This is a genomic window from Geobacillus sp. Y412MC52 (assembly GCF_000174795.2).
Classification (GTDB): Bacteria; Bacillota; Bacilli; order Bacillales; family Anoxybacillaceae; genus Geobacillus; species Geobacillus thermoleovorans.
The window spans coordinates 3,302,667-3,418,009 of the sequence record NC_014915.1; the positions used below are offsets into that span (position 1 = coordinate 3,302,667).

General features: G+C 51.7%; 97 protein-coding genes, 7 pseudogenes and 1 riboswitch (2 of these 105 cut by a window edge). Of the genes and pseudogenes, 18 read left to right on the forward strand and 86 right to left on the reverse strand.

Annotation, left to right across the window (positions count from 1 at the left end; translation table 11 throughout):
- Positions 1-59 carry the final stretch of a SpoIID/LytB domain-containing protein gene (locus tag GYMC52_RS16400; RefSeq protein ID WP_013524672.1) on the forward strand. It extends 1,273 nt beyond the left edge of the window, so only the last 59 of its 1,332 coding nucleotides appear in the window; the start codon falls outside the window, past its left edge; it ends in the stop codon at positions 57-59.
- A gap of 242 nt (positions 60-301) precedes the next feature.
- Here the strand turns inward: GYMC52_RS16400 and GYMC52_RS16405 are convergent, their stop codons facing one another.
- From GYMC52_RS16405 to GYMC52_RS16465, 13 genes are all read right to left on the reverse strand, one after another.
- A complete protein-coding gene (locus GYMC52_RS16405; RefSeq protein WP_013524673.1) occupies positions 302-1,558 on the reverse strand; it encodes a glycosyltransferase family 4 protein in 1,257 nt (418 codons plus the stop codon).
- Complete coding sequence (locus tag GYMC52_RS16410) at positions 1,555-1,821, reverse strand: hypothetical protein (protein WP_013524674.1); 267 nt, start codon at positions 1,819-1,821, stop codon at positions 1,555-1,557. The genes GYMC52_RS16405 and GYMC52_RS16410 overlap by 4 nt, the downstream gene beginning before the upstream one ends.
- Positions 1,818-2,900 carry a glycosyltransferase gene (locus GYMC52_RS16415; protein WP_013524675.1) on the reverse strand — a complete coding sequence of 361 codons (1,083 nt, stop codon included), beginning with the start codon at positions 2,898-2,900 and terminating at the stop codon, positions 1,818-1,820. Before GYMC52_RS16415 ends, GYMC52_RS16410 begins: the two co-directional genes overlap by 4 nt.
- Positions 2,897-4,012, reverse strand: a complete 1,116-nt coding sequence (locus GYMC52_RS16420; protein WP_013524676.1) for a glycosyltransferase — start codon at positions 4,010-4,012, stop codon at positions 2,897-2,899. The genes GYMC52_RS16415 and GYMC52_RS16420 overlap by 4 nt, the downstream gene beginning before the upstream one ends.
- On the reverse strand, positions 4,013-5,401 hold the full coding sequence (locus GYMC52_RS16425) for an O-antigen polymerase (protein WP_013524677.1): 1,389 nt from the start codon (positions 5,399-5,401) through the stop codon (positions 4,013-4,015). It lies immediately after the preceding gene.
- Positions 5,402-5,413: 12 nt separating this feature from the next.
- Positions 5,414-6,472, reverse strand: coding sequence for a non-hydrolyzing UDP-N-acetylglucosamine 2-epimerase (gene wecB / locus GYMC52_RS16430; RefSeq protein ID WP_013146455.1), 1,059 nt, complete (start codon positions 6,470-6,472; stop codon positions 5,414-5,416).
- Positions 6,473-6,504: 32 nt separating this feature from the next.
- The gene (locus GYMC52_RS16435; RefSeq protein ID WP_013524678.1) at positions 6,505-7,953 is read right to left on the reverse strand and encodes a lipopolysaccharide biosynthesis protein; all 1,449 of its coding nucleotides are present in this window, start codon (positions 7,951-7,953) and stop codon (positions 6,505-6,507) included.
- A gap of 1 nt (position 7,954) precedes the next feature.
- Complete coding sequence (locus tag GYMC52_RS16440; RefSeq protein WP_013524679.1) at positions 7,955-8,686, reverse strand: acyltransferase; 732 nt, start codon at positions 8,684-8,686, stop codon at positions 7,955-7,957.
- Between the two features lie 17 nt (positions 8,687-8,703).
- Positions 8,704-10,017, reverse strand: coding sequence for a nucleotide sugar dehydrogenase (locus tag GYMC52_RS16445; RefSeq protein ID WP_013524680.1), 1,314 nt, complete (start codon positions 10,015-10,017; stop codon positions 8,704-8,706).
- 15 nt (positions 10,018-10,032) lie between these two features.
- Positions 10,033-11,046, reverse strand: coding sequence for a Gfo/Idh/MocA family protein (locus tag GYMC52_RS16450; protein WP_013524681.1), 1,014 nt, complete (start codon positions 11,044-11,046; stop codon positions 10,033-10,035).
- The gene (locus tag GYMC52_RS16455) at positions 11,043-11,780 is read right to left on the reverse strand and encodes an LPS biosynthesis protein (protein WP_013524682.1); all 738 of its coding nucleotides are present in this window, start codon (positions 11,778-11,780) and stop codon (positions 11,043-11,045) included. The genes GYMC52_RS16450 and GYMC52_RS16455 overlap by 4 nt, the downstream gene beginning before the upstream one ends.
- A gap of 118 nt (positions 11,781-11,898) precedes the next feature.
- Positions 11,899-13,017, reverse strand: a complete 1,119-nt coding sequence (locus tag GYMC52_RS16460; protein WP_013524683.1) for a DegT/DnrJ/EryC1/StrS family aminotransferase — start codon at positions 13,015-13,017, stop codon at positions 11,899-11,901.
- 234 nt (positions 13,018-13,251) lie between these two features.
- Positions 13,252-14,334 (reverse strand): glycosyltransferase family 4 protein, encoded by a 1,083-nt coding sequence (locus tag GYMC52_RS16465; RefSeq protein ID WP_013524684.1) that lies wholly within the window; start codon positions 14,332-14,334, stop codon positions 13,252-13,254.
- Between the two features lie 268 nt (positions 14,335-14,602).
- On the opposite strand from GYMC52_RS16465, the gene secA2 reads away from it, so the two are divergent.
- Both secA2 and GYMC52_RS16475 read left to right on the forward strand, forming a co-directional pair.
- Complete coding sequence (secA2, locus tag GYMC52_RS16470; RefSeq protein ID WP_013524685.1) at positions 14,603-16,996, forward strand: accessory Sec system translocase SecA2; 2,394 nt, start codon at positions 14,603-14,605, stop codon at positions 16,994-16,996.
- A 38-nt stretch (positions 16,997-17,034) separates the two neighbouring features.
- Complete coding sequence (locus GYMC52_RS16475) at positions 17,035-17,928, forward strand: accessory Sec system S-layer assembly protein (RefSeq protein WP_013524686.1); 894 nt, start codon at positions 17,035-17,037, stop codon at positions 17,926-17,928.
- A gap of 173 nt (positions 17,929-18,101) precedes the next feature.
- Here GYMC52_RS16475 and GYMC52_RS16480 read toward each other — a convergent pair whose 3' ends face one another.
- The 5 genes from GYMC52_RS16480 to GYMC52_RS16500 all read right to left on the reverse strand — a co-directional run bounded on the left by GYMC52_RS16480 (position 18,102) and on the right by GYMC52_RS16500 (position 24,382).
- Positions 18,102-19,514, reverse strand: a complete 1,413-nt coding sequence (locus GYMC52_RS16480; protein WP_013524687.1) for a S41 family peptidase — start codon at positions 19,512-19,514, stop codon at positions 18,102-18,104.
- 31 nt (positions 19,515-19,545) lie between these two features.
- The gene (locus GYMC52_RS16485) at positions 19,546-20,286 is read right to left on the reverse strand and encodes a hypothetical protein (protein ID WP_013524688.1); all 741 of its coding nucleotides are present in this window, start codon (positions 20,284-20,286) and stop codon (positions 19,546-19,548) included.
- Between the two features lie 163 nt (positions 20,287-20,449).
- Positions 20,450-20,851 carry a hypothetical protein gene (locus GYMC52_RS16490; RefSeq protein ID WP_013524689.1) on the reverse strand — a complete coding sequence of 134 codons (402 nt, stop codon included), beginning with the start codon at positions 20,849-20,851 and terminating at the stop codon, positions 20,450-20,452.
- Between the two features lie 183 nt (positions 20,852-21,034).
- Positions 21,035-22,993, reverse strand: a complete 1,959-nt coding sequence (locus GYMC52_RS16495; RefSeq protein WP_013524690.1) for a phosphodiester glycosidase family protein — start codon at positions 22,991-22,993, stop codon at positions 21,035-21,037.
- 156 nt (positions 22,994-23,149) lie between these two features.
- Positions 23,150-24,382 carry a CAP domain-containing protein gene (locus GYMC52_RS16500; protein WP_013524691.1) on the reverse strand — a complete coding sequence of 411 codons (1,233 nt, stop codon included), beginning with the start codon at positions 24,380-24,382 and terminating at the stop codon, positions 23,150-23,152.
- Between the two features lie 221 nt (positions 24,383-24,603).
- Here GYMC52_RS16500 and GYMC52_RS16505 point away from each other — a divergent pair, with 221 nt between their 5' ends.
- Positions 24,604-25,347, forward strand: coding sequence for a hypothetical protein (locus GYMC52_RS16505; RefSeq protein WP_013524692.1), 744 nt, complete (start codon positions 24,604-24,606; stop codon positions 25,345-25,347).
- 756 nt (positions 25,348-26,103) lie between these two features.
- Here the strand turns inward: GYMC52_RS16505 and GYMC52_RS16510 are convergent.
- The 3 genes from GYMC52_RS16510 to GYMC52_RS16520 all read right to left on the reverse strand — a co-directional run bounded on the left by GYMC52_RS16510 (position 26,104) and on the right by GYMC52_RS16520 (position 32,768).
- Positions 26,104-27,015: a nucleotidyl transferase AbiEii/AbiGii toxin family protein gene (locus tag GYMC52_RS16510; RefSeq protein ID WP_013524693.1), complete on the reverse strand. Its 912-nt coding sequence runs from the start codon at positions 27,013-27,015 to the stop codon at positions 26,104-26,106.
- Positions 27,015-27,623 (reverse strand): type IV toxin-antitoxin system AbiEi family antitoxin domain-containing protein, encoded by a 609-nt coding sequence (locus tag GYMC52_RS16515; RefSeq protein ID WP_013524694.1) that lies wholly within the window; start codon positions 27,621-27,623, stop codon positions 27,015-27,017. The genes GYMC52_RS16510 and GYMC52_RS16515 overlap by 1 nt, the downstream gene beginning before the upstream one ends.
- Before the next feature lie 213 nt (positions 27,624-27,836).
- The gene (locus GYMC52_RS16520; protein ID WP_015731739.1) at positions 27,837-32,768 is read right to left on the reverse strand and encodes an alpha-amylase family glycosyl hydrolase; all 4,932 of its coding nucleotides are present in this window, start codon (positions 32,766-32,768) and stop codon (positions 27,837-27,839) included.
- 392 nt (positions 32,769-33,160) lie between these two features.
- Between GYMC52_RS16520 and amyS the strand changes: the two genes are divergently transcribed.
- Positions 33,161-34,810: an alpha-amylase gene (gene amyS / locus GYMC52_RS16525; RefSeq protein ID WP_013524696.1), complete on the forward strand. Its 1,650-nt coding sequence runs from the start codon at positions 33,161-33,163 to the stop codon at positions 34,808-34,810.
- 97 nt (positions 34,811-34,907) lie between these two features.
- On the opposite strand, the gene GYMC52_RS16530 is transcribed toward amyS, so the two are convergent.
- Entirely contained in the window at positions 34,908-37,235 is a 2,328-nt protein-coding gene (locus GYMC52_RS16530; protein WP_013524697.1) for a bifunctional 2',3'-cyclic-nucleotide 2'-phosphodiesterase/3'-nucleotidase, read from the reverse strand.
- 184 nt (positions 37,236-37,419) lie between these two features.
- Between GYMC52_RS16530 and GYMC52_RS16535 the strand changes: the two genes are divergently transcribed.
- Complete coding sequence (locus GYMC52_RS16535) at positions 37,420-38,793, forward strand: IS1380 family transposase (RefSeq protein ID WP_012820626.1); 1,374 nt, start codon at positions 37,420-37,422, stop codon at positions 38,791-38,793.
- Between the two features lie 631 nt (positions 38,794-39,424).
- Here the strand turns inward: GYMC52_RS16535 and GYMC52_RS16540 are convergent.
- The 4 genes and pseudogenes from GYMC52_RS16540 to GYMC52_RS19645 all read right to left on the reverse strand — a co-directional run bounded on the left by GYMC52_RS16540 (position 39,425) and on the right by GYMC52_RS19645 (position 41,902).
- Positions 39,425-40,150, reverse strand: coding sequence for a hypothetical protein (locus GYMC52_RS16540; RefSeq protein WP_013524698.1), 726 nt, complete (start codon positions 40,148-40,150; stop codon positions 39,425-39,427).
- A gap of 26 nt (positions 40,151-40,176) precedes the next feature.
- Positions 40,177-40,259: riboswitch (cyclic di-GMP riboswitch) on the reverse strand.
- A gap of 97 nt (positions 40,260-40,356) precedes the next feature.
- Entirely contained in the window at positions 40,357-40,821 is a 465-nt protein-coding gene (locus GYMC52_RS16545; RefSeq protein ID WP_013524699.1) for a hypothetical protein, read from the reverse strand.
- Positions 40,822-40,902: 81 nt separating this feature from the next.
- Positions 40,903-41,325: a hypothetical protein gene (locus GYMC52_RS16550; protein ID WP_013524700.1), complete on the reverse strand. Its 423-nt coding sequence runs from the start codon at positions 41,323-41,325 to the stop codon at positions 40,903-40,905.
- Between the two features lie 75 nt (positions 41,326-41,400).
- Positions 41,401-41,902: pseudogene (locus GYMC52_RS19645) on the reverse strand (JAB domain-containing protein).
- A 231-nt stretch (positions 41,903-42,133) separates the two neighbouring features.
- Here GYMC52_RS19645 and GYMC52_RS16560 point away from each other — a divergent pair.
- Positions 42,134-43,321 (forward strand): IS701 family transposase, encoded by a 1,188-nt coding sequence (locus GYMC52_RS16560; protein WP_013524701.1) that lies wholly within the window; start codon positions 42,134-42,136, stop codon positions 43,319-43,321.
- 190 nt (positions 43,322-43,511) lie between these two features.
- On the opposite strand, the gene GYMC52_RS16565 is transcribed toward GYMC52_RS16560, so the two are convergent.
- The 7 genes from GYMC52_RS16565 to GYMC52_RS16595 all read right to left on the reverse strand — a co-directional run bounded on the left by GYMC52_RS16565 (position 43,512) and on the right by GYMC52_RS16595 (position 53,252).
- Entirely contained in the window at positions 43,512-43,892 is a 381-nt protein-coding gene (locus tag GYMC52_RS16565; RefSeq protein ID WP_013524702.1) for a hypothetical protein, read from the reverse strand.
- 432 nt (positions 43,893-44,324) lie between these two features.
- Complete coding sequence (locus GYMC52_RS16570) at positions 44,325-44,702, reverse strand: hypothetical protein (protein WP_013524703.1); 378 nt, start codon at positions 44,700-44,702, stop codon at positions 44,325-44,327.
- Between the two features lie 205 nt (positions 44,703-44,907).
- Positions 44,908-48,456: a hypothetical protein gene (locus GYMC52_RS16575; protein WP_013524704.1), complete on the reverse strand. Its 3,549-nt coding sequence runs from the start codon at positions 48,454-48,456 to the stop codon at positions 44,908-44,910.
- Positions 48,457-48,734: 278 nt separating this feature from the next.
- Complete coding sequence (locus GYMC52_RS16580; protein WP_013522940.1) at positions 48,735-49,907, reverse strand: ISL3 family transposase; 1,173 nt, start codon at positions 49,905-49,907, stop codon at positions 48,735-48,737.
- A gap of 264 nt (positions 49,908-50,171) precedes the next feature.
- Complete coding sequence (locus GYMC52_RS16585; RefSeq protein ID WP_013524705.1) at positions 50,172-50,951, reverse strand: hypothetical protein; 780 nt, start codon at positions 50,949-50,951, stop codon at positions 50,172-50,174.
- A 284-nt stretch (positions 50,952-51,235) separates the two neighbouring features.
- The gene (locus GYMC52_RS16590; RefSeq protein WP_013524706.1) at positions 51,236-52,588 is read right to left on the reverse strand and encodes a peptidoglycan-binding protein; all 1,353 of its coding nucleotides are present in this window, start codon (positions 52,586-52,588) and stop codon (positions 51,236-51,238) included.
- A 154-nt stretch (positions 52,589-52,742) separates the two neighbouring features.
- Positions 52,743-53,252: a hypothetical protein gene (locus GYMC52_RS16595; RefSeq protein WP_013524707.1), complete on the reverse strand. Its 510-nt coding sequence runs from the start codon at positions 53,250-53,252 to the stop codon at positions 52,743-52,745.
- 209 nt (positions 53,253-53,461) lie between these two features.
- Between GYMC52_RS16595 and GYMC52_RS16600 the strand changes: the two genes are divergently transcribed.
- Positions 53,462-53,869 (forward strand): helix-turn-helix domain-containing protein, encoded by a 408-nt coding sequence (locus tag GYMC52_RS16600; protein WP_013524708.1) that lies wholly within the window; start codon positions 53,462-53,464, stop codon positions 53,867-53,869.
- A 120-nt stretch (positions 53,870-53,989) separates the two neighbouring features.
- Here the strand turns inward: GYMC52_RS16600 and ssb are convergent, their stop codons facing one another.
- Positions 53,990-54,349, reverse strand: a complete 360-nt coding sequence (gene ssb / locus GYMC52_RS16605; protein ID WP_011232661.1) for a single-stranded DNA-binding protein — start codon at positions 54,347-54,349, stop codon at positions 53,990-53,992.
- 269 nt (positions 54,350-54,618) lie between these two features.
- On the opposite strand from ssb, the gene GYMC52_RS16610 reads away from it, so the two are divergent.
- Positions 54,619-55,059 (forward strand): YwpF-like family protein, encoded by a 441-nt coding sequence (locus GYMC52_RS16610; RefSeq protein WP_013524709.1) that lies wholly within the window; start codon positions 54,619-54,621, stop codon positions 55,057-55,059.
- A gap of 56 nt (positions 55,060-55,115) precedes the next feature.
- Here GYMC52_RS16610 and GYMC52_RS16615 read toward each other — a convergent pair whose 3' ends face one another.
- From GYMC52_RS16615 to GYMC52_RS16635, 4 genes are all read right to left on the reverse strand, one after another.
- On the reverse strand, positions 55,116-55,745 hold the full coding sequence (locus tag GYMC52_RS16615; protein WP_013524710.1) for a class D sortase: 630 nt from the start codon (positions 55,743-55,745) through the stop codon (positions 55,116-55,118).
- A 6-nt stretch (positions 55,746-55,751) separates the two neighbouring features.
- Positions 55,752-56,651 carry a processed acidic surface protein gene (locus GYMC52_RS16620; RefSeq protein WP_013524711.1) on the reverse strand — a complete coding sequence of 300 codons (900 nt, stop codon included), beginning with the start codon at positions 56,649-56,651 and terminating at the stop codon, positions 55,752-55,754.
- A gap of 381 nt (positions 56,652-57,032) precedes the next feature.
- Complete coding sequence (locus GYMC52_RS16630) at positions 57,033-58,409, reverse strand: aspartate kinase (protein ID WP_013524712.1); 1,377 nt, start codon at positions 58,407-58,409, stop codon at positions 57,033-57,035.
- Positions 58,410-58,675: 266 nt separating this feature from the next.
- Positions 58,676-59,110, reverse strand: coding sequence for a DUF1284 domain-containing protein (locus tag GYMC52_RS16635; RefSeq protein ID WP_011232666.1), 435 nt, complete (start codon positions 59,108-59,110; stop codon positions 58,676-58,678).
- 393 nt (positions 59,111-59,503) lie between these two features.
- Between GYMC52_RS16635 and GYMC52_RS16640 the strand changes: the two genes are divergently transcribed.
- Positions 59,504-60,091 (forward strand): hypothetical protein, encoded by a 588-nt coding sequence (locus tag GYMC52_RS16640; RefSeq protein ID WP_013524713.1) that lies wholly within the window; start codon positions 59,504-59,506, stop codon positions 60,089-60,091.
- 213 nt (positions 60,092-60,304) lie between these two features.
- Positions 60,305-61,825 (forward strand): aldehyde dehydrogenase, encoded by a 1,521-nt coding sequence (adh, locus tag GYMC52_RS16645; RefSeq protein WP_013524714.1) that lies wholly within the window; start codon positions 60,305-60,307, stop codon positions 61,823-61,825.
- Here the strand turns inward: adh and GYMC52_RS19650 are convergent.
- A complete protein-coding gene (locus tag GYMC52_RS19650; protein ID WP_155467754.1) occupies positions 61,795-61,962 on the reverse strand; it encodes a hypothetical protein in 168 nt (55 codons plus the stop codon). The genes adh and GYMC52_RS19650 overlap by 31 nt on opposite strands.
- A gap of 71 nt (positions 61,963-62,033) precedes the next feature.
- Between GYMC52_RS19650 and GYMC52_RS16650 the strand changes: the two genes are divergently transcribed.
- The gene (locus GYMC52_RS16650; protein WP_013146493.1) at positions 62,034-62,393 is read left to right on the forward strand and encodes a DUF779 domain-containing protein; all 360 of its coding nucleotides are present in this window, start codon (positions 62,034-62,036) and stop codon (positions 62,391-62,393) included.
- A 206-nt stretch (positions 62,394-62,599) separates the two neighbouring features.
- On the opposite strand, the gene GYMC52_RS16655 is transcribed toward GYMC52_RS16650, so the two are convergent.
- From GYMC52_RS16655 to GYMC52_RS16710, 12 genes and pseudogenes are all read right to left on the reverse strand, one after another.
- Positions 62,600-64,216 carry an MDR family MFS transporter gene (locus GYMC52_RS16655; RefSeq protein WP_013524715.1) on the reverse strand — a complete coding sequence of 539 codons (1,617 nt, stop codon included), beginning with the start codon at positions 64,214-64,216 and terminating at the stop codon, positions 62,600-62,602.
- On the reverse strand, positions 64,201-65,124 hold the full coding sequence (locus GYMC52_RS16660; RefSeq protein ID WP_013524716.1) for a TetR/AcrR family transcriptional regulator: 924 nt from the start codon (positions 65,122-65,124) through the stop codon (positions 64,201-64,203). Before GYMC52_RS16660 ends, GYMC52_RS16655 begins: the two co-directional genes overlap by 16 nt.
- The gene (locus GYMC52_RS19840; RefSeq protein WP_013524717.1) at positions 65,117-65,257 is read right to left on the reverse strand and encodes a hypothetical protein; all 141 of its coding nucleotides are present in this window, start codon (positions 65,255-65,257) and stop codon (positions 65,117-65,119) included. Before GYMC52_RS19840 ends, GYMC52_RS16660 begins: the two co-directional genes overlap by 8 nt.
- 205 nt (positions 65,258-65,462) lie before the next feature.
- Complete coding sequence (locus GYMC52_RS16670; RefSeq protein ID WP_013524718.1) at positions 65,463-66,335, reverse strand: ROK family protein; 873 nt, start codon at positions 66,333-66,335, stop codon at positions 65,463-65,465.
- Between the two features lie 162 nt (positions 66,336-66,497).
- Positions 66,498-67,319, reverse strand: coding sequence for a carbohydrate ABC transporter permease (locus GYMC52_RS16675; protein ID WP_013524719.1), 822 nt, complete (start codon positions 67,317-67,319; stop codon positions 66,498-66,500).
- Positions 67,319-68,290, reverse strand: coding sequence for a carbohydrate ABC transporter permease (locus tag GYMC52_RS16680; RefSeq protein ID WP_013524720.1), 972 nt, complete (start codon positions 68,288-68,290; stop codon positions 67,319-67,321). The genes GYMC52_RS16675 and GYMC52_RS16680 overlap by 1 nt, the downstream gene beginning before the upstream one ends.
- Before the next feature lie 61 nt (positions 68,291-68,351).
- The gene (locus GYMC52_RS16685) at positions 68,352-69,647 is read right to left on the reverse strand and encodes an ABC transporter substrate-binding protein (protein WP_013524721.1); all 1,296 of its coding nucleotides are present in this window, start codon (positions 69,645-69,647) and stop codon (positions 68,352-68,354) included.
- Between the two features lie 314 nt (positions 69,648-69,961).
- On the reverse strand, positions 69,962-71,503 hold the full coding sequence (locus GYMC52_RS16690; RefSeq protein ID WP_013524722.1) for a response regulator transcription factor: 1,542 nt from the start codon (positions 71,501-71,503) through the stop codon (positions 69,962-69,964).
- Positions 71,500-72,951 (reverse strand): sensor histidine kinase, encoded by a 1,452-nt coding sequence (locus GYMC52_RS16695; protein WP_013524723.1) that lies wholly within the window; start codon positions 72,949-72,951, stop codon positions 71,500-71,502. The genes GYMC52_RS16690 and GYMC52_RS16695 overlap by 4 nt, the downstream gene beginning before the upstream one ends.
- A 165-nt stretch (positions 72,952-73,116) precedes the next feature.
- A complete protein-coding gene (locus GYMC52_RS16700) occupies positions 73,117-74,130 on the reverse strand; it encodes a sugar-binding protein (protein ID WP_013524724.1) in 1,014 nt (337 codons plus the stop codon).
- A gap of 518 nt (positions 74,131-74,648) precedes the next feature.
- Positions 74,649-74,933: pseudogene (locus GYMC52_RS16705) on the reverse strand (DUF4351 domain-containing protein); the annotation flags it as partial.
- A gap of 5 nt (positions 74,934-74,938) precedes the next feature.
- Positions 74,939-76,282, reverse strand: coding sequence for a 6-phospho-beta-glucosidase (locus GYMC52_RS16710; protein WP_013524726.1), 1,344 nt, complete (start codon positions 76,280-76,282; stop codon positions 74,939-74,941).
- Positions 76,283-76,406: 124 nt separating this feature from the next.
- On the opposite strand from GYMC52_RS16710, the gene GYMC52_RS16715 reads away from it, so the two are divergent.
- Positions 76,407-77,174, forward strand: coding sequence for a MurR/RpiR family transcriptional regulator (locus GYMC52_RS16715; RefSeq protein WP_013524727.1), 768 nt, complete (start codon positions 76,407-76,409; stop codon positions 77,172-77,174).
- Positions 77,175-77,555: 381 nt separating this feature from the next.
- Positions 77,556-77,934 (forward strand): annotated as a pseudogene (locus GYMC52_RS20425) (hypothetical protein).
- Between the two features lie 244 nt (positions 77,935-78,178).
- Here GYMC52_RS20425 and GYMC52_RS16725 read toward each other — a convergent pair.
- The 8 genes and pseudogenes from GYMC52_RS16725 to GYMC52_RS16755 form a co-directional block, all read right to left on the reverse strand.
- Positions 78,179-78,453 (reverse strand): annotated as a pseudogene (locus GYMC52_RS16725) (hypothetical protein); the annotation flags it as partial.
- Positions 78,454-78,789: 336 nt separating this feature from the next.
- Positions 78,790-80,721 carry an ATP-binding cassette domain-containing protein gene (locus tag GYMC52_RS16730; protein WP_013524728.1) on the reverse strand — a complete coding sequence of 644 codons (1,932 nt, stop codon included), beginning with the start codon at positions 80,719-80,721 and terminating at the stop codon, positions 78,790-78,792.
- Positions 80,722-80,987: 266 nt separating this feature from the next.
- Complete coding sequence (locus GYMC52_RS19845; protein WP_013146509.1) at positions 80,988-81,125, reverse strand: hypothetical protein; 138 nt, start codon at positions 81,123-81,125, stop codon at positions 80,988-80,990.
- A gap of 453 nt (positions 81,126-81,578) precedes the next feature.
- Positions 81,579-82,128, reverse strand: a pseudogene (locus tag GYMC52_RS20430) (DUF4277 domain-containing protein).
- Positions 82,129-82,335: 207 nt separating this feature from the next.
- Entirely contained in the window at positions 82,336-83,697 is a 1,362-nt protein-coding gene (locus GYMC52_RS16740; protein WP_013524729.1) for an FAD-binding oxidoreductase, read from the reverse strand.
- Between the two features lie 109 nt (positions 83,698-83,806).
- Positions 83,807-84,784 carry an alpha-ketoacid dehydrogenase subunit beta gene (locus GYMC52_RS16745; RefSeq protein ID WP_041469500.1) on the reverse strand — a complete coding sequence of 326 codons (978 nt, stop codon included), beginning with the start codon at positions 84,782-84,784 and terminating at the stop codon, positions 83,807-83,809.
- The gene (pdhA, locus tag GYMC52_RS16750) at positions 84,785-85,864 is read right to left on the reverse strand and encodes a pyruvate dehydrogenase (acetyl-transferring) E1 component subunit alpha (RefSeq protein WP_013524731.1); all 1,080 of its coding nucleotides are present in this window, start codon (positions 85,862-85,864) and stop codon (positions 84,785-84,787) included. It abuts the gene before it with no gap.
- Between the two features lie 101 nt (positions 85,865-85,965).
- Entirely contained in the window at positions 85,966-87,279 is a 1,314-nt protein-coding gene (locus GYMC52_RS16755; protein WP_013524732.1) for a dihydrolipoamide acetyltransferase family protein, read from the reverse strand.
- A gap of 656 nt (positions 87,280-87,935) precedes the next feature.
- Here GYMC52_RS16755 and GYMC52_RS16760 point away from each other — a divergent pair.
- The gene (locus GYMC52_RS16760; RefSeq protein ID WP_013524733.1) at positions 87,936-88,322 is read left to right on the forward strand and encodes a VOC family protein; all 387 of its coding nucleotides are present in this window, start codon (positions 87,936-87,938) and stop codon (positions 88,320-88,322) included.
- A gap of 91 nt (positions 88,323-88,413) precedes the next feature.
- Positions 88,414-89,400 (forward strand): Gfo/Idh/MocA family protein, encoded by a 987-nt coding sequence (locus GYMC52_RS16765; RefSeq protein ID WP_013524734.1) that lies wholly within the window; start codon positions 88,414-88,416, stop codon positions 89,398-89,400.
- 97 nt (positions 89,401-89,497) lie between these two features.
- Here the strand turns inward: GYMC52_RS16765 and GYMC52_RS16770 are convergent, their stop codons facing one another.
- From GYMC52_RS16770 to GYMC52_RS16825, 14 genes are all read right to left on the reverse strand, one after another.
- Complete coding sequence (locus GYMC52_RS16770) at positions 89,498-89,932, reverse strand: DUF4275 family protein (protein ID WP_013524735.1); 435 nt, start codon at positions 89,930-89,932, stop codon at positions 89,498-89,500.
- 228 nt (positions 89,933-90,160) lie between these two features.
- A complete protein-coding gene (gene arsC / locus GYMC52_RS16775; protein WP_013524736.1) occupies positions 90,161-90,580 on the reverse strand; it encodes an arsenate reductase (thioredoxin) in 420 nt (139 codons plus the stop codon).
- Between the two features lie 15 nt (positions 90,581-90,595).
- A complete protein-coding gene (gene arsB, locus GYMC52_RS16780) occupies positions 90,596-91,663 on the reverse strand; it encodes an ACR3 family arsenite efflux transporter (protein WP_013524737.1) in 1,068 nt (355 codons plus the stop codon).
- Positions 91,664-91,684: 21 nt separating this feature from the next.
- Entirely contained in the window at positions 91,685-92,032 is a 348-nt protein-coding gene (locus GYMC52_RS16785; RefSeq protein ID WP_013524738.1) for an ArsR/SmtB family transcription factor, read from the reverse strand.
- 219 nt (positions 92,033-92,251) lie between these two features.
- Positions 92,252-92,635 carry a DUF1360 domain-containing protein gene (locus GYMC52_RS16790; RefSeq protein ID WP_013146522.1) on the reverse strand — a complete coding sequence of 128 codons (384 nt, stop codon included), beginning with the start codon at positions 92,633-92,635 and terminating at the stop codon, positions 92,252-92,254.
- A 969-nt stretch (positions 92,636-93,604) separates the two neighbouring features.
- Positions 93,605-94,540: a ribose ABC transporter substrate-binding protein RbsB gene (gene rbsB / locus GYMC52_RS16795; protein ID WP_013524740.1), complete on the reverse strand. Its 936-nt coding sequence runs from the start codon at positions 94,538-94,540 to the stop codon at positions 93,605-93,607.
- Between the two features lie 31 nt (positions 94,541-94,571).
- Complete coding sequence (gene rbsC / locus GYMC52_RS16800; RefSeq protein WP_013524741.1) at positions 94,572-95,516, reverse strand: ribose ABC transporter permease; 945 nt, start codon at positions 95,514-95,516, stop codon at positions 94,572-94,574.
- Complete coding sequence (locus GYMC52_RS16805) at positions 95,513-97,006, reverse strand: sugar ABC transporter ATP-binding protein (protein WP_013524742.1); 1,494 nt, start codon at positions 97,004-97,006, stop codon at positions 95,513-95,515. Before GYMC52_RS16805 ends, rbsC begins: the two co-directional genes overlap by 4 nt.
- A gap of 33 nt (positions 97,007-97,039) precedes the next feature.
- Complete coding sequence (gene rbsD / locus GYMC52_RS16810; RefSeq protein WP_013146526.1) at positions 97,040-97,438, reverse strand: D-ribose pyranase; 399 nt, start codon at positions 97,436-97,438, stop codon at positions 97,040-97,042.
- Positions 97,438-98,331 (reverse strand): ribokinase, encoded by an 894-nt coding sequence (rbsK, locus tag GYMC52_RS16815; RefSeq protein ID WP_013524743.1) that lies wholly within the window; start codon positions 98,329-98,331, stop codon positions 97,438-97,440. Before rbsK ends, rbsD begins: the two co-directional genes overlap by 1 nt.
- Complete coding sequence (locus GYMC52_RS16820; RefSeq protein ID WP_013524744.1) at positions 98,328-99,317, reverse strand: LacI family DNA-binding transcriptional regulator; 990 nt, start codon at positions 99,315-99,317, stop codon at positions 98,328-98,330. Before GYMC52_RS16820 ends, rbsK begins: the two co-directional genes overlap by 4 nt.
- A 229-nt stretch (positions 99,318-99,546) precedes the next feature.
- Positions 99,547-99,702, reverse strand: a complete 156-nt coding sequence (locus GYMC52_RS19850) for a putative holin-like toxin (protein WP_013524745.1) — start codon at positions 99,700-99,702, stop codon at positions 99,547-99,549.
- Positions 99,703-99,855: 153 nt separating this feature from the next.
- Complete coding sequence (locus tag GYMC52_RS20095; protein ID WP_013146530.1) at positions 99,856-99,972, reverse strand: DUF3789 domain-containing protein; 117 nt, start codon at positions 99,970-99,972, stop codon at positions 99,856-99,858.
- An 86-nt stretch (positions 99,973-100,058) separates the two neighbouring features.
- Positions 100,059-100,511 (reverse strand): VanZ family protein, encoded by a 453-nt coding sequence (locus tag GYMC52_RS16825; protein ID WP_013524746.1) that lies wholly within the window; start codon positions 100,509-100,511, stop codon positions 100,059-100,061.
- Between the two features lie 559 nt (positions 100,512-101,070).
- Here GYMC52_RS16825 and GYMC52_RS16830 point away from each other — a divergent pair.
- The gene (locus tag GYMC52_RS16830) at positions 101,071-101,256 is read left to right on the forward strand and encodes a hypothetical protein (RefSeq protein ID WP_041469501.1); all 186 of its coding nucleotides are present in this window, start codon (positions 101,071-101,073) and stop codon (positions 101,254-101,256) included.
- Between the two features lie 147 nt (positions 101,257-101,403).
- On the opposite strand, the gene GYMC52_RS16835 is transcribed toward GYMC52_RS16830, so the two are convergent.
- From GYMC52_RS16835 to GYMC52_RS20315, 10 genes and pseudogenes are all read right to left on the reverse strand, one after another.
- Positions 101,404-102,876 (reverse strand): sodium:solute symporter family protein, encoded by a 1,473-nt coding sequence (locus GYMC52_RS16835; protein WP_013524748.1) that lies wholly within the window; start codon positions 102,874-102,876, stop codon positions 101,404-101,406.
- Positions 102,873-103,073, reverse strand: a complete 201-nt coding sequence (locus GYMC52_RS16840) for a DUF3311 domain-containing protein (RefSeq protein WP_011232711.1) — start codon at positions 103,071-103,073, stop codon at positions 102,873-102,875. Before GYMC52_RS16840 ends, GYMC52_RS16835 begins: the two co-directional genes overlap by 4 nt.
- Before the next feature lie 36 nt (positions 103,074-103,109).
- Positions 103,110-104,294, reverse strand: coding sequence for a M20 family metallopeptidase (locus GYMC52_RS16845; protein ID WP_013524749.1), 1,185 nt, complete (start codon positions 104,292-104,294; stop codon positions 103,110-103,112).
- Between the two features lie 33 nt (positions 104,295-104,327).
- On the reverse strand, positions 104,328-105,557 hold the full coding sequence (locus GYMC52_RS16850) for a Zn-dependent hydrolase (RefSeq protein ID WP_013524750.1): 1,230 nt from the start codon (positions 105,555-105,557) through the stop codon (positions 104,328-104,330).
- Between the two features lie 156 nt (positions 105,558-105,713).
- A pseudogene (locus GYMC52_RS20245) lies at positions 105,714-105,845 on the reverse strand (hypothetical protein); the annotation flags it as partial.
- A gap of 157 nt (positions 105,846-106,002) precedes the next feature.
- Positions 106,003-107,058 carry an RNA-guided endonuclease TnpB family protein gene (locus tag GYMC52_RS16855; RefSeq protein WP_013524751.1) on the reverse strand — a complete coding sequence of 352 codons (1,056 nt, stop codon included), beginning with the start codon at positions 107,056-107,058 and terminating at the stop codon, positions 106,003-106,005.
- Between the two features lie 285 nt (positions 107,059-107,343).
- Positions 107,344-108,717 carry a UDP-glucose dehydrogenase family protein gene (locus tag GYMC52_RS16860; RefSeq protein WP_013524752.1) on the reverse strand — a complete coding sequence of 458 codons (1,374 nt, stop codon included), beginning with the start codon at positions 108,715-108,717 and terminating at the stop codon, positions 107,344-107,346.
- A 240-nt stretch (positions 108,718-108,957) separates the two neighbouring features.
- On the reverse strand, positions 108,958-110,304 hold the full coding sequence (locus GYMC52_RS16865; protein WP_013524753.1) for an N-acetylmuramoyl-L-alanine amidase: 1,347 nt from the start codon (positions 110,302-110,304) through the stop codon (positions 108,958-108,960).
- Positions 110,305-110,642: 338 nt separating this feature from the next.
- On the reverse strand, positions 110,643-110,894 hold the full coding sequence (locus GYMC52_RS16870; protein WP_230982776.1) for a zinc chelation protein SecC: 252 nt from the start codon (positions 110,892-110,894) through the stop codon (positions 110,643-110,645).
- A gap of 18 nt (positions 110,895-110,912) precedes the next feature.
- Positions 110,913-110,957, reverse strand: a pseudogene (locus tag GYMC52_RS20315) (SEC-C metal-binding domain-containing protein); the annotation flags it as partial.
- A gap of 120 nt (positions 110,958-111,077) precedes the next feature.
- Between GYMC52_RS20315 and GYMC52_RS16875 the strand changes: the two are divergent.
- Positions 111,078-111,788, forward strand: coding sequence for a plasmid pRiA4b ORF-3 family protein (locus tag GYMC52_RS16875; protein ID WP_011232727.1), 711 nt, complete (start codon positions 111,078-111,080; stop codon positions 111,786-111,788).
- Positions 111,789-111,972: 184 nt separating this feature from the next.
- Here GYMC52_RS16875 and GYMC52_RS16880 read toward each other — a convergent pair whose 3' ends face one another.
- The 3 genes from GYMC52_RS16880 to GYMC52_RS16890 form a co-directional block, all read right to left on the reverse strand.
- A complete protein-coding gene (locus GYMC52_RS16880) occupies positions 111,973-113,307 on the reverse strand; it encodes an SEC-C domain-containing protein (RefSeq protein ID WP_013524755.1) in 1,335 nt (444 codons plus the stop codon).
- Positions 113,308-113,839: 532 nt separating this feature from the next.
- A complete protein-coding gene (locus GYMC52_RS16885) occupies positions 113,840-114,718 on the reverse strand; it encodes an IS982 family transposase (RefSeq protein WP_013523048.1) in 879 nt (292 codons plus the stop codon).
- A 199-nt stretch (positions 114,719-114,917) separates the two neighbouring features.
- A protein-coding gene (locus tag GYMC52_RS16890; protein ID WP_013524756.1) for a YecA family protein crosses the window boundary here: on the reverse strand, positions 114,918-115,343 show its end. Its footprint extends 1,770 nt past the window's final position; only the last 426 of its 2,196 coding nucleotides appear in the window; its start codon lies off the right edge, out of view; it ends in the stop codon at positions 114,918-114,920.

Here is a 115,343-nt window from a genome sequence, read left to right on the forward strand (position 1 = left end):
GATGGACGGCGGAGCAAATTTTAGAGCATTACTTCCGCGGGGCGGAAGTCTCGTTCTAATGAAGAAAGCGTGACAGATGTAAAAGAAGAAGTCATTTCATACGGCAAAAGGTCCACGGGCGACCTTTTGCCCTCCACCCGGGGATGAAAATGACGCATCCAAGCGCGTGCATTTTCACGGAAAAGTCTCATGGGCAAGTTTTGCTCTTCACCCGGCATGAAAATATCTGCTCAAGGCGCACGCCTTTTCACGGAACCAAAAAAGGGCATCCTGCTTATGAGCGGGACACCCTTTTCTTTTTTTATTGTTCCGCCGGCCAAACGGATTCGCGTTTTGTTTCATCGCCAAGGGCGTGAAGCAAATCGTCGACAATGCGAATCCATGAGTATTGCTCCACCGCCAACTTGCGCCCATTTTCCGCCATCTTTTCGTATTCCTCTCTCGGAAGGCAAAGCAGCTCGAGAACCGCCGCGGCGATCTGTTCGGGATTTTCTGGAGGAGCGATTTTTCCGCAATGGTATGTTTCTAAAATCTCTGCGCTCTCCCCTTCGCCGCAATACAGCACCGGGGTTCCGGTGGCGATCGCCGGGAAAATTTTCGACGGCCTTGCTCCTTTAAACAAATCGATGTTGCGCAGCGAAACGATGCTGTAATCGGTGATGGAGAAAATCTCCGGCATCTTCTCAACCGGAACGGATCCGTAAAACGTCACATTGTCAAGGCCGAGCTCTTCTTTTAACGCCATCAGCTTTTCCCGCTCTTGGCCGTCGCCGACAAACAGGAAATGCGCCCGTTCATCTTTCGCTTTGACGATGGCCGCCGCCCGCAGCACCGAATCGAGCCCTTGGGCGTATCCCATCGTTCCGGCGTACGTAAACACCACTTTTCCTTCGAGCCCTAATTCCGCGAGCAGCTTCTTGTTTTTCGGCAACGGGCGAAACACATCCGTGTTGACGCCGTTCGGCAATAAAAAGACATCCTCGGGCGCCTTCCCTTGCTCAATCATATAATCGCGAATGCCTTCCGTCGCGGCGGCGATTTTCCACGCCTTCCGGTATAAAAACAGCTCGAGCCATCTCGCCATTCGGATGAACAGCCGATTTTTCAAAATGCCGAGCTCAACGGCCGATTCCGGCCAAATGTCGGCGACGTTGAAAACAAACTTCGCCCGTTTCAACTTCGCGCCCACGTACCCGGTGATCCCTAAAAACAACGGCGGGGAATTGCAAATGATCACATCCGTCGGCTTCGCTTTCACAAGCAGCGAATAAAACGAGCTGAACGTAAACGAAAAATACGAAGCGAGCCGTTTCCAAAAGCTCCCCTTTGGCGACGGATAAATCCATGTCCGATGAACGGGAATGCCGTCCCATTGTTCGAACAAATAAAACAGGCCGCGGTATGGCTTGGGGATGACGCCGTGCGGATGATGCGGGAACGCCGTGAGCACTTCCACTTGATGCCCCCGTTTGATCAGCTCTTTGCTCACCTCATACACACGAATTTGCGGTGCGCCTGTTTCCGGTGGAAAGTGTTGGCATAGGTAAATGATCCTCATGGCCCGCTCCACACCACTTTCCCAAAAAATCGCAAACGAACGTTCCATTTCGAGCGCCAAGAGGCGAGCGCAAACGAGGCGTGGAAAAGGGGAAACGCCCCCCTGGCATCGTCCCGCTGTCCTTGGATGGATAATCGTTGCCGCAAACCGACGGTCATCATGAGCTTGCCAACGGAAAGCCGCCGGCTTCGCGACTTAGCCTCCGCTTTCGGCAACAAACGAGCACCAACCGCGGCGGCTGACATGACGGCTTTGTTCCTCATCGACTCCCTCCACCGCCTTTCAACGTTTGTTCATACAATCGGATCATGCGCATCGCATTTTCCGTCCAATCGTAATGTTCATGGACATGGTTGACGCCGTTTTCCCCCATTCGTTGCCGCAGCCTCTCATCAAGCAGCAGCCGTTCGAACGCCTCCGCCAGCTTCTCCGGAGCGTTTTTCGGCACGATCAACCCCGTTGTTCCCTCACGGACGACTTCCGGCAGCCCGCCGACGTTGGAGACGACAACGGGAACGCCGCACGCCATCGCCTCGACGGCGGCAACGCCAAAACTTTCGCTGTCTTCAGTCGAAGGCACGGCGAAAATATCCATTTGATTGATATACAGCGGCACTTGTTCGTTCGGAACTTTGCCGGCAAACGTCGTCACGGATTGGATGCCGAGGCGGGCGCACAGCTCCTCGTATTCGCTCCGCTGCGGCCCGTCGCCGACGATCAACAGCTCCGTTTGCGGATGCCGCTCGTGCACAATGGCAAACGCCCGAATCAAATCGGCGATCCCGTACTTGTCGGAAAGAGCTTTCACCGTGCCGATCGTCACGGTCCGTTTCGGCTGTTTCGGCAACGGTTTGAAGCGGGCGACATCAACACCAAACGGCGTCACTTCGATCGGTTTGTCCGTGTACTTTCCGGTTTCTTTCGCCATCACATGGCTTGTCGAACAAATGACATCCGCACGCTGGAATGTATATTCAAGCATCCGTCGGTTCCAACGATTGGCATTCGGAAACTGATACACGTCGCGCCCCCAGACGGAGACGTAAAACGGATGATACCCCGCAAGCGCCCCGATCAACCCGTAGCTGGAGGCATAATGGGCGTGCAAAATATCTGGTTGAAACGAAGCGAGCAGCCGCTTTAATGAAAAGACAGTGGAAAAATACGACAACTTCCCCGGCAGCCATTTCGGCAGCACGACTGTCTCGACTTCTTTCGCTTGCTCCGGCCCGTAATGGTCTTTAAACGTCACGACTTTCACATCGATGCCTTGCGTTTGGTAAAAGCGGGCCCACTTATGCGTATGGATCGATTTGCTTGGAGCCAATAAGGCGACTTTCATCGGAGGCCCCCCACCAACGTTTCTTTCACCTTTTCCACTCTCGCTTCCCACGAATGTTTCGCCATAAACGTCTGCGCAATGCGCAAGCGGCACTCCTCGAGCATGTCGGCCATCTTGGCGATCGCTTCTGCCATCGACGACGGGTTGTCGTCGCAAATGACGCCGTACCCATCCGCTTCAATCAACCGCTTTTGCGCTGAGCAAGCGGTGGCGACAATCGGCAGGCCGCTCGACAGATAGTCAACCAGCTTGACGGGAACGGAAAAATCATTGTACTCGCTCCGCCGCCGCGGGATGAAGGCGAAATCCATCTCCGCATACAAACGGTCGAGCGCTTCGCCGCTGACGTGCTCGACGCGCACTTGCAAGGCGGCAAGCTCTTCTTTCACCGCAAGCGGCTGCCGCTCGTACTCGTCTTTTCGGCAGACGACGGTGAGCGAAACAAGCGGCTTGCGGCGGTTTGCCAAGCGAATCGCCTCAAGCAGGAGCAAAAGCCCATAGTCGGCATTGTTGATGCCGCCAACATAAATGGCATTCAGCGGCTGTTTCGCCGTCCCGAACCGCTGAAACGGCTTTTGCTTCCCACCCGGCGGCAAATCGACCATCGGGCGGCGGATCGCGACGTATGTTCCCATTTCAAGGCTCGGCAAAAAGATGACATCGCAGTACCGCTCGTAAAACCGCTCTTCCCAACGGTACATCATTTGCATGGCCGCTTTTTTCCAACCGCGGAGCGGATACAAATCAGGGAACTTCCAATACACATCGCGGTAAAAGACGCCGATCGGAACATTGCGGGCTTTCAAGTAGCGGAGAACGTCCCGGTCGACGAACGGACGTTGCGGCCGGTGTCCTGGGTCAGTGAGCCAAAGCGGAATCGTCTGGTTTTCCATATAGCAAAACCAGACATCATCGAGCTTGCCTTGGCTGCGGAGCTCTTGAAATTGCTTCTCCCGCTCGGCTGACGTGCCGGCGATCAGAAGAACGTCCACTCCCTCCTTCGCTCCCCAGCGCAAAAACGCCTGATGCATTTCATACGGCCGCAGCTTTGACCCGCTGTTTCGTTCCGCGGCGAGTGAAAACGGGTAATAAATCAATACGGTTTTCATCATTCATCCCTCATCAGTGATTCGCCTTTTCGTTGCAAACCATGCCCGTAAATCCCCCTGCACCCGCAGCCATAACGCCATTCCGCCAAACAACGCCACGAGCAGAACCCAGGTCGGATTGAACAAAAAATCGGTGAACCCACCGACGAGCGTGCGGGGGATGTTAATGGAAAAATAAACGAACAAACTTAAAAACAAAGGATTTTTTGGCAGCCGTAGAAACCCAATGTACAACAGCTGCGTCACAACACCGACATACAGCGTGCCGATGACGATCCCCACATAACCGAAATTGGCATACGCCTCAGCGACAAAAAGGGTGTTCAACACTCCCCCTGTCCCGTCTTCAATCCGCTCTGGGAACACGTGCGCCATCACGAGGCGGGCGGAGCGGACGTTCTCGACGTCAAACAACCCTGTTAAAATCGAGGGCAAGCTTTTTCCATAAAGAAATGGCAGCGCTTCGCCGAACAAATTCAAATGAAGAAACGTCGGCGCGATTTGCGCAAAAATCATGCGGCCGATCGGGCCTTTGTTGTAAGACAAAAAGGTCGTGGCATCTTGCACCCCTTGAATGACGATGTACATGCCGACGAGCACCGCCGCCCCCACTCCCCCATACAGCGCCAATTTCACCGCCGACAGCCTTGTTTTTCCAATGTAAATGCGAATGAGGAAAAACATCATCACGTAAAAGAAAATCGGCGATTTGGCCAAATCATACACATTGACGAACACCGCCCCGACAAACAGACAGATAAACAGCAGCTTCCACCGCCATTCGTGCGTCAGCTCGGCAAACAAATAAGCGATAAACGACAAAAGCGGCGTGAGCGTAATGGCAAAAATATTGCGAACGAGCACGTTTCCGCCAAAATGGCGCGACGCCTCAATGCGCAACGCAGCCAAGCTCTCATCCGTCCCTGTCAAGAGCGCAAACACCGGAATCGTCGGCGTTTTCCAAATCATATACGCAATGGCGGCAAAACTGAGCAGCGACAGCGCCAAAAACGCATAAAACACTTGGCTGCCCGTCGCTCCGGCCAACGGGGAAAGCGGCTTTTGCAAATAGGCGCGAAACTCCTGCCTGGCTTCAAATCCGCACAGCCTTGAAACGACCACCATCGACAGCGGGAACACGATCATGACAAAGCATACGACAGCAAATCCAATCTGCCGGTATTCCTCAGGCCGAAACAGCTTGCGAATCATGTAGTAATCGTCCATCCCCAAGGCGATCAGCAGCGCGCCGATGAAGCTTGACAGAAGGAACGAGTAATAGTACACAATCGACACGAGATTCGGCGCCGTCAATGAAAGCGTCCCCGCTGCATAGCGAAACATCAAGGTGGAGGCGACAAGAACAATCAACCAGATCAACACGTCCAACATGCCGACGCACCCTTATCGCTGTCCGATCGCCGCCACGATTTTCTCCGCCGCATGCCCATCGCCAAAGACGTCCACATAAACAGGGGCGACTTCCTTGTGAACCGCCGCGACGATCTTCTCGCGGTCCGTGCCGGTTAAGATGTTCGCCCCGCCTTCGAGCGTTTCCACCCATTCGGTTTGTTCGCGCACCGTCACGCAAGGCACGCGCAAGAAATACGCCTCCTTTTGCACACCGCCTGAATCGGTGATGATTTTTTTCGCGCCGCTCTCTAACCGAAGCATGTCCAAATAACCGACCGGATCGATCAGCCGAAGCCCTGGAATCGCCGAAGCGTCCAAGCCGTACTCTTCAAGCTTATGCCGCGTCCGGGGATGAATCGGCCACACTTTCGTCCCGTCAATATCCCGAAAAGCAGCCAAAATGGCTTTCAATTTGTCGGGGTCATCGGTATTTTCCGCTCGGTGAATGGTGATCAAGTAGTAGGATTGTTCCGCCAGCGACAAATCAGCCAAAATCGTCGATTGGCGCTGTGCGAGCTCCTTGTTGTACAAAATGGCGTCATACATGACGTCGCCGACATTCCAGACGTTTCGCGTAATATTTTCTTTTCGTAAATTTTCCACGGCCGTCTCCGTTGGACAAAATAAGAGCTCGGAGACATGATCGGTCATGATGCGGTTGATTTCTTCCGGCATCTGCTTGTTGAAGCTGCGCAGTCCGGCTTCGACGTGGATGACGGGAATATGGAGCTTCGCTGCGACAAGAGCGCCCGCGAGCGTCGAGTTCGTATCGCCATAGACGAGCACATAATCCGGTTTTTCTTGCATAACAATTTCTTCAATTTTCATCAGCATTTCGCCCGTTTGCTTTCCATGGCTGCCTGAACCCACCCCAAGATAGTAGTCAGGCGTCGGAATATTCAACTCCTCAAAAAAAATGGCCGACATATTCGGGTCATAGTGCTGCCCGGTATGGATCAGCACTTCGGTATATTGTTTTCGCAAGACGCGCGAGACGGGGGCAGCCTTGATAAACTGCGGTCTGGCGCCTAACACGGTGGCGATTTTCATCCGAAACACCTCCTAGATCAGATGAGCGGTTATCAAGTATTTTGCGCATTTTCGCCCTCGATCGTGCGCACCGGACGGCGCAAATCACGATCAACCCGGCTGGCAAAGAGCGTGGCGGCAAACAAGCCCCAACCAGCGAGCACCCAGCCGTCAGCAAGCGGCGCCTGCTGAACGTAGACGATGACGATGAGGGCGAGCAATGTGCCGACCAAAACCAAAGCCATCTTTTTCCATGACACTGGCACAGGATACACTTGCTGGCTTTTGCGAAAAATGAAAGCCACAGCGACAATATACGTAATGAGGCTGGCCGCGACCGCCCCCCAGCTGAGCCAAAGCGGCACCAACACAGCGTTCAACGCAAGATGAAGAAGCGCCGCTAGCGTGAACACCCGTGAAATATAGCCGGTTTCCTTTGTCAAAAACAAGCCGGTGGAAACAATCAGATAATAAAAGTTCAAAAACGTGACGGCCGATAAAAACGGGATATAGGACGCTGCATCGCGATATTCCGGTTTAAAAAAGGTTCCCACAAGCCACGGGCTCGCCGTGGCGATCAAAAGCAGCCCAAACGCTCCAATGAGCAAAAGCGCCATATACACTTTCGCAAACAGCGCACGGCTTTCCGGCCGGTCTTTCATCGACATCGAATACGGACGCCACGCCATCTGCACGCCGCTCGTGATGAGCGTGATCACGGTCGCGAGACGCAAGGCAACCCCAAACACCCCGACTTCCTCCAACGACGCAAACCGTTGGATGAAAAACGTGCTGACGTTGGCGATCACCCAAAAGGCGAGCGAAGTCGGCACGAGCGGGGCGGCGTAGGCAAGCAGCTCCTTTAACACGTCAAAGCGCACGCGCCACACCATATACTTTACGGTCAAATGCAGCATCAACAAAAACACGAGCGCGCTGCTCACGAACCGGCCGATGAGCAGCCCTTCCGGCGTCGCCGCGAACCACCGGAGCACCGCATACGACAGCACAGCGACAAGCAGCATTTTCACGAGCGTCCAAATCACGACTTTTTTCGTCTGAAATTCAAACCGCAGCACCGTCGTCGCCATGACGAAAATCGTATCGAGCAATAGCGTCGCGATACTGATGTACAGCAAATCGACATAGCGAGGTTCTTGAAACAGCGCGCCTGCGATCCACGGACCGGCCAAAACGACAGCCAAAAATAAGATGGCGACGACAAACAGCCGGAAGTACATGACGTTGCGCACATACAAAAGGCGCTTCTCTTTGTCGTCCGTATCGTAATAGTAAAAAGAGAGCGCCGAATCCGTACCGAAAATGACGAGAAACGTCAGCATCGACGTCCATTGGTCGATCAAGTAGACCGCCCCGTACTGCGCCTTGGACAAATAGCTTGTATAAATCGGCAGCATCAAAAAGGCAATCAGCTTCGTGCCGACGTTCATAAACGCGTAAAGGAGCGAGTCCGCTCCTAAACGCTTGAATGCCGAGAACAATTTATAACAACTCCCGCTCGTCGACCATTTTGCTGAAGCGCGCCGGGAATCCTTTCACGACCGTCCTCGGTTCCGTATCTTTCGTCACAAGCGCCCCAGCGGCGACAAACGTCTCTTCCGCCACCGTCACGCCCGGCAGCAAAATCGCTCCGCCTCCAACGCGCGCCCCGCGCTTGACGGTCGCCCCTTTGATTTTGGCGAACCGTTCTTCCGTCCGCCCCATGTAGTTGTCATTGGTCGTCGTGACGCACGGAGCAATGAACACATGGTCTTCGAGCGTTGTGTAGGCCGTGATGTAGGAGTTCGACTGGATTTTCGTCCGATCGCCGATTTGGACGTGGTTTTCGACGCACACCCCGCGCCCGACGATCACATATTGGCCGATGTGCACGTTTTCGCGCACGCTCGCCAAATCAGCGATCAATGTGTAGGCGCCGATCACTGCTCCTCGATAGATGACAGCGTTGGCGCCGATCGTGCAATGGTCGCCGATGACAAGCGGCGGCAGCTCGCCCGACAGCTTGACGGTGCTCGTTTTCGCCGGCTTCGGCGGTTTGCCGAGCACCGCTCCGTCGGCGATCGTCACGCCGTCGCCGATGACGGTTCCTTCGTGAATCGTGACGCGATGTCCGATTTTAACGTCGTTTCCGATTTTTACATTCGCCTCGATGACAGTGAAATGGCCAATTTCGACACGTTCACCGCAAACAACAGAGGGATCGACAACGTTCATGGTTTCGTCTCCTTCGCTTACAATTTGACGTATTTTGCCGGTTTCGACACATCTTTCATGGCGTTGCGTGTGTCAAACACGACCCGGCTGTGACGAGCGACCATTTCATAGTCGATGTTGGAATGGTCCGTCGTAATCAAGACAAGATCTGACTGTGCAAGCAGTTCCGGCGTCAGCTCGACCGTCTCAATCACCCGGTTGCACGCCCGGAACGACGGAACATACGGGTCGACGACCACAAATTCCGCTCCGTATTGCTCGAGCAGCTCGACGATTTTCAACACTGGCGATTCGCGCACATCATCAATGTCTTTTTTGTAGGCGACGCCGAGCACCGTCACTTTCGAACCGCGCAGCGCCTTCCCTTCTTCGTTCAAAATGAGCATCGCGCGGTTGACGACATATTCCGGCATTGCGTTGTTGATTTCTCCGGCCAGCTCGATCAAGCGCGTATGGTAGTTGTATTCGCGCGCCTTCCATGTCAAATAAAACGGGTCGATTGGAATGCAATGGCCGCCAAGCCCCGGCCCCGGATAAAACGCCATAAATCCGTACGGCTTCGTTTTCGCTGCATCGATGACTTCCCAGACATCAATGCCCATCCGTTCGCACAAAATGGCCATTTCGTTCGCTAACGCAATGTTGATATGGCGAAACGTGTTTTCAAAAATTTTCTCCATTTCCGCCACCGCCGGACTCGACACTTCGTGTACATCGCCTTCAAGCACGGCTCGATACATGGCCGCCGCCACTTTCGTGCACGTCTTTGTCACGCCGCCGACGACTTTCGGCGTATTTTTCGTCTTAAACTGCTTGTTGCCCGGGTCAACCCGCTCCGGCGAATAGGCGACGAACACCGTTTCCCCGACGACGAGCCCCTTTTTCTCCAGCGCCGGTTTCACGATTTCTTCCGTCGTACCTGGATAGGTGGTCGATTCCAAAACGACAAGCATCCCTTCATGGGCGTATTTAGCGATTTCCTTCGCCGAGTTTTCGACGTAGGACGTATCCGGCTGGTGATGCGCATCGAGCGGGGTCGGCACCGCGATCGCCACGGCATCGACTTCCGCGATCCGGGCGTAATCGGTCGTCGCCACAAGCCGCCCTTGTTTGACCATCTCATGCAAATCTTCATCGACGACATCGCCGATGTAGTTGATCCCATTGTTCACTTGATCGACGCGGCTTTGTTGGATGTCAAAGCCAATGACATGAAACCCTGCTTTTGCTTTTTCGACTGCCAGCGGCAACCCGACGTAGCCAAGCCCGACCACGCCGATGACCGCGTCGCGTTTCTCAAATTTTTGCAACAGCCGTTCCGCGTAGTTCATTCCTCTCATTCCTTTCTACTCAGATAGTTGCACTCTTGTCCCCGTTTCCGCCGAACGCAAAATCGCTTCGATCAGCCGAACAGGAGCCAATCCGTCCAAACCCGTGACGATCGGCTCGCGGTCTTCGCGAATCGCTTGCACCATATCTTCAATGATCCATTGGTGCCCCGGCTTGCCAAACGGGTCGGCGTTGATCTCATCGATGAGCTTTGCCCGTTCTTCCTCGCTGACGCCTTCCGCTTCCCACGTTTCGATAAAGTTGGCCGTCCGGCCGCCGATTTTCACCGATGCCGTTTCGCCGAAAATGGCGATCGATTCCTCCAAGTTTTGCGGATAAATCGTCGTCGCTGCCTCAATGACGCCAAGCGCCCCGCTTTCAAACTCGACGACCGCCGCCGCGACGTCTTCCGTCTCAATCTTGCGCAGCCTTGTCGCCGCCATCGCTTGCACCGCCTTGACCGGCCCCATCAGCCAAAGCAGCAAATCCAAATTGTGAATGGCTTGATTCATCAAGACGCCGCCGTCAAACTCTTTCGTCCCCCGCCACGCCGCCTGATCATAATAGGCTTGATTTCGATTCCAGCGCACCGTGGCGTTCGCATGGCTCAGTTTTCCGAACATCCCGCGCTCCATCGCCTCTTTCAGCTTCCGAATCGCCGGACGGAAGCGGTTCGGATGAACGACCGCGAGCTTCACGTCGTATTCTTTCGCCGCGCGGATCATCTCTTCGGCGTCGCTCACACGGAGCGCCATCGGTTTTTCCACAATGATATGACGGCGATAGCGGGCCGCCAGCTTGGCCAGCCGCGCGTGCAATCCAGACGGAACACAAATGTTGACGACATCGATCTGTTCGTTCTCCTTCAACATCGTCTCCATATCAGTGTAAACAGGAACATCCGACACGTCGCGCAAACGTTCCGGATTCGTGTCGCACACGGCCGCCAGCTCGGCGCCGTCCGCCTTTTCAATGGCATCGATATGTTTTTTGGCGATATGCCCCATGCCGACAATGGCAAAACGGATCATGAAGAATAGTACCTCCTCGCGTCCAATATATACTTCCAAAGCGCGAGCCAAACGACCGTCAAAAACAGGCCGAGGACAAGGCCGACGGCCATCAGCTGCCCCGTATACGTTTTCGATTTCGCCACCGCTTCCGACAATACGGCCGGTTTTTCGTAAAAGACAAGATTGCCGCGGATGCGATTGACACGCTCCATCACTTCAGTCAAGTTGTTTTCCGACTCAACCAACAAGTCGCTGATGTCATGGAGCTGTTCTGGATTCAAGCGGCCCGACTGTATTTGTTCGCTATAATAATCGACTTTTTGCTGCAATGCGCGCTCCCGTTCTTCCAGCGCATGCAAGTATTTCGTGGTGACATCAATCCGCTCTTGCGAATGGCGCTTGAGCTCCTGGCTGTATTCCGACACAACAAGCTTCAATTCTCGACTCACATCTTGTTCATCGTCGCCTTTGACAGTGATTTGCACGTACTGTTCCTCAGGAACGACGACATCCAAGTTTTTCACCTCAGGAAACTTCGCTTCTATATTTTTCGGATCCGTCAACTCTTTTACGTCAATCGATCCGGTAAACACGACAGCTTTCCCCGTATACTTCTCCCCCTGCAGCAAAAGCCGCCCTGCGATGACGGTCAAAACGATCGTCGCAAGCGGAACGACAAGAAACCACCATTTTCGCTGCCAAAAAAAGCGCAAATATTCGTATAGCACAAACGGTCGTTTTTCCGCCGTCAATCCGGCCACCATCCCTTATCATAAAATAACAAAGTGTTGTGAACAAAACAAATGATCCAACGCCAAAGAAAACGCCATTGCTGTGCGCAAGTGACGTTTCCTTTGGCCGGTTGGACGATCAAGCAAAATGACGGTAAAATTCCGCAATTTTCTCCACGACGTACTGTTGCTGCTCCTCTTTCAGCTCTGGGAACATCGGCAGCGACAGCGCTTCTTTCGCCGCTTTTTCCGCCTCCGGCAACTGCCCTTCCTTATACCCGAGCGAAGCAAACACCGGCTGCAAATGCAGCGGCAGCGGATAGTACACCATCGTCGCGATCCCCTGTTCTTTCAAAAACGCTTGCAGCTCGTCGCGCTTCGGCGCTCGAATCGTGTATTGATGGAACACATGATAGCGCCCGTCGACTTCTTTCGGCGTCACAACAAGGTCGCCGACCGCCTCCTCGAGCAGGCGCGTATACGTCGCCGCATGCTTGCGCCGCTGTTCCGTCCACCGATCCAGATGCGGGAATTTGACGCTTAAAATCGCCGCTTGCATCTCATCGAGGCGGCTGTTGTAGCCAAGTACATGATGGTAATATTTCGGCTTGCTGCCATGAACGCGGATGACCCGGCATTTTTCCGCCAGTTCGTCATCATTCGTAATGATCATGCCGCCATCCCCGTAGGCGCCCAAGTTTTTCGTCGGGAAGAAGCTGTACGTCGCCGCCGTCCCAAGCTCGCCAACGCATTTCCCGTTGTATTTCGCGCCGATCGCCTGGGCGGCGTCCTCAATGACCGCCAATCCGTGCCGCTTGGCAATCGCGGCAATCGCCTCCATATCCGCCATTTGCCCGTACAAATGCACCGGGATGATGGCTTTCGTCTTCTCCGTCACCGCCGCTTCAATTTGCGCTGGATCGATGTTGAACGTCACCGGATCGATATCGACAAACACCGGTTTGGCGCCGGCCCGCACAATCGATCCTGCCGTCGCGAAAAAGGTGAACGCCGTCGTGATGACTTCATCGCCCGGCCCGACGCCGGCCGCTTGCAAAGCAATATGTATCGCATCGCTTCCGTTGCCGCAGCCGATCCCATGTCTAGCCCGGCTGTAGGCGGCAATATCTGCTTCTAGCTTTTTGACATAATCCCCTAAAATAAAGCGGGAGGAGCGCATCACTTCATCCAATACGCGCATGATCTCCGGCTTCAATTGTTCATACTGTTCGCTTAAATCCAACATTGGCACATTCATCGCAAGTTCCTCCAAATCCAAAAAATATATAGAATAAACATGTTTAGTTTATCACATTTGCGTCAATATATAATGACAGTTTTGTGGCAATCTTGGCCTTGCCGCCAAAAAATCAGCGAAGGAACGGCAGAAGCTGCATAAACAACGAAAAACAAGGGTATAATTTTCCAAAGACGGGCAATTCCTGAAAAAAGCCGTTTGTCCCTTTCATGACACAAACGGCCCATTTGCTATTTATCGGTCATTTCCGTATACTTTTCGGCTTCCCCGAAGCAGCTTGCGAATAAAGGTCATAAACGGCTTGTACTGATCATTGACCAAGCCGATCAGTTCAGCAAGCAGTTCCCCGAAGACGATCAAGGCAAAGACAATAAGAATGGACTGCCATAACGTCGAGGCGGAGAACAAAATCGCGCTGATGGCAAACATCAAGCCAAATGCATAAATGAGCAGCACCGTGTTGCGATGCGAAAAGCCAAGGGCCAGCAGCCGATGATGAAGATGCGACTTATCCGGCGCCGAGATCGGCTTTTTATTCACAATGCGGCGAATAATGGCAAATGTCGTATCGAAAATCGGCACACCCAAAATGATCACCGGAACGACGAAGCTGAAGAGCGTCACGCTTTTGTAAAGTCCTAGCACCGACAGGACGGAAATCGCATATCCTAAAAACAACGCGCCGGTATCCCCCATGAAAATTTTCGCCGGGTGGAAGTTGTAAAACAAGAAAGCGATGACGCTGCCTAAGATGATCAAGCAGAGCGTGAAAATGAGCATTTTGCCCGCCATGCCCGCCATGACGGCAATGGCCGCAATCCCAATGGCGGAAATGCCCGCGGACAATCCATCCAATCCATCGATCAAGTTGATGGCGTTCGTAATCGCGACAATCCAAAATATCGTGATCGGGTAGCTCCACAGCCCCAACTCAAACGTACCGACAAACGGAACGGTCAAAAGATCGACCTTCAGCCCGGAAGCAACAACGACGAACGCCGCCAGCAGCTGGCCGGCCAGCTTCACTTTTGGCGACAGCTCGTACAAATCGTCGAGCATCCCGACGAGCACGATGATGATGGCGCCGACCGTCATCCCCGTCACTTGCTCTTTATACACCCCGCCGACAAAATAGCCGACGGCGACACCGATAAAAATGGCCAATCCGCCAAGCCTTGGCATGACTTTTGTATGCACTTTTCTCCCGTTCGGCCGATCGACCGCGCCAATTTTGACCGCGAGCTTGATCACGAACGGGGTGATGACCAATACTGTGATAAACGAAGCCAAACATGCGGCAAATGCTTCCATATTCATGTGCAATCACCTTGGCCTTATAAAATCGCGGAAACACACATCATCTTTATGTTACCATATACGATGAGTAAATCAATCTTTTTTTACACCCCTTTTTTGTCCCCAAGGATGGAAAATTTCTTTTTCCCTTGCCGCGAGAAGCTCGAGCGCCAATCCGGCGAACGATTCCACATTTTACATCCTCCCTCCACAGGAAACATCTTGTGCTATAATTAGGTTTTAGAGCACTTGGTGTGAATCATGCCTGTCTAGGAGAGGAATGGGACATATGTTTGCAAAAGTAAAGCAACTATTTGACGAAAGCGCGCGAGAAGTGCAGCGTCTTGCCAAGCTGGCGGCGCAAATCAATGAATGGGAACCAACCATTTCTTCGCTGAGCGATGAACAACTGCGCCAAAAAACGGTTGCCTTCAAAGAACGGCTCGAACGCGGTGAGACGCTCGATGACATAAAAACCGAGGCGTTTGCCGTCGTCCGGGAGGCGGCGCGGCGCGTGCTCGGTCTGCGCCATTACGACGTGCAACTGATGGGCGGATTGGCGATGCATGAAGGAAACATCGCCGAAATGCAGACCGGGGAAGGAAAGACATTGGCGGCCACTTTGCCAAGCTACTTGCACGCCCTCCTTGGAAAAGGCGTCCACATTATTACGGCCAACGAATATTTGGCGCGCCGGGACTGCGAACAAATGGGCCGTGTGTTCCGCTTTCTCGGCTTAACCGTCGGCCTGAATGTGTCGCAAATGACGGCCAGCGAGAAAAAAGAAGCGTACGCGGCCGACATCACGTACGGCACCGGCACCGAGTTCGGCTTTGATTATTTGCGCGACAACATGGTGTACCGCCTCGAAGATAAAGTGCAGCGCCCGCTGTATTACGCCATCATCGATGAAATCGACAGCATTTTAATCGACGAAGCGCGCACCCCGCTCATCATCGCCAATAAATCGGGAATCGGAGCCGAATTGTTCCCGATTATGGCGCGCATCGTCCGCACCTTTGAAGAAGGAAAAGAGTATGAACGGTCCCCGGAGACGAAACAAATTTTCCTCACCGAAGAAGGGGCGCAAAAAATCGAGCGGGCGTTTGGCATCGACAATCTATACGACTGGGAGCATCACGTGCTGCTCCATCACGCGATGCAGTCGCTGCGCGCTTGGTTTATCATGCGGCGGGATGTCGATTACATCGTCAAAAACGGCAAAGTGATGATCGTTGACCCGTTCACCGGCCGGGTGATGGAAGGGCGCTCGTTCAGCGACGGCCTGCATCAAGCCATTGAAGCGAAAGAAGGTGTGGAAATCACCGAAGAAAACGACATCCAAGCAACGATTACGATCCAAAACTATTTTCGCATGTATGAGAAGCTAGCCGGGATGACCGGCAGCGCTACGCCGTCGAAAGAAGAATTTTGGCAAACGTACCGGCTGCGCGTTATTACGATTCCGACCAACCGGCCATCCCGCCGCACCGACTGGGACGACCTCGTCTACCAGACGTACGAGGCGAAAGTACGGAAAATTATTGACGAAGTGAAAAAAATGAATGCCATCGGCCGTCCCGTTCTCATCGGCACGACATCGGTCGCACAGTCGGAACGGTTGTCAGAAGCGTTTTCGAAAGCAGGCATCCCTCACCACCTGCTCAATGCCAAAACGGAGGAAGAAGAAGCGCGCATCATCGCGACCGCTGGGCAAAAAGGGCAAGTGATGATCGCAACCAATATGGCCGGGCGCGGGACCGACATTTTGCTTGGAGAAGGCGTCAAGGAACTTGGCGGGCTGCACATCATCGGCACAGAGCGGCATGAAAGCCATCGCATTGATATGCAGCTGCGCGGCCGGGCAGGACGCCAAGGGGATCCGGGGTCTTCCCAGTTTATCATTTCGCTCGACGACGATTTATTCCGCTTGTATGATCAAGATGAATTGAAAAAATGGAAAAGCAAAGTCGAGACGGATGAAACCGGACGCATCGTGTCGCCCGACCCGATCAAGTTCGTCCAAAAAGTGCAAACAACGATCGAAAACGCCCATTATTCGGCGCGATTGCATTTATTGAAATTGGACACCGTGATCGACCAACAAAGCAAAGTCATCTACCATATGCGCGACCGCGTTTTGGCGCTGAAGCAAGCAGAGGTGCTGTCCGAGCTCCTTCGACACATTCAGCGTTATATCACGCAAACGATCGACCGTTATTGTCCAGAAAACGTCTTTTTTGAAGAGTGGAACATCGAAGGACTGCACAACGAGCTGCGCCGTGCCTTTTTCCAGTTTGTCTATCCGATTGATGATCTTCGCCATAAGCAAAAAGAAGAAATCGCCCAACTTGTTTGGGACGAATACAAATCGCTTGAAGCGGCGCTCACCGATCTTCCGTGCGACGAAGAACAAACGATGCGGCTTAAGCATTTGATGGTCGAAACCATCGACGCCCACTGGATTCGCCACTTAAATCAACTGAATTTATTGAAAGAGGGGATTCATTTGCGCAGCTACGGCCAAGAGGATCCGTACCGCGCCTTTGAAATGGACGCCTACCGCGAATTCGTCGCGCTGCAGCAAGCGATCGACGCCGGCATTTGCACCACAGCCATGAACTATTTGAAAAGCCAGTTTGTCATCGATGACGAAGCGGCCGCCGCCGCGAACGAACCATAACCGCGGCGCAGCACGCCGCCTCGTAAAGGAGGTTCCCTATGATTTTCCGACGAAAACAACGCACGCAACCGGAGGCCGAGCTGCCGGCGCAGCATGTCGAACAGCCGGGGGGCGGAACGAAAACGACGCTGTCGTTTCATCCGGACTGGCAGCTGTCTCCAGAGGAAACGTACGTCTATCGCTTTTACCACGAACAGCTGCCGCCGCTTCAGCCAAACCAAATTTCCATTTCCGGCGTCAAGCTGGTCGAATACAACGATGGGTTTGTCGCTGTCGCCATTTTGCGCAACACGCTGCCGAAGCCGGTTCGCTTTGAACGAATCCGGCTGTTGCTGCTTGACGAGGATGGCACGGCGATCGCCCGCAAAGAGTTTGATATGAGCGCCTTCGGCGAGCTGCCGCCGATGACGGCCCGCCCGTGGCGGTTTTTGTTCGCCGCCGAGGACAAGCTCGTCGATCAGTTGCCTGCAGATGGATGGAAGATCGCCTTTGAACTGACATCGCGGCATCGGCTCGACCTAGAGGAAAGCTGGGAGCAGGCGCTGTCGGCCAAGCAGCGCCAACAGCTGCAAGCCCTCGTTGACTCGGTTCCGCCTCCCGCTCCCGGGGAGGTGAACTTCATGGGCATTGAAGCGAAACAGCTGCCTTCCGGTGAACTAGCCGTCACGTTGCTCATTCGCAACGGCAGCGACAAACATATCCATTTTGAACAAATCCCGCTTGAAGTGCGGGATCATGCTGGCGACATGGTCGCCCGCGGATTATTTCCGTGCCATCTGGAAGTGAAAGCCCACACCAGCAAACCATGGACGTTCCTCTTCCCACCGGAATTGCTGCACAAAGCAGAACCGGATTGGACGTCCTGGAAGGTGACAATCCCATCCTCCCCGGCACAGAGCGAAAAGCAAGAAACGCCGTCAAGCGACGAGTAACCTGCAAAAAGCTGGCCCCCATGGTCGCCAAACGACCGATGGAGGCCAGCTTTCTTTGCATCGTTCCGTTCAAAACGACCGCGCTCCCGTTGTCAGCCGAGCCTTAGTCGAAGCAGCCGAACTTTGCACCATCAAGAGCAGACGGCTATCCAACGCATCTGGACGGGAGGGCCTTATTTCGTAGAAGCAGCGGTTTGAATCTCCATGTAAGCGCCTTTTTTCATCGCCACACCGTCTTTGCTTTTTAACACCGGCGGAATGACCAATAAATAGCTCTGCCCTTTGGCCAGCTTCGCTGCCGGTTTGATCAAAAGCTCCGTCCCCCGACGGATTTGCGCCGTCACCGCCGCTTCCTGTCCGCCTAATTGATACAATTTTACTCCGCTTACCGCGGTATTGGCGAGCGGACGAGAGAAGCGGACGACAAACGTCTTATCGACCGGCGCATTGCGCAGCTTGCCGAGCGACTGATACCCTTTCAGCTGGCCAATCAGCAAATCGCGGTGAGCGGCATACAGCTCTTTACCGACAACCGTCGGCACATCCGGCTTCACCCCAACGTGATGAATCGGCGTCCCTTTTGGCGAGAAAAAGTGGGCGACGGTCAACTTCAACATGCTGCCGTCCGACAGCTCAAACATTTCCTGCATCGATCCTTTGCCAAACGTCCGTTGCCCATACAAAACGGCCGCCTTTTGCTCCTTCACCGCCGCCGCCAACATTTCCGATGCGCTCGCGCTCGACGCGTTGACAAGCAGCCGGATCGGACCCGCCATTTGCACCGGCTGTTTGACAGCGGCATACACTTCTGGGTGATTCGAACGGTCGCGCAACTGAAACGCCTGTTTCACATTCGGGAAAAAGCCGGCGATTTGCTGCGCCGTTTCCACATATCCCCCCGGATTGTCGCGGAGGTCAAAAATCCACCCTTTCACCCCGCTTAACGAGCGAATGGCGCGTTCGATCTCACCAGGCGCTGTCTCATCAAAACTATATAGCTGAATATAGCCGATATTCCCTGCCAGCCGTTTGAACTCAACGTTCGGCCAGTCGATTTTTTCCCGCTTGATGGTGACGCTGACGGTTTCCTCGGTCGACGGCCGCCAAACGGTTACGGCCACCGTCGTTCCTTCTTCCCCTGCAATCAAGCTCAATACTTTTTCCATTGTCTCATTCGTTACCGGCTGCCCGTCAACAGCCTGAATCACATCGCCCGGCTGCAGTCCGGCGCGGGCGGCTGGCCCATTGTCCAAGACAGACATGATGTGGACGCCGTCCTCATCTTCCTCAATCATCACGCCGATGCCGACAGACTCCATATCGATCCACTTCAAAAACTCCTCGTATTCTTCCTTTGTCATATAGGCAGAATACGGGTCAAGCTGTTTGACAATATCTTGCGGGGTGCTGGCTTTCAACACTCGATCGCTTACGGGTTCAACATAATACTGACGAACCAACTCCCGCACTTCTTCGAGCACCTTCGTTGACGCCGGAGCCGTCGCCGCCTCCGCCGGCGGACTCCAAACCGAAAATGAAGCCGCAAGCAACATAAGAGCCGCCGCCCATCGCTGAATCACATTCATATCCGTCTCTCCTCTCCCGACATGCGCCGGTTTATTCGATATCGACATCTAAGACAACCGGCGCTTTAAAATCATCGATATACACCGCCAGCTGCTTGCGCGTCGCCGCATCCACCACGTTTGGCAGCCACCGGTCGCAAAGCGACAGCAACCGCTCCGCCCGCGCGATATCCCCTTCATCATACGCATCAAGCAGCTTGTCCATGGCTTTCATAATATTGATGGGATAATAGGCACGCAGCTTGACAGACAAAGCCGGGCGTTGAAACCATCCTTCCATCTTTTCGCGCAGCGACGCTCCCGGAACGCGGCCGATGAGAATCGCTGTTTTGCGCATTTGATATTCCAGCGGACCATAGGAATCGTACACAACATCCACATCCCCCGTCCGCAGCGCCCGGTCGACGTTGGCCGTCAAGGCGCGCAATCGCTCCCCGCTTTCGACCGCGCTGATATAGGCGGAAGCCTTTTTCATCGTCTGTTCTCCGGCCGCGATCCGTTTTTCCAACTGCGCCCTTGCCGTTTGTGGACGCACGCGCGCCACTTCTTTTTTTGCCGCCTCATAATCGCGTTTGACTTGGTTGAAGAGACGGTACGGCTTGGACCATTGATCCGCTTTCATCGCCCGCTCAAGCTGGGCGGCATGCTGTTCAAGCCGCTCCACACTTGGGAACGGGGCCGCTTCCGCCTGAACAGCCAACAGCGAAAACGACAACCAAAACACCGCCAGCCATCCGATGATGGAAAATGCTTTTCTCCGTTTTCTCCTCACACTTTCACCTGCTATCTATGAAAATAGTAAACATGTATTTCAATTTTACTGGAAAAGAAACAAAATGAAAATATGTTCTGAAAAAAATCGAACTTAAGCCCTTCAAAGCATAAAATAAGGCCGACTCTTCAGCCACCTTTTTGACTGTCAGAGCCAGCCTTGATCAACGAAAGTCCGGCCAATGGGTTTGCTGCTTGTCGCCGTCGATTTTGCTCAGCGTCCGGTAGCGAAACGGAACGATTTCCTGCTCTGGCTTGCCAAGAAACTCTTTCGCCCATTCGAACGGAATCAAATCGAACTGCTCCTTGTTTTCAGCGATAAAATAGACGCCGACGACTCTTCCTTGTTGATTGAGGTCAATTGTCAAAAAAGCCGGGTAATACGTGCCGTCTTGCGCCCGCAGCACCGCTTTGGCCGTCACCCGGCCGTCCCCTTCGTCTTCCACATCCGGATTGGCGATTCGCTCCAACACTTTGATCGCCCATCCTTGTTTTTTATATCCTCCGACCAGCTTCGGCGGATTTTTCCGCAACTGCTCCAACAACGTTTGCTCGTCCATCGTCAAACTTTTGCCTCCCTTGTGGTTTGCCTATCCGCCCATTTTATAATATATACAATACTTTTCAGAGAAATGCAAATGCCTAGAAGAGCAGCATGCAAGGACTTTCTCGATTTCGGAACCCCTATCGATGAGCAACATCCCTTGTTCATTCACCATCCTTCTAGGCAAGCAGGGGAGGCGAGCGCATCAGCGGAAGATGGCGCGAAGGCCGTCGATATAAATCGCTCCGGCGTTTTTCCGTCCCGCTTCCGTTTCCATATAACGCACCGGCATCTCCAGCATGAGCGGAAGCGCGACATCGCTAGGCACAGCGGCTTCGACATATTTCCAACCGATCCAATCGACATGGCGGGCAAAATCGATCCAGATGCGGCGCCCGCTTCCATCCCGCAGCTGGGCGCGCAGCCAATGGCCGCTTCCGTCTCCATACACCCACATGCCAATCGCTTGCGGCCGTTTCGAAATCCAAATCGCTTCCTCCCGACTAGCATAGACGCCGGATGTCCCTGGCATCCCGCGGAAATCATATGAAATTTTCAGCGCCTGCTTTCCTTCTCTCACCTTTTCTGTCGTCCGCTCGACCGCAGCCCCCACATAGTTGACGCCCGATGCATTCCACTTCGACTCGGCCTCAAAATCATCAAGCACTTCTTCGCTTTCCCCGTTCTCTTGCGTCTCTTTATACACAACAAGAAGCGCATTCGCCACCGGACGCGCAAATCCATCAGACGGTTTGTTTTCGACTTTGAGCTGCCCGTTTGGCTGGCGGACGACAAATGTCGAAGAACCGCCGCCATCGAGCGTCATCGCATCGACGGCGCCAAGCTCATGCATCAGCTTGGCCAGCTCATTCAATGTCATTCCTTGGCTATAGGCAGGCTGGCGGCCATCGACAACGATGAGCATGACATTTCCGTTCTTGTCAATGCCGACAGCTGTACGCGGATGGACTCCTTCAATCGAAAACGGCTGCACTTTTCCATCCGCCACCAACCGGTATCGGCCGCCGAGCGCTTCTTTCACCCCACTCCATTCGGGCTGGTCATACTGAAGGGAAATTTCCACCGCATCCCCTTCTTTCGCCTGCCGCAAATAGTCGCTCGCCCGGCCATGGCCCGATAGCACGAGCTCTCCAGGCTGGAGCGGTTCATCGCCTTGACCGACTACAACTTTCTTCACCGTTCCGGTGACCGTTCCATTCCCGTTCAACACCCCTTGTACATTCGTCAGCACGACTTCCGTCCCAAGAGCGTTCGTTTTCGTGGAAGCAGCGAAATACGGGGTGTACAAAATCAACTGATGAGCGCGCCGCGGCTTGTTGATGCCATCGACGGGATATGAGCTTCCTTGTCCAATTCGAACGCCAATTTGAACATCCGGGTTTCCAATCATCGGCTTCCCATCAGCGCTGATGCCAAAAATCGTCCGTTCCGCCGCCGGCGTCGTATTTGTTATCACAATTTCCCCACGGTGCACCATCAAATCGGTCGGCGAACCATCCTGTTTGAAATAATCGCCGTTCACCGCCGCCAGCACGATTCCGTCGCGGCCATCGTACCGTTTTGCCTGCTCAAGCACCGGTTCAATGCCAAGCACTTGATCATTGGACAGCGCCGTCTCAATGGCCATCCTCTCATTCGACGTATCGATGTCAAGCTTGTACACGTGCTGCTTGCCGCGCGCGCCGACGATTTCCATTTCCTCTTTTTCCACCCCAGAGGCGATGCGCGTCGACACCTCCTTTACCACCGTGCCGACCGCCAACTGCCTCGCTCCGTACCGCCCCGGATTGACAAGCTTCAGCTTCTCCCTCGACGGCGTTTTATACACGACATGCCCTTTGATATTGGTGACGTAATATCCACCGCCAACCCCGTATTGGCCGCCAAACGCCTCGTCATACGAATACACCCGGTACTGTTCTCCAGGCTGCAACACGCGGACAAACGTCAGCGCCCCGTTTTCCCGTTTCCATAGGTTAATCGGTTTCACGATCTCCAATTTTCCAATTTGCCCCTGCACAAGGCGCATGCCTTCCCAGTAGACGACATTCGCTCCGGCATCCGCTTCTGTCGCTTGCAGCGCCGTCCATGCGGCCAACACCGCCCCGACCCCAATGCGGATGATGTTCTTCGCTTTTCCCACTGGTCCCCTTTTCCTCTCTTTCTATCATTTTGTTGCAATCGATTCTATTATACGACAAACTTCTACAAAAAAGGGGGATCTTTTTCCATTTGTTTGGTCAAAAAAATGTCCCAGCACTGCTGGGACGCTCTTGAGAAGCGAAAGGATCATCCGCGGTCACGGAGCATAAAACTCTTGAGAGTAGTAGGGTTGATGGAATGAATTGAACGCGACCCCGACGCCAAGGCGAGTAAAGTCCGGGTATAAAAGATTTTGCCGATGCCCGAGCGAGTGCATCCACGCTTCATGGACAAAAATCGCATCGTATTGTCCGTAGGCGATGTTCTCTCCCGCCACGCGATAAGCGATGCCATGGCGCTTCAGGCGGTCAAACGGCGACAGGCCTTGCAAGTTCGTATGAGAGAAGTAGTGATGGACCGCCATATCTTCGCTATGTTCACGGGCGGCCGCCGCCGCCTTCGCATCCCACGCGAGCGCCGGAAGCCCGTGCAAGCGGCGCGCAGCGTTTGCTAAATCAAAAATTTGATATTCATAGGCCGTGCGCAGCTCCTCCGTCGCCGTTCCGTAAAACCCGGGCTTTTCATCCTCGAGCGCCCGATTGACGACAAGCACGCCATCCACTCGGTTGTTGTTGTACCGATCATAAAAGAAGGTGATGTAGCGGCCGTTGACAAGATACGTATCATATTCATCATTTTGGATGCTGTAAAGGCCATCTTTTTTTTGAATCACCGCAAGCGGCCGGCCGTAGCGCGCTTCCACCACCGTTTTCGCCGTTCCGATGCCCGTTCCTTTTTTCGTTTGGACAATCGGCTGATTCGTGTACATCGCCGCCACCCGATCACGGTCATAGCTCACCATCAAAAAGTTTTGGTAACCGCCCTGATCATACGCCTCCCAATATAGGCCGTAGGCGTTTTTTGTCTTCCGCTTCGCCTTGCCGTACATCGCTTCGACCTTGGCGCGCGAGTCGCCGATCGCCACCCCGTTCATCGTGACATCCGCCATGTTTGCCTTCGCCCGCTGCACGCATAAAGCAGCGGCCAACTTTTCTCTTGACGGCGTTTCATAGCGGACGCGGGCATCGTTCTTAATCGCATATCCTCGGCCGACCTCGAAATACCCGCCGCCTAGCGCGTACACGCGATACACCGCGCCGCTTGGCAACGTCCTGACTGCTTTGTTCGACAACCATAGCTCTGTCGGCGCTGTGACCGTCAACCGGCCGATTTGCCCGGGCTTTAGTTCAACGCCGTCCCACCACACTTTTTCCGTTCCGACAAGCTCCCCGCAATCCTCCGCCTTGACCATTGATGAACTCGGCATCCAAAGCCATCCGGCCGCAGCCAACAGCACTCCGATTGCCGCCGTCTGCACCCATTTTCTCACTTCCGTCCGCTCCTTCCTTTCTCTTTTTCTTTCATCATAGATGCCTTTCCATCAAAAGAAAAGAGAAAAAAGAATGATTTCAACGAAAAAGAGGCCGCTTTGGCGGTGCAAAGGTCAACATTTCGTCAAACAAGATTTCCAACGGACTTGGCTAAAGAGTGAAAGATAGGTTAAAATGGATCATATTATTCTTCCATCTTTGTAAGAGAGGAGCATACTTTATGAAGATCATGAAAAAATTTCTAGCCGTCTCAGCGCTAAGCGCCGGAATCCTTCTGTCGCCATTTCACGCCCACGATGCGCAAGCAAAAGTTTGGTGGAACGGCATGGAATTGGTGCAGGGACAGATCGGCAAGTTGACCGTTTTAAAAGATACCGAGCTTTATAAGTTGCAAGGAGAGAAGAAAGTTTACATAAAAACGTTAAAAGCCGGTGGAGTCTATCGCATTTACACGTTTAAACCTGGCATGTTAGGGTTGGGCGGCGGATATTATGTCGATCGCGATGCCCGGGTAAAATACGAAACGCCGTCCAAAGCAAAACTCAATCAAGTCAAAATGGAGCAACTGTTCCGCGGAGTCAAGCTCGGCATGTCCGCTTCTCAAGTCAAGAAGTTGGAAACCGCAAAATTTATCCTACAAGAAAATATAGACGGCGGCCAAGCCTGGGTCTATTCGACTTCTCTTTTCGGATATCATACGCTGCTCGTCTATGGATTTGAGAACGGAAAGCTGGCCTTCTACGGCTACTCGTTCGATGCCGGCCAGGAGTACACAAACGATCAGCTCACAGCGATTTACAACAATCTGAAACAACAGCTCATCACGCTATTTGGAAACCAGTATGAACAGTCCGATTCTGGCCAAGGCTACCCGCCTGCACTCGTATTTCACAAAGACGGCCTTGTGATTGCCCTTTCCTATGATGCGGACGGGTTGGCGGTTACGGTCACGAGTGAACAATAACGTGCAAAAAGCGAGGCTGCCCCATTCATTCGGACAGCCTCGCTTTCTTGCTTACTCCCCATTCACCAACTTCAACTTCTCCTTTGACGGCGTTTCGTAGCGAATGTGCGTGTCGATGTCTTACACGTTGTCCGTTCATCTTTGCTTATGCCGTCCAAATTGCCAATCAGCGGCCAGCCAATCCCCATGACCTCGTCGCGAGTCAACTACCCCCACTTCGCTAACGCTTGAAGTGGGGGCTTACAACTCCCCAGAAGTGCAAACGGACGTCGTCCTCCTTCCTTGACTTAGGGGTTGCATCAGGGGCAGGTTGACAACTGCCCAACGACGCAGGTCATGCCTGCATCGTTGCCGATTCTCTCGGTGTGTCTGTTGGCAGTACTTGGCTTCCACACACAACAGACAGACCTACGCTCGATGTTTGACGGTTGCAACGTTTCCTGCAACCAACTCCATCCATCGAGCAGCCGTTATGGGAGTGCCTTTATTGAACAGTTTTCTCCAGGTCTTTATTCGATCATACACAAAAGAAAGGGAGAACGCGCATTCCTCTCCCACTTACTCCTTTTGGTCGTTGAAGCGGGAGTCTCCTGCGCGAAATAGGATGAATTCGTCGTACCGCTGAAAAAAGCGGTACACGTTGATCACCGTCAGCCAGTTTTTCTTGTCTAGTTTTTGTCAGGCTCTCAGATATTACTGCTCCATTCATTTCGTCTACCCTATGCTTTTCTAATTTTTGAGCTGTTGTCTTCTTCGTTACTCCCATTTAAGAGTCCGGCTATTCCACATTTTCCAATATTCATTTTCTTTTAAAATTGAGTCATATACAGGAAAAAGAAAATCTCGAATTTTCTCCATGACGAAGGGAAACTGTAGATCTTCTTTTATACCCGTTCTTTGCAAAAATGCCTTCCACTGTTTGTTTCGGCTCTCATCTTCTGCAAAAGAAGATGAAAACACAGGATGTTCTTTTTCTAAATTCGTTCGACGTCTTTGAAAGGTTTCAAATATGGCTTCCCATAAAACACGTCCATCAAAATTCTCGGTTGATAAAAGCGTGAAAACATCATAAAAATCCTTCATTCTACTGTTGACAACAGATAGTGAGATCATCGCCTCAAACTTTTCAGCTATTACTGAATAAGTTGAGTAGACTCGAATTTCTGGGGGCTTCATATTTAATAAAGTAGGATACTGCATCTCTTGTGGTTTTGGGATCACGACATCACCAAATCCAATATCCAGTTGCAATTGCTTTTTTATTTTGCCAAGTGCTGCCGGAATTTTAATACGAATCCCTTCATAATCAGCACCCTCTTTAATTCGTTCAGCCGTAATGCCCTTTACATCAAATTCGACTCCATCTTCTTCAGCGGCTAACGCACAAATGGACTCAAACGCAGTTTTGATATATTGAATATCATTCGAAATTTGTCTGGCTAAAAAGTCAATATCTTTGGTTGGCCTAGATTTAAATTGTGTTAAGGAAAATAAAAAGAGACCGCCTTTTAGAACAAATTGATCCCGATAATGAGAAATGGAAAGTCGATATAGCAACCTTTCTTGAAAATACAACAATAAAATAAAATCAAAGGTTTTTCCGCTTTGTTTAGCAATATTCTTTAGTCTTTCTCCAACTGAAGCAGGTATATTTTTAACATGTCCCATTATAAAAGCACCTCTAAGTATTTTAATAAAACCGTCTTGATGCGCATTTTCTCAGCACATTCCACCAGTTTATTTATGTTTTTTTCAGGACTTTGTAAATAATTTCGCAAACCTTCTTTCATTAAATCGATTCCTATTTTTTCTCTGTATCGAATAATGTCGCAAATCGTTTTTTCACGATTATAAATGCTTATTTTATGGCCGCCTATTTCCACTTCTTCAATTCCATATTCAAACTGTTTTTTTGAAAAATAGAAAATTTTAATTGGCGGATAATCGGGCAAACTGGGTTTCCTTGATTTTCTTTCAATAGCAATTTGGTACTCCCACGGGTTATAAGTTGTTAACTCATAAAAAGACAATGCCGACAAAAGACAAAGAACACCATTCGGGATCACTTTTGATACTTCAACCACTTCTTCATTTTGATCATTTTCAAATGCAGCATAACGGTACAGCCCACGTTTTATCCTAATGATGTCTCCATTTTGCTCGAACTTTCGAATATAATATTTGCTCACTCCTTCTCTGGTTAAGTCTTCTGTCTTCGCAAATCCTTTTTGACGCACAAAAATATCTTTTATTATTTTGCTTACCTCTTTATTCATTCATGATCACCACTCTTTTCACCTAAACGTCGGCATTTATCATTCATTGCAAACGTTTAATATACTTATTCTCGATTACTCACAATATCCCTCTTTTTTCATCTTAATGCATTCACTTATTATTATATGCCGACCATAAGTAAAATTCCTGCCGTTATTTTCACATATAAAAGCGAGGCTGCCCCATTCATTCGGACAGCCTCTCTTTCTTGCTTACTCCCCATTCACCAACTTCAACTTCTCCTTTGACGGCGTTTCGTAGCGAATGTGCGTGTCGATGTCGGTCACGTAATACCCGCCGCCGACCGCGTACTGCCCGCCGAAGCGCGCGTCATACCCGTAGACGCGGTACACTTCCCCAGGCTGTAAGATGCGGACGAACACAAGGCGCCCATCCTTCGTCCGTTTCCATAGATTGATCGGCTTTTGCACCGTCAAGCGGCCGATTTGCCCTTTTTTCAACTCCACGCCATCCCAGTACACTTTTTTCACTTGGCCTGGAGGAGTGGTTGGCTTTCTCGGTTTCTCTTTTGGTTTCGATGGAGACGGTTTTTGCGGCGGTCTGGATGGAGGCGCTTCGTTTCCCGGTGGAGCTGTGCCGCCCGGCGGAACGCTCCCCCCAGGGGATGCGCCATCCGATGGACCACCGCTGCCCGGAGAGGTGCCGTTGCCTGGTGTTGCCCCTCCGTCATGGGACGGCGTTTCGCTTCCCGGAGAATCGCCGTTGCTTGGCGGCGTTGTCAACTTCCCTTCGCTCAATTGCTTCGTTTCTAAATTCAGCACATAATCTTTCGTGTTTTTCGCAATCGCTCCGCCGTCGTTGTTGAAAATGGCTGTTTTGCTTTCAGCCGATGGTTCAATATGAATCGACACTTCTTTTTGATGGCTGGCCGGCGCAAACGTGTACGAGAATGCCATCCGGCCATCAATCGGCACCCGCTCACCGTTGATCGTCAAAACGCCATTTTTAATGGCATTGCCCTTGATCGTCACTTGACTCCCTTGTTTTTGCACCTCTTCGATGACGACTGGCATATCGATCCAACGCAAAATGCGGTCTTGCACAATCATCGTATTGTTTCCTTCATTGTGGACCGTCACTTTCAAGTCGGTGCCAGTCGTCCCATAGCCGTAGTAGCTCACGTCATCATCGTTGTCGTCCTCACGCGTATGGTCGGCCAACCCCTCTTGATCCCACGATCCGCCTTTCACATACTTATAGGTGATCGTTTCCCCTTCCTGCACCTCGACGGTAAATTGCCAATCGGGCGTCACCGCACCGTTGCGCGACATCTCCCACGCTCCTGTGTTCCAGCCGTTCAGACTGTTCGGAATCGTAATGCGGGCATCGAGCGGCGTATAATCCGGCGCTTTCACTTTAAAAATCACCTTCACCATCACAATGTCCGGCGTCACCTTGACCGTGTTCGACTCCACAACATTGCCGGCGCGGTCATACAACTTGACAACATACGTGTACTCGGTGCCGTTTTCGACATCGTAGTCTGTAAATGAATCGCCGATCGAAGTGGTTGTATGCACGATATCACCGTTGCGCTCGATGGCTAACAAATAAGCATCTCCATCTTTTTTCCCAACAAACGTCCATGATAAATTCACTTGTCCGGATTCAACCGCAGGCTGCCGCAGCTCGATGGCGTCTGCTGGCGCTATTTGGTCGCTGCTGTCTGCCGCAAACGTCACTTGCTTCTCTGCTGTATACACCCATTCCTCGCCGAGATTGGTCGTCAGCGCATAACGATACGTATACGTCCCTGCGGCGAGCGGAGTGAAGGAAGCCCGGAACACGTTGGCGTCGCCGTCTTGTCCTTGGTAGGACGCTCTGTATTCTTTCCATGTTTCGTCATGCGGGCCTTTCACTTGCAACACCGCTTGCAACCCATCAGCTGCTCCTTTGCTTGTCACATTGTCGATGTTGACATGGACATCCACTTGCTGCGGCTTTGACAAATCCAGTGTGGCATCGCTTAACGTTGTCACGAACTGGACATTGTCGCTCGTCAGCGGGTAATGAGGAACGACGCGATTCGTTTCGACCTTCGGTGATTCATTCCCGTTTTCATCGACCGCCGCAACGGCAAAGTAATAGGCTGTTCCGTTCGTCAACGAACCGATCGTAGCCGAAGTTGTTTCCGTCTCTTGCACCATCGTATAACCGGCCCCTCTTAACGTGGACTCGTAAATTCGGTATCTCGACGCATTTCCTTCCCACGTTAACATGACACGGCCATCCGAAGGGCTCGCCTGCAAATTGCTGACTGCTGCCGGCATTTCCACCGTCACCGTCCCAAACATCATCCGTCCATCCAGGGCCGGAATCGTGACCGTCAACGTTCCGCCAGCGACCGTAGCTTTCCCGCCATCATGCAACTCATCCGTGAGCACGGTGCCGTTCGGAAGCAACGAAGCGACGTCAAGCGCCACCGTCTTGTCCTCATTGCCGCGGTTGACGGCAATGAGCGCCGCTTCACGCCCGTATTGGCGGGCAAATACGTATACATCCCCTTGTGCATACACCGTCTTGATGTCGCCATGGGCCAACAGCGATTGATGGTGCTGGCGAATGTGCCCCACTTTCTGATAATGGGACAACAGATTTTGATCTTCTTTGCCCCACGGATACGTGCGGCGGTTGTCTGGGTCTTTTGAGCCTGTTACTCCCGCTTCATCGCCGTAATAAATCGTCGGCGCTCCCGGGTATCCCATCTGCAAAATCACCGCCAGCTTGAGCCGCTTTTTCCCAAGTTCCTCATTATAATTCGGATCAAGCTCCACCCGCTCGGATGAATCCGTTCCGTTCCCAAGCAGAAAGACCGCCCGCGCCGTGTCATGCGAACCGATTAAGTTCATCAGCGCATAAAACGCTTCACTTGGGTAGTCTTCCCTTATGGCCGTCAGTCGCTTGTCCGCCTCTTCTGCATTTCCGTTTTTCAAAAAGTCAAGCACCGCCCCGCGGAACCGGTAGTTCATCACGGAATCGTACTGGTCGCCTAGAAAATATTTCGATGCGTCATCCCAAATTTCCCCTAAAATGAGCGGCTGCTCCCCCTCTTTTAACGTCGGACCGCGGTCGTACGACCCTTGAAGCAATTCTTGGCGAAACTCGCGCCAAAACGCCGGATCCACCTCATTGGCCACATCCAACCGCCAGCCGGAGGCGCCGCGGGCAATCCAGCTTTTCGCCACCGAATCCGATTCACGGAAAATGTAATTCGCGAGCGCATCGTTGTTCAATTCACTCGGATGCGGCACTTTTTCCCCCGTCACCGACTTAAACTCCGGCAGACTGTCATAGCCCCACCATGATTGGTATTGATAATGGCCATCGACTTTTTTGTTTTCAATATTGAACCAAAGGTGAAACCCATACGGGCTGAACGTCTGTCCCTCTTGTTTGAACTTCTCTTCCACTTGTTTCCGCGCTTCTTCCTCGCTCAATCCTTTTTCATTCATCAAATCGTAAACCGCTTCCCAATATTCATACGCGCCGACGGTCGGATAGCGGTGGTAGCGGTCAAAGTAAATCGAATCGTCGGATACGTGGTTGAACACCCCGTCTAAGATGAGATGCATTCCCCGGTTCGCAAGCGCCTGCACAAACGATTGGAATTCTTCCGGGGAACCGAACATCGGATCCAATTCTTTGTAATTGCTCGCATCATATTTATGGTTCGATGGTGCATTGGCGATCGGATTTAAGTAAATCGTGTTCACCCCAAGCGACTGCAAATAATCCAACTTTTGTTCAATTCCAGCGATGTCTCCGCCGAAAAAGTCATTCGACCATTCGCCGTCGCCATCGTAGCCGCTCGTTCCTTTCAGGCGCGGATTATCGGGCAAATCCGACCAATCGCGATGCTCAATCGGCTGCGCCCCGCGTGCCTGCTGCTTGCTGTTGTCATTTGAAGGGTTGCCGTTAAAGAACCGATCCGGGAAAATTTGATACACAACCGCTTCTTTCATCCAATCTGGTGTTTTGTAATTCGGATCATAGACGGTCAGCTGGAACAGCTCTGCATTTTTGTCGACCGCCCTCCCCCATTGTCCTTCTTTCGTATCTTCGCCATATTCCGCCTTCATCCCGGCATCGACAGCGATAAATTTATAACCGTATACCCCCGGCGCAGAAGGAGTAAACGCAGCCTCCCAATACTCATCATCCCCGAGCACGCCGACTTTTTCCATCGGATAGACTTTGGCGGTTCCAGTCGTCGCATTTTTCACATACACATCCGCTTTCGTCAAATCGCCTTTTTTCGCCGCAAGACGAAGCGTTACCTTCGTTCCCGCTTTCACCGCGCCAAACGGCTGGCGGTACAGCGTATCCCATGTATTGTGTTTTAATCGGTCTTTCTGAACAACACCGTCAGAGCCATTGGGGTTGTAGTCGGTGTACACCTCTTTTGTTTTCGCATTGAAGAAGAATGTAATGGTTGTCGTTTCCAAAACGGTTAAGCGTGCATTCTCTTGTGGGTAGCTCTCGTTCCAATTGTTTCCGAGCACAATTTTATATTCATACGATCCTTTCGGCACCCGCGCCGTAAACGTGTACACCGAGTCAAAATCATCATCGGTCAACAGCGCCGTCGATGTCCCTGGAGTCCATCCGTTGTTCTCCCCCTCATAGCCGATGGCCGGCAGCACCGTCCCGACAAGACGCGGCTGTTTCTCCTTCGCAATCGCCGTATACCATGTCGAATCCGCGATCGCATGCGTCCGGTCATTGTAATAAAACGTCACCTCGGTTTGCCGATCCAGCTTCAACACCAGATTTGCGCCATTGCGACCGCCGGCGCCGTAATTTTCATCCCAGCTGCCGTTGACCGCAATTTTGTACTCATAGGTCCCGGCTGGCAGCGTCCCGGTGAATGTATAAAGCCCATTCCCTTCATCATGCATCCTCGTCGCCAATGCCCCCGGATCCCATTCCGCCGTATGGCCCAACTCATCTTGCAAATTGCCGACTAGCGTGATCGTCCGTGGTTGCGAGGCCGTGGATTCGGCCGTCCACCGATGCGCTCCATTCCCTAGAGCGCTAGAACTTCCTGCCTCGTTCGCAGCGGCAACCGCCTGGAAAGGAGTCAATGCCAGCAACAACACCGATGCCAAAACCAATGATAGCATTCTCCTTGCCTTCTTGATCATCCCCCGCTCCCTTCTCCTTTGTTTGGCCAACTTCCTTCTCTCCTTTCCTTTTTATATTCTTTGTGCAATCGTTTGCACAAAACGGTTGATGCAAACGATTTCATCAATCTTTATCTTATACGAATAAACAGAATATTTCAACTATATTTTCCACTTGTTGAAAAACGAATCGTTCTGTTGTTCTATTTTCGATTCGTGTCAAACTCAAAATTGTTTAAATTCGATATTGAAAACGATTACAAATAAAAATTATAATAGACGTAACCGTTCGAGGTTTTGCTTCCTTTTTACTCTTTTTATGCAATCGTTTCCCTTAATTTTTTGGAAGCCAAACCGTCGAATGTAACATTTGATTAAGGGGGAAGGGCATTGTGCTAACGTTTCACCGCATCATTCGAAAAGGATGGATGTTCCTGCTCGCGTTTTTGCTCACTGCCTCGCTGTTCTGCCCAACAGGACAGCCCGCCAAGGCTGCCGCACCGTTTAACGGCACCATGATGCAGTATTTTGAATGGTACTTGCCGGATGATGGCGCGTTATGGACCAAAGTGGCCAATGAAGCCAACAACTTATCCAGCCTTGGCATCACCGCTCTTTGGCTGCCGCCCGCTTATAAAGGAACAAGCCGCAGCGACGTAGGGTACGGAGTATACGACTTGTATGACCTCGGCGAATTCAATCAAAAAGGGACCGTCCGCACAAAATACGGAACAAAAGCTCAATATCTTCAAGCCATTCAAGCCGCCCACGCCGCTGGAATGCAAGTGTACGCCGATGTCGTGTTCGACCATAAAGGCGGCGCCGACGGCACGGAATGGGTGGACGCCGTCGAAGTCAATCCGTCCGACCGCAACCAAGAAATCTCGGGCACCTATCAAATCCAAGCATGGACGAAATTTGATTTTCCCGGGCGGGGCAACACCTACTCCAGCTTTAAGTGGCGCTGGTACCATTTTGACGGCGTTGATTGGGACGAAAGCCGAAAATTGAGCCGCATTTACAAATTCCGCGGCATCGGCAAAGCATGGGATTGGGAAGTAGACACGGAAAACGGAAACTATGACTACTTAATGTATGCCGACCTTGATATGGATCATCCCGAAGTCGTGACCGAGCTGAAAAACTGGGGGAAATGGTATGTCAACACAACGAACATTGATGGGTTCCGGCTTGATGCCGTCAAGCATATTAAGTTCAGTTTTTTTCCTGATTGGTTGTCGTATGTGCGTTCTCAGACTGGCAAGCCGCTATTTACCGTCGGGGAATATTGGAGCTATGACATCAACAAGTTGCACAATTACATTACGAAAACAAACGGAACGATGTCTTTGTTTGATGCCCCGTTACACAACAAATTTTATACCGCTTCCAAATCAGGGGGCGCATTTGATATGCGCACGTTAATGACCAATACTCTCATGAAAGATCAACCGACATTGGCCGTCACCTTCGTTGATAATCATGACACCGAACCCGGCCAAGCGCTGCAGTCATGGGTCGACCCATGGTTCAAACCGTTGGCTTACGCCTTTATTCTAACTCGGCAGGAAGGATACCCGTGCGTCTTTTATGGTGACTATTATGGCATTCCACAATATAACATTCCTTCGCTGAAAAGCAAAATCGATCCGCTCCTCATCGCGCGCAGGGATTATGCTTACGGAACGCAACATGATTATCTTGATCACTCCGACATCATCGGGTGGACAAGGGAAGGCGTCACTGAAAAACCAGGATCCGGACTGGCCGCACTGATCACCGATGGGCCGGGAGGAAGCAAATGGATGTACGTTGGCAAACAACACGCCGGAAAAGTGTTCTATGACCTTACGGGCAACCGGAGTGACACCGTCACCATCAACAGTGATGGATGGGGAGAATTCAAAGTCAATGGCGGTTCGGTTTCGGTTTGGGTTCCTAGAAAAACGACCGTCTCTACCATCGCTTGGCCGATCACAACCCGACCGTGGACTGGTGAATTCGTCCGTTGGACCGAGCCACGGTTGGTGGCATGGCCTTGATGCCTGCGATCGCGTTGTAAAGACATTCCGCTCTATCATTGAGGCAAAAAACACGGCCTTGCCCGCCATGAATGGCGGCACAAGGCCGTGTTTGATGTTACCATCCATTTGCTTGCTTCAACTTCTCCTTCGACGGCGTTTCGTAGCGGATGTGCGTGTCGATGTCGGTCACGTAATACCCGCCGCCGACCGCGTACTGCCCGCCGAAGCGCGCGTCATACCCGTAGACGCGGTACACTTCCCCAGGCTTTAAGATGCGGACGAACACAAGGCGCCCATCATTCGTCCGTTTCCATAGATTGATCGGCTTTTGCACCGTCAAGCGGCCGATTTGCCCTTTTTTCAGCTCCACGCCATCCCAGTAGACTTTTTTCACTTGGCCTGGAGGAGTGGTTGGCTTCTCCGGCTGCTTTGGCGGGTTGGGCTTTTCTTCCTTCCAAAGCGGCAAGGCAAATTCATATTGGGCAAATCCGCTCGGCAAATTGGCGACATAGCGGATGCTGCCGTCTTGCGGCAAGTATTTTTGCGCTTCCGGCGACGATTCAAACGTGACGGTCACCGGCGCTTTCCCTTTCACTGGCGCAAACCGCCAGTTGCCATCCGCCGACGGATTGATCGTTCCGTTTTCCCGAATGTAATCGATGATCACTTGCCGGTTTTCATCCGGCGCAGCCAAAATCGTGTTTTTCCCGCCCGGATTGATGATCCGGTTCGTCGTCGCCCGATAGTTGTTCGTTGCGACGATAAATTCCATGTTCGGCGTCACTGGCTTGCCTTCGAATTTCAAGTTTTTAATCCGGTTCGCATTCGGATTGATCACATTTTGGTTTTTGTCGTATTTCGCCGGCTCGGTCACATCGATCTCGTACGTCACTCCATCAATAATGTCGAAGTTGTACGTCGGGAAGTCGTTGTTGACGAGCGGCTGAACGTCTGTCTTGTTCGGGTCGATTTGGTTGAATTGCCCCGCCGACCACTCAAGCCATTCTTTCAACTCGGCTCCCGTAATTTTCAGCGCATACACCGTGTTCGGATACAAGTACAAATCAGCAACGTTTTTAATGGCAATTTCCCCTGCCGGGATGTCGGTATAATAGCTCGCCCCACCGCGTCCGCCGGCTTTGAACGGAGCGCCGGCCGACAGCACCGGAAGGCCTTCATATTTCGTCCCTTTCAACATCTTTTCGACATACCATTTTTGCGCATTCGTGACGATTTGCACGGACGGATCGTCTTTGATAAGCGCAAAATAGCTGTTGATCGGGCTCGTTGTTTTTCCAACCGGACTGCGGACGTACTGAATCGTCGCTTCATGTTCCGCTTGGATCGCCTGCTCAACGGCCGGGTCGCTGTCGACAAGCGGCGTTTTCGTCGCCTTGTCATACACTGGACGAAGTTGGGCTTTCGCTTGCGTCACTTTCCATTTCCCGTCGACTTGCTCGACCGTCAAGTCGATCACGCCGAGCGTATCGCCCCATGAACCCGGCATCGTCACCGGAACACCGTTGATCGTGCCGGTTTCATTGTTGATTCCGTTTCCGTCCGGAAAATCTGGTGTCGTGCCTGGAAGGGCCGGGAATTTTTTATGCTGGTGGCCGGTCAACACGGCGTCGACCCCCGGAATTTGCGTTAAATAATACGATGCGTTTTCCATATTCGGGATGTTTCCGCCGGTCTCAATGCCTGAGTGCGATAGCACAACGATCAAATCGGCCCCTTCCGCTTTCATTTTTGGAATATACTTTTGCGCCGACTGCACAATGTCTTTCGCAATCACTTTCCCTTGCAAATTCGCTTTGTCCCAATCCATAATTTGCGGCGGCACAAAGCCGATGACGCCGATCTTCAGCGTATGCTTCTCCCCGTCTTCATCAACGACTTCTTTCTCTAAAATTTGATACGGCGTGAAATAGTTGACATCGTTATCCGGATTTTGGTCATGATCGTCACGGTACACGTTCGCATTCACGATCGGCAGCTTGGCATCGTCATACACTTCATTGAGGAAATCCAAGCCATAGTTGAACTCATGGTTCCCAACCGTCGCCGCATCGTACTTCAACAAATGCAACAGTTTCACCGCTGGATGCACTTCTCCGTCTTGCAACGGCTTCACTTTGGCCACATAGTCGCCAAGCGGCGTTCCTTGAATCAAATCCCCGTTGTCAAACAGAAGCGTATTCGGCTGCTCAGCGCGCGCCTGCTCGATCAAACGCGCCGTCTTCGACAACCCGAACTCATTCGTCGGACTATCTTTGAAATAATCGTAGTTGACAAGATTCATATGTACGTCCGTCGTCTCTAAAATGCGCAGCTTGACGACATCTCGGTCTTCCGCGCCCGCTGCGGTCGGCAACACAGCCGGAGCAAGCAGCCCCAACGCCAACACCACGCTCGCCGCCGCGTATTTCTTCCGTTTTTTCAATGCCCATCCCCCTCTAGTGGTTCGAAAGATTTGTACCATTGCCATCATATCACAAAAAACACAAAATTGTGGCTCTTCACCAAAACCTGAATCCGTGACAAAACATCTTTACAATGGTCGCAAACCGTTGATACGATAAGGGAAAACGACGTTAACGACTTTTCATCAAGCAGGTGAAAATGCGATGAAAGATTTCCCGATTCGGTTTGTGTTGACAGATGAAGCCATTACCCCAAGTGCGGGGCTTGCCCTCGTTGGCTACTTGCTCCATCAAACGAAACTGAATAAACGAGTAAACGCGCTTCGGCCTCCTACCGTTCGTCGAGACGTGCACATTTCCCATAGCGACGTCATTCGCTCGATGATCGGCTTGCTTGCCACAGGAAAAACGGACTTTGATCATATTGAAGCATATCGTCAGGACGATATCTTTTCGACATCGATGGGCATTCAGCACGTGCCTTCCTCCCCAACGTTGAGACAGCGACTCGATCAGCTCGCTTGTCTTCCGATGACCGAAACGATTCTTTGGGAGGAGTCCATGCGTCTGTTGATTCAACGACATGCCACCTTGTCCCCTTGTTGGGCCAAAGGAAAGACGACATGGCTTCCCCTTGATATAGATGGCTCCCCATTTGACAACTCCGATACGAAAAAAGAAGGAGTGAGTCGAACGTATAAAGGATTTGACGGTTTTACGCCGTTGTTTGCGTATGCGGGGAAGGAAGGCTATATCGTTCATGCCGAGTTGCGTCCTGGAAAACAACATGTGCAAGACAACATGCCTTCGTTTTTAACCACCGCCATCCGTCGAGCTCGTCAACTGACCTCGTCTCGTCTGCTTGTTCGCATGGATGCAGGAAACGACGCGGAAGCAAACGTGCACGTGTGTCTAAAGGAAGACGTGGACTTTGTCATCAAACGAAACTTGCGCCGAGAATCGAAAGCGCTTTGGTTCCAGATCGCTTCGCAAAAGGGCAAACGCGTCGATGATGGACAAACAGAAGGAGTCCAAACGTATGAGTTATGCCTTCCACAGACGGCAGCGATCGATGGAAATACGTATACGTACGTTCAAGTCACCCAAGTGACGGAACGGACGATGGAACGCAATGGACAGGTGATGCTCGTTCCTAATTATGAAGTGGAAAGCTATTGGGTGCGGCTCAAAGGATACGAGCATGTTCGAATGAGCGATGTGCTCGCGTTGTATCATGATCATGCGACATGCGAACAGTTTCATAGCGAACTCAAGAGCGACTTAGATTTAGAGCGGCTTCCATCTGGGAAGATGAAAACGAATGCGCTCGTGTTGGTCATGGGAGCCTTCGTGTACAACCTTCTTCGCCTGATCGGACAAGATCTATTAAGCGACCCGAGACATCCATTACATCACAAAGTGAAACGCCGCCGCATCAAGACGATCATTCAGACGGTGATCACGATGGCAGGGCGACTCGTTCGCCGATCACGGCAACTATGGATGAAACTGACGCGAAGGAGCGGGTACAGTATACTCCTACTGAATGTGTATCAAAAATGGAAAGAAGCAAGATAACAAACAGATGTTCGGATGCAAAAGTCAACCATCACTCCCTGTACTTTTTTGCCTCTTTTTTAGTTTAGATCTCCATAAAAAGAAATTTATCTCATTTTTAAACATGAAAATAGTGCAGGGAATCATCACAAAAAGGGATTTATGGATCATTCATCCATATAACTAGCACCAAAATCGAAGTTGATTTCCATCCATCACGGATTCAGGCAAAAGTTGTACTTGATTTTTTCTGAACATACCCTATTTACGCTTGTGAGGGAAAACCAGCAAATCAGTGATTTTTGCATATCCTTGTGCAGGAAACCGCATTGCTTGTCAAGTACATGTTGCGGTGAAGAGCCAAAATTGTTAGAAAAAAACACCTAAATCCTTCACAGCAGCTTACCAAAAACAACAGAAAACGCAATCAAAGTATGGAATCCTGCTTCGGATCTTCAAGCTCAGCAAGAAGCCATCACCTTCATGATTTCAAGGGAGACGAAAATTAGGAAAACACAGTCTGTCTCGGGGGATAGTGAAAAAGAATCCATCATTCACCATGATCGTAGCCCCTGGAGAACACATCCATCAACATTCTCCGTTAATGTAAAAAAGTGTCCCGCCGTCTGGGGGACACCCTTTCCTTTCATTTCTACAGCAACTGAAGCAACGCCTTTTTGTTCGCTTGCACTTGATCGTTCAACGCCTTGACTTTTTCTTTTACCTTCTGAATGTCTGCGTTGTTGGCGCCGACTTTCTTTTCAAGAGCGCGAATGTCATTCGTCACCGCCCGCAGCTGGTTGGACAGCGCGATGAGCTGGCCGATGAGGCCATCGATTTGCGCTTGTTTTTCTTCATCGAGTTCCTCTTGGTCTTCACCAACAGGTTGTGGAGAAGTCGGAGACGGCGCCTCCGTTGCCGTTTGCCCGCTGGAATCCGGAGTTGCAGCGTCATTGGCCGCTATGGCTTGTCCACTCGGAGCGTCAGTTGCCGCTGTGGCTCCTGTCGGTTGAGAAGCGGACGGCTCGCCCGTTGGTGACGAATCCGCAGGCGTCGGCGAGGCTTGCGTATCCGTTGCCGGTTCCGCTTCGCTCAATGCTTGAATGCGAGCGGTCACTTTGTCTAACCGCTCTTCAATTTGGCCTACTTTTTTATTTAACTGCGCCAACTTTTGCGCAAGCCATTTTTGTTGCTTGGACGATTCCTGTTTTTTCTTCGCCTCTGTTTCCTTTTGTTCCGTCTTCTTCTTGACGACGACTTCCACTTTCTTCACCATCGTTTCGCGCTCATGCGCTTTGCCAGCAGGCTTGGCGGCCGCCCACGCCGGAGAGGCGACGAGCATCGACGCCACCAAAATCGGCCATCCTTTCTTCAACATTACCAATTCCTCCTTTATTTTTTGGTAATGGCAGCTGGCTGGCATAGGTTTCCCCTTAGCCCCTGTAGCTTTGTGACGCTAAGTTTCCTTAGCTGTACCTTTCATCATGATTGTACCATGATTTTCTTCGCAAGGAAGTGAGACGAAATGACTATTTTCGACCTTTGAACCATTTCATATATGTCTCAAACATTCCTGCTTCACCGTTAAATCCCTAGTTGAAGTTCGTGTACAGTATATTTGCTTTTTGTCACAACTCCCGGGTTCCGCAATGTTTCATGCACTTTCTCATTATACAACCGAACGTTTTCATTGATGATCTTCCACTCCACCGATCGTTGATGGCAAAACCCATCGATATCATTGTCGAGATGTTTCACATAGCGATAGGGGCCAATGATTCCAATGCTGAGCCATGCGCCATGGCGAACCAACACGACATCCCCTTGTTCCATCGTATGGACAAACGCCCAGATCGCGCCAAGAGCGTTGCCAAGCTTCGCCCCCGAATAATGGTACACATTGCGCAATCGCTCTCGCAGTTCATCTTTGCTTATGCCGTCTAAATTGCCAATCAGCGGCCAGCCAATCCCAATGACCTGGTCGCGAATGAATTCGTCGTACCGCTGAAACCCATGCGGTTTTGTTTTGATTTGAAATACATGCGCCATTCCTAATCCCCCATTTCCCTTTCAATCTTCCCCTCAGCTGCATCGTCCCATCCATCGTAGTGCAACAGGAGCGCAACCGTTTCAACTTCTTGCATGCTTCTTAAGAACGGCCGTAATCGCCTCAATCGTTTCTTTGGCGGCATCCGTCAACGCTTCAAACTTAAAAGCAATCGACTGAGCGTTTGGATTGATGGCCGGGCCTGCGTTTCGATCTCTGCGAAACGCTGTGATCGCCTCCAAGTCTTGTTTGAGTCCATCAGGAAGCAACGCTCGCTCGAACCTCCAGCTGACAATGTAAGGCTCTTTCATTGCGTAATCGTTGCTTCCTTCATATTGTATAGCCCCGATGCGCTTCTTCCCTTTCTCGGAAGCGGGATCATTCATAAACAACTGCACGGTTTGCTTTCCACGTCCATCACATACATGCAAGCCTGCTTCCATCGATTTGCTTGCAATGAAGTGAAACAGAGGTGCAATGGCAAAGCGGTACTCAAGCACCTTCACCTTTTCTCCCCCCCTTTTTTTGTCATATTTGCAACAGGCTCATCTGCCCCCAACAAAATGACGAGCAATCTCCGTTCATGCATCATCAAGGATTCTTTCAACAAAAACAAGCAAATTCCTGCATATGAACGAAAAAAATAGAAACCCAACCAATGTTTCTCTGTTTCGATTAATTCCGGAGAGGATCCTTCCCGCCTCCACTAACCGTTTCGTTACCTCGATGTCTTCCCTCGACGGCTGGCAATGACCGCTGGGATGATTATGGGCTACGATGATAGAAGCAGAGTTAGAGAGAATGGCAGCCTTCATCACCTCCATCGGATACACGGATGCTAGCGTTCAGACTTCCGACATGGCAAACGTTGATGGCAGTCGGCTGGTTTTTCGTGTCAAGGCAGACAACGGCAAACTTCTCACGGTCGGCTTCCGCAAGAAACGGCTCCAACAGCTTGTACGCATCTTCCGGAGACTTGATTTGACGCTCCTTGTACAGCACGCTAGACTCTCGAACGAGCTTCAGGCTGACAATGTTGACGCGCTTCGCTGGCTGCTTGGCAGGCACCTCCCTTTCTAGCAACTCTAGCTGTTGATGGTTTGATACTTGCTCATCCTTTTCCCTCCTAAAACAAAAATAGCCCCAATTCCCCGAAAGGAATTGAGGCACTATGACTATGGGTTCACAATCATAACTGTAGATGAGCAAATTCACTAACATAAATTTACATCCAAACAAAAAAGGAGACATGAACCCGACTCCTTGGTTAAAATAGATGTGCTAACCAACCATTCACAAGGAGGTTCATGTCTCATGAATAGATTAGCACATCATCAAGGAATCCACAAGTTTTTCATGGCGTTGGGGTTGGCGCTTTATTTCTCGAAACCGGTCATCAAGCATCTCGTTCATATGGTGGATGCCTTGACTACCAAGGGATTTTCGGGAACGTTGACCGATGTCCATCACTGGAGTTTTCATCCCAACCATCGAACAACGCTCAGCCATTTTTTCACGAAAAGCCCTTGGGATGAAGAGACGTTGCTTCGCAAACTCCAGCAATGGATCCTTCATCGCATCGAGCGAATCGCCAAACGGGAGAATCAACCCCTTTTTGTTTCGATTGATGATACCATTTGCCAAAAAACGAAGCCTTCGTCACGGGCTGCACACGCCATTCAAGGGTGTGATTGGCATTTCTCTCACAAAGATCATCAATCGGTCTGGGGGCATTCGCTCGTTTGGCTGATGGTACACACCATGACTCAGGCATTCCCGTTCGCGTTTCGTCTTTATGATAAGACGGCGGGAACAAGCAAAGTCGACCTAGCGATGGAGATGCTTTCTTCGCTCAAGGTGAAGCCGGATCATCCGGTGTATGTGCTCATGGATTCATGGTATCCGTCCAAAGAGCTCATCGAAGCCTGCCTGAAAAAGGGATTCCATGTCATCGCGATGCTCAAGACGAACCGAATTCTCTACCCGAAAGGCATCGCCGTCCAAGCGAAGCAGTTCGCCCGCTATCTCGAACCGCGAGACACCCGCCTCGTCACGGTGGGGAACGAGCGCTATCGTGTCTATCGCTACGAAGGCGCGCTCAATGGTCTCGATGATGCGGTGGTGCTGCTTACTTGGAAGGCTGATCAGCCGATGACACCCGAACATCTTCATGGCGTCTTGAGCACCGATCGGGAGCTGAGTGACGAAGACATCTTGCGTTACTATGCCCAACGCTGGTCGATCGAATGCTTTTTCCGGCAGGTAAAAGACCAGCTGAAGCTCGATGGGTACCGTGTTCGTCACATTCGGGCGGTCAAACGGTATTGGGTGACCGTTTTGTTGGCTTGCGTGTACAGCATAGCGGAATCCCAACAAGACATCTCTGCCGGGCTGAACCTTCTTCGGACTCGGAAAGGACACAGCCTGATTGAGTTCATTTACGACGCGGCGAAGCAAGATATTCCCATTGATGTTGTCAAAAAACAGCTCCATGTCGCCTAAGGGGTACCCTGTTTGTCTCTTAATACATGGAAATTATTGTAATGAAAAATGCTCATCTACAGTCATAATATATATTTGAAATTATGTTTGGTACAGATTTAAAAAAAGAAAAGCCCTGTAGAGATTTTTCTCCACAGAGCCTTTCGAGATATTTTGATAAACTTTGGACGGTGACAGGCACCGATCCCATTTATTTTCTATTAAACTGCAATTCAATGGTTCCATCTGGTCTTCTTATGACCGTTACATTATATTCCTTGTAAAGAGCATAAACTAACAGCACTCCACCTACAGCAATCGTAGCATAAATAACACCAGTTGAAACACCAGCAGTTGCTGCGACTCCTGTTCCAATCAAAGCAGAAACTCCTAATGATACACCGCCAGTAACTGGTGTAGTTGCTACACCAACTCCAACTGCCCCTGCTAGTGCAACTGCTGCTGTTTTACTTAACTTACTGATTTTTTCGGCTTTGTGCAACTTTTGAGCGAGTTCTCCAACAACAATAAATTCTTTAACCTTATTTTCTTTAGCTCTTTTTAATTCTTCTTTGGTTCTAACGATTAACATTCCTATCACCTATGTCCCATTAATATTACTATATAGAATAATTATACCATTTATTATATTATTTTATACTATTTAAATTATAACACTCTACTTCTAATTTAGAGTATTTCTAACAATAATTTGGCTCTTCACCAAAAGTTGTACTTGATTTTTTTCTGAACATCCCCTATTTACGCTTGTGAGGGAACATCAGCACTTTTTGCCTATCCTTGTCAGGAAACCGTTGTCAAGTACATGTTGTGGTGAAGAGCCAATAATTTACTATAAAGCCCGTTTTTTTAAAACGAAGCGATTCCAATGTGATCCGAAAGACTTTTTTAACTCTCTGTCTTATTTTATCCATTCAAAAAATAACCAATTCTAATACTATAAGTTTAAGAAAAAGAAAAGCCCCGCGATTTCTCTTCGCGAGACCTTTCATTGATTATTAGCTCACTCTAACGTGATATTAGCAACGTTCTTCCCATCACGAACAGCCTGCACGTTTACTTTCATATCCTTATACTCTTCTTTTAGTTCTTTTGCGTATTTTTCTGCTAGTTTCTTTGCATCCGCATCGCTAACTTTCTTATCCAACACCAGCGTTCCTACTGCCATGCCGTTTTGCGTGTACACTTGACCGTCAAGAACATATTTCTCTTCTTTCACTTTCTTCGTCAGTTCTTTGTTTTGTACTAGCTCTCTTGTTTGTTTTTCTTTTGTCGTTGTTTCTTCCTTCTTTGGTTCATTCGCTTTCTTTTCTTCATTTGCTGAGCAACCAACCGCTAACAGCAACACTAGAAATAGGCTGAACCATATCTTTAAATTCATTACCTATACCTCCCTTTCATCATCTTACCCCATTATTATATCATTCAATAAAATTACACCTAAACAAAAGGGCTAGTAGAGGTGGTTCTCTACTAGGCTTCTTCCAATGCCTGTTTGACAAATTCCGAGGCGTAACAGGCACGCGACCCAAAAAAAAGCCCCGCAGAGATTTCTCTCCGCGAGACTTTTCAATAGACGCATCCTATTATTTTACTTCACCAGCAGTAAGTACATGTGTATAGGATTGAGAAGCAGGTTGTGTAGCAGTTTGAGCTACGCGTACCTCAATTGTATCTCCTGCAGCTGCAGCGATATTATCTACAGTTGTTCCTGTGATTGCTACCCAAGTACCATTATTAACACGATATTCCATTCCAGCAGCTACACCAGTAAGCTTTGTACCAGTGTTTGTAGCTGCAGCAAGGGCAATACCTGTAGGGGCAGCAGCTGGTTTAATGTTAGCATAATCTACTGTAATAGATTTTGCAGCACCAGCAGATACACCATCTTTAGCTGCTACACGAACTTGGATTACATCTCCTTTATTTACAGAGATGTTATCTACAGAAGTACCTGTGATAGCTGTCCATGAGCCAGCACCAACTTTATACTCCATTGTATTATCTACGCCAGTTAGTTTAGTTGTACCAGCATTCGTACCAACTGCTAATGTAGCGCTTGATGGAGCAACAGGCGCAGCTACTGTGCTAACTGTTACAGATTTAGGCGCTACTTCCTCAATTAAGTTTGGAGTAGATGCCATGTCTGTAATTACACGTGGAACTGGGATTCCAACTGTAATTGTGTTGCTACCTACATCTAACGCACCATCAGCAATTTGGATTACTAATACTTTAGAACCATCGATATTTGTACCATCATGATCTACGATGTCTAATTGAGATGCAGCAAGCAATTTACCGCTAGCATCACGTACTGCAAGTTCATTTAAGATGTTTGCCTCGTCAACAGCATCACCGCTACCAGCTGTTTGAATTGGCTCAGAGAATGTAACTGTAAATGTGTTAGCCTCTACAGTTGTATCTCCATCCAATGTATCTCCAGCTTCAACTTTAGAAACTGTTGGTTTAATAGCATCCGCTACTGCAAGACCAGCAGTCTTAGCGATAGATAATGCTTTACCTGCACTGTTTGTTGTTAAGCTGTTAGTAGTTGCAAGGTAAAGTGTACCAGAAGCACCATCAAATGTACCGTTTGTGTATAGGTTACCATTTAATGTTAATGTAAGTTTCTTCTTATCAGCAGATAATTCATAAGCAGTTGCTACGTATTTAGCATTCGCAGTATTAGATTGAGCATCATATAATGCGAATGTGCTTGGATCTACGTTTCCAAATGTGTAAGCATAACCAGCAGCTAAGCTTAATTCAATTTTGTTTGGAGCTACTGCTTTAACTGTAGCTGCATCGATAGAAGTTTGGTTAAATGTAATAGATGATACACTTGTTAAAGGAATAGGTTGATTAAAGTTATATACAATATTTCCAGCTGTATCTTTTAATCCTAACACTTTGATATTAGTTTCAGATGTTGCTGTTGGAAGAGTAATCTTCACAGATTTAGCATCTGTACCAACTGTTAAAGTTGCACCAGAAATTGATGATAAGAAACCAGAACCTAAAACATAGTTGTCTTTATTAGACAATGTAGCTGTATCCATTGCCTCAGAGAAGTAGATATCAATAGTTTTGCCATCAGCTGAAAGTACAGCAGTTTGAGCTGTTGGTGCTTTTACGTCTTTAATAGTTACTGTAGAAGTAATAGCAGGTGCTTCATTTGCACGGATAGAAGCATCTTTTACTCCTTCGATAACTACTGTATAAGAACCTGCATCTTTATTGTCAAATTGTAATGCAGAAGCAGGAACAGTTGCTTTCTTATCAGTTGAGTTATAGTAAGTTGATAATGCTAGTTTATTAACTAATACTGTACCTTTTGAATCTTTTACAGTAATAGTACCAGCATTAGAAACTGATTCAGAGTACAATACTTCTAATGTATTATCTGTTTTTAAGTTTAATGTTACAGTTGGTACTGTTGTGTCATCTTCAGCTTTAAACTTGAATGTTTGTTCAGTTGTATTTTTGTTACCTTCAACGTCAGTAACGTTTTGATATTTCAACTGAACTTCTACTAGTGCACCAAGACCAAGACTGCTAATTAATCCAGTGTTTTTAAATGTATAAACAGTTTTGTCTTTGTTTGCTGATACAGTTTTAGCACCAAGAGCACCAACATCAGATTGAGTAAATTGAGTACCAGCAATTGTGACTGTACCAATGTTGCTAACTGGCTCAGAGAATGTTACCTCAACAGTGTTAGCATCTACTACTTTTGCTGCTGTTACAGTTGGTGCTGTTGTATCAGCTGCAATAGTAAAGCTAAATTCTTTATCAGCAATTTTGAAACCAGCATAGTCTTTAAGACCGCTAATTGCTAACTTATGCTCACCAACAGATAAGCTTTGACCAAAATTCAATACTACAGAGTTATCAGATGCATCGCGAACAACCTCAACTGGTACAGATACACCATCTACTTTAACTTCAGTGCGAACCGCAAATCCAGTATCTGGATTCAAAGCGTCGATTGGTTCTGTTGTAGTTAACTTTAATGACTTAGAACTTAATACTTTCACATCTGTAACTTCTGGCGCAGTAGTATCAGTAACAGTTACAGTTTGTTCATATTTTGCAAGATCTTTACCGTCAGTAGTTTTTACACCTTCAACTACAAATTTTAAAGAATCGCTTTGTTGAAGAGTTGTGTTGAATACAACTACTGCTGATTTTTTGTCTTCAGAAAGTGTAACTGTAACAGTTTCAGCACTTGTTGAGTTGTTTTTGTAAACTTTAATCGTAGAAGTTGTTACAGTTTTTTCGTCAACTTCTTTGTTAAACTTAATAACTGCTGATTTAAGGTTAATCGCACTTACACTCTCAACCTTCGGCGTCAATGCCGCTTCATATGCCGCATTGGCGTCTTGCGCTGCTTTTTGCAGTTCGGCTTTGAACGCATCGGTTACTTTCGATACGTATTGGTTGACTTGGTCAAGCGCTGCTTTTGCTTTGTCCAGGTTGCCGGCTTTGACGGCGTCTTGCGCTTCACGCGCTTTCATCGAAACCGTGATGTCGTAAACTAAGCTGTCGCGCAGTTTTTGCGCTTCGGCTTTGAATTGCGAACGAAGCAGTTCGCGCGTCGTTTGACCGTATACGCGGTCGAGGATGACGGTGCGCGTTTTGAGCTCGTACGAAATTTTGTGGTAGAGCTCTCCTGCTTTTTTCAGATCTTTCGCATCGACGGCTGCTTTGAGTTCTTGACGCATCGCGTCTAATTTTGTCGCATAGTTGTAAGCGTCGATGTAGGTGGCAACGCGCGCTTCGCCCGATTTCGGGTTGGCTTTGAATACATACGTTTCGTATGTAGCTTGCAAATCGGCCAAATACGCGTCTTTTTTCGCGCCGCCGGCTTTGTTCACAACAGCGACCGCGTTTGCATACGCTTGTTTTGCTTTGTTGTAGGCTGCATACACATCGCTGATGTTCGGGAGTTTACCCGTTTCCGTTACCGTATGGCTGTACGTATAGTATGCTTCTTTCATTTGCGCTTTCGCTTGGCTGACGACCGTCGCCACGTCCGTTGCCGCTTGGGAAGCGTGCGGGTTGGCTGCGACGAAAGCGCTCGCTGCTACAGCGCTGGCTGTGGCGAGTTTGACTGCTTTCTTTTTGTCCATAAAGCCTAAAATCCCCCTTCATTTTTATGAAACTTTAAGACAATGATCCTAAACGGCTGCCGTTTAGTAGATTCATTGCCTAAAAGGTGCTAACATGAACCAAGATCATCCTGTGTGTCCAGATGATAGACTTATTAGCAAGGCTATCATCCAGTGCTAGCACTTTCACATCATTCCTTAATGCTCCACGTCTCCTATAATAATACATTTTTCTTCTAAATTCTAGCCCTAAATACAAATTTTTGGTTCATCACCAAAAGATGTACTTGAACCTACCATTAAAGTATGTTAGCTGTTTCTAGACGAACCCGCAATGCAAAACGCTGGATATTTCTGTATCCGTATCCCCGACGTTTGATTAGCTTGATCTTGTTATTTGTTCCCTCCATTTTTCCATTCGAATAAGGTGACAATATGCATGATATGATTTCATCTGTTCGTTTGACAAGCGATTTTGCGATGGCGCGTACAGCCGAACAAGGACAAAATACATATCGGTGAATCCAAGCCTCCAAACGTCGTTTCGCCTGTTGCTCGTCTTTGCTTTTAGACACATAGCGAAAATGTTGGAGCGATTGGTAGACAGACTTTAAGTAATCGCTTTCATTGCACCATTTCCGTACGATTTGGCGTTCTTCCTCCGTCAATTTCTCTGGGCATTGGCTCAATAAACGACAAACGTAACGAACATTTCCGTGTTTCTTGCCTCCTTTGTCTAAATATTTGCGACAACGCTCTAAAGCATCTGTAAACAGCTGAATGACATGGAAATAATCAACTACATGTGTCGCCTCTGAGCAAACCCTTTGAATCGCTTTTTTCATTGCTGGAGCCAAATCGCTCACGACATACTGAACAGAACCAGACACATGAGCCAACGCACGTCCAATGGCTTCCTCGTTCTTTCCTGCTTCAACGGCATACACTTCTCCCGTTTCGGCATCCATGATCGCCACCCCGTAGTCATGCCCTTTTCGAAACGCAAACTCATCGACACAAACCGCCTTTGGTTGGATTTCATTCGATAGGAAGGAAGGGGCATGGGTATAAAACCAACGTTCAACGGTCGTGTAAGGAAGCTTGAGCATACGAGCCACTGCCTGAATGGATGTCCCTATGCAAGATTGCGCTGCCCATTGTTGAAAGGCATCCGTTGCTATGCTTCGAGGGGAGATTCCTGGATAAGACGTGCTGAATGTCATGCCACACGTACCACAACGTCTTCGCTCTACAGGAAGTTCGATCCAAAAAATCCCGATTCGCTGAGCATAGCCATGCATCCATTGCTTCTTTTTTCCTGTCATTTTGATCGTGCGTTTCAAGCAGACAGGACATAACGGGCATTGTTCGGGAAGAGAAAGTTCGAAAATCCAACGTTCTTCTTCTTTTCGTACCTTTTGAATCAAAACATCTGGTAAATCGATGAGTTCTTTGATAAACTGAGAGTACATGCGAATTTTCCTCCAATGGTTTGGTTTGGTCACCTTTACCATACAGGAAAATTCGCATTTTTTGTACCCTCTATTTTCCCTATGCATACCTATCTTAAAATCTCAAGTACAACTTGTGGTGAAGAGCCAAATTTTTTAGAGAATATACCATTGAAATTATTGCCATTGATGGCGACATTGATATGAATATGCCTGTAACAGAAATTTAGAACAATATTTTGGCAGTTTGATGGTTTTGGTTGGCAAACATTTTGTGCAAAAACATCAATCGTTTTTCTTCACCGTGACGTCCATCGGTTGGCCAAGCGTCATTTTGACGACGTCATAGCGGTCATTCAGGTACAAATCGAGAAAGCGGAACTGTCCTGCGAATTGTTCCGGGCTGTTCGTGATGGAAAATTGCAGCTGCATGGCGTAATCGCCGCTGTTGGCGAGCTGTTCGGCGATTTTTTCGATCTCTTCCTTCGGCACGTTGTACGCTTTTAAGTAAGAGATCGAGTCGGCGATCGCTTCGGTGTTGTTGTTGAAGAAAATGGAGAGCGTCACCGTCGCGCCGTCGATGCGGCCTTCAAGCGGCAATGACATATTTTGGCCGTATAAGTACCAGCCGAACAAGCGGCTGCCTTTTTGCCGCTCAATGACGAACGGGACGGATTCATTTCCTGCCTGAAGAATGTACTGCCCTTTCAATGAGCGGGCGACAAGGGCGAGAAGTTCGTCTTTTGTGAACGGCACGTATTGGATGGCGTCCCCTTGTTTGGCATACAGTCCGCCGCCGAGGCTGTAATAGACGGCGCCGCCTGCCCGTTTTTGGCTGTAGACGCGATACTCGCGCCCTTGTTTCGCCGTCATGGCGGACTGCCATGCTGCTCCGTTCAGGCGGTATAGAGGCGTGTCGCGCAAAATGACGACTTTGCCGATCATGCCTTGTTTCCATTGGACTTGCCCCCATTGGACGGCGGCGTCAACCGTTTGCCCATTTCCTCCGAGGGCGATGGCGGCGGCGAGGCAGATGGCGGCTGCCATTTGGGATGCATGTTTCATCTTCGTTTTCCTCCTCATTTTGGTCATCGTTGTCGTTCTATATAGATGCAACGAAGAAGTTTCACATATCCTTGACGGAAAAGCGGTTTGTCCATTTTCGACTGTCGAAGGCAAGCCACAGGCTTGCCCGTCACGCCAAGGCGTGACGGGAGACCGAACAACCGCCTGCCCCACAGACCCATATATGGGTCTGGAAGCGGCGTTGTTCGGTCTCCCGACAGTCGATTAAACACTTGGTAAAATCCATAAAATAGTAAAACTTCAAATTTCATCTATATAGCATGCTAAAATAACCGCTTCGCCCCCAAGTACCGCTGTTTCCAATACGATTGGTCGAGGCGGCTGATCGTCACGCCGGTCGAAGCGCCGCTATGGATGAACTGGCCGTTGCCGATATAGATGCCGGCGTGCGATGGGCCGTTGGTGGTCGTGGCGAAAAAGACGATGTCGCCGACTTCCGGGGCGGAAACCGATGCGCCTGCATTCCACATCAAGGCGACGGTGCGCGGGATGGGGACGCCTTGTTGCTGGAACAGGTAGAAAATGAAGCCGCTGCAGTCAAATCCCTCTTCCGGCGCATCGCCGCCCCAAACGTATGGGGTTCCGAGCAGCTCAGCCGCATCGGCGACGAGTTCGATGACGTCCAGCTTCGCCGCAGGGGCTTGTCCGATCAGGCGCTCGTATGTTTCGCCGTCAACAATGCCGGTCGCTGGGAGTTGGGCCGCTTGTTGGAAACGGCGGACGGCATCGGCGGTGGCGGCGCCGTAGTAGCCGGTGATGGCCGTCCAGAAGTAGCCGAGCTCTTTCAGCTTCGTCTGAATGCGCTTGACGTCGTCGCCGAGCGCGCCGATTGAGAGGCGAACCGCTTGACGCTCGCGTTCGATCGGTGCAGGGGAGGTCGTTTTCGCTTTTACCGCGCTCGCGAGGCGGGCGGCGGTTTGGTTGTCGACCGCGCCGGTCACGGGCAGGCCGTTGTCGCGTTGAAAGCGGCGGACCGCGTCGGCGGTCAGCACCCCATAGTAGCCGGTGATGTCCGAATACGTAAAGTAGCCGAGTTGTTTAAGCTGCTGCTGCAGCTTGCGGACGTCGTCGCCGCGCGAACCGATTGTCAGCGTGTCGGACAGTTCGGCGGTCTTAATGGTCGCCTTTTGTTTCAGCCGTTCAAGCGTTGCCCGATCCGCCCGGCCGGTGGCGGGAAGTCCGTTCGCCTGTTGAAACTGCTTCACCGCATCGGCGGTCACCGCGCCATAGTAGCCGGTGATTTGCGGATAGCGAAAATAGCCGAGCTGTTTCAGCCGGCGCTGCAAATCACTGACGGCCGCACCGCGGGAACCGATGGCGAGCGTGTCGTTTGACGCAGGCTTTTTCAGCTTCGCGTAGGTGGCGTCATCGACGATGCCGGTCGCCGGCAAGTTCATCGCCCGTTGGAACGCCTTGACCGCTTCTTCGGTGATGGCACCAAAGTAGCCGGTCGCTTTTGGGTATGTAAAAAAGCCTTGTTCCTTTAAACGCTGCTGGATTTGTGTGATTTCAGGGGAACTCATGCCTTTTTTCCATTCCGCCGCCTGGCTGTCATCCGGGGCAAGAAAAAAGGACGAAACCATGGCAGCGGCAAAGAAGGCGTGATTCGGTTTCACGGATGCGTCCTCTCCCTTCGCCGCCCCTTTCGTTTGTTGTCGTCTTGTCCTGAGTGGATGTTCAAGATGAGGCGCGGCAATGTTCTATATTTTCAGTATATAGTATGAAAGCCATGAAAGGAAATGCTTTTTTCCATTGGGAGAAGAAAGAAGATCATGAACCGGAATGGGGTGTTCCCCGTTTCGGACGCGACAGATTGGCGAACAAGTGCGATACATGCCGGTCATCGACAAGGTAAATCGACTGCAGCACTTCATAAATGAGCTGTTTTTCCATCGCCAGCCATTCATCTGCGCGGATCGGGATGTATTTTTGCCTCTGTTCGTTCCATTCATAGAGAGCGACGGTAAACTTTTTTTGGCGAAGATCGAGCTTGACGATAAACATGTAAAGCTGGCTCGTGCATTTAAATACAAAATAGAGCTGAGCTTCCTTTGAGCAGGTGATCGTGCGGAACAGCGCCTCGCCTTCCGATGCAAAACGCATCCGTCCACCTTCGTTTTTCAGCGAGCGCAGCGAATCGGTGAAACTGGCGGGGGCGATCGTTTTCAGCCGCACGGAAAACGGATTTTTCATTTCCTTAATATAGATATGGTACATGTTTTGGGCGTGCTTCTCCCCGTTTCGTTCACAAATGACAAAATCGGCAAGATAGATGTTCACCTTGACCCCCTCTTTTTGGCTCATAATTTCCCATTTTTAACTAATTGTACTATGTCCTTCCTGAACAAAAAAAGAGGCCGAACGACGAAATGACGGACAAATCTGTTCTGATTTAGAAACAAAGAGAGAAATGGGCGAAAAAGGAACAACCATTGGCTCCACGCTTTTCTATCTTTAAAGAGTAATGATGAAAAGCGTGGTGACGAACGATGACAAACTTAGGAGAAACGCTCAAACAGCTGCGAAAACAACGGCGCTGGACACAGGAACAGCTGGCCGAGCAGCTGAATGTATCGCGTTCGCAAATCAGCAAATGGGAAAACGGCAGCTTGCTTCCGGATGTGCAGTCGCTTGAAAAACTTTGCCAATTATTCAACATCAGCGCCGATTTTTTGCTTGGCGGCGAAACGCGCCAGCGCGAGCTGTTGCGCGAAGTGACGGACATGTACGGAACGGCGGACGTGCACGAAACGGTGCTCGCGGCGTTGGACTACTTGCTTCATAACCAAGAGATGAGCGAAGCGATGTACGCGCTCGCAAAGCTGCCGGATAAAAAGCGAAAACATGTCGAAACGATGATCATGACAATCGTAAAAGAGTGCTCCGAGCTCATTTAGCTCCCCTCATGCTGAAAAAAGCGCTAACAACGACGTGCTAGCGCCATCCGTTGAGGGAGTGTTTGGGGACACGTTCTTTCTCTTGGGGATTCGCTTTGAAAGGCATGTATGGGGAAACGACTATACGTGCTCCGGCCATTCTGGTTTCTTTCCAGAGTGGAGAAATTGGACGGACTCCGCGACGACTTCGGTGACATAGACGCGTTGACCGTCTTTTTTATCGTAGCGGCGCGTTTGGATTCTCCCCGTCACCGCCACCATCGATCCTTTTCGGCAATAATTGGCGGTATGTTCCGCCGTTTTCCGCCATAAAACGCATGGAACGAAATCGGCGTCAATCCCCCCTTCCGCGTTGCGGAAATTTCTCGCCACCGCCAGCGTGACAGTCGCGACGGCAGCCCCTTCGGCCGTGTAGCGAAGCTCGGGATCTTTCGTCAACCGGCCGACCAACACGACTTGGTTGATCATGTGTTGGCGCATCCCCCCTTTCCTCCACCGCACCTTTATGATAACGAATTTCGTTTTGGGTCGTAAAATCGCGATTTTTGCATTTTTTTGTGCACTCTATGGATACAATTCAGCGAAAAAGGCGAAATCTTCGTCGACAATGGCGGGGCAAAATGGCGTTTTTGCCATCCGGCGGAAAACATGCAGATCGTTTTTCAGCAGCAGGGGCGGCATCCCGTTTTTCTTCCCTCGTCCGCCTGTGCTATAATCTTGGATAAGACAACGGTAACGAGGTGGACGAGATGAAAACGTTCAAGCTTGTCGGGCTCTCGGTCATTGACGACGACATGCACCGCCAAGACATCCCATTTATTGACGGGTTGATCATCAACAAAGAAGACGGGCAAAACCGCTGGCTCGTGGAGGCGTATTTGGATGACGACTATGAGCCAATGTTTGTGAGCTTGCAGCGGCGCCCAGAGTTTCAACTGCAAGTGACGATCACCCACACGAGCAACGACCCGGCCAACATGCTCGTCACCGTCCGTTCGATCACGAAAATGAACGGCCATATCAGCGTCTTGATGGAAGGGCTGATGATCCCGCGGCGCACCCATTTGGCGGAAGTCGTGCTGGCCGGCCTTGTCAAGAAAGGGCTGCAAGGCGAGGCGCTGCTTCAAGAGTTTCGCCAGCAAATGCATGAGCGAATCGATGCCAAGGCGCCGCAGGAACGGAAAAGGTAAAAGGCTGGAGAGCGTACTTTCCAGCCTTTTTGTTTGCCTTCCTGCAGGCAAGTAGATCATCCTCTTGGAAACGCCAGGGCATCAACCCGAACCGGGCGGGCGGTGACGATGCAGCGCTTCGGAGCGCGGCCGATGAGGCGAAACGGGTAGCACGTTGTCACCGTCAGCGTTGGGCGCGCTTTCTCCACCAAAACGGTCCGGTCGTCGTCATCGACGATGCGGATGTTGACGATGCGGTAATGGATGGCGGCGCGATCCGTCCGAATGACGAGCGCATCGCCGATCTCAAGCTCGCCAAAGCGGCGGAACACAGTATCGCGGTGCCCGGATAGCACGACATGCCCTCGTCCCCCCGGCCAATCGCTCGCTGGATAATGGCCGACGCCTCGGCGCAATTCTTGTTCGCGGACGCCTTCATACACGGGAATCGCCGCCCCGAGCTTCGGGATGGCAAGTTCGCCAAGGCAGGCGCCGAGCGGTGCGTCTTTTTGCGCCGAACGTTCCGCTGGAAGGCTTGCGGCCGGCGGTGAGGAAGGCGCAGGAGCATCCCGCTTGACCGCCATCCAGCCGACGGTGTACCAATAGCCGTTCCAACCGGCCATCGCCGCCCCGATGACGATCGCCGCCAGCGCCGCCCATTGGGCGGCCCGGCGCCCCCACGAAAACCGCGCGGGCTTGCCGTTCACGTTCCTTCACCCTTTCAGCCGCCCGACCCGCCGGTAAAGAAGGAACCCGGCGGAAGCGAGCAGCAGCCCGGCCAATGTATAGGTCAAATACGGCGACGCCGTCTCCGGCAGTTTTTCCCCATACATCTTTCCTTTCATCTCTACAGCGAGCAGCCCGGCGTCAATGCCTTTCTCCCCCGCGCGGACGATGTAGCCCGATGTCAACATCTCCCGCGTTATGGCGATATCGGCGACCTCCTCGCCTTGGCGGTTGTACAATCGAATGCGGATCGGCTCCGCGCCGGCCGCCTTTATGTCCGGCTCGTCCGCCTCAAGCTCAAGCAAGCGAAGCCCCTCTTCCCATATCGCCCGCAGTTTGCGGCGCTCTGTTTCCGTAAACGGCCCTTCCGTCTCCGCAAACGGGCGCAGCCGCTCACGAAGCGCCAAAAGCCGCCCAGCCAACTGTGGGTCGTCAAGCGAGGCCATATGGCGGGTGAGGGCGCGCACTTCTTGTTCCGTCATCCCAATGGCCCCAAGCAAGTCGTTGATTTGCTGCATGGCGGCGTTGTGCTGCGAGTAAAAACGGATGGCCCGGTCCAAGTCTTCGACAAATGTGTAGTCTTGCACCGTTTCGCCAAACTGGCCAAGCAGCGCCTCGAGCTCCTCGACCGTCAGCCCGCGCCGGCGCAGAACGGCATGAAGCCGCTCGTCAGTGATGGGCGTGCCAAGCCATTGTTTCATCTCATCCATGGTGCGAAAATCGGCGGCTGTCAAGCCGTATCGGTCCAAATAGTCCAACAAGTCGCTCACTGTCCAGCCGACGCTCTTGGCGTACTGCTCAAGCTCGCTTCGGCTGATGGCCGCCGCCCCAGCCGGAAACGAAGCGAAAACAGCGACAAGCACAGCCATTCCTAGCCATTGCCGCATTCGTTCTTCCTCCCTTCCGCTTTCTTTGACGTACATTGGTAGTATTTTCCGAACATGCCGCTCTTATGTACGCCAACCAGCGAAAAAAGAAGAAAGCTCGGCTTAGAGCGCTTGAACGCTCTCCCACCTACGCAAACGCTTAGAGATGGAAGATTCTCGGGAACACCTGCCATAAGGCAGACTGCCAGCCAGACCATCCCCCGTCTGTCCCTGTGATTTGGCTGTTCCAACGAAGTCCTTCTTTCAAGATATTTTGAGCGGCGTTGGGGAACATCCATGATGGAAGACGCTGATTCATTCCCCCCTTCGGCTGATCGCGTGAAAGTGGGGGCTTCTCGGTTCATAAGAATAGGCGCCCGAGTTTCGGACGCCTGTTTCGCGTTAGGAAAGGTGACTTACGGTTGCCTGTTGAAAGTAGGCGTTGTACAAGGCGCGAACCGCCTCGTTGACGACTTCTTCTTTGACGCCGAACATCATGCTCACTTCGGACGAACCTTGGTTGATCATCTCCAAGTTGATGTTGGCGTCAGCGAGCGCAGTCGTGGCTTTCGCCGCCATCCCGATCGTCTTTTCCATTCCTTCGCCGACGACCATAATGAGCGCCAAGCCGTACTCAATCGTCACCTCATCGACGGCAAGCTCTTCGCGGATGCGGGCGAGGATGCGCTTCTCTTTTCCGTCCGCGAGCTGATCCGCCCGCAAAATGATCGACATGTTGTCGATGCCGGACGGCGTATGTTCGTAGGAGATGCCTTCGTCTTCTAAAATTTGCAGCACGCGCCGGCCAAAGCCAATCTCACGGTTCATTAAGTATTTGCTGATGTTGATGCTGCAAAAGCCAGTGTCGCTCGCAATGCCGGCGACCGGTTCGTCGATATGGTTGCGCTTGGCGACGATCCACGTGCCTGGAGCGACCGGGTTGTTTGTGTTTTTTACGCAAACGGGAATGCCGGCGCGATAGACCGGCTCGAGCGCCTCGTCATGAAAGACGGAAAATCCGGAATACGACAGCTCACGCATCTCGCGGTACGTGATTTCTTTCAGCTTGCGGGCATCGGCGACGATCGACGGATTGACGCAATAAATCGAATCGACGTCGGTAAAGTTTTCGTACACGTCCGCTTTGACGCCCGCGGCGACGATCGAGCCCGTAATATCCGACCCGCCGCGCGGGAACGTGACGATATGGCCCGATCGGGAATAGCCGAAAAATCCTGGGATGACCAAAACGCCGCGCCGTTCGCGCAGCTGCTTCAGTTTGTCATACGACTCCGGAAGCACTTGGGCATTGCCCGGCTCATCGGTGACGATAATGCCGGCTTCAAGCGGGCTGACGTAGCTCGCCTCAAGCCCGCAATCTTGCAGATAGAGCGCCATGAGCCTTGCGTTATGGTCTTCGCCGCTCGCTTTAATGGCGTCAAACAACCGAGGCGGCTCGCTTCGATAGGCGCTGATTTTCGACTGCAAGTCATCGACAAGCTCGGCCAAAAAGCCGTCGGCTTCCAGCCCCAGCTCATTGGCGATGTCAGCATACCGCTTCACGATCGCTTCCATTGTTTCCTCATGCGGCTCGCCAGCCACAACTTGTTCGGCCAGCTGGATGAGCATATCGGTCACTTTCACATCGTCCTTGTACCGTTTCCCCGGCGCCGACACGACGACGATGCGGCGCTCGATATCCGAGCTGACGATGTCGGCCACTTTACGGAATTGTGCAGCGCTCGCCACCGAACTTCCACCGAATTTGGCTACTTTCATCGTTCATGACCCTTTCTGTCGAAAGTCTCTATAATTGTTTATCATATCACATTTTTCCGCCCATGGAACTATTCATTTTTTAGAAATTTCCGCCAACGTCCCAAAACGCCGCCATCGCCGGCCATGATTCCCTATCAAACAGATGAGACCATGTCGGAAAGACGGCGCTGCAACAGGCTCCCCGCCTTGACAAACGGATGATGGTTCAGCGCAGCGCCGTTTTTCCATCGTTCCTCCTTGATTTTTCCGAAAACGGCCGCTCTGCCTCACGTTTGCGCCACATTGCCGCGGCGGACGTTGGCGATCCCTTCTTTGCAGACGCCGTACGGCAGCCACGAGCAGTCGCGGCATAACTCGTCCAAATCATCCGGCTTGACCCGTTCCGCCGTCCGCCGGATCAGTTCGGACTTCCAATACACGTTGCCTGGCTCCAAGCCTAAATGGCGAATGACGTTTCCGTCAAGCGAACGGACGTGGGCATCGGAATTTGGGCCGGCTTCACACGTTGTCTCCCCATGATGCGGGCAGGCGAGGCACGCCTCATCGAGCGCCGCGACGACTTCAATCGGGAAATCGTCGTGTTCATCGCGAATGCGGGCTACGATCTCCCACATTTTTTCCACGAACGACGGGCTGTAGCCCATGCCGCGAAACCCGTGTACACAAAGCAAATGATGACCGCGCAAACGAACCGGTTTCATCTTCTCTCCCCTCCCTTTCTTTCCTTTGGCGGGTATTGGTCAAGGGCGAATCTGGCTCTGAGAATGCCCTACGATTCCCAACGGGATGGCTCGTGTGGAGTTTTCATAGAACTTTTGACGCTGCCTTCTTTCCTCTCTTCAGACATATGCCGCCCGGCCCAATCGTTTCTATCGTTTTTGACTCCATCATACGTCAACTCTTTTCATTGAGCAACTGGCACCTTGATAACCAGCAGCGGACAGCGAAGCGACATCCCTTTCAGACCTATGCATCGTCTATGAAACGATGGGCTCCCGGTCTTCGCTCAAACCGCCGTTTTCCTCCGTCAATTCGGAAAAATAACGGATCTGCTTTATACAGACAGCCGTCATGATACAATGAGAGAGGGAACGATGTTGCTGGGAAAGGACTGGCTGATCATGACGAAAGAAGAATTGGCACGCTCGCTTTCCGTCTTGCTTCATGAGCTGACGAAATCATGGCGGAAAGAAAAAATTCATTCCGATGTGCTCGAAATCATTATGAAACTGCGCATTCAAACCGATGACGACGACCAATACGTTGCCGATCTGCTCCGCAACATCGCGTTTGCGAGCGAATCGGCCCATGCGCTCAAGCAAATTTGGGGCTATATGCTGCGCGAGCAAACCTTTCTATCGCCACAGACGATCGAGGCGATGCTCACTGACGCCCAGCGCAAGATCCAGCGCCGGCTGTCAGAGATGACGGCCCGCTATGAGCGTCCGTTTTTGTCCATCGATGACCCGCTCGAGCGGAAACGCCAGCTTGAGCGCTCCTACGGCGCGCTTCTTTTGTTCAACCGGATCGCCACCGACTTTTTGCTTGAGTTCGTCCGCGAAGAAAACGAAACGGCCGCGAGCGTCTTTTTCGCCGCCGATCCGAACGAGGCGATCGAAGTGTTCCACCATCTTTGCAGCGTCTACGCGAGCCGCTGGCTGGAAGGCCTGGAAGTCGATTGATGGACAAACCGTCGATTCAAGTCCTTGAAGCCAACCAAAGGTGCCCCAAAAGCGGCGGGGCGCCTCTTCTCATCACCATCTATACTGCTGCATTGGCATTTTCGATTTGACAGTATTGTCCAGCCATGATATTGTATTCATTGGAAAGAATTTTTATAATATTCTTTCCTTTGTAAGCGAATACAAAAAACTCAAATGAAGGAGGAATCGGGGATGATCTACGCACAACCAGGCCAGCCAGGCGCGCTTGTCACATTTAAAAAGCGCTACGAAAACTTCATTGGCGGCAAATGGGTGCCGCCGGTCGACGGCGAGTATTTCGAAAATATCACGCCCATCACCGGACAGCCGTATTGCGAAGTGCCGCGCTCAAAAGCGGCGGACATCGAACTGGCGCTTGACGCCGCCCATGCGGCAAAAGACGCATGGGGACGCACGTCTCCAGCGGAGCGCGCCCGTTTGCTGAACAAAATCGCCGATCGGATGGAAGAAAACTTGGAAATGCTGGCCGTCGCCGAAACGTGGGAAAACGGCAAGCCGATCCGCGAGACGCTCGCGGCTGACATTCCGCTCGCCATCGACCATTTCCGCTATTTCGCCAGCTGCATCCGCGCGCAAGAAGGCACCATTTCGGAAATCGATCATGACACGGTCGCCTATCATTTCAAAGAACCGCTCGGCGTCGTCGGACAAATCATCCCGTGGAACTTCCCGATTTTAATGGCGGCCTGGAAACTCGCGCCAGCGCTCGCGGCCGGCAACTGCGTCGTGTTGAAACCGGCGGAGCAAACGCCGACGTCGATCCTCGTTCTCATCGAACTCATCGAAGATTTGCTTCCGCCTGGCGTCGTCAACATCGTCAACGGCTTTGGCTTAGAAGCCGGCAAGCCGCTCGCCTCGAATCCACGCGTGGCGAAAGTGGCGTTCACCGGTGAAACGACGACCGGACGGCTCATCATGCAGTACGCCTCGCAAAACATCGTGCCGGTCACGCTTGAGCTTGGCGGCAAGTCCCCGAACATTTTCTTCGCTGATGTGATGGACAAAGATGACGAGTTTCTCGATAAAGCCCTCGAAGGGTTTACGATGTTCGCTCTAAACCAAGGCGAAGTGTGCACATGCCCGTCGCGCGCCCTCATCCACGAGTCGATTTACGATGCCTTTATGGAACGGGCGCTTGAACGCGTCAAGCAAATCAAGCAAGGCAATCCGCTCGATACGGAAACAATGATCGGCGCCCAAGCCTCGTCCGAGCAACTCGAGAAAATTTTGTCATACATCGACATCGGCAAACAGGAAGGCGCCGAACTTTTGATCGGCGGCGAACGGAACATGCTGGAAGGGGAACTCGCAGGCGGCTATTACGTCAAGCCGACGATTTTCAAAGGACATAACAAAATGCGCATCTTCCAAGAAGAAATTTTCGGCCCGGTGCTCGCGGTCACGACGTTTAAAGATCACGACGAAGCGCTTTCGATCGCCAATGAGACGCTGTACGGCCTTGGCGCCGGCGTCTGGACGCGCGACATCAACACCGCGTACCGCTTCGGCCGCGGCATCCAAGCCGGCCGCGTTTGGACGAACTGCTATCACGTCTATCCGGCCCATGCGGCATTTGGCGGCTACAAGATGTCCGGCATCGGCCGCGAAACGCACAAAATGATGCTTGAGCATTACCAACAAACGAAAAACTTGCTCGTCAGCTATTCGCCGAAAAAACTTGGCTTGTTCTGACATTGGTCCACCTGCTCTTCCACAGCAAAAGGCAGCGCGTCGGCGCTGCCTTTTGCCCACTGTTGCATCCATTGCCGCCAAAACCACGCAAACGCCTTTTGATGATGGAATGGAAAACAACGCAGCAACCGTTCCATTCGACGAATCCAGCGCAGCTGCGCCAGGCCGGCGCCTGTCTTTGACCGTGATGCGAAAGGAGGTGCATCCGATGCCTGATGAACCGAAAGTCATCGCCACCGAAGCGGCGTTAGAATTGATTGAAAAATTAAAGGCGAAATACGGGCCGCTCATGTTCCATCAATCCGGCGGCTGCTGCGACGGCAGCTCGCCGATGTGCTACCCGCTCGGCGAGTTGATCGTCGGCGATTCCGACGTTTTGCTTGGCGAAATCGGCGGCTGCCCGTTTTACATCGCCAAGGCGCAATACGAATATTGGAAGCATACGCAGCTCATCATCGATGTCGTTCCGGGGCGCGGGGGCATGTTTTCACTCGAAGGCCCGGAAGGCGTCCGCTTTCTCACCCGCTCGCGCGTCTTCGGCCAAAGCGCGGATGCAGGCGCGCCGTAGCCGCCCATTGCGGGACGCTGCTGTAAAACCGCCATGCGCGATGCATGAATCGCTTGGCAAATGAGAGGCATGGAGCTTGCCTGCTTCCATTCGCCCATCCGCCCCCGCCGCATGCTTTATCACCTCCGGGGCGGTTTGTTCGCCGCGGCAAAAAAACGGCGGCCCGCCTTCTCGCTGAAAAGGCGCGGTCCGCCATTTCCTTTTCTTCACTCGGTCTCTTTTGCCTGCTTCAACGGCTTCATCGCCTCAGCCCGATCGGACAAGGCGATCCGTTTCAAGCCGAACACCAAAAGCAAGCCCACCGCAATAAACACGAGCCCGAACCAAAAGACCGCCTGCAGGGAATCGACAAGCGACTGCTTCAGCACCGGCACGAACATGTCCCTAAGCGGCGCTGGAATTTTCGCCATCGCGTCTGGGCTAAGCAAGACGGAATACAAGCCTTGCGGGTCGGTATGAATCATATCGGCAAAGCGGTCGACAAGCCCTTTCGCCTGCGCCGGCAGCACTTCGAGCTTTGGCATGAGCCGCTCGTCAAGCAAGGCGCTTGAACGGTGGTTCATGATGGCGCCAAGCACCGTCATCCCAAACGTCCCGCCAATGGAACGGAAAAACTGGCTCGAAGAGGTGACAACGCCAAGCTCCGATTTCGGGAAGCTTTCTTGCAAGGCGAGCGTCAAAATCGGCATCACGAGCCCTGTGCCAAGACCGAGAATGATCATATACATCGTCGCCGCCCATTTGGACGTGTCAACATCCATCGTGCCAAGCAGCCCGAATGCGGACGCCATAATGATCATGCCGGCGACGAGTTGCGTTTTCACTCCGATTCGATACACCAAACGGCCGCCAAGGACGCTGCCGATGATCATCGTGATCATCATCGGCGTCATAATCGTCCCGGATTGGGTGGCGCTCACACCGACAATGCCTTGCATAAAAAACGGCACAAACATAATCGCGCCAAACATGCCGACGCTCATGAAAAAACCGATGCCATTGAGCAGCGTAAACGTCCGATTGCGGAACAACCGAAGCGGAATGATCGGCTCCTCCGTCCGTTTTTCCGCCCAAACAAACAAAGCGAAAAAGACAACCGCGGCCGCAAACAGCGAGACGATTTGCCACGACCCCCACGGATATCGGTCGCCGCCAAATGTCAGTCCCAACAGCAAGCGGACGACGCCCGCCGTCAACGTCGCCATGCCAGCGATGTCGAATTTCACCGGCCCTTCGGCTTTATATTTGCTTAATCCCATCGCAATCAGCACCGTGGCGACAACGCCGACCGGCAAGTTGATGTAAAACACCCAGCGCCAGTTCAAATGGTCGACGATAAAGCCGCCGATTTGCGGGCCCAGCACCGAAGCGAGGCCGTACAAACCGCCGAACACCCCTTGCCATTTCGCCCGCTCCTTGCCGGTAAAGACGTCGCCGATGACGACCATGGCCATCGGCATCATAATCCCGCCGCCCAGTCCTTGAATGCCGCGGTAAATGATGAGCTCGGTCATATCGTTCGCCATGCCGCAAAGCGCCGAACCAGCCATAAAAATGACCAACCCGCTCACATAGACAATCCGACGACCCAATAAGTCGGCGAGCTTGCCGGCGATCGGCACGACCGTCGTTGACGTGAGCATGTATGCCGTCGTCAGCCACGTCATGACGCCCAACCCGCCAAGTTCCCCGACGATGCGCGGCATGGCCGTTCCGACAATCGTCCCGTCCAACGCTGCAAAGAGCATCGCAATGATCAGTCCAGCGATGAGCAACGGGCGATGACGAATGGTGCTCGCTGGCACGGTTATCGCTTTTTCCATGGTCCTCTCTCCCATCCATTGAGTCGTTGATACGCTTCCATTTCTTGGCTCAGTGCGTCCAAAGCCGACGCAAGTCGAGGCGCCTGTTGATGCCGCAAATACAAAAGCAGCGCTTCGACGATATAGGCGCGCGGCGGCTCATTGCGCCCAAGCAGCTCTTCCTCCAGCGCCGCTACGGCTTCAAGCACATCGTTCGCCTGCTTCGGATTGAGCCCGTTGGCGGCCTCCCGGACGGCGGCGAACGCTGAAGCCAGCCGCTCCCGCTGACGCTCGCGCTCACGCTCCTCCAGTTTCATCCATGGCGCAAACGACTCCTCGGTCAAAAGCGGGCGCTCATCAGCCGTGAAGCTGGCGACAATCGCATCAATGCGCCGCACAAGAAAACGAGCCGCCTCGTCCGCATCAAACGCCTCCTCGCAAAAAAAGAAGTAAAACAAATATTGTCGGATGATGCCGTTGGTCATCATGGCGACATCATACACATACGGACCGACTTCCTCTCCGTACACCTCCGCCAGACGGGTGCAATACCATAAAAAAAGGCGCCCATGCTGGCGGAACATATACCGTTCCACTTCCGGATTGACTTTCGGCAATTGCTCCGACATCATCATACGCAAAAAGTCTTTGTACTCGCGAATGTGAGAAAAATGGGCAGCCAGCTGGCGAGTAAACCGTTCTTTTTCCGTCCCTTCCCCGCCGTCCGCCATGAAATCAGCGACCATTTTTTCGCTGTAGTAGCGGAGCACCGCCAGCAACAAATCTTCCTTCGAGGCGAAATGGTGATAAAACGCTCCTTTGGAAATCCCCCATGCCTCGACCAAATCTTGAATCGACGTCTCATGATACCCTTTTTCGGCAAACAATTTCATTGCCGCCTCAATAAATTGGGCGCGCCGTTCATCCATGGCAACGACTCATTCCTTTCCCATTCGCCCTCATCCATTGCCGATACGACGGCAACACCGCGCGCGGTTTCACGAAATCAACCCGTACGCCGCGCTGTTGCAGCCATTCAACCAACCGTCGAACATCGGTCATTGTCCTCGCCTCCATATCCCATATGACCATTTGGTCAAAACGATTATAAACTACTGTTATAAAGGTGTGCAACTCAAAAACGATATTTTTTGACCAAATAGTCATTTTCCCAGACTAAATTTGTTGAACAATCAGTCAACATCCCTGCCTTCAAACAAAAAAACGGCCCCACCGCCTGATTGAAGACGGTGGACGGCCGTTCTTGCTATTCATTTGCCGCCGCTGCGAGCGCCAACGCGCCCGCGATGCCGGCGTTGTCGCCAAGCCCTGGGAGGACGATGTACTCATCGATCTTCTCGAGAATCGCTTCGTGCTGAATATAGCCGCCAAGCAATTCCTGCACATGACGGCGCACAAGCGGCAGCACGTGCGTCTGCTTCATGACGCCCCCGCCCGTGATCACCTTTTTCGGCGATAAAATGAGGATGTAGTTGGCGATCGCTTGGGCAAGATAAAAGGCTTCTAGCTCCCATACTTCATGGCGGTCAGCCAATTCCGCCCCCTTTTTCCCCCAACGCCGCTCAATCGCAGGGCCAGACGCCATGCCTTCCAAACAGTCGCCATGATACGGGCAAATGCCGGCAAATGCGTCATCCGGATGGCGGCGGACCAACATGTGGCCCATCTCCGGGTGAAGCAGCCCATGCAGCAAGCGGCCTTCGATGATCGCCCCAACGCCGATGCCGGTGCCAACCGTCATGTACAGGCAGCTGTCAAGCCCTCGCGCCGCCCCCCAGCGCTGCTCGCCGAGCGCCGCCGCGTTGACATCCGTGTCAAAGCCGATCGGCACGGGAAAATGCTGCTTCATTGTGCCGACAAAATCAAACTGCGCCCACGCCTGTTTCGGCGTGCTCGTAATGTACCCGTACGTTGGACTATCCGGACGCAAATCGACCGGGCCGAACGACCCGATGCCAATCGCCTCGATGCGGTGCGGACGGAAAAAGTCGATGACGTGCGCCATCGTCTCTTCCGGCGCCGTCGTCGGAAACACCGCCCGTTCATGGATGTTCCCCTGTTCATCGCCGATGGCGCAGACAAATTTCGTGCCTCCAGCTTCAATGGCTCCTAGGATCATATGTACGCCTCTCTTTCTTCATCTGCTCTTTTCTTGTATCTATCTTACTAGAAAAAGGGAGAGGGCATCAATGACAAAAAGCCGCTGATCAGCGGCTTTTTGAAACATAGTGCAATCGATTCTATTGTCTGCCGGGTTTGTTGATCTACACTGCTGATTGGCTCACCCCTTCACCGAACCGGCAAGCAGGCCGCGGACGAAGTATTTGCCGAGGAAGATGTACACAAGCAACGTCGGCAGTGCGGCGAGCAGAGCCCCCGCCATTTGCACGTTCCATTGGACAATTTGGCTGCCGGATAAATTTTGCAAGGCGACCATGATCGGCTGTTTGTCGGATGTCGTGATCGTCACGGCGAACAGAAACTCGTTCCAAATGTTCGTAAACTGCCAGATCGCCACGACGACAAACCCGGTGATCGACAGCGGCAGCATAATATAACGAAAAATGCGGACAAACCCAGCGCCGTCGATTTTCGCTGATTCAATCATCTCATCCGGTATCGCGGCGTAAAAATTGCGGAACATGAGCGTCGTAATCGGAATGCCGTAGACGACATGGACGAACACAAGCCCCGGAATCGTGTTGTACAGCCCGATTTCGCGCAAAAACTGGATGAGCGGAATGAGAATGCTTTGATACGGGATGAACATGCCGAACAAAATGAGCGTAAAGAGCGTATCCGCTCCTTTAAACTTCCATTTCGACAGCACGTAGCCGTTGAGCGCCCCAAGCAGCGCCGAGAGCAGCGTCGCCGGCACGACGAGCAAAATCGAATTCCAAAAGTTCGGGGCGAGCTTGTCAAATGCCGTCGCGTAGCTGCTCCAATCGATCGTTGACGGCAGCTTCCACATATCGGCCAATGTCACTTCATCGAGCGGCTTCAAGCTCGTTGTGACCATGACATACACCGGCAACAGGAAAAACACGCTCATGACGAGGGCCAACAAATACAAAAACGGCCGCGCCCACATGGATCTCGCCATCACGATCCCCCCTTGCGGCTTGAGATGAGATACGGAACGATAAAGATGGCGACCGACAGCAGCATCACGATCGCAATCGCCGCACCGTTCGCATAATAGTTGCCGCGGAATGTCGTTTCAAACATGTATACGCCCGGCACATCGGTGACAAAGTTCGCCCCCGGCCCGGTCATGGCGTAAATCAAGTCGAAAATTTTGAGTGAAATATGGGCCATGATGATGATGACGCTGACGGTGATCGGCCGCAGCAGCGGCAAAATGATTTTCCAATACAATTGAAACTCGGTCGCTCCGTCCATCCGCGCCGCTTCCCGCACTTCATCCGGAATGGCGCGCAGGCCGGCGAGATACATCGCCACCGCAAATCCGGTCATTTGCCAGACGGCCGCCACGACAACAGCAACGATGGCGACAGGAATGCCAAATTCGATTTTCCCCCAATGGAATCCGCCAAGGATGTTCGTATCCGTATACCATTTTCCATCAAGGCCAAGCGGTTTTAAAAACAGATTCACGCCCGTTGACGGGTTGAACAGCCATTGCCACACGACTCCGGTGACGACAAATGACAAGGCCATCGGGAAGAAGAAAATGTTGCGGAACAGCGACTCGCCGCGCAGTTTTTGGTCAAGCAAAATGGCAAGCAATTGTCCCAACACAATGACGGCGGCGATAAACAACACCGTAAACACAAGCGTATTGCGCAAGTCGGCTTGGAAGCGGAAATCATGAAACAAATACAGATAGTTTTTCAACCCGGCAAACGACCAATCCGGCACAAGGGAGTTCCAGTTGCTCAAGGACACATACCCCGTCCAGCCGATAAACCCGTACACAAATAAGAAAATCAGTACGACCGACGGCGCCAAAAACGCCGCTGCCAGCCAATGATCGGCTGTCCATTTCCGCTTTTTCCGCACCGTGGGGACAGCCGCTGTCTTCTCGGCTGGCGTGATGTTGACCGTTTCCACTACGATCCCTCCTCATGATGACGAAAAGGGGAAGAGAATGGCTCCCGTCCCCTTTTCCCGATTACTTCTTCAGTTCTGCGGCGGCCGATGCCAACGTGTCGATGAACGTCTTCACATCTTTTTGCGTCACGAAAATGTTGACGGCCTGATTCACCTTCGTGACAAACCCTTCCGGCGCTGCTGAACCGTGCGCTAAGCTCGGCGCCAGCTCCGCCGTTTTGAAGTCTTGCATCGTTTGTTTGCCGTATTCATCGTACTTGGACGGATCCGCGTCGATGCGGGCCGGGATGGAGCCTTTCAGCGGGTTAAACGCATCTTGCCCTTCCACCGAACCAAGCACCGCTAAAAATTTCTTCACATCATCCGGGTTTTTCACGCCTTTCGGCAGGCCGAACGTATCAGTAATGACCATAAACTTGCCTTCCGTATTCGGCACTGGCACATAGCCGAAGTCTTGGTTCACCTTCAATTTCAAATCGTTGACAAAATAGCCTTTCACCCAATCGCCCATCACGTACATGGCCGCTTTCCCCTCAGCGACGAGCTGGGCGGCGTCTTGCCAGTTGCGCGAGCTATGGTCTTCGTTAATATAGCCAAGCATTTTCTTAAACGTCTCGACGGCTTGTTTCACTTGTGGGTCGTTAAACGACAATTCGCCCGTCCAAAGCTTCTTATAGTTTTCCGTTCCGAGCGTGCCAAGCAGCACATTTTCAAACAGGTGCGTCGCAGCCCACGGCTCTTTGTCGCCCAAGGCGAGCGGCGTAATGCCTTTTGCTTTCAGCTTGTCAGCCACTTGGAAAAACTCGTCGAACGTTTTCGGCGGCTGGAGTCCGTTGTCAGCGAAGATTTTTTTGTTGTACCACAGCACGTTGCCGCGGTGAATGTTGACAGGCACGGAGTAAATGTTGCCGTCTTTGCTTACCATATCGATAAGCGCTTTCGGGAATTTGTCCATCCAGCCTTCTTTTTCATACAAATCGTTGAGCGGCTCCATTTTGCCAGCCGCCACCCAGCCTTCATTCAGCTCCGCTCCGCCGTGCACTTGGAACGTTGATGGCGGGTCGTTCCCTTGCATGCGGCTCGCCAACACCGCCTTGGCGTTCGTTCCGGCCCCGCCGGCGACCGCGGCGTTTTCGACTTCAATATCCGGATATTTTTCTTGGAACAGTTTGATGAGCGCTTTTAAGCCGTCTTCCTCACCGGCTCCGGTCCACCAGCTGAAAATCTCGAGCTTCTCTCCCGCTTTTTGGCTGCCTTGTTTGGCGTTATCGGATGAAGAGTTCGAGCTGCTGCAGCCCGACAGCGCCATCCCAATTCCAAGCGCCAGCGCCAGCCATGCGGATGCTTTCTTTCTCATGATTCTCCCCCTTTGCATCTGTTTTTTGAAACCCCTTTCAATGTTGAGTGTACCACGCGCCGCTCATCAATCGGCGGCTTGATTTCTTCACTTTTTTGCGTTTTTCTTCACTTTTTTGTTTTCCCTTCTCCTGTCAGGCAAGCGGTGCAGCTAACGGCCAGTTCGCTTCCATGGCGCGAAAAAAGCCCGTCTCCCCATCCAGGGGGCGGGCTTTGTTTCAGACGCCGGAAGAGGGCGGGGCAGCCTGCTTTGTCTGCGGGACTTACCTTTTGACTTGCCATGCACCTTCCTTGTTGGAGACAGCACTCCCCTTGTCAGCGCGCCTGTACTTTTTTCCGGTATTCGCTCGGCGACAGGCCGGTCTGCTTTTTAAAGACGCGGCTGAAATAGTTGGGATCGTTGTAGCCGACTGAAAAACAAATTTCTTTTAAGCTTTGATCCGTCTCAGCCAGCGCTTCTTTCGCCCGTTCGATGCGCACGTTCGTCACGTAGTCGATAAAGGTGATGCCAAAATGCTCTTTGAACAGTTTGCTGAAGTAGTACGGACTGATGCCCGCTTGTTCCGCCACCTCCTCAAGCGTCAGCGGCTCGGCGTAGTGGCGGTCAATGTAGTCTTTCGCCTTGCCGAGTTTGCCATACGCTTGCTGCTGGCGCCAAACCTCGAGATCAGCGGCGATGCGGTCCAGTTCATCAAGCGCCGCCCGCTTCAATTCTGCCGCCGACCGGCAGGAAGCAAAGGAAGCGAGCCGCTCATAACGAATGCCCAGCTCCGATAGAAGACGCCCGAGCCACACAAAGGTCTCTTCCGCTTTGCGACCGGCGGCCGGCAGTGAATGAGAAGAGGCCAGTTCCTCTATATACGTCAGACCAATCATCCGGGCTTGCTCGATGTCGCCAAGGCGCAGCGCTTCAAACAGCTGTTTATCCCGTTCCGCTTCCCCGCCGGCGCGCGTCGCTTCCGCCGGCAGAAACCCCACTTGTGCTTTTTGCCGGTCGGCGTAATAATGAGCGGCCGACAGCGCCTCATAGTACGAGGAACGAAGTTGGTCAAGGCGGGAAAACGGGGAGCCGAGCCCGATATACAGCGCGGCGCCGTACCGGGCCGAAAACTGCCGCGCCAAATCGAGCGCCAATGCCTGGACGGTGGGCTTCCAGGCCGGCTCGCCATCGTTTGGGCTGCGGAAAAACAAGACCGGCAGGCGCCGGTTCGCCATCCGCCCGATCCAATAGCGCGTTGGCGCCTTCCCGCTAAGCTGCTTGTCCAGCCATGATTTCCATTCGTCAGCCACCCCTGCATCCGGGAACTGAATGACGAGGAACATCCCCGACGCAATCGAAAACGGCAGCAGTTCCTTCCACCGCTCCCACTCATCAGCCGATACGTCTTCTGTCATGAGGACAGACAGCCATTCGCTTTCCACAAGCGTCTGCAACCGGCGAATCTGCTCCTCGAGCTGGCGGCTGCTCTCCTCGTGTCGCCGCTTGGCCGCCACTTCTTGGCTGACCCGTTCCAAAGCCGAAATGACCTCCTCCTTCCGGCTCGGTTTCAATAAATATTCCTTGACGCCAAACCGCATCGCTTGTTTCGCATAGTCGAACAAATCAAACGCCGACACAATAATGAATTCCAGATCGAGGCCGTCTTGGCGAATCGCTTCGATCGCTTGCAGCCCGTCAAGGCCGGGCATTTTGATGTCTATAAGCATCACATCCGGGCGATATTGCTTGGCAATGTCAATCGCCTCGCGCCCGTTGGCGCCCTCGGCGACCACCTCGATGTCCGGAAGGTGGTCATGGATCATTTTGCAAAGCGCTCTTCGCTCCAACGCTTCATCATCGACGATCGCCACTTTCACCGTTCATCCCCCCCTTGCCATCTTGGCAGCCATAACCGCACCGTCGTTCCTTTTCCTGGTGCAGACTCGATTTCGGCCACATCCATCACTCCGTAAAACAGCTGCAGCCGGCGAATGACATTGCGCAAGCCGATGCCGGTCGAATGGCCGCGCCCTTGCTCACGGCGCGCCGGCGGTTCTTCGCCGCGGATCAACGCATCAAGCTCCGCTTTCACCTGCTCATCCATGCCAACGCCATTGTCGCGCACTTCCACAACGACCCGCCCGTTTTCGGCGAAAACGGACACGGACAGCTCGGCTCCCTGCTCGTACGTCTCAATGCCATGGATGAACGCATTTTCAATCAGCGGCTGCAACGTGAGCGGCGGAATCGGTTGATCGAGGCAAGATGGTTCCGCCTCTAACGAAAACTTGATCCGATCAAAAAACCGCGTCTGCTGGATGAAGAAATATTCACGGGCGATGCGCACCTCATCGGCAAGCGTCACCGTCCGCTGCAAATCGCCCAAGTTGTAGCGCAAAATGGCCGCCACCGCTTCAATCAGCCGCGACGTTTGCTGGGCGTCCTCCAAGTACGCCATCTTCGCAACCGTGTTCAGCGTATTGAATAAAAAATGCGGATTGATTTGGCTTTGCAAGCTTTTGAGTTCCAGCTCCTTCACCAGCCGGTCGAGCTCAGCCTTTTGTTTCATCTCCGCAATCAGCTGCTTTAAATTGCGGCGCATGTCATTAAACGTGATCGTCAACAGCCGCAGCTCATCGTTGGTCATCGGCTCAATATCCGGCCCGTCCAGCCGCCCGTCAGCGATGGATCGGGCAGCGCGCGAGAGAAGAATGATCGGCTTCGTTAAGTGGCCGGAAAAGAACACCGCCAGCAAGGCGCCAAGCAACAACGTCGTGACAAACAATCCCATTCCCATATAGCGGAAATAGCGGTTGCGCCGCTCCACTTCATCGTACCGCTGTTGGTAGGCCGTCAGCTCATCGTCAATCAAGTTTAACGTTTCCTCTTGCAAAAAGGACGCAATGTTCATCGTTTCATGCAAGTGGGACGAGTACAAGCCAATATTTCCAGCTTGAAAATGATAGACCGTCAGCGCCGCCTCCTCCAGCAAACTTTCAATCATATGTTCATAGTTTTCCGCCGCCAGCCGGTCGGACAGCACTGGCAAGATGGCGCCGAGCTGCCGGCGGCGTTGCTGCAGCCAGCGGAACTCCCGCTCATACGCGCGCGCGTATCGTCCTTCTTTTTCCGACACGTACGCATTGAGTTGTTCGGTCATCCGATTCGTCCGCTGCGACACCTCATTCAGCAACAGCAATCGGCGCATCCGTTGATCATAATCGCTCATCATCTCTTCGCTCGTCTGATACAAAAGAAACACTGCTCCGTTCAGCAAAAGCAAAAAAACGGTAAAGCAAAGCAGCATCTTCGTCCGAATATTCATCTCGATTCCACCCCGCTGTCACCGGCGCTTTGTTGCCTGCATCGCCCTGCCGCTTCAAGCCGAACGTGTTCGAACGTCAAGGACGGCCATCTCTCATGCTTTAGCGGTGTTCGCCAACCTTTCTCCGCTTTCAGCCCCCTCCCTACGGAGGCCTGGCAGGCGCCTTCATGGCGTGTTGACCTCATAATGGCGCGCCGGGCGCAGCGGCAAATCCTCTTTTCGGATCACTTTCGTCTCCGTATTCGTCACCGCCGGCACGTCTCTGCCGGCGACGATCTCGGCCATCATGTTGACCGCCTTGTATCCCATTTCATACGGCTCCTGCACCACGGTCGCCGCAATCGTTCCTTTCTGCAAATAGCGGATCGTCTCCGGAAGCGTATCAAAACCGATAATATACGTCTTTTGCTCGCGGTGAAACTGTTCCACCACTTGGGCAATACCGATCGCATCAAGCGCGCTTGTGCCGTAAAACGCATTCACATCCGGGTGCTTTTTCAAAATCGTATACGCCTTTTCCGCGGCTTGCACACGCGTAATGTGCGACTCTTCGATGGCAACGATGCGGATGCCTTTTTCCTGTCTCACCGCATCCTCAAATCCGCGCACTCGCAGCTGTTGGTGCGCCGCCGTCAAACTGCCGGTAATAATCGCGACCGTCGCCTTGCCCTTCGTATCCTCAGCCAACGCCCGTCCCGCGAGAAAACCGGCATAATAATTATCCGTTCCCACATAGGCGACACGTCGGCTCGTCGGGGCATCCGTATCGATCGTCACCACAGGAATATTCTTGTCCGTGATTTCGTTAATCACTGGGACAAATTCCGCTTCCGTCAACCCTTGTGTGATGATCCCATCGACTTTCGCCGCCGCAGCTTTTTTCAAAATGCGCAAATGCTCATCCATATTCGCCTGCCGCGGGCCGATATACTCAAGATCAACCCCCAGTTCTTTCGCCGCCGCTTTCGCTCCTTTTTCCACGAGCCGCCAGTAATCATTATCGAGTTCCTCCGGCACAAGCACGAAATGATAGGCCTCTTTTGTTTTTTCCGGAACCCGTTCCTTCTCTGATTTCGGATACGCATACACGTTCCAAGCGCAATAGGCGGTGAAGGAAGCGCTTGCAAAGAGCGCGGCGATGCCGCCCCCGTAAAACAGCCGTTTCCACCAATCGCGCATCTTGATCCCTCCTACCGCCATTGTACACGAATGCCGGGGCGCTAGCCTAGACAAAAGAAAATGGATGCCGTGTCTCTCCCTTCTTCCCGCCTGCCGCGGCCTCACATCGCTCTCCTCTGCTTCTCGATGACAGCAAAAGCTGTATAGATGCAACGAAGAAGTTTAACATATCCTTGACGGAAAAGCGGTTTGTCCATTTTCGACTGTCGAAGGCAAGCCACAGGCTTGCCCCGTCACGCCTTGGCGTGACGGAAGACCGAACAACCACCTGCTTCACAGACCCATATATGGGTCTGGAAGCGGCGTTGTTCGGTCGCCCGACAGTCGATCAAATACTTGGTAAAAGCTATAAATGGTAAAGCTTCAAATTGCATCTATATGAAATAAAAATAGGGGTCAGTCCGGCCGGCATCATTCGCCATGCGGCGATGGCCATGCCCATCATCAAGTGCAGAGCGAGCAAAAAAAACGCCGTTCCGAAACAGATTTGCTGCATCGGAACGGCGTCTCCCCATTTTTTACTCTTTCAACTTTTCCACCGCCTCCACTGGCAGTCCGGTCAACTCACAAATCGTCGGCACGTCATACCCTTTCGCCAACATCTGCTTGGCCACGTCCATTTTTCCTTTTTCCATTCCCCGCCGCTCGTATGAGATCAGGAGATCGTTCACTTTTTTCGCTTCCTTCGTTTCCATTTGGCTCACCTCGTTTCGCAATTGGATTTCCTCTTGTTCGGACAGCGTCAAATACGTCTCAAAAAACCGAAACAACAACCGCTGTTTCGCTTCATCAAGCTCCAATCGGCCGTTCAGCGCCCGGCCGCTGCTTTGGTCTGTTTGAAAAACTGCGGCAAGTATTCTTTATGCGCTTCAAGCATTTCGTCCAAAATTTGTTTGGCGATGGTGTCAGACGGGACAAGCGGGTTGATCGTCATGGCGACGAGCGCCGTTTGGTAGTCGCCGGTGACCGCGGCCTCGGCAGCGACGCGCTCGAACGACTTGATTTGCTGGACGAGCCCACGCACCGCGACCGGCAAATCGCCGACGGCGATCGGTTTCGGTCCATCTTTCGTGATGACGCAGTTTACCTCCACCGCCGATTCCGGAGGGATGCTCGCAATGGCGCCGTTGTTTCTCGTGTTGACCGGCTGAATGTCGCGCTTGTCGTTGTAAATGGAGCTGATCAAGCTGCACGCGGCGTCGCTGTAGTACGCCCCGCCCCGTTTCTCGAGCTGCGGCGGCTTGATGGCCAAGTTCGGATCTTTGTACAGCTCGAACAGCTCTTTTTCGAGCTGCTGCACAACCTCGGCGCGCGTCCCTTTCGTTTTCGCCGCCTCGAGCTCTTCAGCCAGCATTTTGTCCGTTTGGAAGTAATATCGATGGTACGGGCACGGCAATACTTTCAACCCTTTCAAAAAGTCCGGCTCCCAGCCAAGGTCGACGATGTTTTTCATCGTCACACCGGAGCGGTCTGGATGGGCGACGAGGTCAATCACCTTTTCAGTCACCTCGACTCCGTCCAGATAGACGTGCAAGCCAAACACCATATGGTTCAAGCCGGCAAAATCAATGTGCACCCGGTCGGCGTCAACGCCAAGCAGCTTGGCGACGCCCATGCGCATGCCGATCGGCACATTGCACAAGCCGACGACTTTCTCCTGCTTCGTATAGCGCAAGACGGCTTCTGTCACCATCCCAGCCGGGTTCGTGAAGTTGATAAGCCACGCATCGGGGCAAAGCTCTTCCATATCGCGAATGATGTCCAAAATGACCGGGATCGTCCGCAATCCTTTAAACAAACCACCCGGGCCGTTCGTCTCTTGGCCGATCACCCCGTATTTGAGCGGAATGCGCTCGTCTTTCGCCCGCGCTTCAAGACCTCCGACGCGAAACTGCGTCGTCACAAAATCCGCCCCGTCAAGCGCCCGACGGCGATCCAAAGTCAAATGAATCTCGATCGGCACGCCGGCTTTTTCGACCATCCGTTTGGCCAGTGCGCCAACGATTTCGAGTTTTTCTTTGCCTTCCGGAATATCGACAAGCCACAATTCCCCGACCGGCAATTCATGATAACGCTTGATCAACCCTTCGACCAATTCCGGCGTGTAGCTCGACCCGCCGCCAATCGTCGCAATTTTCAATCGTTTACCCATATTCCTCTTCCCCTTTCGCCCTGTTGGGCATGGTATAATCAATGTAGGAATCAACCAGTGGGCTTGAAAGCGCCATCCTTTCCCAGCTATCGCACGTTCCGTCCCATGAAAGCGAGGTGTCCCGATGTTCACTCCTGAACAAATCGCCCAGTTCTCCGAGCTCGACTACGCCATTTACGACTATGTGATGAAACATCCGCATGAAGTCGCGTACATGCGCATCCGCGAGCTCGCCGAAGCCGTCCATGTCTCGCCGCCGACCGTGCTCCGCTTTTGCAAAAAGGTCGGATGCGAAGGGTTCAGTGAATTTAAAACGAAATGGAAGCTGTATTTGCGCGAGACAAAGCGAACCGCGATCATCAGCAGTCAAGAGGCGCTTAAGGAATTTTTCGAACGGACGCTGACCGCCGATTACGAGCGGACCATTCTGGATGCGGCAGCCGCGATCGCCCGGGCGGATCACGTCATTTTCGTCGGATCGGGCAGCTCCGGCATTTTGGCCGAATACGGCTCGCGCTATTTTTCTGCCTTTCAAAAGTTTTCCGTCTACATCAAGGATCCGTTTTTTCCGATTTACGGCCATTATTTCCACAACTGCGCCGTGATCGCCTTGTCGGTGTCTGGAGAGACGTCCTATACGCTCGCCCAAGTGCACCGGTTCAAGGAAAACGGCAGCACGATCATCAGCATCACCAACCGGAAACATTGCACACTCGCGAACATCTCGGACTACAACTTGACGTACTACGCCACACCGGAGCGGATCGGGCAGACGGATGTCACAACCCAGCTTCCGGTCGTCTACTTGCTCGAACGGTTAGCGAAAGAAATGTATCGACTGCTGGGACGGAAGACGGAAACGATCGGAAAGGACAGCAGCCCAACCGTTTGAGCCCAGCTCTGCTGATTGCGGCAACGCCATCGCCTTGTTGTTGGCTCCATCTACTATTACTAAACCGCGCCTGATGGCAAAAGTAAAGGGCATGGCGCCTTGTTGTAACAAAAGGAAAACGAAAAACAACTGTTTCTATGTTGTAACGTTGTGTTACAGGAACAAAGGCATCCCCTGTTTCCATTTTGTCGATTAACTCACATTTCCCATCGTAGCCAAAACCCGAGTTCGACAGTTTTGAGGTCATTTTAGGCAAATAGAAATGACCAAAATGCTGTTATATCAAGGGTTTCGTGATGCGGATCCTAGGAAAAAACGCCAAATTTCATAGGCACACGACTTGTCAATCTATCCTTTAAAAAACCCAATATCGTTTATCATATAGGCACACACATACGACGAGTCACACGCAAAAACAAGGATGGAACGACCGTGGCCTATCTCCAGCTTGCTCACAACGAATTGGGATCCGAAGGCCAAATATGCGAAAGCGAAGGTGATGGATTCGTTCGAGTGCGAAGACGAGGTGGATCGTGCAGTCTTAGAGCGTTTGGCCAAAAGTTGCGATTCCTTTCCCCTGACTCATGAATCATATCGGAAAGTAAGAGACGGGTGTGAGCGTCTCATGCTTGGACATTTTTCTTCCAAAAACGGAGACCTTTCTCAACGAACCGAACTGACGGCCAAACAGGCTCAACTCTTTGTGGCTCTAGGGCTGGAGCCTCCTCTGAAGATCCTAGGCATCCATCCTCGCACCTAGAAGGCCGGTGAAAAACGGTTGTCACGAGCAAATCAGCGGCATTTCGCCAAAAAAGAAGGCTGATTTCGTAAGGTTTTTCTAATTGAGAAATAGCTGGAACTAGCAGCATTTTGTACTAAATCACCAGCCTCCTAGATACACGCCGAGAGTGTGCCCAAATGTCTCTCGTCCCTTTTGCATCAAGGGGCGAGAGGCATTTTGTTTGCCTAGAGACTGTCGAACTAGGGTTTTTTAGAATCACTTTTTAACCAGCACGACAAGCGATGGCAATCCCTCCTTTTCTGCCATCGCTTGTCAATACGTAAATGCTCTCATCCATGACCAATCCCTGCAGAATCCTTCGCTGATCCGGATTGAGGGAACGATCCAGTGCGTGTTGGATGCGTCCATCCGGCAGCTCCAGCAGGACGACTTTCACATACTCAAACAAAAACCGCCTGTCCCGTCGGCCGGGTCAGCTTGCGGCCTTCAGCCCTCCTTTAGCAGATGTTCCGGTGTGGTGAACGGACACACGCAGCGCCAAACCGGATTGGGCATTCGCTTCTATCAGAGCAGCTTTGACGATTCGGAACAGCGACGGGCCTCTGGTGATCAAAGAGGCGTTGACAGCTTTCGTCTTCTCATACTACCATTGGGGGAATCGTTGCACTTGGATGTATACAGATTACAATTGTCTACTCTCTCTACGTCCCTTTATCAAACCAATGAAATTAGTGATGACAAGAAAAGTAGAAATGATCCACGCAGTACTGCTAATCGTCTCCCCCGAAATCAACTTGTACAAAATAAAAGAAATAACCGATAGAATAAATATAACATTCATCCACTTCATCTTTTTCACGCTCCACATCTTTCTTACTCATGTCGCAATGCTTCCACAGCAGGTTGTTTCGCTGCTTTATTTGCAGGGACAAAAGAAGCTAAAACACCTAACAGCCCGCTAAACAGAACAAGAAGTACAACTTGAATAAAACTAAACTGAAAAAGATCCAAATTACTTTTTTTCATTACTGTCGTTACAACATAATTTGCTGCTTTTCCCACTGCGATCGAGCCTAAAATTCCGAATACTCCCCCAATGATGCCGATCAACATTCCTTCTGTGACAAATATGCGGCGAATATCTGAACGAAAGGCGCCAAGTGCTTTTAAAATCCCAATCTCGCGAGTTCTCTCTAAAACGCTCACGTATAAGACAATACCAATCATAATGGATGAAACGATAAGCGATATGCCTGACAACATTCCTAATGCAATACTTGCTAAGGAGATATACTCATTAATTTCATTTTGACTTTCTTCGTCTGTTTGCACTTTATACCCCATCTTCTTAATCTCACTCTTTAAATGCGCTATATCCTTAATGGACGATGGGATAATGGTGAAGGATAGAGCACTTGTGCTATTGCCTATCGATTCTTTCATAATCTTTTGTGACAATCCATAAGAAATTCCTACCATATCGAGCAGAGGGATGGAATTATTCTTTACCACTCCTACTATCGTCGCATGAACGTTAACTGTCGGATAAATTTCTTTCAAAGACATTAACTGTACAACAAGTGAGACATTTTTTCCAACAGCCTCTTTAGAATCTTTAAACAATTTTTTGGCTATGCGCTCAGGCAGCACAATTTCATCTCTTTGATCGTCTGGAAACCTTCCTTTCACGATATATTTTTGCCCATATATGATCTCAGCATATTTTCTAGGAGACAAACTCTCAGCTGACGAGGTAGCTTTCGCTCCTTCTTTCGTTTTCATACTTATTTGAAATGGATTGTACGGATATATGTCCCTTACTCCTTTGATTTCCCTCAATCGAGCGCTGTCGTTCTCGTTCAAAACCGCAAACTGTTCATTTGCTACAGTTAAGGATGATTTTGCTGTCGCTTCATCTATCGAACTAGATAACTTTTGTTTTACGCCGTTGCCTAAAGCCATAATGATCGATAATCCAAAAATTCCGATTGATGCACCTAGAGCGGTTAAAATATTTCTCCACTTTTTATTTTTTATATTTCGAAATGACAGCTTGCAAGTGGTAAGCAAGTCTAGTTTTTTACTTTTGTTTCCTATCGACTTGTCCACATCTTCAACTTCTGTTGCGTGTGCAACATCCTCATTTTCAATAATTTTCCCATCTCTCATCCTTATGATTCTATCAGCATATGAGACTAGCTCTTGAGAATGTGTGACAACCAGCACCACTTTTCCCTGTTGCGAAATTTTCTTTAGTATTTCCATTATACGTGCTGAGTTTTCTGAGTCTAATGCTCCCGTTGGTTCGTCTGCTAATATAATGTCGGGATCGTTTGCTAGCGCTCTCGCTATTGCTACACGTTGCTTTTGTCCTCCACTCAACTGATTAGGAAGATAATTCAATTTGTCCCCTAATCCTACCATATTTAGAAGCTCTATCGCTCTTCTTTTTCTTTCTTCTTTCGATTTCCCTAATAAAGTCATGCTCATCTCTACGTTTTCCAGAGCGCTCAGATGAGGAATAAGGTTAAAGCTTTGGAACACAAACCCGATCTTTTCTCGTCGTAGGCATGCCCATTCCTTTTCATTGAATTCCCGAACATTGATCGAGTGAAAAATGTATTCACCATCATCCGCATAGTCTAACCCGCCAATAATATTTAATAAAGTCGATTTTCCACATCCTGACTCCCCTAATAAACAAATGAGTTGCCCTTTTTGAAGATGCAGAGAAACCCCTTTCAACACCTCAATGCTTTCATTACTTAATTTATAGTACTTTTTTATATTCCGAAGAATGATCAATGATTTCCATTCCCTTCAACTTAAAGATTTCTGTTTAGACAACTTATAAAGAAATAACCCAAAAAATATCAAAACTAAAAAATATGTTATTCCTTCGAAGAAAAGAATCGCATATTGAAAATATCCCCCAATGTTAATGGACACATAATATATACCTACAAACACATTCATCCAAAAATTACTGTAAAAAATCCCCTTAGAGAAAAGTTCTTTAAATGAAACTGAGACACCAGCAAACATAGCTATATATGCATAGAAACCGTTTTTTAATTATCAAAAAGACCGCCGAAAGTTATAATCCAGCTAACCACTTTGCCTGTGTAGTATCCAATCTGATAGGGGATAGATCCTTTACCAGGAGCAATGACGTTTTCTAAAACCTCAATCTTATAAGTAAAAGTCATGAAAAATACCTCCTTAATTTATATTTTATAGAAATAATGTGGTATCGATACCATGTAAAACTATAACAAAAAAAAATTGGCTCTTCACCACAACATGTACTTGACAAGCAATACGGTTTCCTGCACAAAGATGTGCAAAAATCACTGATTTGTTGATTTTCCCTCACAAGCGTAAATAGGGTATGTTCAGAAAAAATCAAGTACAACTTTTGGTGAAGAGCCAAAAAATTCAATACTTTTAATGTAAATTTACCAATAAAATAATAATATTAACTTAAAAGAAAAATATATCCATTTATTACGATATCACATTCTCTAAAAACTCACATTTCGCACCCTAACAGGGTTGTTGAAAGAAAGGATTTTTTATTTCGTTTTTCAGGATCACTGTTTGACCAGCACAACAAGTGATGGCAATTCTTTTTCTGCCATCGCTTGTCGCTCCGTATGACGTTACACGTAAATGCTCTCATCCATGACCAATCCTTGCAGAATCCTTCGCTGATCCGGATTGAGGGAACGATCCAGTGCGCGTTGGATGCGTCCATCCGGCAGCTCCAGCAGGACGACTTTCACATACTCAAACAAAAACCGCCTGTCCCGTCGGCCCGGTCAGCTTGCGTCCCCCAGAACCCTTCAATGGGTGTTCTAGTGTAATGAACTGACGCACCCGGCGCTGAAAGATGCGGTAAATGCCAGCCTCATACAGACGGTCGAGATGGCGAGCCAACGTATCGTCATTCAACTGGGAAGGATGGAGTCCGGAACGGATAAGTTTCTCCAAGTCGATCTTGTGACCCCATTGTTCCACGTGAACGAGGGCTTGCTGGCTGTTAAATAGATTGTAGAGGATGGCTCAAACGGCATTGCTGACTCGCGTCTGGCACTGGGGGGAGGCGGGCACGAGATGGTCAATTCATTGGGGCAGACCCAGTTTCTTGAATACGGCACTTATGATATTCAAATAAGAACGGCGATAGACCGCTTTGACTTGAACGTCCACAAGAGAAAACTCCTTCACTTTCCTTGTGTGTCAAGGATTCATTCAACATCGGTACGAAAAAGTCCTCCCGATTTTCTCCGAGAGGGTGCGAAATGTGAGTAACACGTTTATGTTGTTGGAACGCTTAGCGGATTTCTCCTTTGCACCGCCCGCCGATCAAAAGAAAAATCCCCGCCAACAGGCAGGGATGCAGAGCGTCCGCTATGATCAAAAAATTTTCCCCGGATTGAGAATGCCGTTCGGGTCAAACAGCTGTTTCAACCGTTTCATCCAAAGCACGGCGTCTCCTTTTTCTTCACGCAAAAACGCCCGTTTGCCAATGCCGATGCCGTGCTCTCCCGTGCACGTGCCGCCGCGCGATAAGGCATAGCGGACGATATGGGCGTGCACGCGTTCGATCCGCGCCATCTCATCCGCATCGTTCGGGTCAAAGGCAAGCACCGTATGGTAATTGCCGTCGCCGACGTGGCCGAAAATCGCGGCGGTCATCTTCTGCTCATCAACGAGCCGACGTGTATCGGCGATCGCCCCCGGCAGCTCGGACAGCGGCACGCACACATCGGTTGAGAGCATCGCCTTGCCTGGATAGGCGGCTTGAATGGCGAACGCCGCATGGTGGCGCGCTTCCCAAAGCTTCGCGCGGGCGAGCGAGTCGGTCTCGACCACAAACGAAACGGCGCCCTCCGCTTCGCACAATTCGTTGACAAGCTTTGTTCCGTCCTCGACGCTTGACGGGCTGCCGCTCAGCTCAATAAAGAGCGTCGGTTTCACCGGATAATCGGTTTTTTTGTACGCATTGACCGCCGCGATCGTCGCCTCGTCCACGAGCTCGATTTTGCCTGGACCGACGCCGGCTTTCAGCACGGCAAACGCCGCTTGCGCTGCCGCCTCGAGCGATGGAAAGCACACTTTGATGGCATTCGTCGCTTCCGGAATGCCATGCAGGCGGACGATCAGGCGGGTGAACACGCCAAGCGTCCCTTCCGACCCAACGAACAAGCCAGTCAAGTCATAGCCGGCCGACGATTTCACCGCCAAGCTGCCCGTCTGAATGACCGAACCATCAGCGAGCACCGCCTCTAATCCGAGCACTTGATCGCGCATGACGCCGTATTTCACGCAGTTCGTGCCGCTCGCGTTCGTCGCCGCCATGCCGCCGATCGTCGCGTCCGCCCCCGGATCGACCGGGAAAAACAACCCATATCGCTTCAGCGCCTCATTCAGTTGCAGCCGCGTCACTCCCGGCTCGACGATGGCGAGAAAATCGTCCGGGCGAATGTCGATGATGTTGTTCATCAACGTCAAATCCAAACTGATGCCGCCCGCAACTGGAATGACATGCCCTTCCAAGCTCGTGCCGGCGCCAAACGGCGTAACCGGAATGCGGTGCTCGTTGGCAAACGCCATCACCCGGCTCACTTCCTCCGCCGTTTTCGGAAACACGACGACATCTGGCTTGTGCGGCGCATGGTAGGCGATGCCTTTGCTGTGGTGTTCGAGCACCGTTTCATTGATGCTCACCCGCTCGCGGTCGCCGATCAATTCCAGCAGTGATTCGTATACGTTCATCGTTCTCCTCCTCACCCGATCGGATCAAGCGGTGCCATCCATCGATGCGCCGCCTTTTCTCTTGACGCACTCTGATGGTGGATCGATCGACCCGGATGGCATGGTTCGTTTAGTATCGCAGCAGCGTTTCGATCCCTTCCACGATGCGTTCGGCGTTCGGCAGCCAATCATCCTCGACCGACGGCACCGGATACGGCGTGTCGTAGCCGGCGATGCGCACGATCGGGGCCGAGAGAGCAAACAGCGCCCGCTCGCTGATCAAGGCCGCCACTTCCGCGCCAAACCCGCCTGTTTTCACCGCTTCATGGACGATCATCACCCGTCCTGTTTTTTCCACCGAGGCGATGATCGCGTCGAGATCAAGCGGCTGCAGGCAGCGAAGGTCGATCACTTCCGCATGGATTCCTTTCGCTTCCATCTCGGCGGCGACTTTGGCGGCAAGCGGTACGGTCGCGCCCCAAGAGATGATCGTCACATCTTCTCCTTCTTTCACAACCCGTGCTTGGCCGAGCGGAATCGTGTACGGTTCTTCCGGCACCTCCATGCGAAACGCCCGATACAGCTTCATCGGCTCCAAAAACAAAACCGGGTCTTCATCGCGAATCGCGGAAATCAACAGCCCTTTCGCATCGTAAGGATTGGACGGCATGACCACTTTTAAGCCCGGGGAATGAGTAAACAGCGCCTCGAGCGCATCGGAATGCAATTCGGGCGTCCGCACCCCGCCGCCGTACGGGCTGCGCACGACGATCGGGCACGAAAACCTCCCGGCCGAGCGGAAGCGGATGCGCGCCGCCTGGGCCGCCAACTGGTCCATCGCCTGGTACACAAACCCGAGAAACTGAATCTCGGCAATCGGCCGCATGCCGTTGATCGCAAGTCCAATGGACGTGCCGATAATGCCCGATTCCGCCAGCGGCGTATCAAACACACGCCCCTCGCCAAATTGCTCAAGCAGCCCGTCCGTCGCCCGGAAGACGCCGCCGTTTTCACCGACATCTTCGCCAAGCACGATGACGCGCGAATCGCGCTCCATCTCCTGGCGCATCGCTTCATTGATCGCTTCAATCATCGTCAGCTCGGCCATTTATCTCACCCCGCTCCGTTGTTTGCGCCGCATCACTTCTTCTTTTTGCTCGGCAAGCAATTTCGGCGCCTCGCTATATACGTAATCGAATACATCGACAATCGAACCGGACTTGCTGGCAATGGCCGCCTCGTACGCCGCCGTCACTTCGTCATTCACTTGGGCGACAAGCGCTTCTTCTTGCGCTTCCGTCCATAATCCGCGCCGTTCCAAAAGCACGCGCAGACGGTGAAGCGGATCTTTCGTCCGCCATGTCTCGACCTCTTCCGGCCGGCGGTATTTCGTCGGGTCGTCCGCTGTCGTGTGCGGCCCAAGCCGATAGGTGAGCGCCTCGATCAACATGGGTCCCTCGCCGCGGCGGGCGGCTTCGACCGCCTGTTTCATCGTTTCATAAACCGCCAGCACATCGTTGCCGTCAACGAGCACCCCTTTCATTCCGTAAGCGAGCGCTTTTTGCGCGATCGTGCGGCTGGCCGTCTGTTTCCGGTACGGGACGCTGATGGCGTACTGGTTGTTTTGGCAGAAAAAGATGACCGGCACGTTGTACACCGCGGCAAAATTCATCGCTTCATGAAAATCGCCCTCTGACGTCGCGCCATCGCCAAAATACGCCACCGATACGTGCGGTTCGCCTTTCAATTTCGACGCCCATGCACAGCCGACCGCATGAAGCGTCTGAGCGGCGATGATAATTTGCGTCGGAAAAATGTTCACCTCATCCGGCATCCGTTTCCCCGACAAGCGGCCCTGCACATAATGGAAAAACTGCTCAAGCGGCATGCCATGCATCAAGCAGACCGCCACTTCGCGGTAGCTCGGGAAAATCCAGTCGTCTTTTCGAAGCGCAAGGGCGCTTCCGATTTGCGCCGCCTCTTGACCGCTAAACGGGGCATACGTCCCGATCCGCCCCTGCCGCTGCATGCGCAACAGCCGCTCATCAATGACGCGCGCCCGCCGCATTTCCCGGTAGGCACGAAGCAGCCACTCATCGGAAAACGCCGCTAACTTCTCCTCATCGCCGTTTCCGTTTTCATCGAGAATTTGCACGATCTCGACCAGCAATTTGTCCGGGTCAAACATGGGCTTCCCTCCTCATCATTTTTTTCATCACGGCCCAGCTGCTTCTCTTTGGCGCTCGCTCTCTTCCAGCACGAAGACATGTCCTCCTAACCGCGCGCCGCCTACCGCACGTCCAAGAGCAGCACTTCCGGATTTTCCAAATAGTAGGCCACCGTCCGCATAAACCGCCCGGCCGGCTCGCCGTCAATGACGCGGTGATCAAAGGTGAGCGACATCCCCATCATATCGCGGATGACAATTTCGTCGCCGACGACAACCGGGCGCCGTTTGATCGCATGCGCGCCGAAAATCGCCACTTCCGGATAGTTGATGATCGGCGTCGCAAACCAGCCCCCGCCCGCCCCGGTGCTCGTGATCGTAAACGTGCTTCCTTGCAGCTCCTCAAGGCGAAGCGTCTGTCGGTGCGCTTTTTCTGACAGTTCCGCGATTTCGATGGCGAGCTCGCGGATCGATTTTTGATCGGCGTCACGGATGACGGGAACGACGAGACCGGCTTTCGTCGCCGTCGCGATGCCGATGTGATAGCGCTTTTTCAAGACGATTTCATTCGTCTCTTCATCGAGCGAAGCGTTAAACATCGGATATTGCTTCAGCGCCCTTGTCACCGCTTTAATAATAAACGGCAAATACGTCAGTTTGATGCGTTCTTCCGCCAATTGATTGGCAAGGTGCTTGCGGATTTCCACCAACTTCGTGACGTCCACCTCGTCCATGCCGGTCACATGCGGCGCCGTGTACATCGATTTCACCATTTTTTCGGCGATTTTTTTGCGCAAGCCTCGAAGCGGGATTCGCTCTTCTTCTTCAAACACCGCATCCAGACTCGCGATGGACGTCCATGCGGCTATACTCTCCTGCCGTCCTCTGGCCGCACTCGCGCTGCCGGTCGGCAGAACGCCGGCTTCGTTCGCTTCCCTTCTTGCCACCTCCGACACCGAAGCGGCTGCTTCCCGTTCTCTGACATACCGCTCCAAGTCGGCGAGCGTCACCCGGCCGCCTTCGCCCGTTCCTTCCACTTCATCGATCGGAACGCCCATTTCCCGCGCCCGCTTGCGCACAGACGGCGCGGCAATCGCCCGCTTGCGCACCGCCGCTGGACGCGGGGCTTCTATATGAACAGCAGGCGCAACCTCCCGAACCGAATCGTCGGCTGACGCTGCTTCGGCCGCCACCGACGCCTCGGTTTCCACGACAATCAACGACTCTCCAACCTTCACCGTCGCCCCTTCCGGCCCGGCAAGCGCCACCACTTTCCCCGCCACCGGCGTCGTCATTTCGACCATCGCCTTATCCGTTTGAATTTCGGCAATCGGCTGATCGGCTTTGACTATATCCCCTTCTCGGACAAGCCAGCGAATGATTTCCGCTTCATGCAGCCCTTCGCCAATGTCGGGCAATTTAAATTCGTAGATCATGCCATATCCCCTTCCCCTTGTTCTCATGTTGTGATTGGAAACAAACACAATGGTGCGGCATCGATGGTGTGGCAATCATGGGGCAGTATAACGGTTAAGCGCTTACAAAAAACGTGGTGAAAATTCGTTTTTTCTGCCAAAATATAAAATTAATATTTCAAATTTTCTAACCTACAAGATTCATGATAGTATATAGATTGTCAAACTGTCAATATAAGGAGAGCGGACATTTTTCGCCTGCTTCGACAATCATCGACAGCCGTTTCCATTATCGCAAAATAATAACTCTCGGTTCGATGCGCCCCAAGCATCGAAAGCTGGTGAAAAACGATGCAGGTTTCATCGGTGGGGAGGCCACTTTTTAACGACATCCTAGAGGGCTGGTGAAAAACGACCGATTTCGCCGAACCCGTTGCTTTCGGCTGAAAGAGAAGCGTTGATTTTACAGGACTTCTCAATTTGAGAAGAGATTCCGTTTTCCGCGACTTTTCACTAAATCACCAGCCTTCTAGAAGGCCAATGAAAAATGGCTGTCACGCGCAAATCAGCGGCATTTTTTAAAAAAAGTTGGTTCTACAAGGTTTCTCTAATTGAAAAACGGATAAGTTCAACGGTATTTTACAATACATCACCCGTCTTATAGAGGAGGAAGCGACATGCGTCTTGCCACGATTCACCATATCGCCATTATTTGCTCGGACTATGAGCGGTCGAAACGATTTTACACGGAAATTCTCGGATTTCGCCCCATCCGTGAGCAATACCGCGCCGAGCGCCGTTCGTACAAACTCGATTTGGAGGCTGAGGGCGGGATTCAGCTCGAGTTGTTCTCCTTCGAAAACCCGCCGAAGCGCCCAAGCTACCCGGAAGCGTGCGGACTGCGCCATCTTGCTTTGGCGGTGGACAACCTCGATGAAGCCATTGCCTACTTGCGCCAACACGGCATCGATCCCGAACCGGTTCGTATCGATGAAGCGACCGGCAAACGATTCACCTTCTTCCAAGACCCAGATGAACTGCCGATCGAGCTGTATGAAAAATAGAGGGAAAGGCGCATCCGCTGAAAGCTGAAGCCAAGCTCTCACGGTAGATTATGGTACAATGATGGTTGATGACATCAAAGGGGGAATCAACATGATCCGATTTGCGACAATCGGAACGAACTGGATTACAGAGGCCTTTATCGAAGCCGCACGGTTGGTCGACTCATTCGAACTCGCCGCCGTCTACTCGCGGACGGATGAGACAGCGAAGAGGTTTGCCGACAAAGTCGGTGCGCCACGGACATTCACCGACTTGCACGAACTGGCCGAAAGCAACGACATTGATGCCGTCTATATCGCGAGCCCGAACGCACTTCATGCCGAGCAGGCGATCTTGCTCATGAATCACGGCAAACACGTCTTGTGCGAAAAACCGCTCGCCTCCAATGCGAGAGAAGTCAAAGCGATGATCGAAGCGGCCGAGCAAAACGGCGTCGTGTTGATGGAAGCGATGAAAGCGACGCTGCTCCCCACATTCCAGTCCATCCGCGAGCACATCCATAAGCTCGGCCGCATCCGCCGTTATGTGGCGAACTATTGCCAATACTCGTCGCGCTATGACGCTTATAAACAAGGAACGGTGCTCAACGCCTTCAACCCCGCTTTCTCGAACGGGGCGCTGATGGACCTTGGCGTCTATTGCCTATATCCAATGGTCGTCTTGTTTGGCAAGCCGGAAAACCTCAAAGCGCAAAGCGTCAAGCTCGAATCAGGGGTGGACGGCGAAGGCTCGATCGTGCTCGATTACGGCGACATGGACGCAGTCGTCTTTTATTCCAAAATCACGAACTCGCACTTGCCTTCGGAAATTCAAGGGGAAGACGGAAGCATGATCATCGACGCCATTCATACACCAGCCAAAGCGGAAATCCGCTACCGTGACGGGCGCGTCGAGGACATTACCGTGCCGCAAGACAAACCGCCGATGTACTATGAGGCCAAAGAATTCATCCATCTCATTGAAAGCGGGGCGCGCGAATCAGCGATCAACTCGCACCGCCATTCGCTTTGGACGATCGAAATCATGGACGAAGCGCGAAGACAAACCGGCATCGTGTTCCCGGCCGACGAGCGATAATAAAAAAGGTTCCAACCTAGTCTGCAATGAAGCTCGGTTGGAACTCTTTTTCTTTCTGTCTCATTGGATTTCCTTGGCCGCCGATAAGCCATGGCTGTTACCTTCTGCTAAAATACGGACCAAGCCATCCGCTTTCATGCGTAATGACAAACGTCCAGTTGAACCCACTGTCAACCACGTAGAGATCCATCCTGCCGTTTCCCGCGGCCAAGTCCGCAGCTTTCAAGCTAGAAGCATCCTCCACTTTGAACCCATCATCATGATGTTGAAAGAAAAGATAGCAGCACGTTTTCTCTTCTTGATCAAACGCCATTTCCGCTTCTTCTCCTGTGAAACAGCCTCTCATCCCATAGCTGAACACATGCCATAAGTAGCCGTTGACTCCATTCCGATTATGAAGGTGGATGTGTTGTTTTTCTTCCACAGTCAAATGGCCGGCAAATACCTCTTCCCACCGTTGCCTCCATTTCGCTCCGACGCCGTGTTTGCTGATTTTGATGTTTCGGCGAGCTAACTGATGAAATAACTCCATTCGGTTTCTCCCCCAGTGACCTGATGTGACACCGCCTTCATCGATGTGCTCATTTCGTCTGTCAAAACGTTCGATGGATCGACAAGATGGCTTCTCACCATCTTTGTCACGCCGAGCGGTTTTCGTCCGCCCAGCCACTTCCCCGTTTCCGGCCGCGCTTCGACGAGCAGCTGCTGCGCACCCTATGCAAGACAGTTTCCCCGCTCTTTGCGCCTTGCTGCACCGTCCCTATTCACCCGTCTCGGCAAACCGGCGAATGCGCTCGCCAATTTCATCGCGGACGCGGCGGAACACCGCGAGTTTCTCCTCTTCTGTCCCTTCCACTTTCGCTGGGTCGTCAAATCCCCAATGGACGCGCTTCACATGCGGCGGTGTGACTGGGCAATGGTCGGCCGCATGGCCGCACAGCGTCACGACCAAATCGGCGCGGTTTAAAATGTTCGGGTCGATGACGTCAGACGTTTGCTTCGAAATGTCGATGCCGATTTCCTTCATGACTTTCACCGCATTTGGATTGAGGCCATGCGCTTCAATCCCGGCGCTGTACACCTCCCATTCGTCACCAAGAAGTTGTTTCGCCCAGCCTTCCGCCATTTGACTGCGGCATGAGTTTCCGGTGCATAAGAAATAAATGATTTTTTTCTTCATCGTTGATTCCCACCTTTATTTTGATGTTGGAGCAGCAGAGGAAAAATACTTTCGCTGAAACGCCAAGGCGACGTTGACAAGCGCCAGCATCACCGGGACTTCAATGAGCGGACCGATGACCGCCGCAAACGCCGCGCCCGAATGAATGCCAAACACCCCAACCGCCACAGCAATGGCCAGCTCAAAGTTATTGCTCCCCGCTGTAAACGCCAGCGTCGTCGATACCGGATAGCCAGCCCCCAATTTTTTCGCCAAAAAGAACGACACAAAAAACATGATGACAAAATAAAGCAGCAACGGAATCGCAATGCGCACAACATCGAGCGGCAAGCTGACGATCATATCGCCTTTGAGCGAAAACATCACGATGATCGTAAACAAAAGCGCAACAAGCGTCAGCGGGCTGATTTTCGACACAAACACCGTGTCATACCATTGCCGTCCTTTCGCTTTGACAAGCACAAATCTTGTCGCCATCCCAGCAAGAAACGGAATGCCCAAATAAATAAACACCGATTTCGCCACTTCCGCCGTCGTGATCTCGACAACGGCTCCCTCAAGCCCGAACCATTCCGGAATGACCGTCACAAACACATACGCATACAGAGAGAAAAACAGCACTTGAAACAGGGAATTGAAGGCGACAAGTCCTGCTGCGTATTCCGTGTCGCCGCGCGCCAAGTCGTTCCAGACGATGACCATGGCGATGCAGCGGGCAAGCCCGATTAAAATCAAGCCGATCATATACTCCGGCTTGTCAGGCAAAAAGATGACCGCCAATATGAACATAAGCAGGGGGCCGATCACCCAGTTTTGCACGAGGGACAAGACGAGCACCTTCACATCTTTGAACACGCGCCCCATTTCCTCGTAGCGCACTTTCGCCAGCGGCGGATACATCATCAACATCAAGCCGATCGCGATCGGAATCGAGGTCGTACCGACTTGCAGACGGTTCAATCCATCCACCAGCCCAGGAGCCCAAATTCCGACTCCGATCCCGACCGCCATCGCGAGAAAAATCCATACCGTCAAAAAGCGGTCTAAAAACGACAACCGCTTCGGTTCGCAACAATCCACCATCATTCACCTCGTCATTCAACATCAGCACCCGCAGCGGGCCGCGGGATTCGCTGTCTCGATTTTGCGAATGTTTTCGTCTTGATCCGGAAAATACGACAACACCGCTTGCAGCAGTGAGTAGTATTCGCTTTGCGGCCGGAGCGAATAATACACCCATTGCCCTCTCCGCTCTTCTTTGATCAGCCCGGCATCTTTCAACTTGCGCAAATGCTGGCTGATCGCCGGCTGGCTGGTCGAAAACACCTCAAGCAGCTCGCACACGCAGCACTCCCGCTGATTCAAAATCGCCAAAATCGTCAGCCGCGTCGGATCGCCGAGCAGCTTCAACACCCGGGCGGCCGCTCCTATCTCCATTGCGAGTTGCGGCATATAACCTCCTCCATTCATCATCATATCATGATTTGCTTATATAAAAACGAACACACACCACGAAAACAGTCATGCCGACCAACGATCGCTCCTGTCAATCAGTATATAATTAAGTACTTATATAAGTCAACCGTGATGCATCGGCAAAAGCAAGAAAAACGAGCGTGCGCCCCCGCCGCACGCCCGCAAATGTTCCCCGCCCTCTGCCGCCAACACGCCTTAGTCCATCCGCTTTTTCGCCGCCGACAACAGATCGATCGCCTTCGTCCCGACCCCGACAAACGTCTCCAAAATCGCCTGCGCCCCGGCGATTGAAAAGACAAAAATAAACGGCATGGCGATCTTCGGGATGAATAAATACCCAAGCGCGAGAAAAACCGCGCTCCACACCCCCGCGCACCAATAACAATTCAACAAGTAGCCAAACTTGGATGTCGGCACTTTCTTGATTTCCGTATGCCCGTCCTCACTTTTGACTTTTTCTTTCTTCATAAACGGATTGCGCAGAAACTCGGTAATTTTGTCAAACACAATCAAATGGGTAAACCGATAGCTGGCCAAAATCATCATGATATACGTCATCCAATCGAGTTCACGAAGCATGGCGAGTCCCTTTCTTTTGCAATCTTTTTCTTTAGTATGAACAAAGATACGTTTCCTTATGACCTCCGATGGTTGACGGAGCCGGTCTAGGGAAAGAGCGGAAGTCACTACTCACATGTCACACCCTAACAAGGTAGAAACAAAGGATTTTTGTAGATTGGTTGGTTTTGTTATCCCCTCTTGTATATGCTATAATACATGTACATTATAGCCAGCGTATGTCTCGTACATGTTTTTTCAAAACAGGCATATGCTATTGCTAAGGTGGTGATAGCGTATGCGCAGAAAGGAGCATCGTCAGTTGCGAAGATCAGCCATTTCAAGGCGAAAAGATGTGCGAGCACAGTCATTAAGATCGATTTATGCTAAACCTGCTGTGCGAAATCGATACGCAAAAATCAATGCGTCTTTAAGTTCAAGCATTTGTTTTGATCGGTTGCCTTCTGCTCCCTTATTGGATGTTAGCCCTGATGGTGTTGTGACTGTGAATCCCGATAATCCTGTGCATCAACGGTGGCTAGATGAAGAATGATGCAGCCAGGTGGTATTTACGATATATATTTTCGTTTTCAGGAAGGGCAGGGCGGTACATATCGTCCTGTTCTTATTTTGGGTTTTAGAGGCAATCGAGCCATTGCTATTGGATTAAAAGTCACAAGATCAAAACCAACATCTCGATACCCTTATCGAATACCAATTGTTTATTGGAAACATGTTGGATTAAAGGCACAATCATATGTTCAGTATGACTGGTATAACGAAATTCCATCTACCGTTCGGTTTCGGAAATTTTACGGGATTATGCACCCTTACGATTTTAATCGCGTTCTTAACGCATTTCGTCGTTATCATGGCATTTAATAGATACATAGTGATCAAAGAGCTTGCTTTGCCAGAGTTTTGTTTTGATTAACCCATGGTGCTAGTTGAGCGTCAGAGCTCAACTAGCACCACGGATAAAATCCCATATTATTGCCCTTGAACCAACTCAAGCGGAACCGGGATAAATGGATCCACTTTCTCCCCTTTGTGAACGCGGATAGCGGCTTCCACAGCTTTTTCGCCAATTAATGCCGGTTTTTGCGCAACGGTGGCCGCCATTTTCCCTTCTTTCACTGCTTTGACCGCATCATCGGTCGCGTCGAATCCAACCACAATCACGTTGTTCATTCCATGCGCCTGCAAGGCCTCCAACGCCCCTAAAGCCATTTCGTCATTATGGGCAAAGACCGCTTGAATGTCTTTATGGCTTTGCAAAATATTTTCCATGACCGACAATCCTTTAGCTCGGTCAAAATCCGCCGCCTGTTTGGCCACGACTTTCATATCGGCTGCTTTGTCGATCACTTGGTGGAATCCTTCCCCCCGTTCACGAGCGGCCGAGGAGCCCGGAATCCCTTCCAATTCCACAATGTTTCCCCCGTTTTTCAAGTGATCGACAATAAATTGCGCCGCCATTTTCCCACCAGCCACATTGTCAGAAGCGATATGGGTGACCACTTCCCCGCCGTCCGCGCTGCGGTCGACGGTAATGACCGGGATGTTGGCGCTGTTGGCGGATTCAATCGCAGAAGTCACGGCGCTCGAGTCCGTCGGGTTGACCAACAGCACATCGACGTTTTGCTGGATCAAGTCTTCCATATCGTTAATTTGTTTCGCTGAATCATTTTGGGCATCGACCACAATCAATTCCGCCCCTTCGTCCTTGGCGGCTTTTTCCGCTCCTTCTTTTAAGGTGACGAAGAACGGGTTGTTTAAGGTGGAAATGGACAAACCGATTTTGACTTCTCCATCTTGTTTCGTTTTCCCTTTGTCGCTCGATGCGTTGTTCTGGTCGAGCGAACATCCACCCAACACGCCTCCCGCAAGCAACAATGCCGCCAATAACCCCACTGCTTTTCTCATTTCGATTCCCCCTTGTTTTTTGATAAATCTATCATGCTTCTTTGCGGCGGTCTAACAGCACCGCAAGAAGAATGACCGCTCCTTTGATGACTTGCTGGTAAAACGACGACACATTGAGCAAATTCAATCCATTGTTCAATACCCCGATAATCAAGGCGCCCACTAGCGTGCCAAAAATCCAACCTTTTCCTCCTGACAAACTAGTGCCTCCTAAGACAACGGCCGCAATGGCATCCAACTCGTACGCCGTTCCCGCTGTCGGCTGCGCAGAATTCAAACGGGAAGTTAAAATGAGACCCGCCAAAGCAGATAACGCCCCTGTCAGCGCATACACATAGATTTTGAGTCGATCGACGCCAAGTCCTGATAGACGGCTCGCTTCTTCGTTCCCGCCAACCGCGTACGTATGGCGGCCAAATGTAGTCTTTTTCAATACCACATACAAAGCGATATAGACCATGAGCATCAATATAATAGGTACGGGAATGCCGAAGAAATAACCGCGCCCCATCATCTGAAACAGGATGTCATCAGACGCAAACCCTGTAATCGGGCGGCCGTCCGTGTAAACGAGAGTCAAGCCGCGAAACGCCGTCATGGTCGCCAGCGTAGCGATAAAAGGAGCCACTTTTCCTTTAGTGATGATCACCCCATTCAACGCTCCCATTACCATACCCGCTAATAGGCCCACCAGTATAGCGACAAAACCATTAATTCCTTGCGTCATCATTCCTGCTGTGATAGCGCTTGATAACGCCAACACCGAACCGACGGATAAATCAATGCCTCCCGTTAAAATGACAAACGTCATGCCAAAGGCGATGAGCGCGTTAATCGATACTTGCCGCAGAAGATTGAGCCAGTTGTCCATTGTCAAAAAGTCATTGCTCAATATGGAAAGCACGATGCATAGCAGAAACAATCCGATGAGAGGCCCTAGTTTTTTCACATCCCATTTTCGCTTTGCTTCCATCATCGATTCCCCCCTGTCGCCGCCCGCATGATGGTTTCTTGATCCAACCCGTCGTTTTCCAAAATCGCTTGCACTTTCCCTTCATGGACGACCATGACGCGGTCGCTCATGCCCAATACTTCCGGCAGTTCAGAAGAGATCATAATGATCGCGACGCCTTGGGCGGCCAATTCATTGATCACTTCATAAATCTCTTTCTTTGCTCCGACATCCACGCCGCGAGTCGGTTCATCCAAAATGAGGATGCGCGGGTTCATCGCCAGCCATTTGCCGAATACGACTTTTTGTTGATTCCCGCCGCTCAATGCTTTCACGGGTAAATCTGGGGAAGAGGCTTTAATATTCAACAGATGAATGTATGTCAACACCACGTCCCGTTCTTTCGATGACTGGATGAATCCCGCTGTTGCTAATTGTTCCAACTTCGGCAAGGTCAAATTCTCATGGACGCTCATCTCGAGGACGAGTCCTTTTTGCTTTCGGTCTTCGGTAATCATGGCGATGCCATGTTCGACGGCTTGGCGCGGAGAACGGATGCGCACAGGGCGCCCGTCGATATAGATGTCTCCTTCATCGAATGGCCTGGCTCCGAAAATCGCTTCCATGATCTCGGTTCGCCCTGATCCCATCAGTCCCGCCACACCAAGCACTTCACCGGCTCGCACGGAAAACGATACATTCTCAAACAACCCTTTTTTCGTGAGCCGCTCTACGCGCAGCCGTTCTTCTCCGATCGTGGCGCGCCGTTTTGGAAAGCGTTCCCCAATTTGCCTGCCGACCATCATTTGAACAATTTCATCGAAGTTCGTTTCCTTTACTCGTTTCGTTCCGATGAACTGGCCATCGCGGAGAACCGAAATCCGGTCGCAAATGGTAAAAATCTCTTCCATCCGATGGGAAATGTACACGATCGCGACGCCTTGCTGCGTCAATGTGCGAATGACAGAAAATAAAGCCTGAATTTCCCGTTCCGTCAGCGCCGCTGTCGGTTCATCCATAATAAGGCACTTCGCATTCGTCGAAATGGCCCTGGCAATTTCGATCATTTGCTGTTTTCCGACAGACAACCGACCGGCGAGTTCTCGTGGGTCAAGGTCCATCCCTAATCTCCGCAAATAGGAAGCGGCCTGTTGCTCCATTTCTTTATAACGAATGACACCCGTTCTCCCGATTTTCGGCTCGCGGCCAAGAAAAATGTTTTCGGCCACCGTCAATGTTGGAATGACGTTCAACTCTTGATGAATCACGACAATCCCGTCGCGTTCCGCCTCTTTCGGATGACGGTAATGCACTTCGCTCCCGTTGACAACAATCGTTCCCCCATCCCGCTCATAAATGCCGGTCAACACCTTGATGAGCGTCGATTTCCCCGCTCCGTTCTCTCCCATCAACGCATGCACTTCTCCAGGAAGCACTTCAAAATCAACGCCATTCAGAACGATATTGGCGCCAAACGATTTTTGAATCGACCGCATTTCAATCAAGGGCCTCATCGCTTCTGCCCTCCTTTTCCTTCAGAAATCTTTCTATGAAAAACTTACACCGGAACGCAGAATGATATTGGCATAGGGAGTTGCCTCCCCTGTGCGAATCACTGCTTTCGCCTGCTTCGTCATCGCTTTGAATTGTTCGTGGGGAACAAACTGCACAGGCACGCCATCCATCCTTTGTTTGATGCGTTCATATAGATCCGGATTCTCGTCTTTGATCTCCTCGGCTAGTACAACCGCTTCAGTTTCCAACTCATCCATAACCGCATCCAATACGGATAAAAAGGGAGGGAACCCTTTGACGAGAGACAAGTCGATGCGCGCCTGTTCATTCGGAATTGGCAGCCCGCAATCGGCAATCACGATCGTATCGGTGTGCCCGAGCGAGGCAAGCAGCGTGTTCAATTCTTTATTCAAAATCCCGCGTTTTTTCATCAGTGACTCTCCTTCTGTCTGGACAAAAATGATTCGACCTCTTGCCGTCTCGGCATCCCAGCTTGCGCCCCAAGTTTCGTCACCGACAAGGCCGCCGCCGCATTGGCAAACCGACACGCTTCATCAAGCGGCTTCCCTTCCGCCAGCGCCACGGCAAGCGCACCGTTAAACGTATCGCCCGCGCCCGTCGTATCCACGACGGGAACGTGAAAACTTGGAATGAGCCGTTCTTGTCCATCTTGCCAAATGCGCACCCCTTTTGCCCCTTCGGTGACAATCAGCTTATCGGCAAACGCTTCTTCGTCCATCTTGTCAAACAAAATGGCCCGTTCATGTTCATTCGGCGTCAAGAAACTCGCCTGCTCAAGCACCACGAGCGGCAGCGGCTGGGCTGGAGCTGGGTTCACGATGACGCGCACGCCATGGCGATGAGCGATCGAAACCGCTCGTTCCACAACGGGAAGCGGAATCTCGAGCTGCAGTAAGCACACATCGCTTTCGGCGATCACGGATTCATATGGATCCAGATCCTCCGGCGTAAGCGCATGATTCGCCCCGGGGACGACAATAATGCGATTGTCCCGCTCAGAAATCGTAATGGAAGCGATGCCTGTATGTTCATATGTAACCGGTTTCACATAATCGACGGAAACGCCTTCATTTTGTAACGAACGGATGAGCTCTTGACCAAACGCATCATCCCCCACCGCGCCAATCATCCGTACATCGGCGCCGAGGCGGGCGGCGGCCACCGCCTGGTTCGCCCCTTTGCCGCCAGGAGTGGTGAGAAACTGTTCGCCTAAAATCGTCTCTCCTTGATTGGGAAAGCGCACCGCCACAGTGACTAAGTCCATGTTGATGCTGCCGATCACCGTAATGGTTGGTTTGTTCAAGTCAATCCCCTCCTTGACGTCGACTGCCGCACCACAAGTTGAACCGGAAGTTGATAATGGAGCTTCTCAAGCGGCTTCCCCTCAATTTGTTTAATTAAAATTCTTGCCGCCATGGCCCCCATTTCGTAAATAGGCTGAGACACGGTCGATAGTTCAGGCGTGGTCATTTCCGTCAGCGGGATGCCGTCGTAGCCAATAATCGCAATATCATCCGGAACCCGCAGTCCGCATTGCTGAACCGCTTTCAAAGCACCGACCGCCATCGCGTCGTTGCCGGCAAAGATCCCGTCCATATCATGTTCAGCCAACGCGGCCATCACCGCTTCTTTCGCCTGCTTCAACTGGTAATTCCCTTGAATGACGAGCTGGCGATCCCCTAGCCCCAGCTCCTTCATTTCATCTTGATAGCCGCGGAAACGCTCCATGGCGTTCACCACGTGGGTGGGCCCTTGAATATGGGCAATCCGCCGGCAGCCCACTTCATACAAATGCCGCGTCGCTAAACGAGCTCCCTCGTAATTATCAGCGACCACCGACGGATAACGTTCATGCAGCGGACGGTCGAGTACGACAATCGGAACATCCCATTCCTCGACTTCTTCCGGCGCGAACTGATTCGTGGTCAAAATGACGCCGTCCACATATTTTTGCTTTAACACTTCGATGTATTCTCGTTCTTTTTCTACTTTCTCATCGGAATTGCATAGAATGACCGTATAGTCATAAATATTCATCACATCTTCCACCGCGCGCACGAGCTCGGGAAAGAACGGATTGGTAATATCAGGGACAATGAGTCCGACTGTTTTCGATGTTTTTTTAAACAGAGCTCTCGCCACTTCATTCGGTTTATAATTGAGCTCTTCCATCGCCTGTCTAACCCGTCTTTCCGTTTCCTCATTAACATATCCATTTTGATTTAACACCCGCGAAACGGTGGCGACGGAGACACCTGCACGCTTTGCCACATCACGAATCGTTGCCATGTTCGATTCCTTCTTTTCTGTCTATGTGTAACCGGTTACACATAGTATATCCTATTTTTTGTGCGCCATCAAGCTATTTTTTGCGCTGATCCTCCGCCATGTATACGCTCTTTTCCATGTGAGCCGTGTTGTGATTTCCCAAGAACATGGTTGTAATAAGAATAGAAAAGCATACGATACAAAACAGGACATTGGCAACCGCCAATGCCCTGACCAACACGCACGGTTGCTACAAGAAGTGCAGTGGCCCAGAAACAGGCAGAAGTAACCCACCCTCACCTAGGCCGAGCAAGGTGGGGTGCTTTTCTTTTGATACCGCAATGACTGCCACGACCAGCGGCGCAAACGAAATCATTAGCGACAACGCCTCCGCAACAGTCATCATCCAGCAGCCCCCCCCCTTTCATCAAGGGAGTGGCCACTGCCCACCCTGCATCAAACCGTGCATCTTTATTCGATCATTTTTGTTCCTAGCAACCAATATGTCTTGGAAAATTTAGGACGTTCGGTCATTGCCTAACGTCCCTCTGCAAGCTTCTCACTTTTCCCTCCACCGTTCGCTCGCTTCATCCGCCCGTTTCGCGGCCACCATCATGCTCATGATGACGAGCATCACGAACGAGCCGACAAACATTCCCGCGATAAACGCGACCATGACTCTCTCTCCCTTTTCTCGCAAACTTGTTATTTGCCATTCTTTCCTTTTACATCTAAGCCGATACATCGGGAGAGCTTATTCTATTATACGCCGCGTTTGACCGCACGATGCTTTGTTCTTACCCAACAGCGGCAAACAAAGACGATCAAAAGCGCAATCAGCGCCCCGCACGAATCAATCGCCACATCTTTTGGCGTCGCCGTCCGCCCTGGTTCAAACGATTGGTGCCACTCGTCGGTTGCCGCATACACCGTCGCAAACAGCCAAGCGCCCGCATACGCAAACCGCTTGGGCAACAGCGCTCGCCACACAAGCGCGGCCAAAATGCCAAACTCGGTCAAATGCGCCGCTTTGCGAATCAAAAAGTTCAAAAATGACGACCCCTCTTCATCCCCGCCGCCAAACGGCAAGTACGATAAAATCATCTGCAGCACATGTGCCGTATTCGTCCCAGTGAACCAGGAAGACTCGCTGAACGTGTAAATGACGACACACCAGAGAATGACGGGGAGCCAGCGGGAAAGGAAATCTCTCATCGTTTCACCTGCCAACAACCTTTTGGCCAACAAAACAAGATATCTAAACAACAAACGAAAGTAGACACCTTGTTCGCTAAACCCTTTATCATCATAACAGGGAGGGTGATATTTTTCCATTTTCTTTTTTGAAAGCTGCTTCACCATTGTTTTAAAATCGTTCGCTCACAGGCTGGAAAGAAGACTTCTTTTCCGTTCCCCTCTTTTCTTTCACCCATTCCCCTTTTAAGGGAGATTCTCTCCCTAGTTTATGTTTTCATGAACAAGGGTATGGGTATAGTAGTAAAAGGAAAATCTGTACATTTTTTTCGGTCAGCATTATAATTTTTAGAAAGGAGAATCAATGAGGTGATCAATATGCCCTCCGCTTTGGAAACGAAAATGAGGGTAACACTGTCTTGCACGGAACAGGCCAACAAACCGGACAAGGATCTTTCATTTGCCGAATTACGGAAAAAAATAGCCAAACTTTCTCCCTTTGGCAAAAAATTAGTGGACATCTACAAACAAGGACGGTAGCCGATTATGTCGTTTGTGATGACATATGAAGATGCCATAGATGAACATTTTGGGCAAGCGTCTATATACATCGATGCTTGTCAACATTCAAGATCTAGCCTTGGCTCAAATGCGACTCCTTCAGCTCGAAGCCTATGATGCCTTGCACTACGCCATTGCAACATACCATCATTATGACTACTTCGCTACGCTTGACGGCGATTTTGTCCACGCTCTTTACAGCTAGGATTCTGCCTCAACCGCGATGATCGGAATCGCAAAAATCGCCTAACCATCTTCATCTTACACGAAAAAGAAGGCACAAGCACGCCCGCTTATGCCTACTCTTTTCCACTTTCTTTCCTATCCCGTGAAGGAAAATAAAGCTTTTTTCCTACATCACCCGTTTTCCTTCTTTCACCGTAACTGGGCCAAACGGAATCCAACTCACCACAACTGTCACGACAGTGTTGACAATCAAAGCGACAATGCCAACGTTCAAATCTTGCACGGCTTGCGGCAACGATGGAAACATGGTGCCGACGCTGCTACCTGACAAGTTAATATACGCTACGGTGGCTACACCAGCTAAAATGCCGGCAAACGCCCCTTGCTTCGTGACAAAGTTTTGCTTCGTCAAACTGAGCACAAACGATGGGAACAGTTGGGTGACAAGGCTGTACCCCATCAGAAGCAACGCCACGATCGTATCCCCGCCCCGGAACGTAAAGTACAAGGAGACGAGAGCGATGATCGGGACGAGGTATTTCGCCAGTTTCGCGACTTGCTCATCTGTAGCAGACGGCACAATCACTTGGTACACGTTTTTCGCCAACAGGGTTGATGCTGTCATTAAAATCATCGACCCTGGCACCATGGCCGTGAGCAACCCAGCGGCGCCAATCAATCCGACCACCCAAGGATCAAACGTTTGGACTGACAATTTCAACAACGCCAAATCGGCATCCGACCCTTGCAACCCCGGCACTTGCAAAATCGCGGCAAAACCGACGAAAAAGACAAACAGCAACACGAGTTGGTAAATCGGCAAAACAATCGCATTTTTCCGAAAAACATTGGCGCTTTTCGCCGAATAAATCGACCCGAACGTGTGCGGCCACATATAGAATCCGAGTGCCGTCAGCAACACTGTCGAAATAAACCATGAGATGCTCATGCCTTTGTCCGGCAACGTTAAAAAGCCAGGTTTTGCCTGCTCAACCGCCTCAAACATCGATTGAATCCCACCATAATAATGGAACGGAAGATAGATCCCTAAAAAGACGGCCACCACCAAAATCATAATGTCTTTCACAACCGCTGTCCATGCCGAACCGTGAATGCCTGAAATCATCACGTAGACGGTTACTGCCAACAACCCGATCCAAATAGCGGCAGTCGGGGGAATCGTACCGTAGGAAGCTTGGGAAACGATGATGCCCAACCCTTTGAGTTGCAATACTAAATACGGAATGAGCGCCACCACCCCAACAAGCGCTACGAGCACACCTAACATCGGGCTGTTGTACTTGCGGGCGAAAAAGTCCGATTGGGACATCAATCGGTGTTCTTTCGCGTACTTCCATACTTTCGGAAGCATCCAATACGATAACACATAGGCCAGGCAGCCGTAGGCAATGATGTAAAACGTCGGCCCCCCTTTTCCATAGGCCCAACCGCTTCCGCCAAGGAACGTGAACGTTGTGTAAATTTCACCGGCCATCAGGAGGAAAACGAAAACCGTGCCAAATCCGCGCCCACCGACGGTCCATTGCTCCAAATTCATGTCTTTTCCTTTTCGCGCCTGCACCCCTAGATAAAGAGACAGCAACAAGAAAGCAAAAATCATCACTAAGGCCGAGTTCATGTCTGCTCATCCTCCTTCACCGCAGGGTCAAAACGATACACGATAGCCATGATAACCGAAGTGGCGATCACCCAAGCGACCAGCCAAAAGAGAAGCAACGGCATGCCAAACACGTACGGAGTCACTTGATTCACAAAAGGAACGCCGCCGAGCATGCCGATAAATGGGACAATCATTAACCAACGGATGCTTTTCATCTTCTCTCCCTCCTTGGATATGTCAAGCGAAAACAGCTATTCCGCCCCCGCCAACAGTTTCAACGTCGCCGCGACAAACATTTGCACGCCGATCTCAAGCGCGTCTTCGTCAATCGTAAAGCGCGGGTGGTGGTGCGGGTAAACGATGCCTTTTTCTACATTGCCCGCACCGACGTAGAAAAAGCTGCCGGGCGCTTTTTGCAAAAAGGCGGAGAAATCTTCGCCGCCCATGTTCGGTTTCAAGCGGACCACTGCCTCTTCGCCGAACAGCTCGCGCGCCGTTTCTTCCATGACGCGGGTCACTTCATCGTAGTTAATGACCGGGCGGTAGCCGTAGTCAAATTGAAACTCATACGAGGCGCCGTGCGCTTCGGTGATCCCTTTGACAATGCGCTCCATCCATTGCGGCACCGTGCGCCGCAGCGTCTCATCGAACGTGCGCACTGTCCCTTGGATTTCGACCTCCCCAGGCAAGACATTATGCGCCGTACCCGCCACAAATTGTGTCACGGACACAACAAGCGGCTCGAGCGGGTCGACATAGCGCGAGACGATGTGCTGCAAGTTCGTCACGACTTGCGCCCCGATGGCGATCGCATCGATCGTTTGGTGCGGCATCGCTCCATGGCCGCCTTTGCCGATGATGCGGATGAAAAAGCGGTCGGGTGCGGCCATCATCGGTCCATACACAATGCCGATTTTTCCGCGCTCAAGCGGCGACCAAAGGTGAGTGCCGATGACGACGTCCACCCCGTCCATGACGCCAGCTTGCACCATCTCCTCGGCCCCGCCGGGGAACAATTCTTCCGCGTGTTGGAACAAAAAGCGAATCTCGCCATGAATTTGATCGCGAAGCTGGGCGAAAATTTTCGCTGCCCCCAAAAGCATCGCCGTATGGCCGTCATGCCCGCACGCATGCATGACGCCTGGGTTTTTGGAGGCAAATTCAAACGTGTTTTCCTCTTGAATCGGCAATGCGTCCATATCCGCGCGAATGGCGACGACTCGGCCTGGCTGTTGGCCAATGAGCCGCGCCATGACGCTCGTTTTCGTCGGCCGCGACAACTCAAGATGGCCGAATGATTGCAGCGTCTCGTACACAAATTGCGCCGTTTTCTCTTCCTGGAACGACAATTCGGGATGGGCATGCAAGTGGCGGCGCCAGGCGATGACGTCCGTTTTCACTTCATCGACGAGCCGTTTGATTTCTTCCTTTGTCATCCATAGTCTCCCCCTGTTCGTTTGTCTTTTTCGTTATTCCCCTTGGGCCAGTTGCCACACCGTATGATAAAGCACCTCTGCTCCAGCGGCGCAGTCTTCTTTAGTACTCCATTCCGCCGGACTATGGCTCACCCCGTCTTGGGAGCGGACAAAAATCATCCCGATCGGGCAAATCGGAGCCAACTGTACGCCGTCATGGGCTGCGCCGCTCGGCAGCCAAAACGACGGGCAGCCAAGTTTTTGGCACGCCGCCTCCGCCGCGCGCTTCACCTCATCGGAACATAGCACCGGCGCCATTTCTTGCAGCCGCTCGGTCGTGAGGCGAACGTTCCGCTCCTTGGCGATCGTCTCTGCCCGCGCGGCTATGTCATTCCATACTTGATCGCGCACCTCAGCCTTCAAGTCGCGCAAATCGAGCACAAATTCGACCCGTTCCGGAATGACATTAATACCGCCCGGATATACATGCAACTGTCCTACAGTACCGACCGTTGTCCCTGTTCGTCTTGCTTCCTCTTCGATCACTGTGATGATCTGGGCGGCCGCCGCCATCGGGTCGCGCCGCAATGACATCGGCGTGGCGCCGGCATGTTCTGCCTTTCCTTCGATGGTAAATTTCACCCAAATCAGACCGGCGATGCCAGTGACGATGCCAACTGGAAGACCAGCCTCCTCCAGCACCCGTCCTTGTTCGATGTGCAGTTCGACATAGGCTTTCACCGTTCCTGGTTTTCGTGCTGCCTGCGGCAAGCGGTCCGGGTCAAGCCCCGCCTGTTTCATCGCTTCAGCGAGGGAAATCCCTTCCGCGTCGCGGCACTCGAGCGCTTCCGGAGGCAACGTCCCCGCCATCGCGCGGCTGCCGACCATGCCGAAACGAAAGCGCGCTCCTTCTTCGTCCGTAAACGCCACTACTTCAATTGGATGGTGCGTCACAACCCCGTGCTCGTTCATCGCCTGAACAACTTCCACGCCGGCCAACACCCCGAGCGGTCCATCAAAGCAACCGCCGTTGTAAACCGAATCGAGATGAGATCCAACAAGGACGACCGGGGCATCCGGATTCGCCCCTTCTTTCCGTCCGATCAAGTTGCCAGCCGCGTCTTCATATACGAAAAGCCCGGCTTCGCGCATGTAGGAAGCGACGAGATCTTTGGCCCTCCGCTCTTCAGCAGTGAACGAGAGGCGCGTGACGCCGCCGCTTGGTTTCTTGCCGACCTCCCCTAGTTCCATGAGCCGTTGCCAAAGACGTTCCCCTTGAATCAAGCTATCCTCCCCCTCACGCCAATTACGGATAATTTTCGGATATGTCCTTAATTATAATGGAAACAGAGGAAATTTTCAATAATACAAATAATAAAAACGTCTTCAAGACAACAAAAAACTTCTGCCTGGCGCTAAAGGCAGAAGCTGATCGAGCGATTATAAGAAAATGCGGTATACTTTGCGCGGACGCCCGCGCGGATACGGGTTTGTCTCCCCGGCCACTTCGGCAAGGCCCACGTTCTCCAATTGGTTTAAAATCCGGCAGGCGCTGCGCGGCACAATCCGCATTTGACACTCCACACGCCTAAAGGGCGTGGGATTCTTGGGTCGTTCGCGTCCTCATCCATTTCTGGTTCAGACAACGCCCAAGTTCAGGGGTGTGTCATCACCCCGTCCCATCGGGTTAGAGTGTACCCCGATGGGCGGCGCACCTTTGACCAGTGCGCTAGGCGGCGAAGCCCGAAATCGCTTTGGCGATGTTGATTGCGCCATTCAGATCGGCATGAATCGTATATCCACATTTTTTGCATTGGAAGTGGATGCCATGACGATTTCCCTTTTCCCGATGTCCGCATTTACACGTTTGGCTCGTGTAGGTCGGCTTCACCCACTCGACCCGAATGCCCGCCATTTCGGCTTTATAGGCAATCATCGTTTGCAGTTGATGAAACGCCCAAGAATGAAGGCTTCGCCCCGCTTCTTTGGCCGATTTTGCTCGCTTGCGAATCCCCGTCAACGCTTCCATCCGAATCACGCCAACACCGTTGGCGAGCGCAAAATTCACGATTTGACGGCTGATTTTGTGATTTTGGTCCTTCATCCAGCGGGACTCTTTGCGGCCGATTTTGCGAATCATCTGGAGCTTCTTCGCTTGGCCCAACGTTCGCCGCAAAGCCGCATATCGTCGGCGAATGAAGGCGCATTGGTTCCCTTTGAAAAACAACGATTTCGTTCCCACGCTGGCCACGGCGATATAGCGAAGCCCAAGGTCAACCCCCATCACCTTTGTTTCGTGCCGCGGCTTGACTTCAAAGGTGATCGCGATCGCCAAGTACCATTTCGTTCTCTTTTTGTAGAGCTTGGCGGCCCCTTGTTTGGCAGTTCCATTAATCAGCCGATTCAGCCATGCTTCTTGATAGGGGCGCGTGACGACCGGCACGCCAATTCGCTTCTCCAGTGTGGGGAAAGAAACCGTGTAGAACGCTCCTTTCTTTTCCACCTTCACGTTTTGATTGTTAAAGCAACACCAGAATGTTCGAAACTTCTTTGTTTTCTGGTTTTTCTTTTGGGACTTCACTTCTCGAATCGTTTGATTCACGACGGCGGAAGGAAACCGCTGCGACGAAAACTCTTTAAATATTTTGCTCGTCGCTTGATTCAGCTCGGGATGATTCAACAGCCAATTCGCAAACGCGGTATTCACTTCTGTCATCCGTTCGTACATGTCTTGTTTGACTTTCGTTGGTTTGTGCAGTTCCAGCTTTAGTGTGATGGTTGGCATGGATTCACCTCCTTTTGTCGCCTGCCCATAGCGGTCGGAAAAGACCGCTTCTTCAGCGGCTCTCTTCCCCACCTGTCTCCGCTTTCAAAGTGGCGGGCCGCGACCCCACGTTTTTCCATAAAACCACTGGAAACCTAACCTTCTCTTTCTTTGAAACGGCGATTGATGCCCCGCGCCCGCCGGCATGTCTACTATCCCACTTCCATCGAACGGACAGACCGCCTTATTCCCTTTTTTACAAAAAAGCCGTCGTGGCGATGCGAACGGGACAATTAAGCGTCATCCCTATTCACTTTGTTTGTGGAAAAAGGCAGCTGAGGCGCACTGGAAAACGTCAACAGCCCGATCCACTTTCAACTGCCTATGCCCCACCGGCCGCCCGATCGACTCGTAGATCAAGCCGGCGGCTTCTGCCGCCTTCGGGTCGTAGCAATTCCGCCCATCCACCACAACCGGTGTTTTCATCAGCGTCTTGTAGCGGTGAAGGTCAAATTGCAGCACAGCCGGCCATTCGGTGAAAATGAAACAAACATCCGCGCCGCGAATGGCTTCCTCGATCGTCTGGCAACAAGTGACCGCATCGCCAAAACGGCGGGCGACATGTTCGAGAGCGGCTGGGTCCCAGACGCGCACGGCGGCCCCTTCAGCAATGAGCCGTTCGATGTTCGCCAATGCCGGCGATTCGCGCACATCATCGGTGCCCGGCTTGAATGCGGCGCCAAGCACGGCCGCTGTTCGATCGCTGAACACACCAAGGTGGGCGCGCGCTTTCTCGAACAGTTTCCATTTCTGTTTTTCATTGACGTCCATTGCCGCCCATACCGTTTTGAGCGAATAGCCGTGGGAAGCCGCCAACGAATAAAGCGCGCTCGCATCTTTCGGCAGGCATGAGCCTCCATACCCGACGCCTGCGCGCAAAAAGCGGCGGCCGATGCGCGGATCCATGCCGATTCCTTCCGCCACCGCCTGAATATCAGCGCCTACCAACTCGCATACGTTGGCGATCTCGTTGATGTAGGAAATTTTCAACGCCAAAAACACATTGGCCGCGTACTTGATCATCTCAGCGCTTCTCCGGTCCGTCACGACGTACGGGAGCGCAAACGGGGCGTAGAGGTCCTTCATCATCCGCTCAGCTCTCTCCGATTCGACGCCTAACACAATGCGCGGCGCTTGCAATGTGTCGCGTACCGCCGTTCCTTGTGACAAAAACTCCGGGTTGGACACAATGTCGATACGCACCCCGCCGCGTCCGTGTTCCGCCAAAAAGCGAGCCGCTTCGTCTCCCGTACCGACTGGCACGGTCGATTTGATGGCCACAAGGCAGTCGCGCTCCACCGCCATCGCAATGCGGCCGAGCGCCTTCCAAACGGCGTCAAGCTGCACAGAACCATCCGGCAACGGCGGGGTGCCGACCGCGACCATGATCACTTCCGCCCATCGATACGCTTCCGCATCGTCTGTGGTAAAGCGAAGGCGGGCGCTGTTCCGTTGGATGAGCGGTTCGAGCCCCGGTTCATAAATGGGGACGATTCCTTCATTCAACCGCCGAATTTTTTCCTCATTGACATCCACGCATATGACATCATGACCTTTATCAGCCAAGCAGGCGGCGGTCACAAGCCCAACATACCCCGCCCCGGCAATCGCGATTTTCACGGTTCATCACACCTTTTCGATCCATTGCGCTATCGTCGCTTGTTCTCATTATATCGAATCGCCTGGGGATTTTCATTGTTTTCGCCTAACCGCTGAGTCCACCGGTTGTGCTCTGCAAACAAAAGAAAACCGGGAGGAGCCACCCCCCGGTTGCGCGGCGTGTTTCCGTTTGCTTCTTGACAGCCAATCAATCGCAAAACCGCACAAACCGCCGATCAACGATTTCTCCACGATCATTTCTTATTCAAAATAATGCCGAACCGCATCCGCGATCGCGATCGTCACTGCTTCTTGATAGCCGTCTGTTGTCACCGTCGCCGCATCTGTGCGGTTGCTTACATAGCCGAGCTCAAGCAATACAGACGGTCTGTCGTTTTCCCGCAGCACGTAATAGTCGCCAAACGCAACGCCGCGGAAAGGCAGTGCGGCCAATCGGGAAAGCGAGTCTTCGAATGATTGCGCTAAGCCGTAATCGGCAAAACGGTCGTAGTAATAAACGGTGATGCCGCTTGCCTGCTGGTCGTCTGCGCTGTCATAATGAAGGCTGATAAACGCATCCGCTTGATACAGACGCGCCATCGCCACGCGCGCGGACAGCGGCACATACTCATCGCTGGAGCGCGTCAGCACGACGCGGGCGCCGTAAGATTGCAGCTTGTTTTTCAGAAGCTTGGCGGTTTCCAACGTCAACTCCTTTTCCTTGATGCCATCGGCACTTTGGGCCCCGCCGTCTTTGCCTCCGTGGCCAGCGTCAAGAACGATCGTTTTTCCGGCCAGCGCCTGAACAGGACCGCGCGTCCAGCTGTCTACATAAAGGCGCGAGTCGCTAGGCGCGATGATGGAAAGCAGCGAGCGGTCAGCCGACAGGGACGCTTCCGCTTCCTTTTCATTGGCTTGTCCACCCTTTACCTGCACATACGCGGACGAAACCCAGCCATCAAGCCCTGTTGGGGAGGCAATTTTGTACCATCCCGGTTTCTTTTCTACAATCTCGACCTCTTCACCACGGACAAGGCGTCCGACGCGCGCTGCCTTCAATGACGGCTCAGCCCGAACGTTGAGCGAACTGGCGTTGACGATTCCGGTTTGATGCGAAATCGATGACTCCCGAGCCGCAGTGAGGTATGCTGAAGACACCCAGCCGATCGCACCGTCTGCGATCACTTCCGTCCATTCCCCATCTTCCTTGATGACCCATACCGTTTCTCCCCGCGCCAAATGCCCAATAATTCGCCCATCTCGGCTCGGTTCTTGTCGAAGGCGGAGTTGGTTTTCTTGCACGACGGCCGTCTCTTTTGCCAACGCGACGTACCGCGCAGCGAGCCACCCGGTTCGATTTTTCTCCCATTCAATTTTCACCCAACCATCTTTCATGTCCACCAACCGGTACACTTCGCCCCGGTGGACGTTCGCCAATGGACGATACGGCACTCCCGGCCCTTGGCGGACATTCACGCGATCCGCCGTCACCACAGCCAGACGCTTCGTTTCCTCCATTTCCTTTTCCCCTTTCGCCCCCACCGGCCAGGCAGCCGCAGCCAGCCATAGCAAACAAAACGACAGGGCGAGCCATGTCCCTCGCCTCATGCGCATTCCCTCCCCCGTTGTCCCCAATTTGTCTACTATATCGTTCGCGCACAACGGGGAATTTCCTGTCTGCCGCTTCGGAAAACCGCTCGACAAAACTAGCGAGGCGGCATCCATCAACCGACAACGGCTCTCCTTTTTCTGCATAATGCCTCTTCACACGACAGCAGCCACAACGCGCAACCCAGTCGAACCATCCAGCTACGGCCGACATACCACCATCGCTTCTCTGCTCGATATCCGAATGGATAAGCCGCCCCCATGAAGAAACACGCAGAAGCGCCAAAAGCGCTCCGTGCTCCAACGGGAGACGGTGTCTTTTGTCGCGCTGGAACCATTCAATGCCGCGCATTCCATTGGGAAAACGGTGAATGAATGAACAAGTACCAAAGTGTTTCAAACCATTCCAGCTCTTGCCGATGCTTCATTTGCCCTATTTTTTGGCGAAACGACCGTCTCACTGCTGTTTGTTCGTTGTAAGACAGCGATTCATCCAAAAACCGCTGCACCATTTGCGACAGCTCATATTTTGGGTCAAAAAAGCGGCGCTGCCGCACCCGTTTGATTTCATGCTTTTGCTGTTTGTTCATGCAACACTTCTTATACTTTTTCCCACTTCCACACGGGCATGGGTCATTCCGGCCGATCGACATGCGTCATCCTCCCCTCCCATCTTTCTTTTTTCAATATTTCCATCAATAATGTTTAAATTCTACTATGGACAGGATAAACTACTATTATACAAAACGTTTATCCGAAAGGAGACGAGGGCTATGAACCCCGACAATCTTGCTAAACTGATCGACGAATTGTCTGCCATGTTCCATCCGACAGAGCGGGACCGTCCACACGGCAGATGGGTTGAGGCGCCAAAGAGCGCACCCCCTTCCAAACGGCGGCGGTCCAAAACAGCCTACCAGCTGAAAATCACATTAAACGGCATCCGCCCGCCGATTTGGCGGCGCGTCCTTGTTCCCGGACATGCGACATTTCACGAGCTTCATCTCATCATCCAAGAAGCGATGGGATGGGAACAAGCCCATTTATACGAATTCGATTTCGGAAGCGTTCTCATCGGCATCCCTGACGGCTGGGATTCGTTTCAGTTGGAAAAAGAACTGATGGACGCCCGCCGCATCCCATTACAGCAATGGCTGACGGAAGAAAAACAAAAGTTTCTATATATTTACGATTTTGGCGACTACTGGCGCCATACCGTCACCGTTGAAAAGATTGAAACACTCCCAAAACCGTTGGAACGCGCCGCTTGCCTGAAAGGAAAACGGGCGTGCCCTCCCGAGGATTGCGGCGGCGTCTATGGCTACCTGGAGCTGCTGGAAGCGGCGGCGCAAAAAGACTCTCTTGCCGACCCCGAATTGCGCGAGCTGGTGGACTGGATGTACGACATGAAAGGTGAAGATTTTGACCCTGATGCCTTTGACGTCGAGGAAGCGAACGAGCGGCTGGCCTATATCCGATTGTAACGATCCAACCGCCACAATCCGGCCTCCGCGATGCCGGTTCCAATCCATTCAGCAACCGTCGCGGCACCCGGAAGCAGCAACAGCCAGACATGTATATGTGCATGCGAAAGAAGGGTTCTGGCATCTCTCAAGGGCACCTTCTTTCGCACCCATCTGCGCTTCGTTGCCTGCTTTGTCCGCCGCCTTACAAAAATCCCCGTTCGGCAAACGTCTCCCAGACGAGCTCCTCGAGCTCCTTGCGCAACTCAGCTGCATCGACTCCTTCAAGCAACCCGTCCTTTTTCCATGTTCGGACCGCTTTGTCGATCAAGCGATGGACTTGATCAACGTCCCAGCCCTCGCGATCAAACAACTCCTCAACTTGGTCAAGCCATTCCTCAATCGCACGGTCCAGCTCATCCCCATCCTCCATCCCACCGTCGTCGAACCAGATCTCATCACCGTCATCCCCATCGTCAAAGAGCCACTCATCATCATTCTCGCCCTCATCATCTCCATCATCGAGCAACTCTGTTCCAAATAAAAACAATTCCATCACAGTGACTTCCACTTCCTCTACAGGAACACCGTAGCGTTTGGCAACATCCTCCATATTGACAAATTCTCTTCCAGCCATTTCACTCGCCAAATAACGGAGTGCAGCCGCATACACAGCAGGATTCTCGATGACCGTTTCATTCATTTCGCAGTATGCGCGCCAGAGGAACGCAGCCTCGCTGAGCACTAGGGAGGAGGTTGTTTCTTCCTTTTTCTTTAATTCGCGAAAAACATCATCTTGATCTCGATCCCCCCAGTCTTTTTCGCTCAGCAGCTGCCACAACAACTCATGGACCGCTATTTCAAGCAATTCCGGAAACGACTCGCGCAAAAACACTTCACACGTTTTCGTATCCGGATTCCATTCCGCTTGAAGCGCCCGCGCAAGCCGATCCTTCCCGCTCTTTGGAATTGGCAGCACCTTCATGAAGTACGCCCACTCGTCCCCATGCGGAACGAGGCATCCTACTAACACGTCCCCCTCCCTAGCAGACGGAAGCTCCTCCGGCGTCAAAAAACGGACGTATTTTTCTTTTCTGGTCAACAGATCGCTCACAAGGAAACGCCGCTCATCCTCGATATGAATGATCTCGTCAAACGACGGAACCACCTCGGCCCATCGCTTCAAATGAGTTTGCACCGCTGGACGCCATCGCGTGCGGCGCCGACTTCTCATATAGGCCGAAAAAATTGTCATCCCTTTGTCATCAACGTGCCGGTGAAAAATCGCCCAGTTCGTCAGCAATAAATTGGCGCTGGTCTCCAGCTCGTTAGGAAGCCCTTGAAATGGAGAACCAGACATCATGAATGCAAGCTCTTCCTCATATCGCTCTAACGCAAACGAAAACACATCTTGCATACATTTGGCCACTTCACGGTCAATTAGAGACTCTATCGGTACTGCTTCTTTCTTCCCACAACAATGCTTGTACGTTTTCCCACTGCCGCATGGACAAAGATTGTTTCGCGATGCCTTCGCCATATAGCTACCTACTTTCTTTGTATCATAGTCATTGAACGTTCTCCCCATCTACGCTAACGCTCGGGCCAGCCAAACACTTTGGGGAGACATTAACGATCAACGTGTGATGGAACTGCTTTCAGCAATACATATCACAAGCACTTTGGGACTTCCGCCGCTCGTGTCGAGAACATCGATTCGCATTCCATTTTTTATGCCTAACCCAAAATCCTGGTTCTTCACCAAAAGTTGTACTTGACTATTTCAAAACATGTCATATTTCCTTCTCCCAAGAAGGCTGGTGATTTCGTGAAAAGTCGCGGAAAACGGACTCTCTTCTCAAATGGAGAAGTCCTGTAAAATCAACGCTTCTCTTTCAACCGAAAGCAACGGGTTCGGCGAAATCGGTCGTTTTTCACCAGCCCTCAAGAGAAATCAGCCAATCAATGATTTTCATACGGGGTAAAACGAGAAAAACCTTGCTTGTCAAGCACACGTTGTGGTGATGGACCAAAATCCTAAGAATATGACTACCCGTGGTGCTAGTTGAGCGTCAGCGCTCAACCAGCCCTAGTGTGACCAGGGAATAAGCCACCAAGATGCCATCGAGTGCCACTTCAAACCCGGCAATGGAATTCGCCCGAATGTCGGTGATCCGGTATTGGTCCACGAGAATCGAAAACACCGTCTCGATGACTTTGCGTTTTTTCCTGATCCATTCTTCCCATGCCTTGGATGGGCCGTGCTTTTGATTGTGTCGAGACGGTGTCCAGAACGCGGCTTGGTGTTCTTCATACAGCTTTTCTCGAAGAGCGCGGCTGATGTACCCTTTGTCTCCAAAGTTGTAGGGATGAGGGATTTGAGTCATCACCGTTTCAGCCGCTTTGACGTCGTGGCAGGACGCTTCCGTCACGACATAGCCCATGGCCAGCCCTTGATTGGTCACTTGAAGATGCAGCTTGAAACCGTAGTACCATTGCTTTTTGGAAGCACAATACCCCATATCCGCGATCCCTCGAAATCGCTTGACGCGCTGCATTCTCGCGGGATGGCACAACGGAAGAGGCAAACTGTCAACAACGGCATAAGCATGGTGTTGGCCACGTTTGGCTAGTTCATGACGAATCCATTTGACCGCGAAGCCAAGCGCTCGGCAGCGGCGGTTGTATCGGGAGCGTTCAAGAAACGAGCCGTTTGTGAACAAATTTCCCGTGACAAAGCGATGCCAGGCTCGTTCAGAAGAAAAGCCCAGCAGCTTCCCCAAAAGGTGAACCGCCATGACCACTTCGTCTTTTTGCTTGACCAAGTGACGGTTGCGGCGATGAAGATACATTTGAATCAACGACAGTTGAGCAGAAACAAAACAGAAAATAGCGGCATATTGTTTTTGAAGTTTGGCTGGATCTGTAGTAAAATGAAAGTGCTCTTGCATGGGGGATCTCTCCTTTCGAATGTTGGGTGATACTTTCATTCTACTGGAGATCCGCCAGCAAGGGCTATTTTTATGCTTGTCTGAGTTTTATCTAGCACCACGGGTTATGACTGGCTCTTACCATTGGTCTTGCCTGCATAATGGAGAATCATAGAGGCCGAGCCGACAGAAAAAAGCGCCCCGTCATCCGTCGGGACGCCTACGGCCGGCGAATCAAACGGGACAACGAGGCAAGCAGGCGCTCTTGAAGCGCAACCCATTCTGTCTCCGCCTTGTCTGGCCACTCTTGCAGCGCCTGAAGCCACGGCTCTACGTACGGAGAGAAAGACGGCGGATACACGCGGGCAAGATCGTCCATCTTGCCATTGCGATCGGTCGCGGCGACGATATACATGCCCGGCAACAGATGCGGCTCTGCCCCCTTCGGAATGTCCCATGTCACCGTTCGGTTATGGGAAAGCCAATCCAGCACCGCCTTCCCCTGTTCCACACGCTTGACGCGGAAAAACGAGAAACCGACGGAAAGGGGAATAGGCAAGCCAAACAAATGAGCAAGCTGCCAAGCCATCAGTTCCTCATCCGCCTTTCCTCTCTCGCCCCCCCATTCATCCAGCAAAGCAAAGCA

What these genes read in the sequence shown, in the direction of transcription:
- GYMC52_RS16765 (WP_013524734.1), top strand. Translation starts at nt 88,414, where the DNA reads ATGATCCGATTTGCGACAATCGGAACGAACTGGATTACAGAGGCCTTT.
- wecB (WP_013146455.1), bottom strand. Translation starts at nt 6,472, where the DNA reads ATGAAAATCGCCACCGTGTTAGGCGCCAGACCGCAGTTTATCAAGGCT.
- rbsB (WP_013524740.1), bottom strand. Translation starts at nt 94,540, where the DNA reads ATGAGAAAAGCAGTGGGGTTATTGGCGGCATTGTTGCTTGCGGGAGGC.
- GYMC52_RS16535 (WP_012820626.1), top strand. Translation starts at nt 37,420, where the DNA reads ATGAAAGATTTCCCGATTCGGTTTGTGTTGACAGATGAAGCCATTACC.
- GYMC52_RS16670 (WP_013524718.1), bottom strand. Translation starts at nt 66,335, where the DNA reads ATGATCCTAGGAGCCATTGAAGCTGGAGGCACGAAATTTGTCTGCGCC.
- GYMC52_RS16675 (WP_013524719.1), bottom strand. Translation starts at nt 67,319, where the DNA reads ATGGCGAGATCCATGTGGGCGCGGCCGTTTTTGTATTTGTTGGCCCTC.
- GYMC52_RS16870 (WP_230982776.1), bottom strand. Translation starts at nt 110,894, where the DNA reads ATGAACAAACAGCAAAAGCATGAAATCAAACGGGTGCGGCAGCGCCGC.
- GYMC52_RS16640 (WP_013524713.1), top strand. Translation starts at nt 59,504, where the DNA reads ATGTTGCTGGGAAAGGACTGGCTGATCATGACGAAAGAAGAATTGGCA.
- GYMC52_RS16630 (WP_013524712.1), bottom strand. Translation starts at nt 58,409, where the DNA reads ATGAAAGTAGCCAAATTCGGTGGAAGTTCGGTGGCGAGCGCTGCACAA.
- GYMC52_RS16515 (WP_013524694.1), bottom strand. Translation starts at nt 27,623, where the DNA reads ATGAATAAAGAGGTAAGCAAAATAATAAAAGATATTTTTGTGCGTCAA.
- GYMC52_RS16450 (WP_013524681.1), bottom strand. Translation starts at nt 11,046, where the DNA reads ATGATCCGTTTTGCCATTGTCGGCATGGGGCATATCGCCAAAAAACAT.
- GYMC52_RS16805 (WP_013524742.1), bottom strand. Translation starts at nt 97,006, where the DNA reads ATGAGGCCCTTGATTGAAATGCGGTCGATTCAAAAATCGTTTGGCGCC.
- GYMC52_RS16585 (WP_013524705.1), bottom strand. Translation starts at nt 50,951, where the DNA reads ATGAAACATGCATCCCAAATGGCAGCCGCCATCTGCCTCGCCGCCGCC.
- GYMC52_RS16445 (WP_013524680.1), bottom strand. Translation starts at nt 10,017, where the DNA reads ATGAACTACGCGGAACGGCTGTTGCAAAAATTTGAGAAACGCGACGCG.
- GYMC52_RS16770 (WP_013524735.1), bottom strand. Translation starts at nt 89,932, where the DNA reads ATGGAGTTATTTCATCAGTTAGCTCGCCGAAACATCAAAATCAGCAAA.
- GYMC52_RS16825 (WP_013524746.1), bottom strand. Translation starts at nt 100,511, where the DNA reads ATGAGAGATTTCCTTTCCCGCTGGCTCCCCGTCATTCTCTGGTGTGTC.
- GYMC52_RS16785 (WP_013524738.1), bottom strand. Translation starts at nt 92,032, where the DNA reads ATGCCGCAACTCGCAATGGAGATAGGAGCGGCCGCCCGGGTGTTGAAG.
- GYMC52_RS16560 (WP_013524701.1), top strand. Translation starts at nt 42,134, where the DNA reads ATGAATAGATTAGCACATCATCAAGGAATCCACAAGTTTTTCATGGCG.
- GYMC52_RS16790 (WP_013146522.1), bottom strand. Translation starts at nt 92,635, where the DNA reads ATGCTTCGTGAACTCGATTGGATGACGTATATCATGATGATTTTGGCC.
- GYMC52_RS19650 (WP_155467754.1), bottom strand. Translation starts at nt 61,962, where the DNA reads ATGGAACGGTTGCTGCGTTGTTTTCCATTCCATCATCAAAAGGCGTTT.
- GYMC52_RS16740 (WP_013524729.1), bottom strand. Translation starts at nt 83,697, where the DNA reads ATGAACGTATACGAATCACTGCTGGAATTGATCGGCGACCGCGAGCGG.
- GYMC52_RS16865 (WP_013524753.1), bottom strand. Translation starts at nt 110,304, where the DNA reads ATGAGGCGAGGGACATGGCTCGCCCTGTCGTTTTGTTTGCTATGGCTG.
- GYMC52_RS16480 (WP_013524687.1), bottom strand. Translation starts at nt 19,514, where the DNA reads ATGAATGTGATTCAGCGATGGGCGGCGGCTCTTATGTTGCTTGCGGCT.
- GYMC52_RS16700 (WP_013524724.1), bottom strand. Translation starts at nt 74,130, where the DNA reads ATGCGCGATTGGTGGAAACGGCTGTTTTACGGGGGCGGCATCGCCGCG.
- GYMC52_RS16465 (WP_013524684.1), bottom strand. Translation starts at nt 14,334, where the DNA reads ATGAATATGGAAGCATTTGCCGCATGTTTGGCTTCGTTTATCACAGTA.
- GYMC52_RS16755 (WP_013524732.1), bottom strand. Translation starts at nt 87,279, where the DNA reads ATGATCTACGAATTTAAATTGCCCGACATTGGCGAAGGGCTGCATGAA.
- GYMC52_RS16540 (WP_013524698.1), bottom strand. Translation starts at nt 40,150, where the DNA reads ATGTTGAAGAAAGGATGGCCGATTTTGGTGGCGTCGATGCTCGTCGCC.
- GYMC52_RS16855 (WP_013524751.1), bottom strand. Translation starts at nt 107,058, where the DNA reads ATGCCAACCATCACACTAAAGCTGGAACTGCACAAACCAACGAAAGTC.
- GYMC52_RS16600 (WP_013524708.1), top strand. Translation starts at nt 53,462, where the DNA reads ATGACAAACTTAGGAGAAACGCTCAAACAGCTGCGAAAACAACGGCGC.
- GYMC52_RS20095 (WP_013146530.1), bottom strand. Translation starts at nt 99,972, where the DNA reads ATGGTCGCGTTTATCGCGGGAATGTTTGTCGGCTCGTTCGTGATGCTC.
- pdhA (WP_013524731.1), bottom strand. Translation starts at nt 85,864, where the DNA reads ATGTTTGACCCGGACAAATTGCTGGTCGAGATCGTGCAAATTCTCGAT.
- GYMC52_RS16575 (WP_013524704.1), bottom strand. Translation starts at nt 48,456, where the DNA reads ATGGACAAAAAGAAAGCAGTCAAACTCGCCACAGCCAGCGCTGTAGCA.
- GYMC52_RS16460 (WP_013524683.1), bottom strand. Translation starts at nt 13,017, where the DNA reads ATGAATGTGCCAATGTTGGATTTAAGCGAACAGTATGAACAATTGAAG.
- adh (WP_013524714.1), top strand. Translation starts at nt 60,305, where the DNA reads ATGATCTACGCACAACCAGGCCAGCCAGGCGCGCTTGTCACATTTAAA.
- GYMC52_RS16840 (WP_011232711.1), bottom strand. Translation starts at nt 103,073, where the DNA reads ATGAAAAGCATCCGTTGGTTAATGATTGTCCCATTTATCGGCATGCTC.
- GYMC52_RS16440 (WP_013524679.1), bottom strand. Translation starts at nt 8,686, where the DNA reads ATGAACGTTGTCGATCCCTCTGTTGTTTGCGGTGAACGTGTCGAAATT.
- GYMC52_RS16845 (WP_013524749.1), bottom strand. Translation starts at nt 104,294, where the DNA reads ATGACAAAGGAAGAAATCAAACGGCTCGTCGATGAAGTGAAAACGGAC.
- ssb (WP_011232661.1), bottom strand. Translation starts at nt 54,349, where the DNA reads ATGCGCCAACACATGATCAACCAAGTCGTGTTGGTCGGCCGGTTGACG.
- secA2 (WP_013524685.1), top strand. Translation starts at nt 14,603, where the DNA reads ATGTTTGCAAAAGTAAAGCAACTATTTGACGAAAGCGCGCGAGAAGTG.
- GYMC52_RS16610 (WP_013524709.1), top strand. Translation starts at nt 54,619, where the DNA reads ATGAAAACGTTCAAGCTTGTCGGGCTCTCGGTCATTGACGACGACATG.
- GYMC52_RS16425 (WP_013524677.1), bottom strand. Translation starts at nt 5,401, where the DNA reads ATGTTGGACGTGTTGATCTGGTTGATTGTTCTTGTCGCCTCCACCTTG.
- arsB (WP_013524737.1), bottom strand. Translation starts at nt 91,663, where the DNA reads ATGGTGGATTGTTGCGAACCGAAGCGGTTGTCGTTTTTAGACCGCTTT.
- rbsC (WP_013524741.1), bottom strand. Translation starts at nt 95,516, where the DNA reads ATGATGGAAGCAAAGCGAAAATGGGATGTGAAAAAACTAGGGCCTCTC.
- GYMC52_RS16695 (WP_013524723.1), bottom strand. Translation starts at nt 72,951, where the DNA reads ATGAATATTCGGACGAAGATGCTGCTTTGCTTTACCGTTTTTTTGCTT.
- GYMC52_RS16685 (WP_013524721.1), bottom strand. Translation starts at nt 69,647, where the DNA reads ATGAGAAAGAAAGCATCCGCATGGCTGGCGCTGGCGCTTGGAATTGGG.
- GYMC52_RS16510 (WP_013524693.1), bottom strand. Translation starts at nt 27,015, where the DNA reads ATGGGACATGTTAAAAATATACCTGCTTCAGTTGGAGAAAGACTAAAG.
- GYMC52_RS16475 (WP_013524686.1), top strand. Translation starts at nt 17,035, where the DNA reads ATGATTTTCCGACGAAAACAACGCACGCAACCGGAGGCCGAGCTGCCG.
- GYMC52_RS16745 (WP_041469500.1), bottom strand. Translation starts at nt 84,784, where the DNA reads ATGGCCGAGCTGACGATGATTGAAGCGATCAATGAAGCGATGCGCCAG.
- GYMC52_RS16875 (WP_011232727.1), top strand. Translation starts at nt 111,078, where the DNA reads ATGAACCCCGACAATCTTGCTAAACTGATCGACGAATTGTCTGCCATG.
- GYMC52_RS16715 (WP_013524727.1), top strand. Translation starts at nt 76,407, where the DNA reads ATGTTCACTCCTGAACAAATCGCCCAGTTCTCCGAGCTCGACTACGCC.
- GYMC52_RS16835 (WP_013524748.1), bottom strand. Translation starts at nt 102,876, where the DNA reads ATGAACTCGGCCTTAGTGATGATTTTTGCTTTCTTGTTGCTGTCTCTT.
- GYMC52_RS16885 (WP_013523048.1), bottom strand. Translation starts at nt 114,718, where the DNA reads ATGCAAGAGCACTTTCATTTTACTACAGATCCAGCCAAACTTCAAAAA.
- GYMC52_RS16410 (WP_013524674.1), bottom strand. Translation starts at nt 1,821, where the DNA reads ATGAGGAACAAAGCCGTCATGTCAGCCGCCGCGGTTGGTGCTCGTTTG.
- GYMC52_RS16405 (WP_013524673.1), bottom strand. Translation starts at nt 1,558, where the DNA reads ATGAGGATCATTTACCTATGCCAACACTTTCCACCGGAAACAGGCGCA.
- GYMC52_RS16415 (WP_013524675.1), bottom strand. Translation starts at nt 2,900, where the DNA reads ATGAAAGTCGCCTTATTGGCTCCAAGCAAATCGATCCATACGCATAAG.
- GYMC52_RS19845 (WP_013146509.1), bottom strand. Translation starts at nt 81,125, where the DNA reads ATGACTTTTACTTATAAGATTGAGGTTTTAGAAAACGTCATTGCTCCT.
- GYMC52_RS16710 (WP_013524726.1), bottom strand. Translation starts at nt 76,282, where the DNA reads ATGGGTAAACGATTGAAAATTGCGACGATTGGCGGCGGGTCGAGCTAC.
- GYMC52_RS16620 (WP_013524711.1), bottom strand. Translation starts at nt 56,651, where the DNA reads ATGCGGCAATGGCTAGGAATGGCTGTGCTTGTCGCTGTTTTCGCTTCG.
- GYMC52_RS16650 (WP_013146493.1), top strand. Translation starts at nt 62,034, where the DNA reads ATGCCTGATGAACCGAAAGTCATCGCCACCGAAGCGGCGTTAGAATTG.
- GYMC52_RS16820 (WP_013524744.1), bottom strand. Translation starts at nt 99,317, where the DNA reads ATGGCAACGATTCGTGATGTGGCAAAGCGTGCAGGTGTCTCCGTCGCC.
- GYMC52_RS16565 (WP_013524702.1), bottom strand. Translation starts at nt 43,892, where the DNA reads ATGTTAATCGTTAGAACCAAAGAAGAATTAAAAAGAGCTAAAGAAAAT.
- rbsD (WP_013146526.1), bottom strand. Translation starts at nt 97,438, where the DNA reads ATGAAAAAACGCGGGATTTTGAATAAAGAATTGAACACGCTGCTTGCC.
- GYMC52_RS16880 (WP_013524755.1), bottom strand. Translation starts at nt 113,307, where the DNA reads ATGGCGAAGGCATCGCGAAACAATCTTTGTCCATGCGGCAGTGGGAAA.
- GYMC52_RS16545 (WP_013524699.1), bottom strand. Translation starts at nt 40,821, where the DNA reads ATGGCGCATGTATTTCAAATCAAAACAAAACCGCATGGGTTTCAGCGG.
- GYMC52_RS19850 (WP_013524745.1), bottom strand. Translation starts at nt 99,702, where the DNA reads ATGATGACTGTTGCGGAGGCGTTGTCGCTAATGATTTCGTTTGCGCCG.
- GYMC52_RS16635 (WP_011232666.1), bottom strand. Translation starts at nt 59,110, where the DNA reads ATGAAACCGGTTCGTTTGCGCGGTCATCATTTGCTTTGTGTACACGGG.
- GYMC52_RS16830 (WP_041469501.1), top strand. Translation starts at nt 101,071, where the DNA reads ATGAACATTTTGGGCAAGCGTCTATATACATCGATGCTTGTCAACATT.
- GYMC52_RS16505 (WP_013524692.1), top strand. Translation starts at nt 24,604, where the DNA reads ATGAAGATCATGAAAAAATTTCTAGCCGTCTCAGCGCTAAGCGCCGGA.
- GYMC52_RS16660 (WP_013524716.1), bottom strand. Translation starts at nt 65,124, where the DNA reads ATGGATGAACGGCGCGCCCAATTTATTGAGGCGGCAATGAAATTGTTT.
- GYMC52_RS16420 (WP_013524676.1), bottom strand. Translation starts at nt 4,012, where the DNA reads ATGATGAAAACCGTATTGATTTATTACCCGTTTTCACTCGCCGCGGAA.
- GYMC52_RS16655 (WP_013524715.1), bottom strand. Translation starts at nt 64,216, where the DNA reads ATGGAAAAAGCGATAACCGTGCCAGCGAGCACCATTCGTCATCGCCCG.
- GYMC52_RS16760 (WP_013524733.1), top strand. Translation starts at nt 87,936, where the DNA reads ATGCGTCTTGCCACGATTCACCATATCGCCATTATTTGCTCGGACTAT.
- GYMC52_RS19840 (WP_013524717.1), bottom strand. Translation starts at nt 65,257, where the DNA reads ATGACCGATGTTCGACGGTTGGTTGAATGGCTGCAACAGCGCGGCGTA.
- GYMC52_RS16570 (WP_013524703.1), bottom strand. Translation starts at nt 44,702, where the DNA reads ATGAATTTAAAGATATGGTTCAGCCTATTTCTAGTGTTGCTGTTAGCG.
- arsC (WP_013524736.1), bottom strand. Translation starts at nt 90,580, where the DNA reads ATGAAGAAAAAAATCATTTATTTCTTATGCACCGGAAACTCATGCCGC.
- GYMC52_RS16520 (WP_015731739.1), bottom strand. Translation starts at nt 32,768, where the DNA reads ATGCTATCATTGGTTTTGGCATCGGTGTTGTTGCTGGCATTGACTCCT.
- GYMC52_RS16580 (WP_013522940.1), bottom strand. Translation starts at nt 49,907, where the DNA reads ATGTACTCTCAGTTTATCAAAGAACTCATCGATTTACCAGATGTTTTG.